Genomic DNA, 115,343 nt, shown 5'->3' on the forward strand with positions numbered 1-115,343 from the left:
AGTTCCATGTAAAGGAAAGCAACCACAGTCTTTGCAATTGCTGATAACCTCTTTCAGTGATTGTGTTTGAATTGATGCTACGATCGTATCCAATGTTTTGATTGAAAATATCGCGCATTTCAAACTTGACCAAGCCGGTTTCTCCTTTGAATACTTTTTTACCAACATAGCCTCTCATGAGGAATATGTTCCGATTGGTGTTAAACAATGCTGTTTTCTGACGAATGGTGAAATCGATGTTTGCGTTTAGCTCAAACTTCTTGGGTAATTGAAGGGTAGCAGACCCATCTATTGATGTTGACCAGAAATTGTTTTTCACAGTCGACAAACTTGAAGTGGAGCTATTGTAGTTCTGTCGAACAGATAGATTCATGTCGAATTTCTTGTCCTTATGGTAATTTGTTCCAACACCCAATCCGGTACTATTGTAAACATTGCTGTTGATTGCGTTGTTTACAATAGTCTTATTTCGGCTACCATTTAATTGTAAATCAAAGTTGATATTGAAATCCGTTTTTTTGATCTTGAATCCATAACTACTGTATAAGTTATAATAGTAGTTGCCATTGATATTTATGGCTTGGCTGGTACGTTTACCGGTTGCATCGAGGTCGTCCTTAGTTGAAAATGCATTGTCTGTAAAATTGAAATTCGCGAACAACCAAATACCTCTATTATTAAGAACCTTGAAATCACTGAAATTAAAGGAGAAGCTGTGAGTGAACGACTGCTTCAGATTTGGGTTCCCTTTTCGAACCAAGAAGGGATCGGTGTTGTCTAAGATCGGTTGTATTTGATCAATTGAGGGCTGTCGAGTACTTCCGCTGTAATTCATTCCGAATCGTTGCATGGGCTTAAAGTTCAAGTTGATGCCTGCTCTCGGAAAGAAATTGGTAAAATTATAGCGATACAAAGTATCTTTTACCAAATCAGCTTGTTTGAATCGGGCGTTGGAAACTGATCCTCCAAAGGAGAAATTCACTTTCTTGTAATTGAATTTCAAGTTCGATCCTGCTGCTTGCGTAAGGATATCGTATTGGAAATGGCTCGACAGGGAGTCAATATAATCTTCGTACTTGCCGTTGATTTTTTCATTGGTGATGCGCTCAGAATTACTATTGTTGACCCCGATCGAATAACTCAACTCTAAAAAGATTTTTTTTGCCAATGGTTCGGTATAAACCAGTTTGGAATTGAAGTTGGTTTTTTTACTATTATTTATTTTCTCTTGATCAATACTGTCTTTAATTGAAGTATTGTTGAAGTAGATAAAGTTGGCAGAATTGAGGAATCCATCACTGCTTGTATTGGTGTACTTAAAGTCATTGTTCCAAGAAATGGTTCGTCCTTTTTTCTTGAATCTTTTTTTATAGAGTAGGGTGGAATTGAACAATTGCTCTTCTCCCTTGCTGGTAGTTGTTCTATAACTCTGGTTAACTGGGTTCAGCTCCTCGGAAAGAGACTCACTATAGATATAACTTTTTTTCTGGCTTTGTCCGGCCGCTCCTTTGGCAGTGAATTTCAACGATGAAGTAGAATCAATTTGATATTCATAGGTTAAATTCATACTGTTTTGAAAACGAGTACTGAAATTGTTCCCATTATCATTCTTATAGTAGGAAGTATCTTTCAATAAAAATTGAGAGCGTGTAAATCCGGAACCGCTGGTGTTCAGTTTATTGAATCGAAAACTACTGTTGAATTTTAGTTTATCTCCATTCCATTTGTTATTGTAGTGCATGCCGGCACTCCAAGAGGTTGGTAAGCCTTCGCCGTAGTAGCTACCGCCACCTCCACCAAAATCATCACCTTCCGAAAAAATCATGACCATTCCGGCCTCAGCGTCAATTTCCATATTTGAATTATCGCCACCTCCAAAATTATTCTGATCTTCCCAGTTCAATCCCGTTTTACCGGTATTCGACATGATTCCAAAAGCAGCGAATTTTCGTTTCCCCTTGAATGCATTGATCATGCCTTCATTTGAGAACTTGTCTTTTAGACCTCCGGCAATGTTTACTTTCCCGAAATAGCCGTTCTTTTTATCTTCTTTTAATTGTAAGTTGATGGCTTTGGTTGATTGTCCATCGTCAATTCCCGTAAAAGTTGCTTGGTCACTCTTCTTATCAAAAACCTGTACTTTTTCTACCGCGTCGGCGCGAAGGTTTTTCGTAGCCATCGTAGGGTCGTCGCCGAAGAATTCTTCACCATCTACGTATACTTTGCCGATGTCTTCGCCTTGCGCTTTAATTTTTCCGTCTTTGTCTACTTGAACACCTGGAAGGCGTTTCAAAAGATCTTCAACCGATGCATTGGCGCCCACTTTGAAACTATCGGCAATAAATTCTGTGGTGTCTTTCTTAATTCGGATGGCTCCTAATTTCTGCCGAACCACAACTTCTTGTAAAAGTTGGCTGGCTGTGGTCATTGGAATTTTTGCGAGGTTCAGGTCTTCTGCCGCAGTCAAATTAATGACTTTATAGAAGTCGGCATAGGTAGGGTGGGTGATGAAAAGAATGTACTTACCCGGTTTTACGTTTGATAGTTCGAAACTGCCGTCTTGATTGGATCGGGTGAAACTTACAAATGTGGAGTCTTTTTCTTTTAGAAGACTGACGACCGATCGATACAGGTTCTTTTTTTCGGAAGTGTCGGAAAGAATGCCCTTAACTTTTGAGGTCTGGCTAAATAAGGGCATGGCTAGTGCAAGGCACAGCCATAACATTAATTGTTTTCTCATGGTGCTATTTGGTTATAAAAAGGTTTAGGCTAGCTGCTATACTTTTCGAAATTCTGTAAAAAGAATAACGTATATTTAAATGCCAACTTAATATTTCGTTAAACTGTTCACCTGTTTTGGGTTAAATCGATTGTTTTATGACGCAGCCTAAGAAAAAATCCACAACAAAATCTTCAACAAATAAAAAGAATGTTACCAACGGTAAGGAGGAAAATAGTATGAGCGGTGCAGCATCAAATCAAGGTAATTTGCCATATGAGGAACGTTTCTTTGTAGATACTACAAAGCCCGTATGGAATTATTCTCTATTCAGCGATGAAGATGTAGTGAATTTTCAAAATGGAACGCATTATCGGTTATACGAATTGTTTGGTTCAAAACAATTGACGGTTCTGGGTAGAAACGGTTATTATTTTGCTGTTTGGGCACCCAATGCAACCTTTATTTCGGTTATCGGAAATTTCAACGACTGGGATAATACCACTCACCCACTTTTTGTTCGACAAGACAGTTCGGGTATTTGGGAGGGGTTTATTCCGGATATGGGAAAAGGTGAAGTGTATAAATACCATATTCATGGGTTTAAGGGGAAGAAACAGGATAAGGGAGATCCTTTCGCAAATTTCTGGGAGAAAAGACCTTTAACAGCTTCCATAACATGGGATTTAAGTTATGAATGGAAAGATACCACTTGGATGGGCAAGCGAAAAAATCACAACTCTTTGGAAGCTCCATGGTCGGTATATGAAGTGCATTTAGCTAGTTGGATGCGACCCAATAAACACGATGAAGAAAGTTATAATACGTACGATCAATTCCGAGAGCACCTCGTTCCCTATGTAAAGGGAATGGGCTTTACGCATGTAGAACTGCTTCCAATAATGGAACATCCGTTCGACGGCTCTTGGGGCTATCAAGGAACAGGATATTTCGCACCAACTTCTCGTTATGGTGATCCGCAGCAATTTATGGAATTGGTGAATGCCTTTCACGAAGAAGGAATTGGAGTGATATTGGATTGGGTGCCGTCCCATTTCCCTTACGATGCCCATGGGTTATTCATGTTCGATGGAACTCACACCTATGAATATGCGGATATGAGAAAGGGATTTCACCCCGATTGGAATAGTTACATCTTCAATTATAAAAGGGGAGAAGTGAAATCTTTCCTGATTAGTAGCGCCCGTTATTGGTTCGATAAATATCATATTGATGGCATTCGAGTAGATGCGGTAAGCTCAATGTTAAAGCTCAATTACTCTCGTCAGTCCGGTCAATGGGAACCAAATGAGTTTGGTGGGGATGGTAATTTGGAGGCCATTGCTTTTATAAAGGATATGAATGAAATGGTGTTTCGCGATTTCCCCGATGTTCAAACCATAGCAGAAGAAGCAACCGACTGGCCGGGGGTTTCCAAGCCTACCTATGCCGGCGGACTGGGCTTTGGAATGAAATGGATGATGGGATGGATGCACGATACCCTAGACTATTTTAAACTAGATCCTCTTTACCGTAAGTTTCATCAGAATAAGTTTTCTTTTAGTATGATGTATTACTATGATGAAAATTTTATGCTTCCGCTAAGCCACGATGAAGTAGTTCATGGTAAAAGCCCGATGATCTATAAAATGCCGGGCGACGAATGGCAGAAATTTGCCAATCTCCGATTATTGTACAGTTATATGTTTTGTCACCCGGGAGGAAAGCTACTTTTCATGGGCGATGAATTTGGTTCCACTTCCGAATGGAATTACAAGTCGGAACTTCCTTGGGAACTCTTGCAGTTTGAACCACACCAGGGCCTAAAAGATTGTGTGCGCGATTTGAATAAGCTGCTCAGCTCAGAGCCGGCATTGCACGAAAACCAGTTTACGATATATGGATTTGAATGGGTAGACCTCAATCATCGGGATGATTCTGTGATCGTATTCCGAAGAAAAGCTAAAAAGTCTGATGATGATTTGTTAATTGTATTGAATATGACACCTTTGGCTCGGAGGGATTGGAAAGTGTATGCAAAAGACAAAAAACAATGGAAAGAGTTGTTTAACAGCGATTCACGAGACTATTGGGGAACCGGTGATACCTTTAATCCCGAAATTGAAACCAATTTGGTGGATAAAAATGAAAATATCTATGAAATAAACTTGCATTTACCACCGTTGGGAGCTATTATTCTGAAATAATTCCACTCCGTATCCAATATAGTTTTATGAAACCACTCGCTTTTTTGATGATGTGCAGCTTAGTTGCAAAAGGATTGTTTGCTCAAACAACCGATAGCGCTGTTTTTTATTACGACAAAGGGATGGAAGAAAAAGCAGCCAAGCGCTACAGAGAAGCGGAAAAAGCTTTTCAAAAAAGTTACGGTTTCAATACTGAAAAAGTAGAAACCCATATCGAATGGGGCAATGTGTTGTTGGAACAAAGAAGGTATCAAGAAGCCTATTACAAATTCAAGAAGGCCGACTCTCTTCAGTCAAATAACAACGTAGTATTAGAGCAAATCGCTCAACTTTCCTTCAATCTTAGAAAATACGAAGATGCCATTAAAGTTGCCAAACAATTGCAAGCAGCAAAATATGGCTCCGGATGGAACTGGCTCATCGCTCGCAGTCAATATGAATTGCAATTTTATGCTGAAGCCATTAAATATTGCGAGGCTGCTTTTAAAGAGACGGCTAACAACCCGGAAATTGTATACATAGCGGGGCGCAGCTTCATGGAAATGCACAATTATAAACGCGCAGCAGGCTGTTTCGATCAGGCTTTGGCTATGGATAGTTCCAATGCTACCTGGATGTATGAGGCGGGGCTTGCATGGTACGCCGTTCCCGACGATAAAAAAGCATTGTATTGGATCGAAAAAGCCGGGCAAAATGGGTACAAGAAAACCAACGATTATCTCGAAAATTTAGCAACAGCTTATCTCAATACCGGAAATTTAGAAAAAGGAGTTGAAATGCTTATTCAGGTATTAGAGCGTAGACCTTCCGATCCGGAATTACTTTACAGTATTGCAGAAGCCTACTATAAAGGCAAAAAATACGACTCCGCTATTGAATACTGGGATCGTATTTTAGAAGTCGATAAAAAGAACGCCAATGCATTGTACATGATTGGTATGTGCTATCAGAAAAAAGGCGATACCGCGAAAGGAAATCAACTCTGTGACAAAGCCATTGAAATGGATCCTTCTTTGCGAAAATTGAAAGAAGAAAAGAAATTGCCCAATGGCCTATAGGCTCCTAAAGCTAAAAACGATTCCCCTTCTACATAACGGTTACATGCGGTCTGGCACCGCAATTCCCAAAGCGTTCATGGCAGTTGAAATTACGTGAACACTAAAAGAACACAATTGCAATCTCAATTCTTTTTGCTCCGGTGTTTCAGCCGTTAAAACCCTGCATTCCGTAACAAAGGAGTTGAAACTCTGCGCCAATTTAAACACGTAATTGGAAATCACAGACGGGTTCATTTCTTTGCAGGCATCGGCAAGAATACTCGGATATTTCTCCAATTCAATGATTAATTGCTTTTCTTGTTTGTGCAGAGATGCAACGGTTATTTTCGAGAAACTAGGTTGCTCTTTTCTTAAAATTGATTTTGCCCTGGCATGACTGAATTGAATGAAAGGCCCTGTAAATCCATGGAAATCGATTGACTCCTCAGGATTGAAGATCATGCGCTTTTTCGGATCAACACGAAGCAAGAAGAATTTTAACGCACCCATACCAAGCGTGTGGTACAGTTCTTTGCGTTCTTCTTCTGTGAAATCGTTTACCTTGCCCAATTCCTCAGTGAGCTTTGCTGCAATCGATTCCATTTCATCAACAATGTCATCGGCATCTACAACAGTACCCTCTCTGGTTTTCATTCTTCCCGTTGGAAGTTCCACCATGCCATAACTTAAATGGTATATGCCTTCAGCCCCTTTCAACCCTAATTTCTCACAAATCAATTTGAGTACTTTGAAGTGGTAGTTTTGCTCATCTCCAACAACATAAATGGAGATGTCTGAGCCAAATTCTTTTTGTTTGAGATCAGCGAGACCGATGTCTTGTGTAATGTATACAGCCGTTCCATCTTTTCTTTGAACAATCTTTTGATCCAAACCATCAGCAGTTAAATCAATCCAAACACTGCCGTCTTCTTTTTGAAAGAAAACACCTTTTTCCAATCCTTGCTGCACCATATCTTTTCCAAGCAGGTAAGTGTCGCTTTCATAGTATTGTTTGTCGAAATCACTGCCAATTCTTTTATAAGTAACCTTAAAGCCTGAATAAACCCAACTGTTCATTTTCTTCCACAATTCAATTACTTCAGGTTTACCGGCTTCCCAATCAACCAACATTTGTTGAGCAGCTAGTTGGATAGGAGCAGATTTTTCAGCTTCTTCTTTGCTCATGCCTTTTTCAACCAGAGCGGCTACTTCCTTTTTCAACTCTTCCCCAAACATCACATAGTAGTCACCAACCAAATGATCGCCTTTGATGCCTGTTGATTCGGGAGTTGCTCCGTTTCCAAATCGTTCCCAAGCGATCATGCTCTTGCAAATATGAATACCACGATCGTTTGAGATACAGGTTTTGGCAACTTCGTAACCGTTCATTTTATAGATCTGAGCAATGCTCCATCCGAGGAAATTGTTTCTCAAATGGCCCAAATGCAGCGGTTTGTTGGTGTTGGGGGAAGAATATTCAACCATTACTTTTTTTCCGGAAGCAGGAGCAGTACCAAACAGTTTATTGGCAGCTTCTTTTTCAACGAGGGATGTCCAGTAACTATCAGCAATGCTTAAGTTGAGAAAGCCTTTGATCACATTGTACGATTCGAAGAGGTCGGGTGTTGCTTTGGTAAGTGCGTCGCCTAGTTCTTGGCCCAATTGTTCAGGGGCCTTTTTCAATTGCTTTACAAAATTGAACAACACTACCGTATAGTCACCTTCGAATTCAGGTTTGGTTTCGTTCACAGCAATTTGAGCCTCCGGAATGGAAACTTGAAATTGATCATGAAGCACTTTACTAACGGCCGATTGAATACTAGCTACAATTCCCATAAATCCTATTTGAAGCGCAAAAGTAATACAATGTGGGGAGGGCTAAAAATCAAGAAGCTGCTCTTTTTAAGAACAGCTCCTTGTACAGTTTGGCTTAGGGGTTTAAACTTCGATCAAGTTCAACCTTTTTCTAATATTATCCAAAAAAAATTCCTTTCTTGACCTATGTCAAATGTTAATAACTTTTTGATTGAGAATTGACCTTTGAAAAAAAGCTATTTTCGCAAGGTTTTTATGAAAAAAGGTCGTTTTTTATCATTTGTAGATTTGTTTTATCCCATTTTTAAGCGTTTCATGCCCATTGAAACCTATTACTATGCAGTAATGGGTGGGCTAAATACCGTTATTGGTTTGTTGGTGTATGCGCTCTCTTATACCTTTATTTTCAAGGGGATAGACATCGATCTGGGCTTTTATGCTTTCAAGCCACACACAGCCGCTCTCTTCCTTTCTTTTTGTGTGAATCTTCCACTGGGCTTTCTTCTAAACAAATACCTTGTTTTTACTGGTTCTACTCTCAAAGGTCGCATTCAACTCTTCCGATACAGTGTTTTCTTCATCAGCTGCCTTTTTTTAAATTATGTGCTTCTAAAGGTTTGGATCGAAATGCTCCATATGAATGCCTTGCTGGCACAATTGATCACCACTTCTATTGTGGTTACGGTGAGCTATTTCTCCCAGAAATACATCACTTTCAAAAAGGACGCGAGCTAACCAATCATTAGTCATTAATTATTAATTAATAATTATTAATTAATAGGTCTTCTTTCTCTAACTTAATAGTCCAAAACTAACTTAACATGAGAAAGACCATTTTGGCAACGCTTCTGTTGCTGTTTTCCATTTCTTTGATCGCACAAAAAAAGAAAGCCCTTGTAGGAGGTACTTTAATCGATGGCTTCGGCGGAGAACCACTTAAAAACTCAGTCATCATTATTGAAGGCGAGAAGATTGTGAAAGTGGGGCAAGTAGGTTCAATTGAAATTCCAAAAGACGCTGAGATCATTTCAACGGAAGGGATGAGTGTATTACCCGGACTTTGGGATATGCACGTGCATCTTATGATTAATGGTCACTCTGACTATACTTATTGGGACAAAAAATACCCGCCTTTATTTCGCTCCGTAATTATGCCGGCCGGTGCAAAGCAACTCTTATTAGCAGGCGTTACCAGTGCTCGTGATTTGGGTGGCCCCCTAGAAGATGTAATTGGAATTCGTGATGATATCAATAGAGGAAAACTAGACGGACCTACTTTATATGTTAGCGGACCGTTCATTCAACACGCTCCTTACCCTGGTACCGAGCAATTTCGTTGGGGAGTGAATGGGGTAGAAGATGCTCGAGCAAAGGTTCAAACCTTGGCAAAAGCTGGTGTAGATTGTATAAAGTTGATCGACCAAGACCAAATGACCATGGAGGAAGTAATGGCTGTTGTAGATGAAGCACATAAGTGGAAACTGAAAGTAGTAGGCCATTCGCATCGACCTGAAGAAATTAGAAGAGGATTGAAAGCCGGGGTCGATAATTTTGAACATACAGGTTTGGCAACGGCTCCTGAATATCCGGAAGATATTATGAACATGATCAAAGAAAGAACCGGCAATTCCAATAACAAATTGTTCTGGACTCCCACCATTCAAGGGCTGTGGAATTACGATTATGTGCGCAACAATCAAGAACATTTGGATGACCCTTCTTGGAAAGTTGGGTTGCCCGATAGCATTGTAAAAGACATTCGTCAGTCAATTGCCAAACCCTCTCAATTGTCTTATAATCAATTAACGGCCTATCGCAAACCCACTCTTAGACGAAAATTCACTCAGCTAAAAGAAGCCGGCCTTATTTTAATGATTGGCACCGACTCAGGAATTCCTATGACCTTTCATAGTCAGAGCACTTGGAATGAATTGGACATCTGGGTAAGAGAATTAGGGGTGGATCCTATGTTGGCCATTCGGGCAGCAACCTATTGGCCGGCGGTTTTTCAGGGTGTAGACGATAAGGTTGGAACGGTGAGCGAAGGAAAATACGCCGACATCATTGCGGTAAAAGGCGATGTGCTCAGGTATATAGACCTATTACAGAAAGTTGACCTAGTAATTAAACATGGCAAAAAAGTCAAATAGTCATTAATAATCAAATAGTTACGAAAGATATGACAGTGGCAGTCTCTATAGACTGCCATTTTTGCGCATTTTCGGCAGCGGCACGAGGATTGATAATAGAGACCTGAACATTAAATTCATCAATCATGGGAAAGATAATAGGAATTGACTTAGGAACTACCAACAGTTGTGTGTCGGTGATGGAAGGGAATGAACCTGTGGTAATAGCCAACGATGAGGGTCGTCGTACCACGCCTTCCGTTGTAGCATTTTTGAAAAATGGCGAGCGTAAAGTAGGAGATCCTGCAAAACGTCAGGCCATTACTAACCCTCAAAATACCATCATGAGTGTAAAGCGTTTTATGGGACGCCGCTTTGATGAAGTAAGCGAGGAAATCAGCCATTGGAGCTATAAAGTAGCCAAAGGTGACAACAATACAGTAAGAATCGATATCGACGGTCGTTTGTATACCCCACAAGAAATCAGTGCCATGATCCTTCAGAAAATGAAGAAAACGGCTGAAGATTACTTGGGGCAAGAAGTAACAGAAGCGGTTATCACGGTTCCTGCTTATTTCAACGACGCTCAACGTCAAGCAACGAAAGAAGCCGGTGAAATTGCCGGATTAACTGTTCGTCGTATTGTAAACGAACCAACCGCAGCCGCTTTGGCTTATGGTTTGGATAAAGGAAAACACGATCAAAAAATTGCTGTATTCGATTTGGGTGGTGGTACTTTCGACGTATCAGTGCTGGAATTGGGTGATGGCGTGTTCGAAGTAAAAAGTACCAATGGTGATACACACTTAGGTGGTGACGACTTTGATAAAGTGATCATGGATTGGTTAGCAGAGGAATTTAAAAATGAGGAGAATGTAGATCTGCGCAAAGATCCTATGGCCTTACAACGTTTGAAGGAAGCTGCAGAGAAAGCAAAGATTGAATTGAGTTCTTCTTCAGAAACAGAAATCAACCTTCCTTATATCACAGCTATTGACGGAGTGCCTAAGCACTTGGTTAAAAAACTGTCTCGTGCGAAGTTTGAGCAACTAGCCGACAACTTATTCACGCGTTGTTTGAAGCCTTGTGAGCAAGCATTGAAAGATGCGGGCATGACTGCTTCTCAAATTGATGAAGTGATTTTAGTGGGTGGTTCAACTCGTATTCCAAAAGTTCAAGAGATCGTTGAGAAATTCTTCGGTAAAAAACCTAACAAAGGCGTAAACCCCGATGAAGTAGTTGCCATTGGTGCAGGTATTCAAGGTGCGGTATTGACCGGTGAAGTGAAAGATGTATTGTTGCTTGACGTAACACCTCTTTCTTTGGGTATTGAAACCATGGGTGGTGTTATGACTCGTTTGATCGATTCTAATACAACCATTCCTACTCGTAAATCTGAAGTGTTCTCAACTGCCAGCGACAATCAGCCCGGTGTACAAATTCATGTACTGCAAGGAGAACGTCCGATGGCCAATCAAAATAAGAGCTTAGGTATGTTCAATTTGGATGGAATTCCTCCTGCACCACGCGGGGTACCTCAAATTGAAGTAATCTTCGATATCGACGCCAACGGTATTTTGCATGTAACAGCTAAAGACAAAGGAACCGGTAAGGAGCAAAAAATTCGCATTGAAGCAGGTAGCGGCTTAAGTAAAGACGAGGTAGAACGCATGAAAGCAGAAGCTAAGGCCAACGAAGCTACCGATAAGGAAGCTAAAGAACGTGTTGAGAAAATCAACCAAGCCGATAGCTTGATCTTCCAAACAGAGAAACAATTGAAAGAGTACGGTGATAAGATCCCTGCTGAGAAAAAGGCTCCGATCGAAAACGCACTCAATAAATTGAAAGAAGCGCACAAATCACAGGACCTCGCTAGTATTGATACAGCTGTAGCTGAAATGAATGCTGCTTGGACAGCAGCCAGCGAAGAGTTGTACAAAGCTTCTCAAGCTGCCGGAGCTACTCCGGGTGCAGAAAGTGCACAAGCTAACGCAGGGGCCGGTGGTGAGAATGTAACCGATGCAGAATTCGAGGAAGTAAAATAAAAGTAAAAACTAGGATAAAGACGAAACGCCTTGCAGCAATGCAAGGCGTTTTTTATTTAATAGCTGATTAGATACTGGCGTGTTGGTATACGAAGAATTCTTTTCATAACGATAACAGTTATCCTAAACTAAAATGTCATTTACACGTGAATGTCCTCGGCTGTTCGAATTATTAATTATTAATTGTTAATTATTAATTGAATCAACTCTCTTCATAATCAACGTTTTGCATTCCTCTTAACAAAACTTTTAGTATTAAAGCTTGCATACGCGGATGAATCGTCGTATATTTGCGGCGTCATTAAGAGCAATTAACTGAAACGACCTGTTTATCTGCAGAAATTTCAAGCCATCGAATCTAACGATTCACACATTCTACTGATTGTTGCCTGATATTGCTCGAATAATTACGTGTTAAATTAAACTAGATAAAACATGAAAAGTGATGTCATGCCATCTCGCGTGCAGATGGAACCAGCAGTATTACAATCATTGCTGACAGAAGTAAAGGAAACTGTGGCCAGAGAGTTTTTTGAATCCAATTCAAATGCTTCAACTACTTTCAGAGCGGTAAACCTCTGGAAGGTGCAACGCAACTACAAATCGGCACAGGGTTATCACAGACGCAGAACTGCGTTGAATAACTAATGCTATTAAATAGTTTCCTTACCTTTTAAAACCCGCTCATGCGAGCGGGTTTTTTATTTTGAATCGTTGGAAATACGTTTGCCGAACTTGTGAATATAGATCAATGCATCAAAACTTGAATGGTAGTAGCACTTTGCTGTTTCAAAGAAATGCCTCTTCCTTTTGTAAGTGAAGGAACTACTGTTTCATCGTAATGACGAACCGTAAGAATGGTAAGTCCTTTTTCAATTTGAACATCAAATTGCTGATCAACAGCGAATGCTAATTTTTCAATTTTATCGGCCCTGTTGTCGAGCACCAATTCAATGCTTACAGCTCCTGTTTGAATAAGATTTGGTTTGATTCTAAGTTTGCTTAGCATCTGATACAATTCTGAAAGCAGGCTTTCTCCAACAAAAGAAAAGTCTTTTGATTTTAAATGAACCAATACTTGATCTTTCTTCAATACAATAATGGGAGGGAGGTTCTTAACCGATTTGTTGTGAATAATAGTGCCCGGTAAATTAGGATCGAGAAAGCATTTAACCAACAAAGGGATGCCTTTGTTTTGAAGCGGCTTAATTGTTTTTGGGTGAATTACCTGTGCGCCATAATAGGCCATCTCAATTACTTCTGCGTAGTTCAATTCACCAATGAACTGTGCTTCCGGAAATTCTTTCGGATCTGCATTCATCACACCTTCCACGTCTTTCCAAATAGTTTGTGATTCTGCATTCAACAAATTGGCAAATACAGCTGCGGTATAATCGCTTCCTTCTCTTCCAAGCGTTGTACTTTCATTTTCATCGGTGGCACCGATAAATCCTTGGGTTATTACCATGCCCCCCTCGTTTAAAATGGGAACTACCTCTAACTGTACTTGTTTCGAAGTATAGTGCCAATCAATGGCGGCTTCTCTAAAATTGTTATCGGTTCTGAAGATATCTCGAACATCAAGCCAAGTATTGGTAATGCCAATTTCGTTCAAGTAAGAACTGATGATGCTAGTTGACAATAGCTCGCCAATACAAACAATCTGATCGTAATAATAATCAAATTCACGAACAGGTTTATCGTGCAGCAACCATTCTACCTCAGTAAAGAAGTTCTTAAGGGCTGCCTCACCACTCACGGCATTCTTTACCAATAAATACTTTGCTGTGTTTAAATGCTGCTGCTTTACTTGTTCAAATAATTGAAGGGCTTCTTCTTTTCGCTCTTGAAAAAATGCTTCTGCCACTTTCTCCAGTGCATTGGTGGTTTTACCCATCGCCGAAATAACTATCAATAAAGGAGATCCCTGATGCGCTTTTACAATGGAAGCCATGTTTTGAATACGTTCTACACTGGTTACACTGGCTCCTCCGAATTTGAAAACTTTCATCTATTCCTAGGTCTTTTATGTTCCTGTAAAGTTCTCTAAAAAAAATGGTTTTCATTGATTTTGAACCGATTTCCCTTCCGGAACTTGATTTCTTAAACAAAAAACTTACATTTGTTAGTATCGAATCCTGTCAACCATGCTAGTAAACCGAAAAGTTCAAACCCTCGACGAGTTCACCATTCAGCAAATGCGCGATTTTCCCAATGCTACAGGGGAATTGGCCAACCTGCTGCGCGATATTGGCCTAGCCGCCAAACGAATCAATGTAGAAGTGAATAAAGCCGGTTTGGTAGACATACTAGGTGAGGCCGGACAAGTGAATGTTCAAGGCGAGGATGTAAAAAAGCTGGATATCTATTCCAATAATCAACTGATGGGAGTTTTGAAACATGGGATCAGTTGTGCAGGTATCGCCAGTGAAGAAATTGACGATTTTATTGCTTTTAATGACCCGGTTAGCAATCAATCGAAATACGTGTGTATGTTCGATCCCTTAGACGGCAGTGGAAACATCGATGTGAATGTTTCCATAGGAACCATTTTTGGCGTGTATCGAAGAGTTACACCTATTGGAACGCCGGTTACCAAAGAAGATTTTTTGCAACAAGGGAAAAAGCAAATTGCTGCCGGTTACATTGTATATGGATCTTCTACCATGCTAGTATATGCTACCCGAAGAGGTGTGAATGGATTTACCTTGGATCCCTCAATTGGTGAGTTTACCATGAGTCACCCCTCTATCCAGATTCCGGAATTTGGTCAAACCTACTCAGTGAATCACGGCAATTTCTTCAAATACCCAAAAGCTGTTCAACAGTATATTACGCATTGTCAGAAAAAAGAAGCATCTAACGGAGGACCTTATACGCAGCGTTATTTAGGATGTATGGTAGCCGATGTACACCGTTGCTTGATAAAGGGCGGTATTTTTATGTATCCCGGAACAACCAACAAGCCGGAAGGTAAATTGCGTTTGATGTACGAGTGCAATCCATTCGCCTTTATTGTGGAAGTAGCAGGCGGAACTGCCAGCAATGGAAAGGATCGAATCCTCGACATTGAACCCAATTCCTTGCATCAGCGTTCTCCTATTTTCATTGGAAGCAAGGGTATGATGGCAGAGCTCCACGAATTTATTAACAAAGGAGTGGAGTAGCTGGATCAGCTAAAATGTCGTAATTTTAGGGGGCAGGCCTAAACCCTGAGAGTGGCTATGAAAGAAACAATCATCTCTGTAAAAGATCTGAAAAAAAACTACGGCCAGTTTGAAGCTGTAAAAGGTATTAGTTTCGACGTTTTTAAAGGTGAAATTTTTGGTTTACTAGGTCCCAATGGAGCCGGTAAATCGAGTACACTTGAAATTATTGAGACCTTGCGTTCCAAAACATCCGGAACAGTGATTGTTGACGGATTCAATTTAGATAAAGATCCCAACGAAATAAAGAAGATCATCGGTGTGCAATTGCAAACCTCCGGATATTATCCGGGCTTGAACTTAACTGAGTTGATCCAGCTTTTTGCAGGTCTGTACAATGAAGTGGTTGATGCCAAAGAACTACTCACCAAAGTGAATTTGGTTGACAAAGCCAAAGCCAAATACAAAGAACTCAGTGGTGGACAAAAGCAACGTTTCTCCATTGCTACTACTTTAATCAACAAGCCTAAGATCATCTTTCTTGATGAACCCACTACCGGATTGGATCCTCAAGCCCGAAGAAGCTTATGGGAATTGATCCAACAGATCAGAAACGAAGGAACCACGGTTATCATCACTACTCACTATATGGACGAGGCCGAGGTATTGTGTGATCGGGTGGCTATTGTAGACTCCGGTAAAATTGTGGCTTTGGATTCACCCGACCAATTGATCGATCACTTGGTGGCAACCGGTTTTGAGCGCCCCAAAGAAGTGAAAAAGGCAAATCTGGAAGACGTGTTTATTAGCCTAACCGGCAAAGCATTACGCGAAGACTAACTAACCCTTTTAATATGACTGATCCTCGGTATCCCATCGGGAAATTTGAACCCCAACCTTATTCTGATAAACAAAAAAGAGAATGGTTACAAGACATTCAGTTTTTACCCGGTTTATTGGAAAATGCAATTGAAAATTTGGACGAAGCCCAATTTAATACACCTTATCGTGACGGTGGTTGGACAGTTCGTCAATTGGTACATCATGTGGCTGATAGTCACATGAACGCTTATATTCGTTTTCGCTTGGGCTTAACTGAAGACAATCCTACCATCAAGCCTTACGATGAAAATGCATGGGTGATGCTAAACGATATCGAGAAGGTTCCCATCAATATTTCAATTACCCTGCTGTATACTTTGCACACGCGTTGGCACGCCACCATTTTGGAACTTACCAAAGAACAATGGGAGCGTACTGTTTTCCATCCGGCTTCACAAAAACAAATGTCTCTTTGGCATCTGTTAGGAATGTACGCATGGCATGGTAAACACCATGTGGCTCATATTACATCACTCCGCGAACAGAAAGGTTGGTAATAATGGATGGCTCAAAAAACATGAATTGGAAAACAGTTTCTTCCGATTATCTTTTTAAGGATGAATGGTTCACTGTTCGCAGAGATACCTGTGAAAGACCTGACGGAAAAATTGTGACTCCATACTACGTATATGAGTTTCCGACATGGGTAACGGCACTTGCCTTTACCAAAGAAGGTAAGATTGTGTTGGAGCGACAATATAGACATGCCATTGGTGAAACTTCTTTTGAATTACCCGGCGGCTGTGTGGATGCTACGGATACAAACTTGCAAGAGGCAATCGCAAGAGAATTGGAAGAAGAAACCGGCTATCATTTCAACGAATACATTTATTTGGGAAAAACCTGCTGCAATCCTTCCACCAATAATAACTGGATGCACATGTTCATCGCTAAAGGCGGAGAACTAAAGAAAGAACAATCACTCGACGAGAATGAAGACATCGAAGTTCATTTACTTGAACTCGATGAACTAAAAGAAATTCTCCAAAAGGGGGAGATCATTCAGAGCATGCACATTACCACTATTTTTTATGCTTTTCAGCATCTGGGAATTTCCTTGCATTAAGAGCAATAGGATTACTTGCTCCGGTTCTACCGTATCATAGTTCAACAGCAGCTACCAAGAATACGCTGCCGCAAATCAAGATCAGATCATCTGCTCCGGCCGATGCTCGTGCAGCATTTATGGCGTCTTTCAGAATGGGGTAGTGGTTTCCTTCCAGATCATACTGTTCGGCTTTTTGTTTCAATTCTTCTGAAGGCAAGGCTCTAGGAATGGGGGCTTGTGTGAAATAGTAGTTAGCGGAATTAGGTAATAGTGAAAGCACTTTCTGAATATCTTTATCATTCACCATTCCAATAATCCAGTGAAGATTATTGAAGCGAAGACCGGCTAGCTGTTCCAATATTTGTTTAATTCCGTCCTCATTGTGCGCCACGTCGGCAATGATACGCGGGTTTGTACTCAACTGCTCCCAACGACCTCTCAGCCCTGTTAAAGCAGCCGCTTGTTGCAACCCTTCTTTGAGTGCTGTTTCTGAAACCTCCCAACCTTTCATTCGCAAAAGATTAATGGCGGTAAGTACCGTCCGAAGGTTTTTTGCCTGATAATGTCCTTTCAAATCAAGTTCAAATTCCAGTTCTTTATTGGTGGCCAAACTTTTTAAGGTGATTCTTGAATAGGCCCCTGCATCTTGAATGGAAACGATATCGAGTTGTTCTTCAGCTAATATCAATTTTGCGCCCACCGTTAGTGCGCGATCTGTAAATACTTTCAGGGTTTCTTTCGTGGTTTCCCCAACTACTGCAGGAATGTCTTCTTTAATGATGCCCGCTTTTTCAAATGCAATGGATTCCAAGGTATTACCTAATAGGTTCATGTGATCCCAGCCAATATTGGTAATGACAGATATTTCGGGATTAATGATATTGGTACTGTCGAGCCGCCCTCCGAGCCCAACTTCAATAACGGCAATGTCTACCTGCTCATTAGCGAAATATTCAAAGGCTAAGGCTACCGTTGCTTCGAAAAACGAAGGTTCGATGAGGTCGAATTGCGGCTTAATATTCTCTACAAAGTCGATCACTGCTTTCTCTGCTATGGGTTCGCCGTTGATTCGTATGCGTTCTCTGAAGTCTTTTAAATGTGGTGAAGTATACAAGCCTGTTTTATAACCTGCTTTTTGAAGTACTGCTGCCAGCATATGACTGGTGGATCCTTTCCCATTGGTGCCTGCCACATGAATTGACTTAAACCGGTTTTGGGGGTTTCCAATTGCTTCGCAAAGGGCGATGGTATTGTGCAAGTCTTTCTTATAAGCTGCAGCTCCAATTCTACTGAATAATGGGAGACGGCTATACAGGTATTCTATCGTTTCGGTATAATTCATTGAAGTGGCAAAGCTAGGAAAATAGCCCCGATAAAGTGAAGCTTACATGTACGATTGAATTTTTCAAAGATGCGATCAGGGAATGAATCGTTGGCGGATTTAAACTTGAAAAGGTGTAAATGCGAAACCCTTGTACCCGCTATTCTTAACAACAAAAAGGCAACCGGCTAGTGGTTGTTCTTGATGCGCTTCCGCCGATAGCCCGGTGCCGGCTGTAGTGATATAGAGATCGTTCCAATCCCTCCCGCCAAAGCAACAGGAGGTCACCCTTGCAACGGGCAAATGGATGCTGTGCAGTTTGTTTCCGGTGTTAGGATCCCAACGAGCCACTTGCCAACCATCCCAATGTGCGATCCATAGCATGCCTTCAGAATCGATCGTCATTCCATCGGGGTAGCCTTCTGATTGTGGAATGGTTATCACCACTCTTTTGTTTCCAATAGAACCGGTTTCAAGATCGAAGTCGAATGCCCACACTTCATATGTAGGGGTGTCAATAAAATACATGGTTCGATGATCAAGACTCCAGGCCAGTCCGTTTGAAATGGTTATGCCGGGTATCTTTTGTTGAAGTCCACCCGCTAGGGTAAATTGATACAAACTGCCGGCACCAGTAGTTTCATGAACACACATAGAGCCGATCCAAAATCTTCCTTTTGGATCGCATTTGCCATCGTTGAATCGATTGGAGGGTTGGTTCGGTTCCGGTCCGCTGAGCCATTGTTTTTCGCCGGTCTCTTGGTTGAAAATCAGTAAGCCATTTTGCAGTGCCGCCAATAATCGACCATCTGTACAAACTGCTACTGCGCCAATCAAATCCTTTGTTTCCCAATGCATGTGTTGGTGAGTGACACTGTTCCAAGAATGAATGGTTCCCGCTAGAATATCGACCCAATAAAGGGTTTGTGTATTTTCATCCCAAACCGGACCTTCTCCTAGTTGGCAAGGGTGTGAAAGTACGAGTTGGGGATTCGAGGGCGTTTCAGACATGCTTTATAGAAAATAAGAAATGAGGAATTGTGGAATACTACTCGTAAGGTGAAGGGCTTACACAGGTCCAACCGCCGTCTACTACCAAACTCTGCCCGGTAATATGTTTTGCTTCATCAGAAACAAGAAAGAGGGCTGTGTTGGCAATGTCTTCAACACTGGCAGCGCTGCCCATAGGGGTGATCTTGGCCCAAGTAGAAGCGTAGCTTGCATCTAAAAGTGTTCTTTCTGTGGCGGTAGCTCCCGGCGCCACGCAGTTTACATTGATCTTGAATTCAGACAGCTCTGCAACTAAATTTCGAGCAAGCATTTCAAGCGCGGCTTTACTCATACCGTAGGCAGCCAGATTTTTATGGGCTTGATGTCCGGTAACGGACGACATAAAAAGCAAGCTTCCTCCCAAACCTTGTTTTTTCATTTGAATGGAAGCGGCTTGAGCAAGAAAAAAGCTGCCGCTAAGATTTACTTCCATAACTCTCGCAAAGGCTTCCGGAGTGTAGGTGAAGAAATCGCCGAATAAAGTAATGCCTGCGTTGGCAATAGCAATGTCAAGTCTTCCAAAATTAGAGACTGCAGCTTGAATCATTTTTTGAATGACGGCTTGATCCCCTGAATCTCCGGGTACTGCTATGCAAGACCGTCCAATTTCAGAGGCTGCCTTTTGAGCGAGGGATTCGTCCACATCGTTTAAGATGATAAGGGCGCCTTCTAGGGCTAATTTCTTGCAGATGGCGAGGCCGATACCTTGTCCGGCTCCTGTTACAATGGCTACTTTATTTGCAAACTTCATACAACAGCATCGTTTATTGAATCTTCAATATAGATCTCTTGTTGTAAGGTAAGAAGAAAACAGGTTGTTTTTATAAAGGGCTTTTAGAAGATGGAGCGGATGAATTTGAGCGAGGTTCCGTACAAAAACAGCCGTTTATTTTCTCATATTTTTGATGAAAATGAACACTGCGGTGAATGCCCCCAGCAGTTGGGTAAAAAATCCGATGGCAAAGCTTTTATCGGCGTAGGAGAGGTGGTGTATTTTGGCCCAAAATCCTAGACCAATAAATACAAAACCTGCAATGATCATCAAAATAGGAACCTTGTACGCGTAAATCATGTGGTGCTAATTCTTCAATTTGAAGTTGAAGATAATAGTTCCCGTTGATTCTTGCGAACCTGCATTAAATTTTACTTGTTTTGCTTTGGCGAGGGCGATGCTTTTATAAGAAGGATCTGATGTGGTAGATCCTTTGGGTTGAAAACTTACATTGATTACATTACCCGATGCGTCAACCGTAATATCAACCGCTACTTTCGCATTTTCATTGAATTCATCTTGAAAGCTCGGTACACGGATAATGCCACGACCTTGAAGCCCCCTTGATATGCTGATACCTCCGCTGCCTCTGCCACCACCCGTATAGTTTTTAGAATCGGGATCACCTCCGGGTCGGCCTTGATCACCTCTACCACCTGCAATACCTTCACTTCCGCCTTTTTTGTATGAGTCGGCTTCATTGCCGCCTGTTCCATTACCATTGATTCCTCCAAACACCGCTTTGGGCTTGGGAACAACCGGGGGAGCAGGTGTAGGAGCCGCAGGGGTCTTTACAGGTTTCGCTTTTACTGCTTCCTTTTCAGGCACCTTGGTAGCTTCCGGTTTGGGTTTTACCACCGGTGGCTTTTTTATTTCAGGTGCTTCAGCGTCTTTATCATCTGTACTGATATCTTTTACTTCTTCCTCGGGTTGATTGGTTGGGGTGGGAGGAGTGTACTGTTGATTGTTAGGAGCCGGGCTACCCGGTTCAAGAGGTTGGTCATCACCTAAACCAGCATCGCTGCTTCCGAGATTAACTTCCAATCCTTCTTCTACAACAGGTTGCGTAAAACCGCCCATGGGGAATTTATACAAAATGAAAAGCATCAAAAGGAACACCGTAATACCAATGGTATACGATCCTGCTTTTACATTTTTTGACCGTTCAAATTCGGAGTCTAACATGTGTACTTGATTCTGCATGCGAATTTAATCTTACTAGGGTTTGAAAACGAAGCCTTCTTTTCAACAGATGTGATTATCAGTACAATAATGATGCAAATGGGTCAAAAATGCATTCAGTAAAATGTTAAATTCTTAGGGTTTGCGAATATTAGCGATAATCAGGCCACCGATCACTAAAATTCCACTGATCCAGTGCACCGCCTGAATCGATTCTCCCAAAAACAAAACAGCCTCAATACTGCTAAAAATGGGGATCAAGTTCCCGAACAAAGCAGTTCGTCCGGCTCCCAGTTTACTGATACTGGCATTCCAAAATAAAAAGGATAAAACAGAGTTTCCGGCTCCTAGATAAAGAATTACACCCGCCAAAGACCAACTCCATTTAATGGGTGCTGCATACTGGTGCTCAATAACAAAGGCGGGAGCCAAAAGGAGCGTCCCTATTAAAAAAGTAATGAATAGAAAATTAAGTGGGTGAATAGTAGCAGGCTTCTTTCTTACCATTACATTGTAAACAGCGAACGTAAATGCGGCAGCCAAGATCCACGCATCCCCTAATGAGAAATGGAATCCCATGAGTCGTTCCCAACTGCCTCTACTAAGCAAGTAAAGAATGCCGATGATGCAAATTACAATTCCCACCACTCTGAGTTTGGTGAGCTTCTCTTTAAGGAAGATGCCGGCCAAAATGATCGACATAATTGGTGAAGATGTGGTACCAATCAGTGCTAAGTTCACGGCAGGTAGGTAACGACCTGCTACATAAATAAGGGTATTATAGACTGTGATTCCAAAGATCGAAACGATCAATAAATACTTCCAATGTTCTTTGTTGAGCTCTTTTTGTTCGATACTATGCTTAAGTGCAAAGGGAGCCAAAATCAAGGTACCCGTTGTCCATCGAAAGAAAGCGAGGCTCACCGGTGGGATCTCATGTATAACCCCTCTTGCCACAACAAAATTCCCCGACCAAATGATCGTAGCTAGCACAGCCAGTACGATTCCTTTGAGCAGTTCTTGTTGGTTGTATTGTTGCGACATGCTGATTTTTAAACTAGTATAAGTTTTACTTTATATTAATAATGAGCAAAATCGGCCGTATAATTACCTTTAATTCTCTCTATAGGTGGATTGAAATATCCAAACTTCACATTCGGAAATTCTTCACGAATCAAATCCATCAATTGATGGATTCCAAGTAAATCGCCTGTTTCCGTTACACCTATTTTACCCAAATACCAATCGGGATCGATATTGAAATTTCTCCATTGAATCATGCTAAGATCTGTATCGCGGATCAATTTTCTCAATGCTTCATATTCTTCCATGGTATCGGTCATACCGGGGAACACAAAGTAATTAATACTGGCCCACCCTCCATTCTTACGCACTACTCGTAAGCTTTCAACGATGTCTTCGAATTCGTAGTTATTGGGTCTGTAATAAGCGGTGTAGATATGCTTTTGAGCAGAGTTTAAACTAACGCGAATGCTGTTCAACCCTACTTCGCATAATTTCTGTACCGCATCGGGCTTCGACCCATTGGTGTTGATATTGATGCTTCCTTTTGAAGTATGTTTTCTGATTTCTATGATAGCTTCTCTGATGGTTTCCCACATCAAAAGTGGTTCACCTTCACAACCTTGGCCAAAAGAAATAATTGGGTATGGCGCTGTTTCCAAGTGAGGCACCGTGAATTCTACAATCTCTTCAGCAGTTGGTTTGAAAGTGAGTCGATCTTGAGTAGATACAATTGACTCCTCCTGTGGTTGAAATGAAATACATCCTATACAGTTGGCATTGCAAGCAGGAGAAGAAGGTACCGGACATTCCCATCGACCCATGGCAAAATTACGTGCAGCCGGGCAATGATAGGTTCTGCAACAATTTTCCATTAGGTGCTTAATCAATCTGTTATGCGAGTATGCTTGAAGTAAATTTTCAGTTCCATCGGCAATTACTTCGGAATCGTATCCGGCACATTCTTGGCGAATATCCTGTTCAATTCGAACGGCAGGAACATAGAATTTGTCGTCCCACCATCCCACAGCGGTATAACAAAAAAGCGGAAGTGTGGGGGCTTCTTCAGATGTTTCGAAAGCTGCCAAATAGAATCCTGTATGCGCAGGGGGGATGAAAGCGGCAACAGCCCAGCCTTTTTCACAGAGGCGCATTTCTCCCGTTTCAACGTCAATGCCTATCCCTCTTCTGCCGGGAAGTTCATACAAATTTCCTCCATCGGGAAGTTCAATGAATAATGAGGGATCAATAGGGGCTGCTTCCCAACCGCTTCTGCCGGTTACGAATAAGCTGGTGTCTTCGAAAATGTTTCCTTTCCCGTCGCTATATAGTACAAAGGGGCTGTTTTCTAATGCCATGTGTAATTCATCAGGGGCACCTCAACAGTGAATTCTGCATTTCGGTCCCCAAGTAATGGCGGCAAAATTCGTGAATTTGATCCAGTTCTTCGAATTCCAATTGCTCAGAAAGCTCGAAATGATGAACTTTTTTGTCAGCACAATGAATTTCAATGGAATGATAGTCGGCTTTGAGGTGGTTTATTTTAGCCCAAATCAAGAAACTAGACTGTGGTAGTCCGGGAATGGTTATGCCCGTATGGTGGATTCCAACCTGTTCTTCCAAACGAATGGTGCGTTCGCAGTAAAAGATATAAGCAAATGCACCCGCGAGAACAAGGTTTAAAGAAGCCGAAAAATAAGAAGGTTCGAAGAATTGATAGAGTGAGATTCCGGCAAAGAAGCCAATTTCGAAAATTCGAAAGGCAATATTTATTGAAGTAATTTGATAAATAATGCCCTTAAATACAAAGAGAATCAATAAGATATCAAGAGCGATGAATAGCAAAGAGCCACGATAGATCCAACTCGCCTCTATTGCCATAAAGGCGTGGGTTGAAAGCAATACTGCAGCTAGTAGGTGAAGAAGGTTGCCCTGTCTTCTCAATTGCTCGAAAGAAGGATGTTTTACCGGTAGTGCCATTCCATTCATGAGCCGAGGTGTTGGTTAGACCAATTAGATGCAGAATTTTGAATAATCCATAGAAGAATTAATAGTTGGTAATTAATAGTTAATAGTGAAGGCGGGAGTATAGGTAGGAAATAGCTATGCGTGGGCAGCTTTGATACGTTGGGTGCAGTAGTCGTTAAATTCATCTTCGTCACCATCATCGTCTTCGTCGTCCTCCACCTCCAATTGATGAACTTTATTGTTCTTGTAGTCGAGTGTGAGGATACCGTCCTTTAGGATGATGTTATTGAATTCGGTCCAAGGAAGGCGTTTCTTGAAGAGGTTATTGATCAGTACATGTTCGTCTGAAAATCCTATTTCAATGGAGTACTTTGCTTGATACTCTGCAAAAGCCAATGCAATGAAGAGAAAGAAGATCCAATTCATGAAAGGCATTTTCATCCATACCAGTGCGGCAATCAGCAGCGCTCGAGAATAATGAACTTTGCGCCCTTTTCTCAATTCAAGGAAATTCCAAACCAACACAACTGCTACGCCAATACTTCCTAATAGGAATGGGAGATTGTGATCGGGATTTGAAATTATTTGTTGAATAAAGAATGCAATACTTATGATACTCAGTAGATTGCCGAAAATATTATAAGCGAGTGTTTGCTTGTTCTTGATGGCTACTACGAATGGATAGATCATGCTTCAAGGTGGTTACTTGCGACCAGTAAATTACACATTTTGAACAATACTCTGGCACCTACATTCGCGTCCCATTCGTTTTCACTTACTCCAATTTCAGTTAGGTCGAATCCAATAATAGTGCGCTTCGACTGAATGATTCGCTTCAACAAATAAAAGATTTGATCTGCTTCAAATCCTCCCGGAACTGGAGTGCCTGTAGCCGGACATAATTTTGGATCCAAGCCGTCGATATCAAAACTTATATACACTTGCTGTGGTAGTTGAGCTACAATTTCATCCGCAATTACTTTCCAACTATCCCCTTCGTAGGCTCTCTCTTTCAAGTTCTTGTCAAAATAAGTAATTACTCGATCAGTGTGTGATTGAATGTAGGCCACTTCTTCTTCGCAATAATCGCGAATGCCAATTTGAACGAGTTTTTCTACTTGGGGAATTTCTTCTAGTACATTGTACATGATGCTTGCATGACTGTACTGGAAGCCCTCATAAGATTTTCTAAGGTCGCAATGTGCGTCAATTTGTAGAATTCCAAAACTACCTTTTGTTTCTCCCAAAGCCTTCAGATAGCCAAATGGAGTGCTATGATCACCTCCTAACAAGGCCATCAATTTGCCTTTCTTTAAAATCTCAACGGCATGCTCATACACCCAGTTATTCAATATTTTACTCCCCTCATTGATTTCTTTGAGTGATTTGCACATGAACTGGTTTTTGTTCACGTCTTCTCCCTGTGAAATATAATCGATGTAGAGTTCTGCTTCTTTTCTGAGGTAATCGCTCTTCATCAAAATCTTCTTATCAATTCCTTTGATAAAGAAACCTTCTTTCCAACTGATCGGACAATCGGCATCAAACAAATCTACTTGAAGGGCTGCCTTCACGATGTGATCGGTAGCGCGAGCGGTTCCAGCTGTATAACTTACAGTCACTTCCCAAGGAACGGGAAGGATAATGAGTCGTGCTTCGTCCTCCTGGAAGGGCAACCCGAAAATGTTGTTATTGGGGTTACTGGCACTATTTGGGTTAAATTGCGAGAGGTCTGTCATGATTCAAGCTGCATATGAAAACGCGGTGCAAGTTAGTGCAGTACGTGAAACGGTCAAAAAATTGTTCAAAATTGCCATTTGTGGAATGTTTATTGCTTTTTTAACGAATAAAGGACTCAGGTCACCGTAATCTGCCTCTTTTCTACTTAAATTTGTACCCAATTTGGTTAATTATGAAGAAGTTGCATCTTGTTTTGCTTGTAGCGATTGCCGCAGTTATCACTATCTTATTGAGTTTCATGGGCGATTTGAGCACCTACGAAACCCTGGCAACTGCCAAATTGAAAGAAGGCAAAACCGTTACGGTGATTGCCAAACTAGACACCAATTACAAACCTGCTATCATTTATAATCCGCTTAAGGATCCTAATACTACCACCATTTATGTGAAAGATTCGCTCGGAAATGCGGCCAAAGTGGTTTACCATTTTGAAAAACCCATGGATATGGAGAAGAGCGAACGCATCGTGTTGAAAGGTAAAATGAAAGGAGATGTGTTCGACATCACTTCAAAGGACGGAATCCTTATTAAATGTCCTTCTAAATACAAGGACGATCCAAAAGCGGCTAGTAATAATCTCACTCAAAACTAAGTGCTGCTATGAATTATATTGGAGAACATCTTTTGCCGGGTCAACTCGGCTTTTTCTTTTTAATACTTTCGTTTGTTGCCGCCGGAATGGCTTGTTTTGCATACGGGAAAGCCGCCCAAACCGAACATTTAGAAGATAGCAAGAGCTGGAGAAAACTGGGCAGGGTCTTTTTCATCATAGATGCGGTGTCTATTTTTTCCATCTTCGTTATTATCTACACACTTATTTCCAAGCACTACTTCGAATACTATTATGTTTGGAATCACTCCGATAAGTCACTCGACCCGAAATACCTTTTAAGCAGTATTTGGGAAGGACAGGAGGGTAGTTTCCTATTATGGATGTTTTGGCATGCAGTGCTCGGATTGATTCTGATGAAAACGTCTAAGAAATGGGAAGCACCAGTATTAAGTGTGGTTTCTTTTGCACAGTTCATTTTAGCCAGTACGATCATCGGTATTTATATTTTTGATGTAAAAATTGGAAGCAATCCTTTCTTGCTAACGAGAGATAATTTCGGTGATTTGCCTGTTTTTCAAAGAGCCGATTATTTAACACTACCTCGATTTCAAGATGGAAATGGCTTGAACCAATTGCTGCAGAATTACTGGATGGTAATTCACCCGCCTATCTTATTCCTGGGCTTTGCTTCTACCTTGGTTCCTTTTGCATATGCGATCGCCGGACTTTGGAAAAAAGACTATGGTGGTTGGAGCAAAGACGCATTGCCTTGGGTGAGTTTCTCAGCCGGTATTTTAGGTTTAGGAATTATGATGGGAGCCAAATGGGCTTATGAGAGTTTGAACTTTGGAGGCTATTGGGCATGGGATCCGGTTGAAAATGCTTCTCTGGTACCTTGGTTGATTTTAGTGGCCGGATTGCATACCCATGTGGTATACAATTCAACTGGTCATTCATTGAGAGCTACTTATTTGTTTTATATCCTGAGTTTTGTATTGGTACTTTATTCTACTTATTTAACAAGAAGTGGCGATCTTCAAGATACTTCTGTTCACGCGTTTACCAATTTAGGAATGAACTGGCAGTTGCGATTGTTGGTATTCGTTTTTCTAATTCCTTCCTTCGTCTTATTCTTCATGCGGTACAAGAAAATACCACATATTGCCAAGGAGGAAAACTCTTGGTCGCGCGAATTCTGGATGTTTATTGGAGCTTTGGTGTTATTTCTTTCAGCCTTGGCCGTAATTGTTCCTACTTCATTCCCGATTTTCAATAAAGTATTTGGAACCAATTGGAATATTGGAGAAGATAAGGAATTCCCATACAATAGAATTCAAGTATTTGTTGCTGTTATAATTGGGCTGTTAACTGCCATCACTCAGTTCATGAAATACAAGCAAACCGATAAAGGGGCCACGCTAAAATCATTGTTATGGCCAACGGTTCTTACGGTTGCAATCAGCACGGCTAGTTCTGTATTTGGCGCCATTAACTACGATAAATATGGTATTGGATTCCTGATTGCCATTCATTTGGCTTTATGGGCTTCTATTTATGCTGTAATTGCCAATGCTGCCTACATATGGGTTGGGTTGAAGGGTAAGATGAAAGCTGCCGGCGCATCTGTAGCTCATATTGGATTTGGAATGTTTTTAGTGGGAGTATTGATTTCGTCGGCTAAGAAAGAAGTATTGTCTATCAACCACTTGAACCCCTTGAATTTTGGCGGTGAAACGAAAGAGAAAGGAGAGGAGAACCTAACCATGTTCCAAGGAATCAAAACGGATATGGGCAGCCATTGGGCTACTTATGAAAAAGACTCTACTACTATGGGAGGCAAATACATGTTCTTCCATATTGCGATGGAAAATAAAAAGTCTGGAGAGAAGTTCACGTTATATCCTGATTTGATCAAGAACTCAAAAGGTCAAGAAGGATACTCTAACAATCCTGACTCGAAGCATTACCTCACACACGACATTTTCAGTTATGTGAACTATGCGAATAAAACCAAAGAAGGGGAAGATACGGCTCAATTCAGAGTGGAGACGGTTAAATATAAAGACACGCTTTATTATTCTTCAGGGTTCATGATTTTAGATACTGTTGGTTTCCGATTGGAAAACAATAGAGTGGAGTTTACCGAAAAAGACACTGCCATTGTAGCTAAGCTAACCGTTGTTCCGTTTAATTCAAGCAAAAAACTCACGGCTTATCCTTACCTCACGTTCAACAACAACAGTATCGAATACGTTCCTGATACAGTAATTTCTCAAGGATTGGCGATTCAATTTAAGCGTCCAACCGATTTAACCCATTTTGACATTGGAGTGAAAGAGTCTTCCAACTTAACCCCCTTCATTGCATTGAAGGTGTTGAAGTTCCCATTGATCAATTTTGTATGGTTGGGAATTGTGATCATGATTGTAGGGTTTGTGATGACGGTGAGAAGGAGAATGAGATTAATTAATAATTAACAATTAATAATTAATAATTGGGGCAGAAAGAGAATGCGAGATTTTTTGATTAATGCGTCCTGTAATTACGCTTCTGGGATGATCAAATAAAAAGTTGGGTGATACACCTAAGGACCACCGTCGATTTATCGCGGTGGTTTTGTTTTTGGAAGTACCTTTAGCCACGCGATTTATCGCGTGATGGCAATTAAGAATTAATAATTGGAGCACGCTGTGAAGGCGAGATTTTAGAATACAGGTTAATAAGTTGGGTGATACATCTAAGAACCACCGTCGATTTATCGCTTGATTTCAATTATTAATTCACTTAATTATTAATTAGTTTAATTATTGATTCCCCTCTGTTCTTTCTCTGTCTTTCCTCCTTCTTTTTTCTTTACCGCAGCGTCGCAGCGTCCTTCGACTGGGCCTTCGGCCCGCTCAGGACAAGCTCGCAGCGATTACGCAGCGCTGGCAGTCACCCTGTATTTCATTCCCACATTCACAAATCTTCACATTCACGAATTGGCTGCTTTCCTCGTTTCCTCGTTTCCTCGCTTCCTCTTTTCCTCGTTCCTGTATTCCCCCTTGTTCTTCCTCCTGTTCTTTCTCTGTTTTTCCTCCTTCTTTTTTCTTCACCGCAGCGTCGCAGCGATTTCGCAGCGCTGGCAGTCACCCTGTATTTCATTCCCACATTCACAAATCTTCACATTCACGAATTGGCTGCTTTCCTCGTTTCCTCGCTTCCTCTTTTCCTCGTTCCTGTATTCCCCCCTGTTCTTCCCCTTCTTCCTTCTCTGTATTTCCTCGTTCCTGCTTCGCGGCTGTTTCATTATTAATTATTAATTGTTAATTATTAATTGAATTATTCCAAGAACCGATGTTTTTTCAGACCTATCCCGTTGTTTCACAAAACCTTAGCATTCAGGGCGGTTACTTTTCTGTTGTAAACCGTATACATCTTGGAGAATAAATCGTAATTTTCTTACTGATGCGTTTGGCGGGTTTACTATACAGGTTCCTTTTAGTGCTTATCGCTTGGTGCTGTTTAAACACGGCACAGGGCCAAACTATTCCAGATTCTGTTCTCAAGAGAATTCCACTTCCTGAATTGGGCCCTAACGACACGATCCCTGTAGCTGCCGAAGTTTATCAAAACAGCGAAATTGTCCCGTCTCAAGTGATGCCCTGGATTTGGATAACAGCACCCTATCCAAAACGATTGTGGGAAAAGAGGAAAGAATGGACCCGTTTGCGCAATGCTGTTTATGTAACCTATCCATACGCAAGAAAAGCAGGCATGATCATCAACGATATTAATGCGCATTTGGCCAAAATCACCGATAAGAACAAACGTAAAGAATACATTAAAACCCGTGAAAAGGAACTGAAAAAGGAATTTTCCGATCCACTAACACAGCTTTCCATTTATCAAGGTAAGGTTTTAATGAAGCTGATCAACCGTCAAACAGGAAACAACTGCTACGATTTGATTGCAGAATACAAAGGGAATTTCTCTGCACATTTTTGGCAAACAGTTGCTTTTTTCTTCAATAGTAGTTTGAAGCAGCCTTATGATGCTCAAGGAGACGACAAGGTTATAGAAGAGATTGTGAAAGAAGTTGAAAAGATGTACGGAATTGGCTAAGACTTGTGCTGAATTTTACCAATAATCCCGGTAGTAGAAAAGCCCTCAACGATGGGGTTAATAATGACCTTTCCTCCATTCTCCATTACTTCTTTTGCGCCTACTATTTGGTCAATAGTATAATCACCCCCTTTCACCAATACATCGGGTTTCAAGCTGGTAATGAGATTTAATGGTGTGTCTTCTTCAAAAATCACTACTAAATCTACCATAACAAGAGAGGCCAATACCAGGGCCCTCGACTGTTCATCATTGATGGGGCGTTCCGGCCCTTTCAAGCGTTTGGTGGAAGCATCTGAATTTACCCCAACAATCAGAAATTCAGCTTCGTGGGCGGCTTGACCGAGTGAGAATATATGTCCTCTGTGAAGAATGTCGAAACAACCATTTGTAAAGGCGATTTTCTTATTGAGTACTCTCCATTGAGAAACAGTTCTGATAGCTTGTTCTAAAGGCTGAATCTTATGTTGTATGTGTTGTGTGTTTCTCATGCTTTTTTTTGTTGAGTTGCGGCAGCAACATTAGGGATACAAAACCAGCAAACAAAATTATGAAAAACTGGACGGTCCACATCAGCCAACCAAAGGCAATGCCTAAGCTCGGACGAAGACCGTAAAGTTGCATGGTTTCTTGAACGAACAAAGGGTAGGCGCCCAACCCACTTGGGGTAAATATCATGGCAATGGAGCCGGTGGAAAGAATCGAAAGGGAAGCGTTCAGCCCATAATGGTCGGTTTCTTCCAGTGCCCACAGCCCTAACTGAACACTCAATAGATACATAGCCCAAATAAACACCGTATGGAAAATAAACAAGCCCTTCCGCTTCACGTATCGGATACTGGTTAGGCCATTCAATATTCCCGTTAAGAGTCCTTTTATCTTTAATATTACAGGAACATGGGTCCATTTATTCAATAGAAATCGAAGTAAAAGAACCATGCCAACGATTGCGACGAGGTAAAAAAGCAAACTGTTCCAACTCAAATGGCTGTTTACTTCGCTCAATTTAACTTTTAAGTGGTTCCCGATCGTTTTAGCTTGAATTAGAAACGTAAAAACAAAAACAAGAACAAGGCATACCGCATCAAAAGCGCGCTCAGCTACAATAGTACCCAAGAGTTTATCAGCCGGAACTTTTTCGTACTTAGACAATATGGTGCACTTAAGAACTTCGCCAAGGCGAGGTATGGCCAAATTTGCGAGGTATCCAATAAGAACAGCCATATAGGTATTCTTGATCCCGGGTGAATAGCCCAAGGGTTCAATGAGCAGGTTCCAACGAGCAGCTCTGCTCCAATGACTGGCAAGCAAAGACAGTGTAACAGGAAGAATGATTAAATAGCGTGCATTTCCAAAAGCCAGTTTGATGTCATTCCAATCATCGTTAGTGAGTTTGCGAAGCGACCACCATATCAGAAAAACGCCAAATCCCAAGAATAACAAGTATTGCAAGATATTTAGCAAACGTTTTTTCATTGGTCCTTTTTAGAATGTTACACAATCTAAACAAAACCGATTACAATTTATTGCCTTCTTTAGGGAATACGATGAATGGCTTAAATGTTTTTGCTTGTTCGAAATCCATAGAAGCATAAGAGATAATAATAATAGTATCTCCAACGGCTCCTTGTCGGGCGGCAGGTCCATTCAAGCAACAAACTCCGGATCCTCTTTTACCTTTGATCAAATAGGTTTCAATCCTACTTCCATTGTTTACATTTACGACCTGAATTTTTTCAAATTCAATCATATTGGCTGCTTCCATTAAATCTTCATCAAGGGTCAAACTTCCTACATAGTGAAGATTAGCTTCCGTAATTACGGCACGGTGAACTTTCGACTTAAGTATTTCTATGGTCATGTTATGAATTTCGAATGGCAAAAGTATAGATTAGCGAGATGAAACGATCATATTGTCGATAAGTCGAACATCATCGATGTATGCAGCAATCAAGATAACTAAAACATCTGTTCCGTTCCATTGATCGGTTTCTGATAAATCGTAATAGTTGCAGACTTTCAAATAATCAATTTTAAATCCGGCCTTTTCTAGAATAGAACACGCTTCTTCTGTCAATGTTTGAATCGGTCCCGGCTTTAACGAGGAATTTATATAGTTTAGGGCTTGATAAATGGCTGCGGCTTTTTGTTTTGCAACTTCTGATAAGCGCATGTTTCTAGAACTCATGGCAAGCCCTGAAGGTTCTCGAAGCGTAGGACAGGTCACTAGTTTCACGGAACTATTGGTGAGTTCAAGAAGACGGGCTACAACTCTGCATTGTTGAAAGTCTTTTTGCCCCATAAATAATTGGTGGGGTTGAACGGCCATCAGAAGGCGGTTCACTACCTGGCATACTCCCTGGAAGTGTCCGGGGCGGGAAGGTCCTTCTAGCACATCTGCCACTTTCCCCAGATCGTAATGCTCGAGTTGCTGTGTTCCGGAAGGGTAGAGGTCACTAACTTCCGGTAAGTACAAAACTTCCGTTTGAAGCGATTCGAGGAGAGCGATATCGCTTTCTATTGTTTTAGGATACTTAGCAAAATCGGCAGTATCGTTAAACTGAGTAGGGTTCACGAAAATGCTGCAAACCGTTAATTTACAATGTTTTTTGCTTTCTGAAATCAGCGATGCATGACCAGCATGAAGCGCCCCCATGGTGGGCACAAAGCCTATGGTAGCACCTTGATTTACTTGCTTTTGCAGGAAATTGGACAGGTCTTTTTGATGCTTGAAAATGATCATTTTTTTTGTATTTGGGGCTTCTGATGAGTAGCTCAGGCTAAATCAGGTAAAAAAACCTTAACTTTGCAGGCCTTTTGGAGTTTCCGAGGCGTGAAAGTAGGGCCCATTCACCAATCTGAAAAATAATGCAGACAAAGAAAAGAATTTTATTTATTGCTAACGAAATGTCCCCTTATTTGGAGTTGACAGAATTTTCGGAGATCGTAAACAAGTTGGCAATTAAATCGAATGATAGTGGTTACGAAGTGCGCTGTATTATGCCACGCTTCGGGGTGATCAATGAAAGACGTCATCGTTTACATGAAGTGGTTCGTTTATCGGGTATTAATGTATCGGTTGAAAACGATGATTTCCCACTTCAGATCAAAGTAGCTTCCCTGCCTAATGCACGCCTTCAAGTATACTTTTTAGATAATGAAGACCTATTCAAAAGAAAACATATATTTCATGATGACGAAGAAAAGTGGTTCGACGACAATGGCCTGAGAACAATTTTCTTTTGTAAAGGAGCACTTGAAACCGTTAAAAAATTTGGATGGCCGCCCGACATTATCCACTGCAGCGGATGGATGACAGGTTTGATTCCATTCTACCTTAAGTCGGCGTATAAAAAAGAACCCGTATTTGCTCACAGCAAGGTAATCTATACTATTGGAGCCAACAGCTTTAAAGAAAAGTTAGGAGCTTCATTCCTGAAATTGGCTAAAATTAATCCCGTGATCAAAGACAAAGATCTGGAGCCATTCAAAGATTCAAACAATTTGGGAATGATGAAAGGCGGCGCTTCTTATGCAGACGCTATCACATTCGGAGCTGAAAAAACCGACAAAAAGTTGGTTGAAGAGTTCGGAAAAGTGAAAGGGAAAAAGATCTTGAATTTCAACCCCGAAAGCGATTTAACAGACTATTTACAATTGTATTCCGACCTTGTAAAGTAGTTTTGAACATTAGTATTCATTTTAATCAGCCCAACTCGTGAAGTCAAAAGTAAAGGCATCTTCCATCGTTTTAATCGGTTTATTGTTTACGTATTTCTCATGTAAGAAAATCGACACTACTGAAATCGGTGGTGATCTCATTCCTGCTGTTGATAATGTTCACACCTTTGATACGGTTCTTGATGTAATTACTGACAATCAGTTCTTGGATGACTCTGCCCGTATTTTGCGCGCAGAATTGCATGCTTTAGGGGTGATTGACGATGACCTTTCGTTTGGTAAAACAAAAGGGCAAATTTACTTTACGCCGGCACCTGAAGGCTGGGGTACGCACCCATTCCCTAAAAAGGACAGTACGCTGATCATTGATTCCGTGGTATTGGCTTTATCTTATTCAGGTGTTTACGGAGATACCAATGCCGTAGAACAATTTGAGGTTTATGAAATGGATCGTGATGCTTTGTTTTACAACAATATTTATGGTTACAGAACCGATACTGCAGACGTGTTTGTAGAGCCGGGTTTGTTGGGAAGCAAGCTGGTGAATTTTACAACATTAAATGACAGTGTATTCGATAAGCGTAAAAGAGATACCGTTAAAACCACGAATCAATTACGCATTCAGTTGGATAAAACATTGGCCAATCGTTTCATAGGTTACGATACCGCAAATGCTTATAAAAGCGATAGCCTATTTCGCACCTACTTCAAAGGCTTAGCCGTTCGAGTGAACGAAGGTGCTTCTACAAAGAGAACAGGATTGGCTTATTTCAATTTGGCCGGGGATAATACACGTCTTTTGTTTTATTACCGTGTTCAGAATGGATCAGCAATAACGGACACCCTTGTAGCATCGTTTGGTTTTTCTGCAATCAATTTCGCCAATTCGAATACCATTAGGAGAACTTTGGCACCGGAAGCCAATACTTATCTAACCAATGGGTTACCAGCCGATGACAAATTATTTATTGCCGCAAGTCCCGGAACGATGGCTACCATCAGAATCCCAGGCTTGAAAGGACTTCCAAATGCGATCATCCACCGAGCTGAATTGAGTTTTAATGTAGTACCTACCACTCAAGATGCTTTGTATACCCCACCGGGGCAGTTATTCTTAGATGCTTCTGACACTGCTAATAAAAGAATCATTACCATTCCTTACGATTTTAATTATGCCAATGATTTTGCCACATTAGTTGGAGGTAAAGTAAGCAATGGCGTATACCGTTTCAACTTGGCACGTTATGTTCAAAGTGTAGTAACACGTAAGGAGAGCGATTACACCTTGCGTTTGAGCGCACCTTGGAGAACCAATGCAAGTCAAGTTAGTGGAACAAGTGTAGTTACGCCTTATCCTCCGGCATCGAAAACAGGGCTACAAATCAATAACCCGATAGCGGCGGGTAGAGTTGTTCTCTACGGAGGAAACAATGCGGATGCCACCAAAAAGGCAAAACTTCGCATTATCTACACAAAAATTTAAGATTTGCAGATTCCTATTATCTTTGCACTTCAATTACTATCCCATTTAATTTATAAAATCTAAACAATGCCTTATTTATTTACTTCTGAGAGTGTTTCTGAAGGCCATCCGGATAAAGTGGCTGATCAAATTTCAGACGCCCTTATTGACAATTTCCTGGCTTATGACCCCCAATCAAAAGTAGCTTGTGAAACCCTGGTAACTACCGGTCAAGTTGTATTGGCTGGTGAAGTGAAGTCTAAATCGTATTTAGATGTTCAGGATATTGCTCGTGAAGTAATTCGCAATATTGGATATACCAAATCTGAGTACATGTTTGAGGCTAACTCTTGCGGTATTCTCAGTGCTATTCACGAACAAAGTGCCGACATCAACCGTGGTGTTGACCGTTCGGTGAAAAAATTAGATTTCGAAGCTAAAGCAAACGCTCAAGGTGCCGGTGACCAAGGTATGATGTTTGGTTATGCCACAAAGGAAACGGATAACTATATGCCATTGGCGCTTGACCTCGCTCATAAAATTCTTCAAGAATTATCTAAAACCCGTCGTGCAGGAAAAGAGTTGAAATACCTCCGTCCCGATGCGAAGAGCCAGGTAACGATTGAGTACAATGACCAAAACCAACCGATCCGTATTGATACCATCGTTGTATCTACTCAACACGACGATTTCGATACCGATAAGAAAATGTTGGATCAAATTCGCAAGGACATCATCAACGTGATCATTCCTCGCGTTAAAAAGCAATTGAAACCTTCTTTGCAGAAGTTGTTCAACGATAAAATCACTTATCATATCAACCCAACCGGTAAGTTTGTAATTGGTGGACCACACGGTGATACCGGTTTAACAGGTCGTAAGATCATTGTTGATACCTACGGTGGTAAAGGTGCACATGGTGGTGGCGCTTTCAGTGGTAAAGACCCCTCTAAGGTAGACCGCTCAGCTGCATATGCTACACGCCATATTGCAAAGAACTTGGTTGCTGCCGGTGTTTGCGACGAAGTATTGGTTCAAATCTCTTATGCTATTGGTGTGGCAAAACCTTGCGGTTTGTACATCAATACAAACGGTACAGCAAAAGTTAACCTAACCGATGGTGAAATCGCTCGTATTGTTGAGAAAGTGTTTGATATGCGTCCTTACGCTATTGAACAACGTTTGAAATTGCGTAATCCTATTTATAGTGAAACAGCTGCTTACGGACACATGGGACGCGAACCTAAAACCGTAACCAAAGTATTCAACAAAGGAAAAGACAATGAGAAGAAGGTAACTGTTGAATTGTTCACTTGGGAGAAGCTCGATTATGTGAGCAAGGTGAAAGCAGCCTTCGGAATCAAATAATCAAAAGACCTTTTATAATTAAATCCCGGTTCCTTTCCGGGATTTTTTATTTTTATGGTATGAATGAACAGCACAATCCTTGGACCGTATTGAGCGAAGAGGAAAAATACATCAATCCTTGGATTCAGATCATTGAGTACAAGGTGTTGAACCCTTCGGGAGGCCCCGGTATCTATGGTAAAGTTCATTTTAAAAACAAAGCGATCGGGGTGATTGTATTGGATGAGGAATTGAATACCTGGCTAGTAGGTCAATATCGATTTGTATTGAATCAATATTCTTGGGAAATTCCGGAGGGTGGCGGAACATCCTCTGAAACTCCATTGGAAACGGCAAAACGGGAATTGTTGGAGGAAACCGGATTGAAGGCAGAGCATTGGCGAGAACTTCAACACATGCATTTATCGAACTCGGTATCGGATGAATTTGGAATCTTGTTTTTGGCTACCGGGCTCACGCAGCATGCTGCCGAACCCGAGGAAACCGAGCAATTAGTGGTTAAGAAAGTACCGTTCGAAGAGGCGTATCAAATGGTTAATCAAAACATTATTACTGATTCTCTATCGGTAGCGGCTATACTAAAAGTAAAATTAATGTTGTTAAATGGAGAAATTTCATCATAAACCGGCACCTAAAAAAAGCCAGCTGATCATTGGTCGTCAGCCACTAGTGGAGGCCTTGGAATCAGGAAGGTCGATTGATAAGATATTGTTTCAAACGCAGGTTAGCGGTCCATCAATTGGCGACATTCGCAAGTTGGCGAAAGAACGCAACATTCCTATTCAACAAGTTCCCGCTGAAAAACTACATTCATTAACCAAGGCCAATCATCAAGGTGTAATAGCGTTTGCCGGATTGGTTTCTTATATGGATTTGCAAGAAGTAATTGATCATGTTGTGAGTGAAGGAAAGAATCCATTGTTTGTGATGCTTGATGGGGTAACCGATGTTCGAAATATCGGAGCGATTGCGAGAACAACCCTTTGTAGTGGTGGACAAGCTTTGATCATTCCCGATAAAGGGGTAGGGGCTCTGAATGAAGAAGCATTGAAATCTTCAGCCGGAGCGTTGGAAAAAATCCATGTTTGTAGAGTAGGAAGTTTGATGAAAGCGGTTGATACGCTGCACTTGAACGGCATTAAAGTTTTTGCAGCCGAAATGACGGCCTCTAAACCTGTATACGAAGAGGATTTTAAAGAGCCTTGCTGTATTATTATGGGAAGTGAAGAGAAAGGAGTGTTCCCTCCATTAATGAAGATATGTGATGCGAATGTACACATACCCATGACAGGCGATTTTGAGAGCTTAAACGTATCGGTAGCAACCGGTATGATTTTATACGAAGCCATGAAACAACGGATTCTTCAATAAATTCAAAGGATATGGTTCAGTTTGTGGAGTGCCCGCGTGATGCAATGCAAGGATGGAGTCGGTTCATTGAAACCGAACAAAAGCTTCGCTATTTACAGCAATTACTTAAAGTGGGTTTTCACACATTGGACTGCGGTAGTTTTGTTTCTCCCAAAGCCATTCCCCAAATGGCCGATACTGCCCAAGTGCTGAATGGTTTGGATTTAACAGGTACAACATCCAAATTACTGACCATTGTAGCGAATGTGAAAGGGGCCGATGATGCTGCAGCATTTCCTCAGATCAGTTATATGGGATACCCCTTTTCGATCTCTGAAACCTTTCAAAAGAGAAATACCAATGCAGGAATAAAGGAGAGTTTTGAACGAGTGAAATTGATTCAAGAACGCTGCCTTGCCTCCGGTAAAGAACTGGTCATCTATATTTCTATGGGATTTGGAAATCCTTATGGCGACCCTTATAATGCTTCAATTGTGAATGAATGGATTGAAGAATTGGGGAAGCTTGGGATTGGAATTTTTTCATTGGCTGATACGGTGGGATTAGCCGATCGGCAATTGGTGCACAAAGTGAGTAAAGCTGCTGTTCAAGCTTTTCCGAACTTTACTATAGGTGTTCACCTTCATGCGTCACCTAATAGCATCGTGAGCAAACTGCAAGCTGCCATTGACGCAGGCGTCATTCGTTTCGATGGTGCGATGAAAGGAATAGGCGGCTGCCCCATGGCTAATGACGAATTGGTGGGTAATATGGATACAGAGGTAATGATTCCGTTGTTGCAATCTCAAGGCTTGCTTTCAGGCCTCAACCAAGCCGCACTTGAAGAAGCCGGAATAATGGCCGGTCAAATCTTTCAACATTAAGATGGACTTATGAGTGAATTCATGCTAACGGTGCCCATCGAAAGGCCCGATCAACAAATAAAATATCAGGACCCCATCCTTTTAATGGGTTCTTGTTTTACAGAACACATCGGTGATCGCCTTTCTCAATTGAAATTTCAAACCTTGCAAAATCCTCATGGTATTTTGTTCGATCCCAACAGTGTTGCCAATAGTTTGATCAGCTACATGAATCAAAAGGAATACACAGAAAAAGACTTGGTGTATTTGAATGAATTGTGGCAAAGTTGGGATCATCATAGTAGGTTCTCACATACTGATTTACAGACTTGTATTGATGGCATCAATCGATCTCAACGGCAAGCGCATGATTTTCTAAAGAAAGCCAACTGGTTGATCATCACTTTGGGATCGTCTTATTCTTATCGTTTGGTTTCCAATAATTATGGCGTGGCGAACTGTCACCGAGCGCCCGGTCAAACCTTTTACAAACATTTACTTGGAATTGATGAAACGGTGGCATTGCTCGATCGGTGTTTGCATCAGTTGTTTATATTCAATCCTACTATAAAAATCATTTTTACCATTAGTCCTGTTCGTCATATTCGTGACGGAGTAGTGGCGAATAACCGAAGTAAAGCACGGTTGATTGAGGCAGTGCATCATCTTGTGGGAAAGTTCAATCGACTTTATTATTTTCCGGCGTATGAATATGTTATCGATGTTTTGAGAGACTATCGTTTTTATGATATTGACATGGTTCACCCGAACTATCCGGCTACGCAATTTGTGATGGAACGATTTGTGGAAACCTTTGTTGAAGAAACCTCTCAGCAACTAATACCTGCTGTTAATTCTCTCATAACTGCGGCCAAACACAGAAGTTTTCACCCTGCCACACAGGCTCATCAGCAGTTTTTGAAAACCCAATTAGAAAAGGCTAAACAATTGCAATTAGAACATCCTTATTTAGATTTCTCAACCGAAATCGCACATTTTACGCAAGAACTGAAGGCTTGATTGAATAACTGTATTCGTCTTCTAACAGTTGTTCCAGCGACTGAAGTAACAACAATTGGTTCTTAGCACGATGCAGATTTTGATCGGGATAAGTAATGCGGTAGTATTGGTCTTTATTGAGATAGTCAGCTAAGAAGCGAATGGCTTGCATGTAAATCATGATGATGCCTGAATGATGAATCACTTCTACTTCTTCCTTGGTCAATTCTTCCTGCATCACGCTCAAGTAGCCTGAAACGATGGCCTCGTAAAAGTCTTTACGAATTGCGATTTTATCGAAGTAAACACTGGTCTCGTCTTCATTACAACTCATAGAGCGAATCATATCTCCCAGGTCTGAAAAATAGTATCCGGGCATTACGGTGTCAAAGTCAACCGCGCAAATAACATTTCCGGACTCTTCTTCAAACAAAACATTCGCGATTTTGGCATCGTGGTGCATTACTCTTTTTTTGAAGAGCGCAGGTTTGTTCTGTAATTGGTCAAAGAAATTCTTATAGTGAATGCGTTCGGTAATAGCTTTGATCAAATCACCGGCTTGTTGCAATCGATCTGCCGAAGCAAATTGCAAAGCGGTGTCAAATTCTGAATAGCGGAAACTTAAGTTGTGAAATTTAGGTATGGTTGTTTTTAGGGTACTGCTGTCAAATTCACTGAATGCGGCGGTGAATTTAGCAAATGTTTGAGCGGTACTATAAGCTTGATCGGGCCAATGCGCTACTTTATACGATTCTGTTTTTTCTATAAATTTGAATGCACGCCAAGTATTTCCCTCTTTAGAATGGTGGAGTGTTTGTTGATCGGAGATGAAAAGTGGCTCAGGTAATTGCAGTGCTACTTCTTGTTGTTTCGTGAAATTCCATAGTTGAAGGTAGTTCGACTGAACATCATCCGGGGTTTTGAATACATGATGGTTGATCTGTTGCAATAGAAACGGCGCCTTGTTTTTCACCAGCACTTTATAGGAATGGTTGATCAAGCCTCCTTGTAAGGTTGATATTGCCGGCTCGTTTTCAACAAACAAATCCTCATAATTCCGGATGCCGGCAAACAATCGGGCAGCTTTTTGATGCTCTGATACATTCATGAACTGTAAATATAGAGGTTGGATTGAATGCAAAAACGCTCAACCGTTTGCGTAAGTTTCCCGCAAACGGTTGCTGTTAATGAATTCTATCTCCTCGAACTTCCATGTCTTTCATTATGGTGGCTTCGTAGTTCAGCCATTCGGCCCATCTTAAGCGGACTTTTTCTTTCGGTAAGTAGGTTTCTGCAAGATCAATAAACAAGGTGTAGTGACCGGCTTCCGACTCCATGAAGCGGCGGTAGAATTTCTTCATATACTCGTCTTCTAACCCTTCACTCAAACGTTTGAAACGTTCACAACTGCGTGCTTCAATCAATGCCATTGTAAGCAGTTGATCAAGCAAACGATCTTCCAAAGCTCCACCCTGTTTTTGGAATTCGAGCAGTTTGTTTACATATAGATCTTTCCGTTGTTTTCCAAGCTTCCAACCCCGTTTTGTCATCTCGTTTAACACCATTCGGAAATGTCCCCATTCCTCGGTTACAATAGGAGCGAGCGCTTTCACTAGTTCTTCCCTTTCCGAATAGCGCTGAATGAGACTAATACAAGTAGTAGCGGCTTTTTGCTCGCAATAGGCATGATCGGTAAGAATGGCTTCCAAGCTAATTTGACTTAATTGGGCCCACCGAGGGTCGGTTGGCAATTGAAGCCCCAATATGTTTTTAACGTCTGAACTATGGTCCATATCTGTGTAAAAGAAGGCAAATTTATGCCGAATTGTTCCGTTATTTGTACTGTATGAATGAGAATTTTTTAGAACAAAAACTGGCTCAACGACGCGATGAACAAGCTTTCCGCAGCCTGCGCCTGAATAATGGGCTAGAGGATTGGAGTTCCAACGATTACCTAGCATTAGCCGCCTATTTATCCAAACAAAACGGGACTGTGGGTGGCGGGGCTACAGGGTCTCGCTTGCTTTCCGGAAATCATGCCATTATGGAAGAAACAGAGCAGTTATTGGCGGCATTCCATGAAACAGAAGCTGCCTTGATCTTTAATTCCGGATACGATGCGAATTTAGGGTTGCTAAGTGTGGTGCCTCAGAAAGATGACTTGATCTTGTATGACTTTCTTTCACATGCTTCCATTCGAGATGGGATTAAATTGAATAGTTGTAAAAGCCATTCTTTTTTGCACAATGATTTAGCAGACTTAGAGCGTCATTTGGTTAGAGCTGAATCACGCTGTTTTGTGGTAACGGAATCGGTTTTTTCAATGGACGGCGATCAAGCTCCTTTGTCTGAAATAGTCAAATTGTGCGAAAGCTACAATGCCTACTTAATAGTAGACGAAGCACATGCAACAGGAATAATTGGAACCAAGGGAGAAGGCCTGGTGCAGGCTCTAGGGCTTACTCAAAAGGTGTTTGCTCGAGTTCATACGTTTGGAAAGGCTTTGGGTTCACACGGCGCTGTTGTTGTAGGGTCGAATCGCCTTCGCAATTACCTGATCAATTTTTCCAGAGCATTTATTTATACCACCGCCTTACCGCCTGCTCATTTTGAGACCATTCAAGAAGGATATCGCATGTTGCCTTTGATGAATGACGCAAGAACTCATTTAAAAGAATTGATTCAACTGTTTCAAGAAGCTTCACTGCCCTTTCAAAAATTAAATTCTCAAACTGCTATTCAGGCAATTCTGATTCCGGGAAACGAAAAAGCCCGCTTGGTGGCTCAATACCTCCAGTCGAAGGGACATGATTGCAGACCTATTTTATACCCAACAGTCCCTAAAAACACGGAACGTATTCGAATTGTATTGCACAGCTTCAACAAAACAGAGGCCCTTAAAAGTTTGATTAAAGCTATTTCGGAGTCAGGAGAGCTGTTTTGATGTTCGTAAAAAATAACTACTTTTAGTAAGAAGTCTCATCCTAACACATCATCATGAAGTTTATACCCTTCTCAATTAGTGCCATTGTAACCATTTTATTGGTTTGGGCTTTGAATAAACCTTGGGGAAGCATTCCCGCATTAGGAGCGTTTTTTAGCCCTCAGCAAGGGTTCTGGCAAAACGCTGAATCAACTGATAACCCCGGATCCATCTCCATCAATGATCCTTTTATTAAAGGTTCGGTTGAAGTGTATTTAGATGATAGATTGGTGCCGCATGTATTCGCTGAAAATGAATCGGACCTTTTTTTTGCGCAAGGATATTTGCATGCCAAATACCGGTTGTGGCAAATGGAGTTCCAAACTCATGCCGCCGGTGGGAGATTGTCTGAAATTCTTGGTCCCGGTAAAGACAGTATCCTTTTATTAAACGATCGTCAGATGCGCCGACTTGGAATGGTATATGGAGCGAAGAAGGCACTGGCTGAAATGGAAGCAGAACCTAAAACCAAAACTACCTGCGACGCTTATACGGCAGGTGTGAATGCATACATTCATAGTTTGAGTAGCGCAAATCTTCCACTTGAATACAAATTGTTAGGATATCAACCTGAAGAGTGGACGAACTTAAAAACAGCGCTTTTTTTGAAATATATGAGCTATGATCTTTCCGGCTCAGAAAATGATTTTGAATTTACCAATGTAAAATCGGTGTTCGATCAACATGCTTTTGAATTGCTGTTTCCGATAACCCGCGATTCATTAGATCCTATTGTGGCAAAAGGAACGCCATTCGATTCTGCAAAAGTGAAAGTATTGATGCCTGTAACGGCCGATTCGTTGTACTTCCAGTGGAAGCCGGTTGTGCCTGAAACGGTATCAAAGCCTGATCAAGACAATGGGAGTAACAACTGGGCAGTAGCAGGAACTAAAACAGCCAGCGGACGTCCAATTCTATGTAACGACCCGCACTTGAGTTTGAACATGCCCTCTCTATGGTTTGAAATACAACTTACCTGCCCCCAATTTAGTGCCTATGGGGCGAGTTTCCCCGGAGCACCTTGTGTGATCATTGGTTTCAATCAAAACAATGCATTCGGATTCACCAATGCGATGCGGGATGTAAGAGACTACTATACCGTTAAGTTTAAAGATGAGTCAAGAAAAGAATACTGGTTCAATAACAGCTGGCAACCTTCTCGTATCACTGTAGATACATTTATGATAAAAGGAGGGGGCTATTATTTTGATACAGTGGTATATACCAATATTGGTCCGGTGATGTACGATCAAAACTTTACGGGTCGAGAGAAATACCGAACCAACGGAAGTAATTATGCTGTAAAATGGAAAGCCCATGAACCGTCTAACGAATTGATGTTGTTCTATGAATTGGATCATTCCACCAATTATTCCGATTACCAATCAGCTATTAAATACCTCAGTTGCCCCGGGCAAAACTGTTTGTTTGCGTCCAAAGCAGGAGATATCGCCGTATGGCAGCAAGCAGTGTTTCCGGCTAAATGGAGACGTCAGGGTGATTTTGTAATGCCGGGAACGGACTCCAGCTATTTCTGGCAAGCCGATATTCCGCAAGATGAAAATGCTCATATGGTAAACCCAAGCAGGGGTTATGTAAGCAGTGCGAATCAACTTCCGGTAGATACAACCTATCCATATTATATCGGCGGGCATCACGATCTCTACCGTGGTAAATTGATCAATCGGAAGCTCGAACAGATGTCGAGTATTACAATCAAAGACATGCAAGGTCTTCAAAACGAAAACGAAAATCTTTTTGCTGAAACAGCCATGCCGGTGCTGCTTAAAAATATTGATGAAACACAACTTACATCCTCAGAAAAGGAGTTGTTTAATATTGTTAAAACATGGAATAAACGCAACGATCCGAACGAGCAAGGTGTAGCTGTTTTCCATTCATGGTTCGATAGCTTGGAAACAACAATTTGGTCGGATGAATTTGCGAAAGTGCCTCAGCCTTATATCACACCCGATGAATCTACTCTTATTGAAGCATTGATTAGAGACAGTGCGTTTCAATTTATCGATGATATTTCCACCCCTGAAAAAGAAACGCTTGCACAACAGGTATTAAAGGCATTCAAGAAAGCCGTACCAGAATTGATGATTGCCAAAAAAGAAGGCAGATTGGTTTGGTATAAGTTTAAAGATAGCGGTATTCAACACCTTACAAGAGTTGGACCGTTGAGCAGACTGCACTTGAAAACCGGTGGTGGTGTACATGTTATCAATGCTACAAAGCAGTTCCATGGCCCAAGTTGGAAAATGATCGTAGAACTGACTGATAAGATAAGGGCTACGGGTATCTATCCGGGAGGTCAAAGTGGAAACCCGGGAAGTAAATTTTATGACAATTTCGTAGACACCTGGGCTTCGGGAGGTTATTATGACCTATGGTTTATGACAAAAGATGAAATCAAAGACAAAAGAATTCTTAGTACCATCACTTTTAAAAAGTAATTGCCATGAAGAAGTTTCTCGTATCATTGTTGCTTACAGTTAGCTTGTGCTTTGTGGCAGGGCTTTATTTGCCGTGGTGGAGCGTTGCAGTAATTCCGTTTCTAATAGCCTATTTGATTCCACAAACTGCATTTAAGGCCTTTCTTACCGGTTTTCTATCGGTATTTGTATTGTGGTTCTTGATCGCCTTTGTATTGGATAGTGGTAACGATCATATATTGTCTGTAAAAGTGGCCACTATTTTGCCATTAAAAGGCTCTTATCTTTTATTGAACTTAATCGGATCTTTTTTAGGTGGCTTGGTTGCCGGTTTAGGAGCGCTGAGCGGAGCCTTGCTAAGTAAAGCCCGGGGCTGATTGTTAAAAACAATCAAAAAAATGAGAGCGGTGGTGGATTTGAGCGAATGGACTCTATATTCGCCCTGAATACCTATTATGAGAAAAACACTACCTATCCTTCTTATTGGATTCTTTCTTACTACTAACTTATTTGCTACTCGCATTCAAGGAACGGTTACTGATGATAAAGGAAAGCCCTTGGCTTTTGCTTCTGTATTGGTAAAAGGCACCACCAAGGGAACAACCGCCAGCAATGATGGTAAGTACTTCATTGATGTAGACCCCGGAACATATACCATTAGTGCTCAGTATGTAGGCTATGAACGAGTAGATAAGAAAGTAACAGTAGGAACTAAAAATGAACAACTCGATTTTCAGTTGTCTTTGCTACAGTTATCATTGAAAGAAGTGGTAGTGCGCCCAGGAGCAGAAGATCCAGCCTATGAAATCATTCGAAATGCGATCAAGAAAAGAAAGGGATACGAAAATCCACTCGATTCCTTCACGTGCGAAGCCTATATTAAAACACTGGTAAGAACAAGGAAATTACCTAAGAAAGTTTTCGGACAAAAAATTGAAGAGCGTGATAAAAAGGACATGGGGGTGGATTCGGCAGGGAGAGGAATTATTTATCTGTCAGAGTCCTTGACACGAATAGCTTACAAGAAACCCAACAAGATCAAACTGGAAGTTTTGTCGGGCAGAGAAAGTGGTTCCAGTGGATTTGGTTTTAGTTTTCCAACCTTTATTAATTTTTATAGCAATAATGTAACGGTGTTAGGTTCTCAACTGAATCCACGTGGATTTGTTTCACCGATTGCAGATGGAGCGCTGAATTTCTATAAATATCAATACCTCGGGTCTTTTTGGGAAGATGGAAAAGAGATCAATCAAATTAAAGTAACCCCCAGAAGAAAGTTTGAACCCTTGTTTTCAGGAACCATTAATATTACGGAAGGCGATTGGAGAATTCACAGTCTTGACTTGGCCTTGTTCAAAGAATCGCAATTGCAAATTCTTGATACCATCAAAATTCGTCAGCAACATGTTCCCATTTCCAGAGAGGTGTGGAGAACGAAAGATCAGGTTGTGTATTTTACATTCAATCAATTTGGAATTGACGCGGTTGGTAATTTCTTGAATGTATACAACAAATACGAAGTAGCACCTAGTTTTGCACGCAAGTTCTTTAACAATGTTACCATCAAGTACGATACTGCAGTGAACAAGAAAACAAAAGCGTATTGGGACAGTATTCGCCCGATTCCATTGGAGCCGGAAGAAATCAGGGATTATAAAACGAAGGACAGTTTGTTTCAAGATCGAAGAGATTCAGCTTTTTCGAAATCGAGTATTGATAGTCTTCGAAAGAGAAGAGGCCCGATCAAATTCAAACAAATAGTGTGGACCGGCTTTGCCCGAACCAATTACAAGCCGGATCCAATCATTGTTAGGTGGGAGCCGGTGATTCGCAATCTGGAATACAACACCGCGGAGGGATTGGCCATAAATGCAGGAATAGGCTTCGATAAACGGTATCCTCAAAAGTCGAAATCATTGAGTGTAATGACTTATTATCGTTATGGGTTGTCGAATTCTCATTTCAATGCTTGGGCTTCGATCAATTATTCGAAGCGTAGTTTCAATTGGGATGAGAATGGAGGAACCGTTGGCCGTGGATCGTGGACGCTGAGCGGTGGTCAGCAAGTGGTTCAATTCAACCGCGACAATCCAATTTCACCATTGATCAACAGTTGGTACACGCTGGTCTATAAACAAAACTATTTGAAGAATTATGAGAATCGTTTTGTGAATTTGAAGTACAATCACCGCTTTGATGCGGGGTTGAATGCTACTATTGGACTTAGTTATGAAGATCGATTGCCGCTTGAAAACACCACAGATTTTAGTGTTATAGAGTACAAAACCAGAAACTTTACACCAAATTATCCTTTTGAACAATTGACGGCCAATTTTACGCGTCATCAAGCTGCATTGTTACAAGTTGATTTGAGTTATCGCCCCGGTCAAAAATACATTCAGTTCCCTCGGAACAAAGTTCCCATTGGTTCAAAATATCCAACACTTGGTTTTCAATACGTGAAGGGCATATCGAAGGTATTGGGCAGTGATGTCAATTTTGATCGTTGGAAATTCAGTGTGTGGGATGATGTGAATTTAAAATTAAAGGGATTACTGAAATACAGATTTAGCATTGGTGGGTTTTTGAATTCGAAAGCTGTTTTCATACAAGATTATCAGCACTTTAATGGCAATCAATTGTTGTTTGCAAGTCAATACACCAATAGTTTTCAATTGGCCCCCTATTATGCGAATAGCACTACTGCATCTGTTTATGCAACAGCACATTTAGAGCATCATTTCAATGGCTTGCTAACCAATAAAATCCCCGGGTTTAGAAGATTGAATTGGACCCTAGTAGGCGGCGCGAATTCATTCTATGTAAACAAGAATAACAATTATGGAGAATTGTTTGTAGGTGTTGAAAACATCTTTAAGCTTTTCAGAATTGATTTCGTGTCATCTTATTTAAACGGGTCTTACAACCAAACAGGGATACGACTCGGACTCGGTGGTTTGATCGGTGGTAGTGTGCAGGTTTCGAGATAAATTGTATCTTTGCCGTGCTTTACGAATTTTGCCCAACCTGCAATTGGGATTCGAAAGTAGAGAGACAGCTATTTGCCTACTCTTAACGAATTAAAATTCAACCACATGGCAGTTTTGCACAACCGCATTTCCAGGAAAGAATTGAAGGATCGCGTTTTGAACGATCCTACTCCAAGAACCACGATCTCTTTTTACAATTACACCCCTATTTCAGAACCAAATCTGTTTCGAGACGATTGGTATGTTGCTTTTACTGAGCTAGGCGTATTAGGTCGTATTTATGTTGCTAATGAAGGGGTCAATGCACAAATCAGTGTACCTACGCACCAGTTCGAAGCTTTTAAACAGAAACTATACAGTTATCCTAGTTTCGATCAACTTCGATTGAATATTGCGGTTGACGATGATGGCAAGAGCTTTTTTGTATTGGATATCAAAGTGCGTCATAAAATTGTAGCGGATGGTATTGAAGATCCCAACTTCGATATGCAGAACAAAGGCAAGTATGTAAATGCTGAAGCGTTCAATCAACTTACAGAAGATCCCAATACCATTGTGATTGATATGCGCAATCATTATGAGTTTGAAGTGGGCCATTTCAAGAATGCTATTGAAGTTCCCAGTGATACCTTTCGTGAACAATTGCCAATGGCAGTGGATATGATGAATGAAAACAAAGATCGAAACATCATCATGTACTGTACCGGAGGCATTCGTTGTGAAAAGGCCAGTGCTTATATGTTGCACAAAGGATTCAAAAATGTATTTCACCTTGAAGGTGGCATCATCAACTACACCCGACAAGCAAAAGAAAAAGGATTGCCCAATAAATTCATCGGAAAGAATTTCGTGTTCGATGATCGATTGGGAGAGCGCATTAGCGAGGATGTAATTTCTCAGTGTCACCAATGTGGGGCACCTTGTGATACCCATGTAAACTGCACGAATGATGCTTGTCACTTACTCTTCATTCAATGTAACGCGTGCAAAGAAAAGATGAAGGGAACCTGCAGTGATGCTTGTTTTGAATTCATTCATTTGCCTGAAGAACAACAGAAGGAGCTTAGAAAGGGTTCTGATAAAGGTCAAAACATCTTCAATAAGTCGAAGGCGAAAAAGCTTCGCCCACGACTTGATGAAATCAATAATATTAAAAAGCAATCATAACCACTTCAAGCAGACAGGATTGTAAACCGGAATTTTTGTTCCGGTTTCTTTTAATTTACCTGTTACTGTATCTATCTTGAATACAATGATCTCATCCGTTTTCTGGTTGGCTACCAGTATGAATTGACCGCTTGGGTCGATGGTGAAATTTCTTGGGTAGATACCTTGTGTGTCGATTCTATCAACAAAACTCAGTTTGCCGGTAGCAGGATCAATTTTGAAAGTTGTGATCGTATTTGAAACGCCACGATTGGTGCAGTACAGGAATTTTCCATTTGGACTCACATGTATATCTGCGCTGAAATTTGTTTCTGCATCTTTGGGATCGATCGCCACAATGGATTGAATCGATTTCAAAGAACCATTCGTTGCAGTGTATTGAAACGCTTGCACCGTTCCCGTAAGTTCTTCCATTAAATACGCATATTTACTATTGGGATGGAATTCAAAGTGGCGAGGCCCACCACCCGGGCTGCTAGCTGTTGCATTCTTGCCGGTTGCAAACAATTTCCCTAAGGACTTATCGAAGCGATAGGCGTTAATAGTATCGGTACCCAAATCAGGTGTGAAAACATAGCGGAAGTCTTTTGAAAATACCGTAGAATGCACATGCGCCGCTTCTTGACGTGCTTTATTTGGACCGCTACCTTGGTGTTTAAGAATTTGATTGGGAGGAAACAAGGTTCCTTTTCCATCAAGGTAATTGATACTAATGGTACCACTTGAATAGTTGCCAATGATGGCCCATTTTCCACTTGCATCCATCGTTACATAACAAGGGTGTTCGCCGCCGGAGCTTACTTTGTTAATTGGAGTGAGCGTGCCCAGTTTAGAGTTGAAAGAAAATGAACTGATTTCACCTCCATAACTGTTTGCAAGGGTATCAGCATTCTCATTTACTGCCAATACAATTTTTTTATTCGGGCTAATGGCTAAGTAAGATGGATTTGAACTGACTACATGACTCCATTCTTTAGCAGTTCCGGTTTTTGAATCGAATTTAAACACATAAATCCCTTCACTTTTTCCATTGGTGTAGGTTCCCACTATTAAATAATGTTCAGATTGAGCAAGGGAAAATAAGGGCAATACTGCAATGAGCAATAGGGATAAAAATTTCATGTTAAAGGGCTTTTTCGATGAATGGAACTTTTAAGAAAGCTTGAAGAAGCATCATGCTAACCAAGATAAAATATAGAATTCCAAACAACCACACTTGTTTTTTGGAAGTAGTAAAATAGGCTCCCATCAAAGGCAGCACTTGAAGTGAATGAATTCCGAAGAAATGCGCTACACGCAAGTCACCCAAATAATAGCTCCATCCAAGCAGTGGAATGCCAGGTGAACCGTCGTTTCCTCCAATAGTATGTTTGTTAAAGGCACTCATAACGCCGCCTTCAAAAGAGAATATTACAAAGAACAACAAGCCTAGTTGTATGCTCAATAAGTAATTAGGAGTAATGGTGTCCGATTTCAACTTAAAGAATAGAAAAGTAATATAGGCTGTCCAGCAAGTAAAAGTTAGAATGGCCACTCCCATGAGTGCATATAAAGCACCATACAAGGGGGTTGATTGATTGAAATGGGAAAGACGACCATTAGCTGCTTGCCAAGTAATGATGACAAGTTCAATAGTCATCATCACCACTGACATGATCGTATACATTCTAACTTTCTTTGGTTCATTGAGTTCGTGCAATAACCAACCCATCGTCCAGCAGAGAACTGCAATAGAAAGGAAGAACTTGAAGGGCTTCGCCCAAGCATTGGCACCTGCTACGATAAAAGGTTGTTGTTGATACAACATCATCATTATAAAACAACCAATGAAAGAGAACAAACCGTAGTAGAAGAACAACTTGTTACGTTGTTTGAGTTGACTGAGAAACGAAATCATGATACCGGGTTAATTTTCAGCAAAATAAGTTTTTGTAAGCGCAAAGCGAATTAAAAAGTAGCTCAACAATCCAATTGGGCCCATCATAAACGTAAGCAAAAGAGAGGGGACTGTAATCCAATGATTGATGGAATGTTTTTGGGCGTTGCGAACGATCCAAGTTCCGATGAATAAATCAAAAGCCAAGTAATGAATCCATCCGGCGCATACCATTGTTTTATTAGTGAACAATCCCATTACACCTTCTAGTGTTCCAAATTTAGCAAGATCGGAGAATTGAAAACTTTGGAGAATCATCCAAGCGTAGAAAAGTGCTAGAATGGTGACAAAGATGGCAACCACAACTTGGTTGATGTTTTTCCAAAAGGGACTGACAAAAATAAGAAAGAGCCACCCGGCCATGGCGAGGTTGCCGGAAATATTGAAAAGTTGCTCAGGTGCCATAAACAATCGGTTTTAGGCACCTAAGCTATAAAATTAATTGAGGTTCAATTAGATTTTTTTCAGTGCTTCCACAATGCAAGCTTCTGTTTCCTGATCGGTAAGCGCCTTAGCTTGGAAGGGAGCTCCAATTACTTTTTCATACAATTCGATGTAGCGCTTTGAGATGGTATCAACCCATTCATCGGTCATTTCAGGTACTACTTGACCTTCTTTACCCATGAAATTGTTCGCGATCAGCCATTCTCTCACAAACTCTTTACTCAATTGTTTTTGACGCTCTCCACTGGCTTGACGTTCTTCAAATCCTTCTGCATAGAAGTAGCGAGATGAGTCCGGGGTATGTACTTCATCCATTAAATAAATGGTATCACCAATTTTACCGAATTCATATTTGGTATCGGCGAGAATCAGTCCTTGTTTAGCGGCTAGCTCTTTACCTCTGGCAAAAAGAGCCAAAGCGTACTTGCTTAAAGTTTCCCATTCGGAAGCTGTACACAAGCCTTGGGCAATGATTTGGTCGGGGGCAATGTCTTCATCATGACCGGCTTCTGCTTTCGTAGAAGGGGTTATAATAGGTGTAGGGAAAAAGTCGTTCTCTTTTAATCCTTCGGCCAGCGTGGCACCACAGAGCGTTCTCAAGCCGGAAGAATAGGTACGCCAGGCATGCCCAACTAAGTTTCCACGAACCACCATTTCTATTTTAAAAGGCTGGCAAGTTTTGCCGATCGATACATTGGGCGCAGGGGTGCTGAGCAACCAATTGGGGCAGATATCGGTGGTTGCCTTCAACATATGCGCAGCAATTTGATTTAAAACCTGACCTTTGAAAGGAATAGGACGAGGCAGAATTACATCGAAAGCTGAAATACGATTGGAGGCGATCATTACGAGTGTTTCTGAGCCGATATAATACACATCTCTTACTTTACCCTTATAAAAGCCGGTTTGGCCTGGAAAATGGAGCGAATTCATGGCCCGAAATTAGGATTCGGCACCCAAACTGGGAAAAAAAGCAGGGTAGGAAATATTCACACAAAACCCTCATCCATTCTAAAAAAATTAAATTTTTGCAGGTCGGGCGCAATGTGTATTTTGCCCCCAATACTAACGAAACTAAAACTACCATTATGAGAAAAAGCTTCCGTTCGCTGGCAGCTTTGCTGTTTTTTTGCATGATGTCGATTGCTGCCGTAGCCCAGTCTGTAACTATTACAGGAAGTGTTAAGAACAGTACCAACAAAGAGGGAGTTCCCGCAGTTTCCGTAACTGTAAAAGGGTCGAGCTCCGGTACGTTTACTGATGAGAAGGGTAATTTCAAATTGGTAACTTCTCAAAAACCTCCATTTACATTAATATTCACCTCTATTGGCTTTGAAACGCAAGAGTTCAAAGTATCCGGTGCTTCTGATGCGGTTGAGATCAGTTTTGTTCCGGCCAGCAGTTTAGGGGTGGAAGTTGTTGTATCTGCAAGCCGTGTTCCTGAACGTATTCTCGAATCACCCGTTTCTATTGAACGTGTGAACGTAGCGAATATTAGAAACACACCTGCTACCGGATATTATGACATCTTTAGAAACATCAAGGGGGTTGACATTACTACCTCTAGTTTCACCTTTAACACAGTAAGTACCCGCGGTTTCAACGGTAGTGGTAGTGCCCGCGTCAATCAATTGATTGATGGAATGGACAACCAAGCTCCCGGCTTGAACTTTTCTGTTGGTAGCGTAATTGGATTAACTGAATTGGATGTAGAAAGCATGGAATTGTTACCCGGTGCCTCTTCTGCTTTATATGGCCCAGGTGGTATGAACGGTACCATTCTTTTGAATAGTAAAAACCCATTCAAATACCAAGGTTTAAGCTATCAAGTGAAAACCGGTATTATGCATACCGATAAAAGACAACGTTCAAGCGCCTCTCCATTCTACGATTGGAGCGTTCGTTGGTCTACTAAGATCAATGAAAGAATGGCCTTTAAAATGAGTGCCCAATTCGTTCAAGCGAAAGATTGGGTTGCCAATGATACTTCTAACTACCTCGCCGGAGATGCTTCTGTAAACAATTATGGTAAAGTAGTTGCAGGAACACGCACCAGCGATCCTAACTACGATGGAGTAAACGTATATGGTGATGAAACTACCGTAGACATTCGTCCATTCATTCAAGGTGCCATTGCAGGGAACGCTGCATTAAGCCCCATCTTAAGCCAGTTCTTGGGCTCTCCAATGATGGTTTCTAGAACCGGTTACAAAGAAAGAGAAGTGGTGAACAACAATACCGTAAACGTAAAGTTGACCGGTGCGCTTCACTATAAATTGACTGATAATTTGGAAGCTAGCTTAGCGGCTTATTGGGGAACCGGTAATACTGTTTACACAGGTAGCGACCGTTACTCATTGAAAGATTTGAAAGTAGGTCAGTATAAATTAGAATTAAAGCATAAGAACTGGTATGTAAGAGGCTACACTACCCAAGAGAACTCTGGGGAGTCTTACAACGCTACAGTTACCACTCGTGTCTTTAACGAAGCTTGGAAACCAAGTTATGTTGCCTCTAATGCTGCAGGTAGCTGGTATCCCCAATATGTATCAGGTTTTGCCACTGCGGCTGCTACCCAGTTCCAAACCGTTTTATTGTCGGGGGGTACGCTGGCTCAAGCACAAGCTGCTGTAGCTGCTTCTTTACAAAACTTGCATAACTCAGGTCGTTCTGTAGCCGATATCGGACGTCCTTTAGCAGGAACCGATGCATTCAATGCTATCTTTAATAAAGTAAGAACCACTCCAATTAAACAAGGTGGTGGTTTGTTCCTTGATAGAACGGACTTGTACCAAGCAGAAGGTCAATACAACTTCAGTCATTTAACCGGTAAATATTTTGATCTGATTGCCGGTGCTTCCGTGAAGCAATACGTGTTAAACTCACAAGGAACCCTTTTTGCTGATTCAGCAGGTCGTATCAAGATCAATGAAACAGGTGCCTATGCACAAGTTTCAAAAGCTCTGTTCAACGAGCGTTTGAAGTTGTCTGCTGCCGGTCGTTTCGATAAAAACCAAAACTTCAAAGGTCGTTTCACTCCACGTTTTACAGCAGTAGTGAAATTGGCACAGAACCATAACTTGCGCGGCTCCTTCCAAACAGCCTATCGTTTCCCAACTACACAAAACCAGTGGATCAACCTTTCTGTAGGTGGTGGTACTGTATTGTTAGGTGGATTGCCTGAACTTCGTAAGTTCTACAATTTTAGATCTGTAAATACTTTGAATGACAATCCTACCGGAATCGCTGCTTATACATTGGAAAGTGTGAGAACTGCAGGTGCTTTGGCACAAGGTGGAAACATCCCAGGTGCTTTGGCTGCTTTGAAAGAAGCGGAATTTGCAGAGTACAAACCTGAAAGCATGAGAAGCTTTGAGTTTGGTTACAAAGGATTGTTTAAGAAGAAAGTTCTGGTAGACATTTACGGTTACTGGGGTGAGTACGAAAACTTCCTAGGTCGTAGAATCGTTGTTCAAGGCTTGGGTGGACCAGCATCTCCATTTGCAGGACCTAACCGTATCGTTTCAGTAGCAGTAAACAGTACTAGCAAAGTAAAAACCTATGGTTATGGTGCAAGCATCGACTGGTCATTGCCTAGAAACTTCGTACTAAGCACTAACTTAACATTCGATAGAATTACCAACGTAGAAGCCGGTTTCGTGGCATTTTTCAATGCACCTAAATACCGCTATAACCTTGGTTTCAGCAACACCGGTTTTGGTTACCAAAAGCGTTTGGGTTTTGCTGTAAACATGAGAACTCAACAAGGCTTCTTCTATGAAAGTGATTTCCGTCAAGGTGAAGTGGATGGTTACACTATTTTCGATGCTCAAGTGAGCTACAAGTTCCCAACAAAGAGAACCATTGTTAAAATGGGTGGAACAAACTTACTCAACAAATATTACAAGACTGCGTTCGGTAACCCAGAAGTGGGTGGTATCTACTACGTAAGTTTTGCTTACAATATTTTCTAATCTTGCTTAACTGTGATGGATTAATAAGTACAACCCCGAGCAATCGGGGTTTACTTTTTTATATACTAGATACTTTATATCAATCATCTAAACGCGTATTGACTTAAATAGAAAAAGGGTACGTAGTATTCACCACGCACCCCAATTATTAATTCTTAACTCTTAATTCTTAATTAGCCTTACACATTGAATCTAAAGTGCATCACATCTCCATCTTTGACGATGTATTCTTTTCCTTCAATTCTTAGGCGACCGGCCTCACGAGCAGCTGCTTCAGACTTGTACTGGATATAGTCATCATATCCAATTACCTCAGCTTTAATGAATCCTTTTTCAAAGTCGGTATGAATAACTCCGGCAGCCTGAGGTGCTTTCCATCCGTCTTGAATAGTCCAAGCGCGAACCTCTTGAACTCCTGCAGTGAAGTAAGTATAAAGGTTTAATAGTTTATAGGTTGAGCGAATCAAGCGGTTCAATGCTGGCTCGGTCATTTTGTATTCACCCATGAACAACTCTTTATCAGCGGGATCTTCCATTTCGGCGATCTGCGCTTCGATGCTGTTGTTCATTACAATCACTTGTGCGCCTTCTCCGGCTACAGCGGCTTGAAGTGCTTCAGAAAATTTGTTACCTGTGTGCATGGAAGCTTCATCTACATTGGCTACATAAAGAACAGGTTTATCGGTAAGAAGGAACAAATCGGCGATGGCCACTTTGTCGGCAGCCGAAAGATCCAACCCACGGATGCTCTTTCCTTGCTCCAAATGCTCTTTACATTTTTTCAAAACCTCCACTTCTAATTTGATCTTAGGATCGCCGGTTTTGATCATTTTCTCTGAACGCGATAATTTCTTCTCAACGCTATCAAGGTCTTTGAGTTGAAGTTCAGTATCGATGATGTCTTTGTCGCTTACAGGATTGATAGGGCCTTCGTCGCGCAGCACATTTTCATCTTCGAAGCAACGAATAACGTGGATAATAGCATCCACCTCACGAATGTTAGCGAGAAACTTATTTCCCAGGCCTTCGCCCTTGCTGGCGCCTTTCACCAAGCCTGCAATGTCTACAATTTCTATTTGAGTAGGAACGATGCGCTCAGGCTGAACCAATTCAGCCAGTTTGTTCAAGCGTTGATCAGGTACATCTACCAAACCCACGTTTGGCTCGATAGTACAGAAACGATAATTGCTTGCCTGTGCTTTGGCACTATTGCTAACGGCATTAAACAAGGTCGATTTACCCACATTTGGCAATCCAACGATACCTGCTTTTAAACCCATAATTCAGTAAAATTTGAGGCGCAAAGGTACTATTTTACCTCCTTTTCTCGATTATTATTTGGGAGAACGCAAAAAATGATGAAACTTCCCGTATTATAAATCCATTGCTATGATTTTGAATTATTTGTGGATCGGATTTTTCCTGATAGCTTTTATCGTAGCCCTCATTAGAGTAGGGATGGGCGACACGGCTATTTTGAAGACCATGATGGATGGCGTTTTCGATTCTGCCAGCACCGGTGTTACCATTTCTATGGGTCTTATTGGTGTTATGAGCTTGTTTCTTGGATTTATGAACATTGGCGAGAAAGCAGGCGCGGTTCGTTTTTTATCGCGCATCGTAGGCCCCTTCTTCTCAAAACTCTTCCCCGATTTGCCAAAAAATCATCCGGCCATGGGGCATATGATGATGAATTTTTCGGCCAATTTACTCGGTCTCGACAATGCAGCAACTCCTTTCGGTTTGAAAGCGATGGAAAGCATGCAGCAAGACAATCCAAATAAAGAAGTGGCTTCGAATTCTCAGATCATGTTCATGGTGCTGCATGCATCCGGACTAACCTTGATCCCGGTGAGCATTATTGCGCAGCGTGTATTGTTGAAATCAAACAATCCAACAGAAATATTCATCCCTTGTATGATCGGAACCTTTGTGGCTACTATTGTTGCCATGAGTGTTACGGCCATTTGGCAGAAGTTTACCTGGCAACAATGGAAAGCCATTCTGGCTTTGAGTTTGATTGGTTCAGTTGTGCTGGCCGGTATGGGGATCTATCTGCGCCTCTATCTTACAAAAGAAGGAGCTACTACCTTTTCTAACTTGGTGAGTAATGGACTGATCCTTCTATTATTCATCGTGTTTATTATTGGTGGCTTAGTGAAAAAAGTGATGGTATTTGATGCTTTTATTGACGGAGCTAAACAAGGCTTTGATGTAGCCATCAAGATCATTCCGTATTTGGTGGGAATTTTTGTTGGAATCAGTTTGCTGCGCACTTGCGGAGCTTTTGATTATATGGTGCAGGGATTGAGTTGGGTGTGTCACGCCGTTGGAATTGACGATCAGTTTGTGCCGGCCATGCCTACTGCATTCATTAAGCCTTTTAGCGGGGGCGGTGCCCGTGCCATGATGCTTGATGCGATGAAGGTTTATGGACCTGATAGTTTTGTGGGCAGATTGGCCTGTGTTTTTCAGGGATCTGCAGACACCACTTTCTACATCGTTGCTGTGTATTTTGGCTCGGTGGGTATCAAGAATACACGATATGCGGTTTCCGCTGCATTGCTGGCCGATTTAGCGGGAATTATTACAGCGATCTTTCTGGCTTATTACTGGCCTTGGTCATAAAAGTTTTAAAAGAAAAAAGCGCTTCGAAAGAAGCGCTTTTTTAATGTATTTATTTGAAAGTAAATCTTGCTGAAAGGGAGAGGGCGTCGGGAACGAATTTTATTTTTGGGACGATGTCCAGCTCCGGTTTCCAATCCAATGAAAGGTTCAATGGAATATTGGGGAACTTGTAATCTAAGCCAACGATTCCGGTTGGGCCAACATAGGTTGAGCCGCCTTCAAACCCAACATAAGCACCGGCTCCATAAAACCAGCTAAAGCCTTGTGGTTTGAGTTGATTGTGGATTTCCAATAAGGCACCTACACCAAAGCGACTTCCAAAGGACACCAATCCTTCGATGGCCGATTTCTCTGTAACGAAGTATTTTCCTGTAATGGAATTGCTGATGGTAGGGGAGGCATTGGAAAGGCGAATACCGGCGGCGAATTTATAATCTTGCGCCATCACCTTCGAGCCAATAATGGTGAGAATGAAGATTGCTACTACGGTTTTGAATACTTTCATATTGTCCAGTTTAGGTTGCTTCAACGAAAATAGTGCCAGCCCCCATTAATTGTTGTTGAGTAATGTTTAAATAGTATTTCTTTAACAGGATCTTATTCACCAAAGAGTTCGTATTTGGTTTTAGGACGGCGCTTTTCATGCCATTGGAAGTTGGGCAGTCGTTTCGATTCTTCAGGCACTTGCTTGATTGGGTACATGGTTCCTTTCACATCGTTCACAAACACCACTCGGTTTACTTTTTTCTCTACAAATCGAAGATCGATGATATCGCCTGTGGCGCGGTTGATGCCTATTAAGCTGCTGTCTTTATCGTCGGTAATGATGTAAATACTTTCCGCATTTCCTTTCGCTCGAACATAATCGAGATTGCCTTCTTTGAAATAGGCATAAATACGATTGCCTTTTATTTGATTGTAAAGCCCGCTGCCGGCATCACTGATCAACATCCCTTTTTCGAAGACCTCCATTTTATCGGCTTTTTTATTCTTCGTGTAGAGAAGAATGGTATCGCCCGTAATTTGCCCGGTATTGCCCCATACAATTGGCTTTTGCATGAGCCGGAAAATGGAGTCTTTGCCAGAATAGAATAAACTGTCGGCCACCGCTTGCAAGGAATCGCTGAATATTCTCACGTTTCTATATGCTTTGAAATAGCGATCTGTACTATCGTTGTTGTTAATAGAGTCCTTCGTGATCACCACTTTCCCTTTGATGGTATCTTTCAATACAGTACTGTCTTTACCGAGCTTACTGAGTTTGCCGGAGAACAACGTATCAGCGGCAATATAGATGGAATCCTCTTCTTGTTTGATGATCATAAGCGGATTCAACGTGGCTCTGAAATTACCTTCTTTTTTATTGGCCTCAATTAGGTTTGCTAGAACGGCAACTCCTTGCGCTGTGTCTTTATAAACTGCGTTTCCCTTTAAAATACTGATACCGGTTTCATCATCTGTAGTGATGTCGTTGGCGGTGATTTGCGTTGCCCCATCTTTGATAGTGGGTCTTTTTCCGAAGACTGCTTTCTTATTCTTCAAGTCGTAAAACCCTTCACGCGTGATGATTTCACGTTTTGAACTGTCCACGATTTTTGTGCGATCGATGAATGTGGCAATTTCAGAATTGGTATTGTATAAGAGTGAGTCGGTTTCAAGATTGTACTTCGGATCTTTGAGTTTTACATTTCTTTTAAAGTAGATGTCTTTCAAGTCGGCATAGTAAGTGCCTTCTTTACTGGTAAGTACCGAAGAGCCGTTTACCACTCTGCCTCCATTTTTGTATTCGCCCAATTTCTGGTTGATATCGTACACTAAATCTTCCGTGTAGAGGGTGGATTTATTATCGGTGAGTTTTACCTTCTTTTTTAGGAAAGCCACTTTGGTATCTGTATGATAAAGGAGGTATTGAGAATAGGTATGAATGCTGTCTCGATCGTTGATGTGAATATTTCCGAACGCTTCCACCGTCTTTAGCCGTTTGTTATAAACCGCACTGTCGAAATAGAAAGTGGTGCTTCCTTGTTTGATAATGGCATGCCCTACTAGAATCTGAAGTTCAGTAACAGAGTCGATTCTCTTAAATCCATTCTTATCGGCATTGATGATTTCCACCAATTTCATAGTATCAGAAGCCGTAGTATCGGTTACTGCTTGAGCATGGGCCAATTGGCTCATGCAGAGTAGGACAATAAGAAGGGAAAAGACTGACTTCATTACTTGTTCGATCCTTTTGCCGGGATGCTATCGTAAAGTGGTTTGCTTAATGGACCTGTTTTATCTTTCTTCCCGAAAACCGATACGTTTACATATCGTTTGGGGTGAGTTTTAAAATCGTCGAGTAAGGTAGTTAAACTTCTATTGGTTTGTCGCAATTCATCGTACAATTTGCGATCATTTAACAACGCACCCACACTGCCTTCCGGACTGTTTACTTTGTTTAAGGTGGTCTCCAATTTTGCTACTGCCGATTGAAGCCCTGATACTGTTTCAGCAATCTTAGCTTGCGAAAGATTCTTGGTTGTAACCTGTAAGTTGTTTAAAGTGCTATCAATTGAAGCATTGTTTTTTGCCAAATTACCGGTAACACTTTCAACATTGTTTAAGGTATGGGCTAGGGCTCCTGATTGGGTGTTCAAGAGCTCTACCAATGATTTGGAAGATGTGGTTAAATTGGCTACAATTTCATGCAAATTATTCTGTGTGTTGGGGTCCAGTACCGCATTCAGTTTTTGGATCACAGATTCTAACTGAACCAAGGTTTTGTTGATATTGTCTACAGCCGGATCAAGGCTTGTTTTTACCTGCGACATTAAATCGGGAGACAATTTAACGGAAAGTTCACCACCGTCTTGCACGTATTCTTTAGCGTTACCCATTACAATAACTACGCTAGTGGCACCCAGGAGGGTTCTTGAAAGGGTAGCATAGGAATCTTTGGGGATATTGATGCTTTGCTTAAGAGTGATGCTTACTTTAATTCCGGTGAGGTTTGCATCTTTTGCTTCCAAATCGGCTACGCGCCCTACTTGGTATCCTTTCACATAAACGGGACTAGAAGGAGCCAGTCCTTCTACGCTTGGAAATTCAGCGAATACCGTATTGGAAAGCTCGGTAATATCTTTACCTTTTAAGAAATTGAATCCTAAGATCAGTATTGTAATAGCGATCGCAGTTAGCGCCCCTACTTTAGTTTCGTTTGATACCTTCATATTAGAAGTTGTTTAACCACAGTCCAATGAAAGGGCAAAAATAGATAAAATAGTGGGTTTCTGGGAATTATCCTTTTTTGAAGCCGCTTTGAATGAGTGGATTTAGAGTTTTGTTAAGAAACGAGCGGAAGAGTCGACGATGTTTAGGAATTGGCTTGTAGTAAAATAAAAAAGCCAGTCTTTAAGGAGACTGGCTTTCAAATATTTACGAATCGGTTATTTTCTACTCACTACTGAGTTGATCTTAGCTTTTGGCGTATTTTTACCCAGCACGTTTTTGTTCTCCAATTGTTGTTTGTAGCGTTTGATTGCATTGAACACATTATCGGCAACTTCATTTTGTCCTTTTTCACTGTTCAAGTAGTTCTCTTCATCTTCATTTGTGATGAAACCGGTTTCAACCAAAATAGAGGGCATCGCGGTTGCTTGTAACACCCAAATACCTTCCCAGGTCCGTTGTTTTACCCCGTTACTCGAGCGACCGGCATTGGTAAACTCTTCTTCCACAAAAGAGGCGAGGAGCAGGCTCTTATCGAAATACTTCTTCGTCCACAACAATGATTTGGCCTTAAATTCCGGGTGGTTAATATTAGGCACATACTCAAGTGAATCATATACTTGTTCACCAACGAATTCGCCTTTTTCGTCGGCTCTATCGGCAGCCCAGATATAAGTTTCCGTGCCACTTCTAGTGTTTGGTGTATAATATACATTGTACTTGGGAACCTTTCTGGTTTTTTTCACTCTTTTACCACCTTTCTTCACATAATAGGTTTCGGATTTGTATCCGATGAACTTGGTATGTTTGGTTGGCGGCATTGCATTTACGTGAATAGACACGAACAAATCGCCTCCATTCTTATTTGCGAAATCCGCTCTCCATCTGTTATCGGTGTATACGTCTGTTGTGCGAGTGTAAAGGATTTTTGCGTCGGGATATGCTTCCTCGAGACGTTTTCCCAATTTGAGTGCCACATCAAGACAGATGTCTTTCTCGTAGGAATACTTTCCATTCGCTCCTGCAGCTTTTCCACCGTGACCGGGGTCAACAATGATCGTACGTACCTTGGGTGTTTGAGCTAGAGGACTCGCTTCAGGCATGGGTCTGAAGGCAGTAATGCCTGCGATGGTTAGGGAGGCTAAAAAGAGTACAGCCAGGGACTTCTTCATAATTGGAATTTCTATGGGTTGATACTGAATCTTCACATATTCTTAATGCATTTATGGCTACATTTGCACCCACTGCATATGAATAGTGTAGGCAAAAATAAAATAAAAAATAGTTCGCTCCTTTTTTTGTTCACGATTACAGTGTTATTAACGTTGTTTTCACTGCCTGCTCGTTCTCGTAACCTTCGTTTTGGGAAAAACTTAACGACCTCCTCTTACGATACTGTTCCCAATACTACTGATTCCTCTAAACGACTTCCCGATCCTTTGCGCATCAAAAATGATACGTTTAATCTGAAGATTTCAAAAGACACGCTTGATGCTCCGGTGAATTATGAAGCGGCCGATTCAATGGCCTTCGATATCCCTAATAAACGCATCATTTTGTATTCGAAAGGAAAGGTTACTTACAAGGATATCGAGTTGAAGGCCGATAGTATCATTATGGACCAGCCAACGGATATGATCATTGCCGGTCCGCGCCGCGATACGGCCGGAAAGCTCACCGGTCTTCCTGTAATGGTTCAAGCCGACACCAAAATGCAAAGTGATCTCATTCGTTACAATTTTAAGAAACAACAGGGGATCACTCGAAATACCTACACGGAACAAGGCGAACTTCACGTGAACTTGCAACAGTCGAAAGCGATCTCAAAAACTGAATATTTTGGTAAGCTTGCACGACTCACCACTTGTAACCTCGATACACCGCATTTTGCCTTCATATCTAGTAAGATCAAATTGATCAATCAGAAATTGGCGGTAACGGGACCTGTGCATCCTGAATTTGAGGGAGTGCCTGTGCCGATCTATATTCCATTTGGCTTATTCCCTTTGAATCAGGGTCGTCATTCCGGATTGTTAGCACCTCAGTTTTCGTCCAGCCAACAATTTGGTTTGGGATTGGAGGGATTGGGTTATTACAAGGTGTTGAACGACTATTTCGATGTTACACTAAGAAGCAACTTGTATTCTTACGGTGGATTCAATGTATACTTAACTCCAACCTATCGGGTTCGCTATCGTTACAATGGATCACTCAATTTTGCATATCAACAAACGAGAATTTTAAGCTCTGATGCTAAAAATGAGTTCACAAATTCTAAGACATTTAATATTACTTGGAGTCATACGGTTGACAGTCGTGCGCGGCCGGGAACTACTTTTTCTGCTAACGTGAACGCCGGTTCCACGAAGTTCAACCAGTATGTTGCAAATAACGCTACTCGGAATTTTAGTAATCAGTTGAACTCTTCGATTGTTTACACGAAGGCTTGGGGAAGCAAATACAATTTAAGTTTAAATGCCTCTCACAACCAAAACAATAACACCGGTTTGGTGAATTTGAGTTTACCAAACTTGCAATTCAACGTCAATACTTTCTATCCGTTCCAAAAAAAGGAATTTGCAGGTGCCCCTAAATGGTATGAGAAGCTGGGCATTGGCTTGAACTCGAATGTTGGCAACCAAATTAGTTTCTACGACTCGTTGTTTAATATTCGTCGATTAATTGATACCATGCAGTGGGGTGCTCAACACGTGATTCCCATTCAATTGAGCTTACCTCCAATTGGACCATTCCAAATTGCACCTGGTATTTCTTATCAAGAAAAATGGTATTCCCGCAAGTTTCAACGGGTATGGAATCCGAATGCTAAGAAAGTAGATACCGCTATTCAAAAAGGGTTGTACACTTCTCGCGACATGAGCTTTAGTTTAGGTATCAATACAGCTATTTTCGGAACCTACGACCGGTTCAAGAAAACCAGCAGGGTAGTGGCCATTCGACATGTAATTCGACCAACCTTCTCTATCAACTATAAACCCGACCTTGCGGCAAAGGATTATTATAATGTACAAATTGATACCGCGGGCAGGCAATACCGCTTCTCCTATTACGAAGGGTCGATGTTTGGCGCATTTTCTGAAGGGAAATTCGGCGGTATAAGTTTTGGTGTTGATAACAATATTGAGATGAAGGTGCGGGATCGGAAAGATACTGTTACCAATGGGGGAATTAAGAAAGTGAAATTGATTGATGGATTTGGATTCAACGGTAACTATAACTTCATGGCCGATTCGTTTCAGTTGAGTCAGATTAGTTTCTACGCACGTTCTACCTTGTTTGAAAAAATCAATATCACGGCAGGAGCTACGATGGATCCCTATAAGGTAGATTCTCTAGGTTTCCCTCAGAAAGAGTTTACCTGGGCAGGAAATAACAAAAGTTTTCCAAGAATCACCAATGGAAACATTGCCATTAGTGCCAGTTTCCAAAGTAAAACGAAAGATAAAAAGAAAGAGGAGCGAGTGTTGAACAATCAAGATGTTCCGGCGCAGACCTTGCAAGAGCAACAAATGCAGTTAGAATATATGAGGCAAAATCCTTCTGAGTTTGTTGATTTCGATGTTCCTTGGAACTTGAGCTTATCGTATTCTTTGAATTTTTCACGAGTGTTAAAATCAGACTATAGTGGGTTTAGAACCGATATTTACAGCAACTTGAGTGTAAACGGCGATTTCAGTTTGACTCCAAAATGGAAAGTAGGCGCAAGTAGCTACTACGATTTTAAAACTGCGACCATTCAAAGTATCACCACCTTCATTACCCGCGAGATGCACTGTTGGCAGCTTTCAATTAACGTGACACCGGTGGGTCTGTATCGTTCGTTTAATATTACCGTGAGTCCGAAGTCGGGCTTGCTCCGCGATTTGAAATTGAACAGAACGCGGTATTTCTATGGTAATTAAATTGTGACCTCAGAGTTGTTGGGCAATCCCCCAAAGGATACTTTGAATGCGAGTTCTTTAGTTGTTGAGTTTTTTAGTTTTTTAGATTGGGCTTTGAACAACGTTAATGCGTAGAAAAGGACCTTTACTGGGAGGCTTTTTCAGAGTAGAAATCGCTGTTGATGCGACTACTTAAAAACTAAAAAAACTCAAAAACTCAATTACTTTTTTTGGCCAGTAGATATGAATTGTTTGAGATTTTCATATCATTAGCATAATAATTTAAATCGTGGGTTTCGATTCAATGTAAGTTTTCATGGCTTGGTAAGCCTTCTCTTTCAACGATTCCGGTGTATCAGATTCGGTTACTGGTATAGGTGATAAGAAGTGAATTCCTATTTTAGTTGGCCAGAAAAAGAAGATCTTATTAGCGGGCATTACTTTTCTTGTATTGAAAATAATACCGGGAATTAATGGCTTTCCGGTTTCTTTCGCTAGTCTGAACGCTCCCAAATGAAATTCGTTCAAGGCTTTTTCTGATTTGTTCCGCGTTCCTTCCGGGTAGATGCACATATGCAGCCCCATTTGCAACACGTCTTTCATTTTTTGATAGCTCTCTTTTCTGCTTTGATCGCTTTTGCGGTTCACTAGAACACTTCCGGTTTTATAGATCAATCCAAACACCGGCACTTTAGCCAGTTCGCTTTTAGCAATGGTTTTGTTACCATTACCCGGAATGAATGGAGAGGAGAGTGGAACATCTAGAAAGGAATTGTGATTGCAAACCACAATATAGTTCTGATCTTTTTCGAAATTTTCTTCCCCTTTTACTTTCATGGGGCAGCCTGCTAATGGAAGGAAAACGCGCATCCATATTCTAGAAATTCGAATAAAGCGGGTTGTTTTTATTGGGTCCTTTTTGAAGTAGGAGAGTAAAAGAAAGGGGATGTACATCAAAATCATGGTCCCTACAAACATGATCATGGCCCAAATAGCAAACACTCTTCCCAAAATATTCTTGACAATGTTCATGTTACAAGTTCCAGTTTATCGGACTCAGTCCATTTTTACTTAAGTATTCATTGGTTTTAGAGAAATGCCGGCAACCAAAAAAACCGTTGTATGCGGATAAGGGGGAAGGGTGTGCGGCTTTGAGTACCAAATGTTTGGTTTCATCAATCAGCACTTGTTTTTCCTGCGCAAATTTACCCCAAAGTAGGAAAACAACCTTTTCTTTTTCCTTCGATATGGTTGAAATGGTGGCGTCTGTAAAACCGCTCCAGCCAATTTTAGCATGGCTCATCGGTTGATTGGCGCGAACAGTCAATGAAGCATTGAGGAGTAGCACTCCCTGCTCTGCCCAAGGGGTGAGGTTCCCATGGTTGGGAATGGGCATACCAATATCGGTGTGTAATTCTTTGTAAATATTTTGAAGCGAAGGTGGAGTGGCTATGCCGTTCTGAACTGAAAAGCTGAGTCCGTGTGCTTGCCCCGGTCCATGATAAGGGTCTTGCCCAATGATCACCACTTTTACTTGGTCGAACGGAGTGGTGTTATAAGCATTGAAAATGAGGGAACCGGGCGGATAAATGGTGGCGCCTGCCATCCGTTCGGTGCGTAAAAAGGTCACAATTTCAAGGAAATAGGCTTTTTCGAACTCGTTTTTAAGCACCTGTTTCCACGATTCATGAATTTTTACATCCATATTTACTTGTATTAGCTGCAAACATAAAGATTCTTCTTCAACTCATTTTTCGGAAAAAGGCAGCCGAAGGCTTGGGTAATAAGCTGGGAAATAATATCTTTGCAGCCGATTTCGGTCCGGTAGCTCAGCTGAATAGAGCAACAGCCTTCTAAGCTGTGGGTCATTGGTTTGAATCCAATCCGGATCACTTAAAGCTCGCTTTTAGCGGGCTTTTTTGTTTTTATACCACATATACTAGTATTTTCAAGGTATCATTCATCGAATAGTAGTTCAGTTGCCCCCAAATCAACATATCAAACATTTCAACGGCCTTCGAGGCTTGGCCATATTATTAGTGATCGCATATCATTACCGAATTGGATTTCCTGTAATGCAGTTTGGATGGAGTGGGGTAGATCTGTTTTTTGTTCTGTCGGGCTATTTAATAGCCATGAACTACGAATCGTATTCAACTACATTTGATGGCTACTTGCAATTCATGAGAAACCGATTGCTTCGCATTGCACCGCTCTACTTTCTTGTAGTGATCGCTTTCTTCGTCTACATTCTAATTCCCGGAACAGCCGATAAGCAACACTATTACGCGCCTTATATTAAGTCTTGGTATGAATATCCCCTATTCATTCAAAACTGGGGATTGATTCTACACAAAAAGCACGAAGCAAACCATTTGGAACATTTTTGGTCCCTCGCTGTGGAAATGCAGTTCTATTTGTTGAGTCCGGTTTTGATTCAACTGATGAGAAAACTGAAAACAGGAGCAGTTCTTTTCCTTATACCCATCGGTTTAATCGCAGTCCGCTACGTTCTCGCTCAACAAATGGATCATTGGAATGAATACTATGTTTATTATGGCAATACGTTTTGCAGGGTCGACAGTTTCTTAATGGGAATCTTTCTGTTTCTAAACAAAGAACGTTTGAATAGAACAAGTTTATTCTGGATGGCGGGGATTGGACTTGCTTTACTGGTAACAGTTGGTTGGATAGATGGCGACTTTTCAATGCACCACCCGCTGATGGCCGGATTGGGATTCACCGGCTTCTATTTGGTGTACGGATTCTTGGTGGCCTATCCATTTCAGTCCAACGAGTCATTTTTATCGCCGGTTTTATTGCACCCAATCTTACAATTCTTGGGAAAGTATTCCTATGGTTTGTATGTATTTCATTGGATCGTTTTGCGAATGGCTGGTGGCGGCTTGCAAAAACTGCTTCAAATACACATGCCATCCGAATGGGCTACTATCACCGCATCAAACATATTGCTATTAACTACCCTTGCTTTGAGCATGATTTCGTATCATTGGATCGAAACGCCTTTACTTCGATTAAAAAAGAAGTAGTAAGGTTTCATAATATCTAAGAAAGAACGGAACTTGCATAGCATAACCAAAAGAGGGTTCCAACCAAGGCTTATTTCAACTTCGCTATGAGAACATTTGAAGATACATACCGACACAAAGGACTTCGAAAACAATTGATTCAAGTTTTGCGCGACAAAGGCATCACTAATGAACGCATTTTAGAAGTTATGAATGAGATTCCTCGTCATTATTTTCTAGATTCTGCATTCGATCAAGTGGCTTATGAAGACAAAGCCTTTCCCATTTTAGAGGGCCAAACCATTTCTCAACCTTATACCGTAGCGTATCAAACTCAATTGCTCGATGTAAAGCCTTTTGAAAAAGTATTGGAAATAGGCACCGGTAGCGGGTATCAGGCCATGGTATTAGGGGCTTTGGGTTGCCAAGTTTTCACCATTGAACGCCAAAAAAAGCTGTTCGATTTTCATAAAAATTTCATTCTCCGTGGTAAATATCCCTCTATTAAATATTTTTATGGAGATGGATTTGAAGGCCTTCCAACTTTCGCTCCTTTTGATAAAGTATTGGTGACTGCTGCAGCTCCCTTCATTCCTCCGAAATTGATCGAACAAATGAAGACAGGAGCCAAATTGGTGATTCCCGTAGGCGAAGGTGAAATACAACAAATGAAACGGGTTACAAAAAATGCCGATGGTAGCTACTCCGAAGAATTGTTTGAGCAATTTTCTTTTGTGCCCATGCTGATGGGCAAAAATCAATAATTTCGTGGCATGAGTACCGAAAAGAAATACATCCTAGATAAAGCTGCAGCCGCTTCCAAACTGGAACGCATGGCCTTGGAAGTCTTAGAGCAAAACATGAACGCAAGCGAACTGATTTTGGCCGGTATTCGAAACAGCGGTTCCATAGTAGCGAAAAATGTACAGGCGCTGCTCGCTAAACACAGTTCTATTCCAACAAGAATCATTACCATTACGCTTGATAAAAAGCATCCTGCTGAAGTTAAATTGAGCGAAGACATTCAGTATAAAGATCAAGTCATCATAGTGATTGATGATGTTGCCAATAGCGGCAAAACCATGCTGTATGCCATTCAACCTTTTTTGGCGTTTCATCCCAAAAAGATCCAAACTTTTGTATTGGTAGAACGCACACACAAAGCCTTCCCGATTAGCAGCGACTTCGTGGGACTATCTGTAGCTACTACTTTGCAAGAGCATATTTATGTAGAAGTGAACGACGAAGAAGTTTTAGGCGCCTACCTCGCTTAGAAATACAAGAAATACCCTTTTAGCTTTCCGGAACTATTCAGCATTAACGCCGGTGCCGGCATTTTCAAGGAGTTCAAACAATAGAACACTGTTTTCAACCATTTCTTTTTGGTGGGAATTCGGGTAAAATCGATGTCGGGGGCAAGATAAAATTGTCGAATGCGCTTGATATCGGTTCTATCAAAAGTAACTTGCCCTGCAGCATTTTTGGCGATATTTTCTTCTCCACCCCACAATCCATCAGCCCCGTAACCGATCGACAAATTCAACCATTTGGGAATCTTTGAGTCCTTGAAGAATGAATGGATATTAGCAGAAAGCCAATAAGTTTGCGTATTGTAATCTTTCAGCATTTGTTCGTACCACGATTTCCCGAACAGTTGATTCGCTCTTGCTTTTAAATCGGGCTCGCTGTAACTGCCGGGGTGAAAACTCCATTTCAAATAGATGCGTTGTTCTTTCCAGGCCAATTGTTGTGATAGAAACAATCCGGTTCCGGTGAAATTGGCTCCAATATCGGACCAACTCCAGCCCCATTCAGCCGATTTACCGTCGAGGAATTCTATAACCGTCATATAGCCAAGACTGCTAATGCCACTCAATAAAGCTGCTTTTTTTTCATTTTGAGTAGCCCATTTCCACATGCCGTAAGTGCCGCGACTCAGTTGGTAGGCCGTCCACGCATGTCCTGTTTTATCAACCTGCAACCATTCCCTGCTATCGTCGAAGCTATGTAAAGGGGCCGATGGATAGTTGGCATACCAAGCTTGGTTCAGCGCTAGTAATGATCCCGCATAGAAGGCTGCTTGTCCACCTGCCATAGCCCAAGTGCGTTTTTTTATTGAAAAAGAATCGGTGGTTTGAGCAGAACAAATATTGAAAAAGAAAAGGGACAGGGGGAGGATGAAGAGGAGGGTGCATCTCTTCTTGATGAAAGCGATTACAACAGATGGTTCTTCTTGATTGTTAGGTTCCAATAGCTGATACTCGGCTGGTAATATGCCTGTGCCGGGTACTTCTTGATAAGATGACTGGATTTTTTTCCTCATGAATGAACGCTCTGATTGTCAATAAATTTACGGGATAAAATTAGTCTAAGATTTCTTTAGAATGTCCTAATTTTCCGGTAATATTATTCTTTTTAAATTAACAATATGGATGCTGCTATCTTAGAAAAAGTGAATGTCTGGTTAACAGGCAACTTTGACGATGCTACGAAATCTGCCATTAAAGAATTACAAGCTTCTAATGAGAAAGAATTAGCCGAATCGTTTTATCGCAATTTGGAATTTGGTACGGGGGGATTGAGAGGTATTATGGGTGTGGGTACCAATCGTATGAATAAATACACGGTGGGTATGGCCACTCAAGGTTATGCCAATTATTTGAAGAAATCATTTCCCGGCGAAACTGTATCAGTAGCCGTGGCACACGATAGCAGAAACAATTCCCGCTTTTTTGCAGAAACGGTTGCCAATGTATTTGGTGCCAATGGCATTAAGGTTTATTTGTTTGAAGCCTTGCGTCCTACTCCTGAATTGAGTTTCACCATTCGCCATTTGGGCTGTAAAGGTGGGGTAGTTTGTACCGCTTCTCACAATCCCAAAGAATACAATGGTTACAAGGCCTATTGGAACGACGGTGGTCAGTTGGTTCCTCCACATGATAAAAATGTGATCAAAGAAGTAGAAGCGATCGCTTCGGTAGATGAAGTGAAGTGGAGTGGTGGCGAAGCCAATATTACGCTGATTGGTAAAGAATTGGATGAAGCCTATATAGCGATGTTGAAAAGCCTGAGTGTTTATCCGGAGGTGATCAAGCGTCAGCACGATCTGAAAATTGTGTACACGCCTATTCACGGTACCGGTATCACTTTGATGCCTCAGGTGTTGAAAGAGTTTGGGTTTACCGATGTAACCATTGTGGAAGAACAATCGACTCCTGATGGTAATTTCCCAACCGTCGTTTATCCGAACCCGGAAGAAAGTGAAGCCATGAGCATTGGTTTGAATAAGGCCAAAGCCATCAATGCCGATATTTTATTAGGAACCGACCCCGATAGTGATCGTGTAGGTATTGGTATCAAAAATCACAAAGGGGAATGGGTGCTAATGAATGGTAACCAAACGGCTGTATTGGCTTTCAATTATATGATTGAAGCGAGAAAGGCGAAAGGTGTGGCGCAACCCAATGATATGGTGGTGAAAACCATCGTAACTACTGAAATGATTGATACCATTGCCAAAGCAAGTGGTATTGCTTGTTACAATGTGCTCACCGGTTTCAAATGGATTGCCGAATTGATCAAAGAAAAAGAAGGAAAAGAGAATTACGTGATTGGTGGTGAGGAGAGCTACGGATTAATGATTGGCTCTCAAATTCGTGATAAAGATGCGATTTCAGCAGTGGCCATGCTTTGCGAAATGGCTGCTTATGAAAAAGACAAGGGGCGCTCTTTGTACGATAAAATGATCGACTTGTACGTTCAACATGGCTACTATAAAGAACATCTGATCTCTATTACCAAGAAGGGTATGGATGGTCAAGCGCAAATTGCAGCCATGATGGAAAGCTATAGAAGCAATCCTCCTAAAACCATTAATGGTTCGGCGGTTGCTCATTTGCTCGATTACGAATTGCAAGTTGGAAAGAACTTGTTGACAGGCGAGAGCTGGAAAATTGAATTGCCAAAGTCAAACGTGTTGCAATTCATTTTAGCGGATGGATCGAAGATTTCTGCCCGTCCTTCGGGAACAGAGCCGAAGATCAAGTTTTATTTCAGCGTGAATACGCCTTTGGCAAGTGCCGCTGATTTCGACAAAGTAAGTGCCGATTTGGATGCAAGAATTAAAGGCATTATTGCCGATATGAACTTATAATATGAAGCAATTCTATACCGGGTTCCGAATACTCTTGATATTCGGAACCTTTTTAGTATCCTGTGGTAATCGACTAACCGACGAGAAAGCAATGGAACTGATTCGGTTGAACTACAAACAGCAAAGTATAACCGAAGGGGCGGGCATATGGTTAATTGATACCGTTCAAATAGACCAAATGAAGAAGCTCAGTTCAGACACACCGAAGTATGCGATAAAGGCTTTTGTAAGTGGTTTGTACAGAGTTCCCTCCATTGAAGATGCTCCATCGGGACTAACGGAGCATTTTTACGATACGCTCAGTTTTCATGCAGTATTGAGGGGGAAGGTTTGGAGTGCTAAACAGTGGGTGATCATTGGATCTCGACACGAGTGATAAAGTTTTCCCAATTTTGGAAAAGGCTTCCCAAAATAGGCTAACTTTAATTGTTATATATTCTATAAAAAACTATAAATCAAGGTCTTAGTGCAAGTTAATGTTCTGGCATTAATCTGGTGAAGACGAATACGCACCTATGTCTGTAAAAGCAAACACTACTATTTTTTTAGTTGACGATGATCCGATGTGTGGATTCATGTACATGAATTTTTTCACCAATCAAGGATTCACGAATGTGAGTTTTTTCAGCTCGGGGAAAGCGATGTTAGAGCAAATCGATGAGAACCCTTTTATGGTTTTTGCCGATTACAACTTATCCGATTGCACAGGACTAGAATTGGTTCAAAAAGTACGTTCAATGAATCCTTCGGTATATGTTACTATTGTTACCGGAGATCAGGATGAGAATATCAAGGAGCGCGTACTATTAGAAGGCGCACATGGTTTCTTACTCAAGAACGATACGGTTACAGCCGATATGTTAAATGTGATCGAAAGCTTGCTCTCTCAGTAGTTTTCTCTTTTACATGGTGTGATTTTTTAAGCTAAATCACCAGCATGGAACTTATTCAATTTTCACCGGCGCAGTTATCAGAGATCATTCCGTATTATTTACAAGTCAATTCTTTTGGCGTGGTAACCCATGCCGCTTCTCCTTGGCCGGCATTAACGCAACCGGTGGTATTGGGCGAGTTTGCAACCGTAAGTTTACCATGTTCTTCCCGACCTTTCGAAGGTTATATGGATTTGTTTCATGAGGCGGAAGTTTCGATTACTCACCCTGAAATTGAGGACCTTCAGATTAGAGGGAAGTTCCATTTCATCAAAAATAAAAATTGCTGGATTTTTTCAGGAGCTCCTGAATCGCATCAAATGCTGGAGCGATCCATTGTTCATGCGCAGGAAGCAGCTAACAAGGCAATTCTTGCTAAGAATTATTTCTTGGACAGCATGAGTTATGAGTTAAAAACTCCTTTGAATGTTGTAAAAACAATTTTGGATCAATTGCAGGAGTCGAATTTAGAAGCTGCCGATGAAGAACTTGTGAACAAGGCCAGTAAATCAACTGTGCGATTAAGCAATGTGATTCATGATATGTTAGACGCGTCGTTGATTCATTGCGGCAAGATCAATTTGCATTCAAATTGGTTCTCTTTTGCTCAAGTAAATGACGAGCTAGTGAAGCAATTCTCGCAGTGGGCTTTAGAAAAAGGGATACAATACAAATCATCTCTAGACAAACTTTGCCACCAACAAGAATACTTTGGTGATCAAAAGCGCATCACGCAAGTAATGCAGAATTTGATCGACAATGCGATGAAATATACTGAGACCGGCTTTGTTGGATTCTCGATCGAACGCATTACAGATAATAAGTCTACTCATAGCATTCGTATAACGGTCACTGATACTGGCTTAGGTATGACTAAGGAATTTGTAAAGATGGCTTTTACGAAGAACAGTTTGTATCATTTCAATGCAATTAAGAAGTCGGGCGGAAGTGGTTTGGGATTGAGCTTGGTAAAAGGATTGGTTGAATTGATGGATGGAATCATTACTGTAAGTAGTGAACCAAGTTTGGGAACAAGAATAGTAGTTGAATTGCCTCTCGAAGTGCGTGATGTTGAATTGCAGTGTAGCGAGAAAGCGGAAGGTACAGGAAAAAAAGTATTGGTGACGGATGATAATGAAATGAACAGAAGGTTGGCTTCGCATGTGTTGAAATCTCAGGGCTATCAAGTATTGGAGGCAAGCAATGGAACTGAAGTACTAAGTGTAATGGACGAACATCATCCCGACATGATATTCATGGACATCAACATGCCCGGCATGGATGGATTTGAAACATCTCAGTACATTCGCAAAGAGCTCCAGTTATACATGCCCATTATTGCGCTTACTGTAAACAGCTCCGACGGCCGGTTGTCACAATACCGCGAGAATGGAATGAATGACTATTTGGCCAAGCCTTATTCGGCAGGAGACTTAAAGTCGATGTTGGCGAAGTGGATGTAGAGGGAATTAAGAATTATTAATTCATAATTATTAATTATTAATTATTCTTCGCTCACTTCAACCCAAATGCAATGTACTGATCACTTGAATTGGTTCCCAATTTTCCGCCACCACAGGCGATCACTAAATACTGCTTTCCCTTGATTTCATAGATGGCCGGTGTTGCAAATCCCGGCGCAGGGAGTTTGTATTCCCATACCTGCTTACCGCTGTATTTATTGAACGCGCGGATCTTGCTGTCTTTGGTGGCCGCGATGAATACCAAACCTCCCGCTGTTACCACAGGGCCTCCATAGTTTTCTGTACCGGTTATAGGAATGCCGGGTTTCATGAATTCCTGATATTCTCCCAAGGGAATTTTCCACTTGATGCTTCCTTCGTTCAAATCAATGGCGGTTAATGTGCCCCAGGGCGGACTAATCGCAGGAAATCCTTCCGGACTTAAAAACTTTGAATACGATTTCATTCGATAGGGGAGTTGCGGAGTCTGTACTTCTGTAGGAATGTGTTGCTTTTTCTGAAGAGTGGTTTGGTTCAATACATAGGATGCGATCGCTTCTTTATCGGCTTTACTAATGGCACCAAATGCCGGCATCATTCTTCTACCCGAACCAAGCAAGCTATAGAAAGACGCCGTGTCGTATTTCTTATCAACTGCCAATAGAGAGGGATTGTTGCCGCTACCTTTGCGGTCTGCTCCGTGACATGTACTGCAATACTGTCCGAAAAGTCGTTTACCCGCTACCAGATTCGTTTCCACTTTTACCTTTTCCGGTTTATTTTCCAGCATCTCCATTACCCAAGGCATTTCATTCGTGTTTACATACAAGAGTCCTGTTTTGGGATCGAAAGCCGGACCTCCCCATTCTGCACCACCATCAAAGCCGGGAAATACCAGCGATGGCTGCTTCCCGGGTGGCATGAAAATTTTGCCGGTTCGAACGACATGAAATTGTTGCAACACCTTTTCTTTACTACTATCGGCCAAATATGGATTGATATCTTTTTCGGTTATGGTTTGACGTGAAAATGGTTCAGGCTTCACCGGAATGGGTTGTGTGGGCCATACTGCTTCGCCCGGCAAGGCTCCGGTAGTATCAACTGGAGTCTCAATTACATCGTATACCGGCTTTCCTGTTTTTCGTTCGAAAATAAACAAGAGTCCTTGTTTGGTGGGTTGCGCAACGGCTTCAATAGCGCTGCCATTTTTTTGCAAAGTTACCAATGCAGGAGGGGTGGGAAGGTCTTTGTCCCATAGATCGTGGTGTACCAATTGTTGATGCCATATTTTTTTTCCGGTTGCCGCATCCAATGCAATCAAGCAATTCGAATAGAGATTGGCGCCTTTTCTATTCCCACCATAAAAATCATAAGCTGCAGATCCGGTGGGTACAAACAATATTCCGTTGGCTTCGTCTAAAGAAAAGCCACTCCATGCATTCGCGCCCCCTGTTATCTTGTATGAATTGCTGTCCGACCATGTTTCATAACCCGGTTCTCCCGGCTGCGGGATGGTATGAAAGATCCATTTTCGTTCGCCCGTTATTACATCGTAAGCGCGTATATGACCCGGTGCGGAAGGTAAGCCCTCATCCACTCGGGTACCAAGGATCAATAGGTTCTTATAAATGGTTCCGGGTGAGGTATTCACTACGAATAAATCAGAGACGTTTCGGTCTAATCCTTCGTGCAAATCAATTTTTCCGGCTTTACCGAAACTAGTAATTACGGTGCCACTGTCGGCATTAATAGCATACGTGAAGGACCCGGCAGTAAAGAAGAGGCGTTTATTGGCGCCGCCGTCTGACCAATAGGCAACGCCGCGACTGTTGATCATGATATGACTGGAAGCCGCATTCGGATCATCTTTGCTTTTAATATTCGGATCGAATATCCATAGCTGTTTGCCTGTGGTAGCATCAATGCAAAATAGTTTCATTTGAGCACTTACGCCAAACAAACGATCACCGATGATGATGGGGTTGCATTGAATTTGAGAATGGTTGGCCGTATCGGCATCGCCGCTGCTGTATGTCCAAATTGGTTCTAAGGAGGCAATGGTATTGGTATCGATTTGAGTTAAATCTGAATACCGAATGCGTTCATTGGAACCTCCGTAAGATTCCCAGTTCGTATATTTTTTCTCTGCAACTTCTTTACAGGAGTTGAAAGCAAGCATTGCAAGGCTGATGGCAAGACCGTATCTCATAAAAAAAGAACCGGCTTTTCTTACAAAAAGCCGGTGGAGGTTTATTAGTTTAATACTTTCTCGGAAATCTTTCCGGTTTGTTTGTTCTTGAGGATCACTTTCTTCGCGCCGTAGTGCGTTACCTCTTCTTTTACTAAATAGTGATCGGCGTCGTATTCAGTTAGGTGGCTGTCTTTGGAAACGCCTTCTCTTCCTCTCCAAATTTCCAATTTCACCGGTTCCCATTGTTTGGTTTTCACCGAACGATAGGCGGCATCCAACACGCAGTTCACTACATATCCGTCGTAAAAGGTTTCCTTCGGGTCTACTCCTTGTTCCATGCTGTTGAACATGTCCATAAACATGTGGTTGTAGCCGAGTTCATTGAGTTCGTCGCCTACCGGGAACAGCCATCCGCTATTGCTTTCTGCTTTTTCCGCTACATAGTCGGCACCTTTGCCGGTAGTAAACATATCAAAACCTGTTCTTAAGAACGAGTTGATCCAAATGGTTCCTTCGGTGCCCATTACTTCGTCTCTTAGATCGAGGCCTCCTCTAAATGTCCAGCTTACTTCAAATTGAGCAATGGCGCCGTTTTCATATTTGATCAATCCAATAGCATGATCTTCTGCATCAATAGGTTTCACTTGTGTATCGGCCCAACACATTACTTCAATGGGCTTGATGTCTTTTCCAATATACGAGCGGGTAATTTCTACGCAATGACAACCTAGGTCGAGGATACATCCGCCACCTGCTTGTTCAATGTCCCAAAACCAATCGCTGTGAGGCCCGGGATGGGTTTCTCTTGATTTCGCCCAAAGAATTCTTCCCAAAGCGCCTTTTTTTACGCTCTCATGTGCTTTGATGAATTTGGGAGTGTACACCAAATCTTCTAAGTATCCGTTGAAGATGCCTGCTTTTTCCACGGCTTCTAACATGCGTTTTGCTTCCTCACCATTTCTTCCTAATGGTTTGGTAGTGATTACTGCTTTTTTGTGTTTACAACAGAGCATCACAGCTTCTTCGTGTTTATGATTGGGAAGAGAGATACACACCACATCCACATCGGGATGCGCAATGGCTTCTTCCATATTGGTAGTCCAATGATCGCATTTGTAGTCTTCAGCGAATTTCTTGGCACTTTCTTCTCTTCTGGAATAAATGCTTACGATTTTGTCTTTGCTACGGTATCCTTGTAAAGAATCGGCATAGAAGCGGCCGATGAATCCGGAACCTAGCATGGCAATCTTTTTCATAATGGCTTTATTATAATTTTTGAATTAGGCAGTTTTTGTTTTTGCATCGTTTCTAAACAACAAAAAGAACAACACCAATACCACAGCGGCAATTCCCGCCGGAACCAGCCATACACTTGTCCAATTGGTAACTGCAGTAGCTCCCGAGCCTGTAGTGTACTTGTCTTTTACGATACCCGACAATACAGAGCCGATCCACATTCCAATACCATAGGTTGCTAAAGAGATCAAGCCCTGAGCAGAAGATTTGATTTTTTCGCCGGCTTTTTGATCGGTATAGATCATTCCGCTTACGAAGAAGAAATCGTAGCAAATACCATGTAAAATGATACCTGCGTACAACATCCATGAATTGGAATCGGCATCGCCATAGCCAAAGCAAACGAAACGAACGATCCAAGCGACCAGTCCTAAAATCAGAATGTTTTTGATTCCAAGTTTGCCGTAGGCAAAGGGCAGCAATAACATGAATACTACTTCAGACACTTGACCAAGCGACATCTTATTTTCTACGTAGAATGTATCCGGTAAAAGTGCACCGGGGTTTGCAGCGATGAAGGCGTTCTTGTAAGCATCGGTGATAGATGGGTTGCCAAACGCATAATAGAAAGAGAGTGGAATACAGATGGCAACGCTTGAAAAGAAGAAGATGGTAAAGGAAGTGTTTTTAAACAATCCAAATGCATCTTTTCCTAAAATCTGACCAAAACTTGCTTTTCCGGTGGTAACAGGTGGTGTTTTAGGCAATGTAAATGCATACAATCCTAGTACAATCGCTACCGCCATAGAAATATAGAAGATCGTTACTTTATCGCCCCAGCCCATGCTTCCAATTAAATTGGTAACGGCAATCCATGCTACTGTTCCCAGTACCCGGATCGGGGGAAACTGCTTTTCCGGATTGGTCATTTGACGCATGGAAATAGATGCGGTTAATGCAATGGTAGGCGCAAACGACAAGCAATACAATAACATTAAAAAGTAGAAAGTGTTATAGTCGGTAGTTTGTGTTAATGAGTATAAAAGCGCCGCACCCACTAAATTGAGAATACCCAGTACTCTTTCGGCATTCATAAAACGATCCGCGATCATTCCAACAAAGAAGGGAGAAACAATCATTGCGATGGAGAAAGTAGCATAGATATTACCAACTTGGGTTCCGGTAAAATTGATGGCTAATAGATACTTTGAAAGTTGACCATACCAAGCTCCCCAAATTACGAATTGTAAAAACATCATAATGGCGAGTTGCACACTGATCCTAGATTTCATATTGCAGTTGTTTTAGTAATGGTGGAAATTACAAACAAATTGCAGATTCTCAACTCCATTCACAAAATAAAAGCCTTGTTTTTGCGGAAACGATTGACTAGAAAATGGTGCATTAAAAGTTTTTTTCAGGGAGGGGGATTTCCCTATTTTGTTGACCAATTCCTTGTTATGAGTGAGAAATTCCAATATGGGGTAGATACCCTAACGGTGAGTGCTGCCATTCAAATTGCCAATGGGGTAAAAAAAGCCTATTTGTCGGAAGATGCTGTTCAAAAGATTCGAAAAAGCGAAGCCGAGATCACAGAAATCGTGAATTCGGAACGCACGGTTTATGGCGTGAATACCGGTTTCGGAATCCTAGCCAATACACCTATTGATGCGGCAGATACCGCAACCCTTCAATACAAAATATTACAGAGCCATTCGGTAGGAGTAGGCAATCCCATTCCTGCTGAAGTGGCGAAGATCATGTTGATCACCAAAGTGCATGCTTTGGCAAGAGGCTTCAGCGGAGTTCAAATGTCAACACTGGAGCGTATTTGCTGGCATATTGAACAGGATATTATACCAATTGTTCCTGAGAAAGGAAGTGTAGGAGCCAGTGGGGATCTCGCTCCACTAGCGCATCTTTTCCTACCCTTAATTGGATTTGGTGAATGTTATTATAAAGGCGTTCGAACGCCTACTTCTGAAATTTTTAAAAAAGAAGGGGTGGGGCCCATTCAACTTGGACCAAAAGAAGGGTTGGCGTTGATCAACGGAACGCAGTTTATTTTAGCCTTTGCTGTAAAGGCAGTGCAACGATTACACAATTGCTTAGAAGCCGCAGATATAATTGGTGCGATGAGTTTGGAAGCCCTTACGGGCACCAAAGCACCCTTTGATGAACGGTTGCATGAATTGAGACCCTATGCAGGGAATAAACTTGTTGCACAGCGATTGAGGTTGTTGCTAGCCGGATCGGATATTATGGAAAGTCATATCGATTGTGGTCGCGTTCAAGATCCTTACAGTTTGCGCTGCATGCCTCAAGTACACGGTGCTTCCAGAAACGCCTGGTTGCATTTGAAAGAGCTCACAGAAATAGAACTGAATTCGGTAACCGATAATCCCATTATTTTAAGTGCAGACGATACGATCAGCGGCGGAAACTTTCACGGTCAACCGCTGGCTTTGCCACTCGATTATGCATGCATTGCTGCGGCTGAAATTGGAAACATCAGTGACCGCAGGTGTTATTTGTTATTGGAGGGAAAATGGGGCTTGCCCATGTTGTTGATGAAAGATGTAGGATTGAACAGCGGATTCATGATTCCTCAATACACCACTGCGGCCTTGGTTACAGAAAACAAGACCCTTTGCTTTCCGGCCAGTGCCGATAGTATTCCAACATCTTTAGGTCAGGAAGATCATGTGAGCATGGGTTCTATTAGTGGTCGAAAATTAAACCAAGTGATCGATAACTTGGAGTATATATTAGCGATCGAATTGCTAAGTGCTTGTCAGGCTATTGAATTCCGTCGTCCGCTTAAGAGCTCTCCGCATTTGGAAGCTGCACATGAGTACGTGCGAAGCTTTGTGGGCTTTGCGAGTGAGGATCGAATTTTCGCAGATGATATCAATAAAATGGTGGAATTGATTCGCGATTTTTCATTTGTAGACAAAGCGAGTTCAGCTACCACATTAAATAAAGGATTTGAATCTTTTCAGTTATAAAAATACAAACGCTTGCTATGAGTTACGATCCAATTAAATACAAAACGCCCACCGGTACTACCTTGAATTGTAAAGGATGGGTGCAGGAAGCTGCATTGAGAATGTTGTTGAATAATCTTGATCCTGAAGTAGCGGAACGCCCCGATGATTTAATCGTGTATGGTGGAAGAGGAAAAGCTGCCCGCAATTTTCCTGCATTGGATAAAATTATTGAATGCTTAAAAAAATTGGAATCCGATGAAAGTCTATTAATACAAAGTGGCAAACCCGTGGCCATGTTGAAGACCCATCCCGATGCTCCACGCGTGTTGTTGAGCAATTCTCAATTGGTTCCCAATTGGGCGAATTGGCAACATTTTACTGAGCTGGAACAAAAGGGATTGATGATGTACGGGCAAATGACGGCCGGCAGTTGGATCTATATCGGCTCTCAAGGAATTGTACAAGGTACTTATGAAACTTATGCTGCGGTTGCTGACAAGCATTTTGGTGGAACTTTGAAAGGCACCTTGAATGTAACAGCCGGCTTGGGAGGCATGGGTGGTGCGCAGCCACTCGCCATTACGATGAATGAAGGAGTGGCTTTAATAGCTGAAGTAGAGTTGTGGAGAATTGACAAACGTTTGGAAACAAGATACCTCGATGAAAAATACATCGACATCGATGAAGCCATCGACAAAGCCCTTGAATACAAAAAAGCGGGTATTGGAAAAAGTATTGGAGTGCTCTGTAATGCGGTGAATTTACTCGAGCGACTGTTGAGTAGAGGAGTAATTCCAGATACCTTAACCGATCAAACCAGCGCACACGATCCGTTAATAGGATACATTCCGCATACACTCACCAACGATCAAGCAAAAGCATTGCGTGAACAAGATCCAAATACGTATATAGAACGCAGTTATGAAAGCATGAAAAAGCATGTGAGTTTGATGTTGGACTTGATGAAAGCAGGTGCTATTACCTTCGACTATGGTAATAATATTCGTGCCCGCGCAAAAGAGCGTGGTTTGGAAAATGCTTTTGATTTCCCCGGTTTTGTTCCGGCCTATATTCGTCCACTGTTTTGTGAAGGGAAGGGCCCTTTCCGCTGGGCGGCTTTGAGTGGCGATCCTGCTGATATTGCGGTTACAGATGAACTGATCGGAAACATGTTTCCTGATAATAAGGGATTGCAACGATGGCTGCGTTTGGCCAAAGAGCGCATCGCATTTCAGGGTTTGCCGGCACGTATTTGTTGGCTCGGACAGGGCGAACGGGAGAAAGCTGGATTGGCCTTTAATGAATTGGTTCGCACAGGAAAAGTAAAAGCTCCCATTGTAATAGGGAGAGATCATTTGGATACCGGTTCTGTTGCGAGTCCAAATCGAGAAACCGAAGCCATGTTAGATGGCAGCGATGCGGTAGCCGATTGGCCGATCTTGAATGCACTTGTGAACACTGCAGGAGGTGCCAGTTGGGTGAGTTTACACCATGGTGGCGGAGTGGGCATGGGGTATAGTATTCATGCAGGAATGGTGATTGTAGCCGATGGTACCGATGCTGCGGCGGCTCGCTTGAGTAAAGTGTTAAGAAACGATCCGGGCATGGGTGTAATCCGTCATGCTGATGCAGGATATGAATTGGCAAAGGAAACGGCAAAAGCGAATAAGCTGGAAATTTGAGGCGAACTAATAATTAATAATGAATAATTAAGAATGAAGAAAGGGCTGGTACTGTTGATATTGATAATGTTATTTACGGTGAGTTTTGCACAACAAATAGGGGTGCCATTGGGCGGCAATTCATGGAGTGAGAAAGGAACGGTGACAGAGCGTGGATGGTTGGCTTGGAAAGACGCTTCTGTGAAATTCACAGTTTATGTGTACTTGGCGCAAAAAGGAACCTTGAAAGTAGCACTTCCAATTACAGCCGACGCAAACGGTGAATATGTTGCTACCATTCATAACAGCTCACACAATTCACGAAACAATGGCAACAGCCTCGACTTTGGTGAATGGAAGATCAACGATACAGGATATATCGCAATTACGATTCAGGGAAGCAAGACGGATAAACTATTTGGGCCTTTCGAGACAATGGAGATTTCAGGAACTGCGGTGAATGAAGCCACTAAATTCGTAAAAGACAATACCGATCATTTTTTTTACTGGGGGAGAAGAGGACCCTCTGTTCATTTGAATTATCAATGGCAGCAAGAGACCGATGAAAAAATCGAATACTTCTACAATGAAATGATGATTCCTAAAGGGGAAGATGTTATTGGATCGTACTTTATGGCTATTGGTTTTCAGCATGGGTATTTTGGAATTCAAGTGAACAGTAAAACAGAAAGAAGGGTCTTGTTTTCAGTTTGGAGTCCATTTCAAACGGATGACCCGAAAGCAATACCCGACTCTTTAAAAATTAGATTGATCAAAAAAGGAGAAGGCGTTAAAACGGGAGAGTTTGGAAACGAGGGATCGGGTGGACAAAGCTACCGCGTGTTTTCATGGAAAGCCGGAACGAAGTACCGTTTTCTGGTAAAAGGGATTCCTCAATCCAATGGCTACACGAATTTTACGGCTTGGTTTTACGATCCCATTAAAGGCAATTGGAATTTGATGGCCAGTTTCGATCGTCCAACCAAACCCGCTTATCTAACTAGGTTTCATTCGTTCTTGGAAAATTTTATTCCTGAAACCGGACATATTTCGAGAAAGGGGCTTTATAGAAATGCATGGGTGTACGAGCATACGAGAGGTTGGATTCCGGTAACAGCGGCTCAGTTCACCTACGACAATACGGCTCGGAAGCAGTGCAGAATGGACTACGATGGTGGTGCGGAGGGTAATTGGTTTTATTTGAAGAATTGCGGATTCTTCAATCCTACGATTCATTATAAGAAGGTTATAACACTCACGAGTACTGCAAAGCCGATATGGATTGATTTCACGAAACTCCCCTAAACATGGCGAAAACAGAATATTGGTTAAGAGGCCCGCTTCCTGAATATCCGGTATTGGTGCAACCGGTAGCACATGCACTTTTACAAGCGGTTGATGAAATTGAAGACCTGTTGATGGATTTCGATGCGTCAAAACTTTGGATCAAGCCCAATGGAATGGCATCTGTAGGATTTCATCTTGAGCACATAGCCGGAGTAATGGACCGCTTGTTCACTTATGCAGCGGGTGAGCAATTAACCGAAGTTCAATTACAGTATTTGAAACAAGAAGGAGCGGAGAAGCCGGGCACTACCAAAGAAGATTTGCTGGGGGCTTTGAAGCGCCAACTCGATCTTTGTTTAAGTTCACTTAAAAACACAGCGCCCGAAAACTTAACGGAAATTCGCTTCGTTGGCAGAAAACTTATTCCATCTACAATGATCGGATTGTTTGTTCATACTGCGGAGCATACCATGCGACATACGGGGCAGTTGTTGGTGACGGTAAAATGCTTGCCGAATATGTAATATCGAAGCTAATAACATCATTGATTCAGTTTTATTAGTAATTTCCTCTCATGAACCGTCGACACTTTCTTGCCGCTTCCGCCACTTTGGCGGCGAGTCCCTTAATGGCTCGCATCCCCTTTCAATCGGAATACAAACCACGATTGGGATTTTCAACCTTGGGTTGCCCCGATTGGACTTTGGATCAATCCATCGAGTTTGCCGCTGCTAACGGCTATCAAGGGATCGAACTCAGAGGCATTCAGCGAGAGCTGGATCTTACTAAAAGACCCGAGTTCTTCTCCAAAAAAGAAATCAATGAAGTGCGCGCGAAAATGAGAGCAAAGAAACTGCGATTCACCAACCTTGGTTCTTCCGCAACCCTACATTTCCCCAAAGGAGATATTAGAGACAAAAATATTGATGAAGGTAAACGTTTTATTCTGTTGGCAGAACAATTGGGATGTCCGAATATTCGAGTATTCCCCAACAACTTCCTAAAGGAACAAACCAAAGAGCAAACCCTTCAGTTAATTGCCGATGGACTGAATGAATTGGGTGAATTTGGAATGGAACATGGTGTATTCGTATTGATTGAAACCCATGGTGATCTGGTGTATTTGAAAGACCTTGAGTGGTTGATGAAGCAGGCAAAACATCCGAACATTGGCTTGGTGTGGGATTGTTGCAATATGTGGACCATCACCAAAGAGCCCCCCATGCAAGTGTATCAAAGTTTAAAGAAGTATATTTTTCACACACATATAAAAGACGCTCTTTTGGTTAATGGCCAACCGAAATATGTGTATTTGGGTAAAGGCCAAGTGCCCATTTTTGAAACCATTGATCTTTTAGTGAAAGATCAATTCAACGGCTCCTTCAGTTTTGAGTGGGAGAAAATGTGGCATCCTGAATTGGATGGCCCCGAACTCGCATTTGCAGATTATCCAAAAGCATTTATGGCCCATTTAAATAAGTAATCATGCCCGGTGAAGCTCCAAACATTAACACGAAAGCCGCTGTGCAAAACCATTTCGATGCCATTGTGGTAGGTTCAGGAATCTCCGGTGGTTGGGCAGCAAAAGAACTCTGTGAAAAAGGATTGAAGGTTTTACTATTAGATAGAGGTGAGCCGGTGGTTCATCCCAATTACCCCAACGCAACTTGGGATCCTTGGCAGTACAAACACCGATTGCGACTTTCTCCTGAAGACCGCAATCAGTTCCCCATTCAAAGCCGGCATTGGAGTTTAAAGGAAGATAGCAAGCATTTCTACATAAACGATTTGGAAAATACCTATCAAGAATCAAAACGTTTTGATTGGATCAGAAGTGGTGTGTTTGGCGGGCGTTCGTTGCTATGGTCGAGAGCCTGTTACCGTTGGAGCGATCTCGATTTTGAAGCCAATTCCAAAGACGGTCATGGAATTGATTGGCCGATTCGATACAAAGACATTGCTCCTTGGTATAGCTATGTAGAAAAATTTGTTGGCATCAGCGGTACAGTAGATAACATTCCGCAGCTTCCGGATAGTATTTGTTTACCTCCTTTTGAGATGAACAAAGTGGAGTTAGATTTTAAGCAACGCATCGCCGGTACTTACACTGATCGGCAAATCATTATTGGCAGAACCGCTAATGCTACGAGTCCTGTACAAGGGAACCATCAATGTCAGGCGCGCGATCTTTGTCACCGTGGATGCCCCTTCGGTGGTTATTTTAGTACCAATGCGAGAACGATACCGGCAGCACAGGCAACCGGTAACCTTACAATTAAGACCAATTCTTTAGTGAATAGAGTGCTCTACGATGAACAAAAAGAAAGAGCGAGTGGAGTAGAAGTGCTTGATACAAAAACCAAGCAAACAATAGAATACACTGCCAAAGTCATCTTTTTAAATGCTGCTACTGCTGCCACAACATTCATTTTATTGAATTCTGTTTCTAACAGATTCCCGACTGGATTGGGCAATGGAAGCGATCAAGTTGGTAGAAACTTAATGGATCATCACAAGGGTATCAGCGCCAACGCTGAAGTGGAAGGATTTGAGGCTTGGTATTACAATGGCCGACGTCCAACCGCACTCTATGTGCCGCGATTTAGAAATGTAAAACAACAAGATACTGATTTTTTAAGAGGCTATCATTTTGGTGCATCTGCATACCGAGGCAGAGGAATACCTTCTGATACCATTGGAACTGAGTTGAAAGAAGCCATGTCCGTACCCGGTAGTTGGGGAATAGGCGTGTATGGTTTTGGAGAATGCCTGCCTTATGAAGACAATAGAATTACACTTTCTAAAACAGAAAAAGATTCATTTGGTAGACCCCAATTGGTGTTCGATTGTGAGTTTAAGGACAATGAGAAGAAAATGAACAAAGACATGGCCGAGCAGGCTGGCGCCATGTTGGAAAAAGCAGGATATAAGAATGTGCGCATTTCAAACAATATGTCTTTCCCCGGAAATGCCAATCATGAAATGGGTACTGCGAGAATGGGTAAAGACCCGAAGAAATCAGTACTCAATGCGTTCAATCAAATGCATGAGGTGAAAAATGTGTTCATTACTGATGGAAGTTGTATGACATCGGGTTCCTGTGTAAACCCTTCACTCACATATATGGCACTCACCGCAAGGGCGGTTGATTATGCTGTAACTGAATTGAAGAAAGGCAGTATCTAATTATTAACGCGTTGTGCTATTGGATAATCAAGAAAAACTGATGGTATCTAAAGGAAGGATTCCTCACTCTTACATTTACTCCGTTGCCTACTTTTTATTTGTCTTAAACGATCTCATTTTGTAAGTATCATTCGTCCATCTCTGCCGAAAACGATGTTCGAAGCCATTTCGAGCATGCTTCGCAAGGCCGCAGGTCTGAAGAAGGATGCGAGAAATCTGGGTCCTTTAACCCCAAGCCCGTCATTCCGAACGAGCGAGGGTGCGAAGCAGCCGCAGCGAGAGAGGAACCTCAAAACGCGTTGTTAGAGAAGCGACTTCTTTGAAAGCGTTTTTGTCACTTAATGCACTGATGTTTTTAGTTATTTAGTTTTCAAGTTCTTAAGTTGCTACACTATTGAAACATGATACTCAAGTTCATGCTACTGTGTTAAAGCACAGAATGAAACCGGTAACTTGTATATTGCCCCAACTCAAAAACTTATTGGTGAGCTTTGAGAAAGAATCGCATTAAAAGAAGTCCATTTTAAACAACGCGTTTAGAGGTTCCTCTCTTCTTCGTTTGCTTTGCAAACTCAGTCGTTCGGAATGACGCCGTATTTTTTATTAAACATTCGATATTTTTCGTGGCACCCACGTCGGCCCTTCGGCTAGACCTGCGGTCCGCTCAGGGACCTAGTGGGGTCCGCTCAAAATATCGGCGGGAGGAGTCGCTTCGATAGAAGAGTACATTTTTATCGAAGCGTTATCGCTCATTAAATAGTATGTCATGAAATGTTGGAGACCGTTTATTTCAATAGCACAACGCGTTAATTATTATAAGTATACGTAACGGTAACTGTTTTCGATTCAAAATCATTCACAGCTGTAGCTTTCGTAGGATAGCCATCTGCTCTTGTTTGGTAGGTAAATACGTATTTAGGCCCACTAAAGTAATACATGATTTCCGAAGGCATGGTATCAAAGGCATATGCAAACTTTACATTCCAATTAAATCCTAATTTCTGAATAAAATAGGTGTAGGCTTCTGCAATAACCGGATGATTTAAATTACTGAGCTTGAAAGGGTTCTTAACACCAGATAATTTTAAGCGGTACAATTCCTGCCCCACTGTATTGCCATTGGTGAATTGTTTGAAAGCGACACCTTCATTGTCTTGTCCAAATTTTAAAACAAAGTCTTGACTCCGATCTTGGAAAAACTCTCTTTTTTCTAAACTCACCCCTTCTCCTCGATACGATACTACTTTGTTATATCCGTTGTATGTATAGAGAATATTTGCTTTTATAGAATCCGTCGTTTTTGCAATGGTATAAGTCACCAAGTCTCCGGGAGTAACTCCTGTTCCTAAAATAGTAAATCCTGATCCGCTTAATTCATTATTCGTATAGCTAAAACTGGTAGAACTCTTGTTGCAATAGGGGTCGAGAGAACTACAGGTAGCCGGATCCACAGAAGAAGGCGTGTACAGTATCGTGGTCAATTGATTGGAATTATTGTACTTAAAAGTGTACACTTCACCAGTTGAAATTTCGATTGATAAAAGTTGTACCGGTGCACTTTTATCGCCTTTTTTACAAGAAGTAATTAAAAGGAGACTGAGCCCCAAGGACAAAATTATTTTTAGCATGGCAAGTTTGTTGAACTATTGAATTTACAACAGTTTATGCAATATTGATCAAGCTTATTGGCTCAGTTAGTCCAAGCTCTTCTTTTTGGAAGATGATATGCTCCTTTACATAGGGTTCGAGTTTCGTTACGAACTCCCTAGCAGTCAAGCGATGAGGCGTGGTAAGAACTAATTGAATACCTGAATCGTGGAAGTAGCGAATGAGTTCAATACTTTTCTCAAAAATGGCCGGTTCATAATTGATATCACTCAATAGTACCAGGTCTGTGTCAATTTGATAAGACTGTTTTGTCCAATCCAATACCTGAAAACTGAGGTTTTTAAGATGGTTGATTTCAGCACTTTTTTGGATATAGCATTCGCAAGCTGCCTCCTTGTCTGTAGCTATTACAGTGCTTGCAGTACGCGCAGCAATAATACTGGGAAGACCCAATCCACAACCAAACTCAATGACTCTTTTTTGGTAACAACAATTCGTTTTCAATAAGTAGTCCGACAACACAATGGCCGAGTCCCAAAGCTTTGCCCAAAATGGAAAGGGTTCAGAGCCATCGCTTTCAAGTTTCACTTCGTATTCGTACTTCACTTGCGCTGCATTGGGCAGACAGATATCAATTTTCTCTCCGTTGCTAAATGGTATTGTTTGATATGTAAATGATGGTGTCATAAAAAACTAAGCCGGAACTGGATCCGGCTTAGCACAAGTATTGTTGGATAAATTAATGTTGACCGCATCCACAGGTCTCGGCGTCCGTTCTTTCGTGCCATGGGAATGCAAATGCATTCTTATTCACTTCCCAATAGAATTTTGTTCTGTTTTTGGGTTTTGAACCGAGTTCATTCAAGGTGCTTGATTCATAAATTCTACCATTAACGATGGTGTACTTTACTGATTCGGTGTTTTGAATGTTTTCCAAAGGATTTTTATCCAATACAATCAAATCAGCCAGTTTTCCCACTTCAATGCTACCAATGTATTGATCGAAGCCCAATGATTTTGCCGGGTTAATAGTGGCGGTTTGCAAAGCTTGATAGTTGGTCATACCGCCCTGCTGCATCATCCAAATTTCCCAATGCACCCCCAGTCCTTGAAGTTGCCCGTGTGCCCCCATGTTTACGGTTACTCCGGCGTCTGCCAGTTTTTTCAGGGTTTGAGAAGTGAGGATATGTCCGTTGGTGTATTCTTCCTCCGGAATCATGGTACGATGTCTGCTTCTAGCATCAATAATTGAACGTGGTGTAAAGGTCAAGAGCCTCTCTTTTTCCCACACATTGCTGTGCTGATACCAGTAGAATTCTCCGGTGATCGATGCATAGTTTACAATCAAGGTTGGAGTATATGCTGTTTTCGCTTCTTTCCATAATTGTATTACGTCATTATACAAAGGTGCAACCGGTAAATTATGCTCTACGGTTGTATGACCATCGAGTATGTGCGTGATATTATGGAAATAGGTAGAACCACCTTCAGGTACTACTTCCATTTGCAATTCACGAGCCGCTTGGATAATTTGTTGACGCTGTTCTCTTCTGGGTTGATTGTAGCTCTTCACAGAGAATGCTCCCAATGCTTGCTGTCTTCTCAGCGCACTTCTAGCATCATCAATTGAATTGATCACGGCTTTGAAGTTAGCATCGGCTCCATACAATACATATCCGGTTGAGAACACACGTGGCCCCACTTGCTTGCCTGCTTTCACCAACTCACTCTGCGCGAATACAAACTCGCTCACAGCCGAAGGATCGTGCATAGCAGTTACGCCATAGGCAAGGTTCGCATAATAGGCCCAATGCTTTTGAGGGGTGATGCCTGAACTGAAATGATTTCCATGAGCATGCGCATCTATAAAACCGGGCAAAATCGTTTTGCCTTCGCAGTTGATGATGGTAGCACCTGTTGGAATTTTTACTTTATCTGAAGCGCCAATTTCTTTGATCATGTTTCCTTCTACCAATACCGTTGCATTTTCCAACACCACACTGTCCTTCATAGTGATCACCCGAGCATTGGTTAATGCAATTACACCGCTTGGTTTGTCGGTAGGTACTTCTAATCCAATGGCCAATCCCGTTTCCGGTATTTTAAACGCAGAATCGGGTTTGTTTGCAATAAACTCAAATCGTTCTTCGAGGTTAATGGTGAAGTATTGATTGCCGAGTGTATAGTGCAATTGCTTGCTGTCGCCACTCCAATGCAAATTGAAGCCTGCGTCTTTACTGACAACTTTTACCGGTATATCTCCGGTGCCGGCGCCCAGATCCAATGTTTTGCCGGTTTGCGGGTAGGCTGCTATATACGCCTTGTGCAAGTCAATAAAACTGATCCATTTGCCATCGGGAGAAATGGTAAACTGATTGCCATAACCACTTTTTACCAGGGTTTTGGTATCGTCTCCCGATAATTTCACAGATGCCAATCCTGCATAGGTTTGGTAAATGATTCTGTCTCCTTCTTTATTGAATTGTGGTTTGTCGCCTCCCTCGGTTACAAAGCTTTCCTTGTCGCCATCTGCCGTTGCATAATAAATACCCGGCTCCATGGTATAAGCTGGCCCCAACTCATCAGACCCGTCTTCTTTTCTGTAGGTGATCCATTTGCCGTCTGCTGAAAAAGCAGGCTGTCGAAATATACCTTTTGATTTATTAATTTTTACAGGCTTGCTGTTTGGAGTTAAACTCAATTTCCAAATAGCACCTGCCGTTTCATCATTCCAAGTAACAAACAACAATGTTTTACCATCGGCGCTAAAACTAGGTTCGAATTCAAAATCCGTTCCACCGGTTAGTCGCTCGGGTTTATCATTCGGTAACTGCTTTTTCCAGAGATAGCCTACACTTTGGAAGATCAGCAAACTACCATCAGGAGATGTAATGGCCTGACGAATCATTTTTGGTTGGAAACTGGCTGGATTCAAATTCTGCTGATATCTCACAACATCGGTTACACGTAAACTTGCATCCACCGTGAATGGTATTTCAGTAGCGGTGTTTACTTTGTTAACATCGATCTTGATGATTTTGCCTTGACTCCACAATACAATGGCAGCATCATCAGGTGTCCAAGCATAACCCGGATACACGCCAAAGATCGACCAAGCTTCTTGTTGGTCTTTGCTGAGTTTGTTATACACCGGCCATTCTTCGCCTGTTTCCAAGTTTTTCAAATAGAGCACGGTTTCTGTTCTTACTCTTCTTACAAAGCTTAGAAACTTGCCACTGTGAGATAGCTGAGGTCGGGCCGCGCCACCATTTCCTCCGGTGATGATTTCATTGGTGCCTTTTTCTCTATCAAAGCGTTTGATGACGAAAATTTGATTGTTAGGGTCTTTATTGTATTGGAAGAATCCTCCGGGGTACATGTCTTCACTATAGTATACATATCTACCATCAGGCGACACAGTTGGTTCATTTACATCTTGTTGATCATTTTTGCGCGCTGTTAATTGAATTCCCGAACCACCACTGATATGATACATCCACATTTCACCCGCGCCCAGCGATCTGCCGGAAGTGAAGTGTTTGCGTGCAATGATGTAATTACCATCGGGCGACCAAGTACCGTTGTTCAATAACCGAAAATTCTCTTTGGTGATTTGCTTGGCATCAGATCCATCTTTTTTCATTAACCAAATATTGTCGCCGCCTCCTGCATCTGAAGTGAAAAGAATTTTCGAACCATCGGGGCTGAAACGCGGTTGCACTTCAAACGCATGTCCACCTCTGAGCAATTTGGCCTTTCCTCCTGTGATGGGAAGGGTATAGATATCGCCCAATAGGTCGAAAACAATTTCTTTTCCATCTGGAGAAAGGTCAAGACTCATCCAGGTTCCTTCGGTAGTAGTAAACTTGACTGTTTTATAAGGGCCCTCAGGATTGGAAACATCCCATTTGCCGTCTTTCTTAGCTTGGCTAAATCCGAATGAGGAAAGTAGGAGAGTGGCTCCCAGTATCAGTATTGAGCGTTTTGTCATACAAGTTGATTGAAGCGGCAAGATATTTAAAAATCTTCCTTCGATATCCACAACTTATCAATGAAAAAGCCCTCTCGCAGAGCAAAAGGGCTTCAACAAAATGCCTCTAAAAAGAGAGAACGAAACAGCGGTTTAAGGTTTAGTGTTCTATCGGAATTAAGGGACTTAGCTGTTCTAATTCCTCTTCACTAAATAAACGTGATTCGATGAAAAATCGTACGCCCAAGGGGATTTCTAAGGAAAAACTACTACCTCGGCCCGGTGTTACATTCAAGATCAACTGGGTATGTTTCCAGTATTCGAACTGGTCGGCACTCATGTAAAAGGGGCAGTCTTCTATTTCTGCTAAACAAACATCACTGCTTCCAACCTTAAATTCTCCAAGGGTAAAGCACATGGGCTGACTTCCATCGCAGCAGCCTCCACTTTGATGAAACATCAGGGGCCCGTGTAAAAGTTTTAACCGATCAATCAACTGGCGAGCTGATTCGGTTGTGGTAACTCTTGGTACTAACATAGTAAAAAGGAGACTCCCGATATGCTCGGGAGTCTGTTTGATTTATTAAAAGAAACCAAGTTTGCTTTTGCTATAGGAGATCAGCATGTTTTTAGTTTGACGGTAGTGAGCCAACATCATTTTGTGTGTTTCTCTACCAAAACCTGATTTCTTATAGCCACCAAACGGTGCATGTGCAGGGTAAGCATGATAGCAGTTCACCCAAACACGGCCTGCTTGAATAGCACGGGGTACTTGATACAATTCGTGCGCATCTCTACTCCAAACACCGGCGCCTAAGCCGTACAAAGTGTCATTGGCAATAGCAATGGCCTCTTCGGTAGTTTTGAAAGTGGTGACGGAAGTAACCGGCCCAAAAATTTCTTCTTGGAAAATGCGCATTTTATTGGTGCCTCTGAAGATGGTTGGCTTGATATAATAGCCATGTTCCAAACCACTGTTCTGATGGAACGCTTCGCCACCACATAAAACTTGAGCGCCTTCTTGTTTTCCAATTTCAATATAGCTGAGGATCTTTTTGTACTGATCTTCTGAAGCCTGAGCACCCATCATAACTGTTCCATCGAGCGGATTTCCCAACTTAATGGCATTGGCTCTTTTTACAACGCGTTCCATGAACTTGTCGTAGATGTTTTCGTGAACCAGAATTCTTGAAGGACAAGTACATACTTCTCCTTGGTTCAAAGCAAACATTACCGCACCTTCAACTGCTTTGTCGAAGAAGTCATCGTCTTGTGCTGCTACGCTTTCAAAGAAGATATTTGGACTCTTACCTCCTAATTCCATTGTTACAGGAATCAAGTTTTCAGATGCATATTGCATGATCAATCGTCCGGTAGTAGTTTCTCCGGTGAAGGCCACTTTTTGGATTCTGGGCGAAGTAGCCAATGGCTTACCTGCTTCCGGCCCAAACCCACTCACAACATTCAAAACACCTTTGGGAAGCAAATCACCGATCAATTCCATCAATACCATGATACTGGTGGGAGTTTGTTCGGCCGGTTTTACAATAACGGTACAACCTGCTGCCAATGCCGGAGCTATTTTCCATGCAGCCATTAGAAGTGGGAAATTCCAAGGAATGATTTGACCTACGATACCAATAGGCTCATGTAAATTGATACTCACGGTTGTTTCATCGTGTTCGCTGATGCTGCCTTCTTCGCTACGAATAACACCGGCGAAATAACGAAAGTGGTCTACCACTAATGGAATATCAGCAGCTCTTGTTTCTCTGAGTGCCTTACCATTATCGATGGTTTCTACGATGGCGAGGTATTCAAGATTGTCTTCAATTACCTGCGCTATTTTTAAAAGAATATTGCTACGAGTTGCGGCAGCCGTTTTGCTCCAAGTTTTAAAGGCTTCCGCAGCCGCGTCGATAGCTTTTTCAATATCTTGAGCATTTCCTCTTGCTGCTTTTGTAAACACTTTTCCATCGATAGGAGATAGATTGTCAAAATATTCACCGCTGCTGGGGGCTACCCAAGAACCGTTGATGTAATGCTCGTATTTTTCTTTGAATTGGGGCCTTTTGGCCACGTTAGAGGCGGGCGCTGCCGCTGTAGCTGTGCTCATATGGAATCGTTTTAGAAATGAATTAATACAGCTAACTTCTTCCTAAAACTGATTTTAATCATTGAATTTTGTATTTTTTTATAGCACATTTGTACCGAAGTGTTGGGAGCACTTCTACTCAATTCGTAATTTACTGGTTTAAACGATTTGCTCATGCCGCCTCGCAATTATCTCAATAAGATTGATTTAACACACCCCAAGTATTTGCAAACTTTGGTAGAAAATCGCCGTGTTTTCAACCTAAAGAATTGTGAATTAAACGTGTTTGAAAGCTATCAAGAAACCTACCGAGTTCCTCTAACGTTCAACGATTTTGTGATCACCAGTATGGTGCGTGGCAAGAAAGTAATGCACCTTTTCGAGAAACCTGCTTTCGACTATCTTCCCGGTGAAACGGTTATTGTTCCTGCAAATGAAACCATGGTGATTGATTTTCCCGAAGCCCAAACGGAAAACCCAACCCAATGCATCGCTTTGGCTGTTGATGCTCGATACATCAACGATACTATACACTACCTAAATGATTATTACAACAGCGATCCCGATCAAAAAAGAAATTGGGAATTGCAGTTCAATCAATACCATTTCGACAACGATACTGAAGTTACAGACCTTATTAATAAATTGATTCGCGTTTGTAGCAGTCCCGATTTAACGAAGAATATTTATGCCGATCTTAATTTGAAAGAATTATTAATACGGCTGGTGCAAAGTCAACACCTTCTTCAAATCAATACCGAAGCCAATGCTGCATCAAATCATACGCGCATGCACTATGTGTTGAATTACATTCATGAGCATATTTCTGAAAAAATAGAAGTCGATACGCTTTGTAGGAGAGCCTATATGAGTAGAAACGATTTCTTCAAGTGGTTCAAGGAACAATTTGGAATTACTCCCTTAGAGTTCGTAAATAGGAAACGAATTAAGTTAGCGAAGCAATTGATGACCGATAACAAGAACAGCATTACGGATGTGAGTGTTCAATGTGGATTCTCCGATACCAATTACTTCGTTCGATTGTTCAAAAAAATGGAAGGTATTACGCCAGGGTCTTACAAAACTTGTATTCAAAATCGCAATTAAAAAAGATCGTATTCCCAAACACTTTTATATACTCCTTCCTTTTCTACATATTCCATAAATTTTTTGTAGAAAGGATCATTACCGATCGTAGCACTGTCTCCAATAACAATTAATTTTTGCTTGGCTCTGGTCATAGCAACATTCATGCGTCGATAGTCACTCAAAAAGCCAATGATCCCTTCATCATTGCTTCTTACTAAAGATATAATGATGGTTTCCTGTTCTTGCCCCTGAAAACTGTCGATGGTACTTACTTTGATATTGGAAGGCAATTGCTGAGATGCTGCCAAGGTTTGACCGGAGTAGGGGGTGATAAATGTAATTGGCAATTCTGTCCCTAATTCTTCAATCAATTTTTTAACCAATTGTAATTCACCCTCGTTTTGTAGACTGCTGCCATTTTCACCCGCATTTTCTTGAAAGCCTGAACCGGCAGTATCAATAAATACCAAGGAATTGCTGTCTTTTTCTAAATGCGGGGCCGATTGGAGCTTGCCTTCGTAAAAATAATCACTCGAGAAACCTGCAATGGTTGGTCGCATTCTGTATTGAATATTGAGTAGAAATACTGGGTTTACGACCTTCATAAATCGCTCGAGAATGGACGATTGAAATCCTTTTTGAGTAGCTTCTTGGCTGATAACAGTGGGCGGCAGCTGAAAGGGATCGCCTGCTAACACATGCTTTTCTGCCATTCCAAACAATGTCCAACCCAACGGTTCCAAACACTGTCCCGCTTCGTCAATTACAAGCGTATTGAATTTGTGTTGAAACAATTCTGCATCTACAATTCCTATGGGCGTTCCAATTACTGCGGCGGCTTGATCCATCATTTTCTCTTCATAGTAATGTTGGATCTTCTTTATTTCGTCCCGAATCTGACGCACTTCTTTAAATAGGAGATTTCGTTGCTCACGTTCTGCTTTTCCGAATTGACGTTTATAAGTCAATGCCATCTTCCGAAAAGCAGCGGCACGAATCTGAAGATCTTTAATTTCTTTCTGAATTTTTGGGTCATTCATATAACCTTCCGGTGTATGCGGAAACAAGTCTTCGCTTACTTTGGCTGCATTTCCCACCCTTGCAATCTTGATTCCTGCTTTTAACAGTCCGCGAGCAATATGATTTGCTGCAGTATTAGAGGGCGCACTTACCAACACCTTTTCACCTCTTTGCACCAATTGTTTGATTCCTTCAATTAGTGTAGTGGTTTTTCCGGTGCCCGGTGGACCATGTACAATAGTGACGGGCAAATCACTGTTCATGGCAATGATCGCTTCTTGTTGACTTTTATTGAAACGCTCACTCACGCTTACTTCTCTTGTATTCGGCTGATACTGCAAATGCCAAGGCTGTTCGCCGTAGATTTTCTCAAAGAGGTTTGAAAGGGTCTTATTTTTGAGTACACCGCGCAAACTGTTCTTCATGATGGTGGTGGTGCGCGTATCAGGACTTAGCTTAATACCCACACCATTGTCTTCTATCCAATCCGGAAAATCGGGCGCATGCAAGCGCACGACACCTGATTTTCCATTGAATTCTAATAGAACTCCTTTAACCGGCTCTTCGCCCATTAAAAAGCATTCAATGGGAGCATTGTCTCGAAAAAAGTGTTGTTCGGCAGGAAAGCCCAAACTGAATTGAACTTCGGGGTAATCGGCAAAGCCAAAGGTTTTACGTTGCACCTGAATGGGATGCAGCGCAAGTCCTTCTGCTTTCAATGTTTTTAAAGTATGGGTTTGATCGAGTTTGTACTGCTCTTGCTGCGCTTTTTCTTCCAAATCGATCAATTGAATCAGCTCTTTTACCTTTTCCTCTATTGAATACATCCGGCAAAAATAATGAATGAAACCGACACCGCTATGTGCACAAAATTCAACCACATCTGATGGTGAAATCCTTTGAATCAACTAAATTCCAATTTGAATTGGAAACTTATGAAAGGATTTTTTGCTGTGCTTTTTATTCTAATTGGCATGACTGCTCAAGGGCAGCAAAAAGGCAATTGGGTGTTGTCGAATGTAAATGTGGTAGATATTGAAAACGACTCTTTGTTGACCGCGAAAGATGTGTTCATTAAAGGGGGTGCCATTCTTTCCATATTGCCTCACAAGAATACCAAATACAAATCATTTGCAATTGTTGATGGAACCGGAAAGTACTTGATACCCGGACTTTGGGATAACCATGTTCATTTTGGAGGCGGGGATAGTTTATTGGAAGAAAATAAGAACCTGCTGCCGCTTTATCTGGCCCACGGCATTACCGCCGTAAGGGATGCTGCTGCAGATATTAGTCCGGCAGTACTGCAATGGAGAAAAGAACTGTCAGAAGGAAAATTGCTCGGCCCTCGAATCTTCACCTCGGGCCCTAAGATCGAAGGCATCAATTCTATTTGGATCGGTGATATTGAAATTGGAGACGAAGCCGGGTTGGGAAAGGCAATTGATTCATTGAAGAAATTGGAAGTTGATTTTATTAAGATCACGGATAATACGCTAAAACCGGATTTGTATTTAAAAGCCGTTCAACTTGCGCGTTCGAATAATTGGCCGGTAAGTGGACACATACCCTATGCCCTCACCATGAAACAAGTAGCCGATGCCGGGCTTACCACCATCGAACACATGGGATATTTGTTAAAGGCCGGAGCCGATGAGGTGATCTCTAATTTGTATTCGAAAGGTTTTTTGCAAGGCCGAGAAGTAATGCCCCTAGCACTTGCTGTTTTCGATACCGCAAAAGCTTTGGCTACGTATCGTTATTTGGCTACAAAGGGGACGGGTATCGTTCCAACCCTTTTGATTAGTTCCATTACTTCTAATTTCGATAATTCCAATCACTGGAACGATTCCTACTTAAAATACCTCGGAACGGGATTGAAGAACACCTATTGGTGGAGAATCAAAAGAGCCGCAGGTGATAATGCGGATGCCATTGAGATGCGTCACCGCGTATTTGAAGCAACAGCTTCGCTTATCCCACTGGTAGTACAATCTGGGATGACCATTATGGCGGGTACTGATGCCGGCTATTTGAATTCTTTTGTGTATCCGGGACTGGGCTTGCACTTGGAGTTGGAATTATTGGTGAAATACGGACTTACACCTGCACAGGCCTTAAAGGCAAGCATTTTGAACGGACCTTCCTATTTCAAGTTGAGCAACAATTATGGAAAAGTTGAAGCGGGGTTCGCGGCAGATTTACTACTACTGGATGAAAATCCATTGAAGAATATTTCAGCTACGCAGAAAATTCATGCGGTAATGAAATCGGGGAACTTGTTTTCTCGTCAACAGCTTGATCAAATTTTAAATGAAGTTCAAATAGCTGCCACCAATTCTAAATTTAAACCGATAACTCAATAAACGATGAAACAGTTGCGATTGCTTTTATTCGGTCTATCATGTACATTAGCTTCCCTTGCTCAGAAGCCTGTTAGTTTAAAATCAATTCTATTTCCACTTCATTGGGAAAACCAACCCCTTGCATACAGCATTAAAGGGGATAGTTTAGTAATCAAAAGTGGTGAAAAAACGGATATGTTTCGAGATCCCAATGTAACCTACAATACAGATAATGCTCCCAAGCTTTTGTTTGTACCCGATAGTGATTTTGTGCTTACAGCCAAAATTCACCATCCCTTCAAAACCAAATGGGACGGAGGAGCTTTGGTATTGAAAGCCGATAGTTTGAATTGGATCAAATGTTGTTTTGAAAAAGACTATCAAGGATTTCATCGAATTGTAACCGTAGTAACTAAAGATGTGTCGGATGATTGCAATTCCCAAGCCATTAAAGGCAATGCAGTTTTCTTCAAAATAGCCAAAGCCGGAAATGTGATCACCATTTATGTAAGTGAAACGGGTAAAAACTGGTATTTGATCCGGCATTTGCAAATCAACAATGCCTTGGAATGGAAGCTTGGATTTCTCTCTCAAGCGCCCGTTGGAAGCTCGAATACCGTTACATTCACTCAGATAAAGTACCGGAAACATACCATCAAAGACCCCTATATAGGAGAATAATAGGCTGCCATCAATTTCTTTATTAAGTTTGACGCGCAAAGCGAAGAATTATGTATTTGATCAATGTAGTTGGACTGAGTAGAATTGAGCAGGGTAATTATACGGTAAAAGACATCCATTTTCAGCAGAAAAGAGGAGAGAAGCTGGCTATTGTTGGCGAAACGGGATCCGGAAAAACAACGCTTTTGAAAATGATTGCAGGATTGCTGCAGCCCAATTCCGGCGGTGTTTTTTTGGGTAATGAACGAATTTTGGGGCCTAACGACAAACTGATTCCCGGTCACAAAAAGATCGCATACTTATCACAGTATTTTGAACTTCGGAATAACTATTGGGTTCATGAACTGATGGATTATGCCAACGAATTAACGCAGGAAGAAGCAAACGAGTTATACGATATCTGTAGAATTACCCATTTGCTAAAACGAAGAACAGATCAACTCTCGGGAGGTGAACGCCAGCGGATTGCATTGGCCCGATTGCTCACTACTTCTCCCGAATTATTGTTACTTGATGAACCATTCTCGCACTTGGATGCACATCACAAACGGATCATGAAATCTGTTTTGCATGATTTGGCGACCCACAAAAATCTTTCTTGTATCATGGTTACCCATGAAGCAGTGGATGTATTGAGCTGGGCCGATCAGGTAATGGTCTTAAAACAAGGAAACATTATTCAAAAAGGCAGTCCGGATCACCTTTATAACAATCCTGTCGATTTATATGCAGCAGGACTATTAGGCGATTTCAATCATTTCCCTACCACTGTTGTTCCGCACTTAGAATACATCAACCATTACAAACCCTACGTTTGGATTCGTCCTGAACATGTTCATTTGGGTGAATATGGCGCCGGTGATATCAACGGAGTAGTTTCTGAAGTACAATACTGGGGCGCTTTCTATTTAATTGGTGTGAAAGTTCAGGATCAAATTATTTGGGCGAGAACTACCTCCAATTATTGGAAAGAGGGCTGGGAGCTGAGCCTGAAATTCAATCCGAATTATCTTCAATATATACAGTGAGCAATTAAAAAGTAATAATTATTTAATTAATAATAGAGGCTTCGCCTCACTTTGACAATTACTCTCACAACATCGCTTCCATCTCGTATGCATGAAATACAATACCTTCAAAGCGCAATTCTTAATTATTAATTAACACATTGTGCTCTTGGCTAATCAAGAAAAACTGATGGTATCTATAAGTAAGTTTCCATTCTTCTTCATTTGCTCTGTTGCTTACTTTTTATATATTTAAAATGATTTCGTTTTTTAAGTACCATTCGTCCATCTCTGCCGAAAACGATGTCCGAAGCCATTTCGAGCATGCTTCGCAAGGCCGAAGGCCTGAAGAAGGATGCGAGAAATCTGGGTGGTTATAAAACATCCCTGTCATTCCGAACGAGCGAGGCTGCAAAGCAGCCGCAGCGAGAGAGGAAACTCAAAATGCGTTGTTATGGAAGAGACGCTTTCGAAAGGGATTTTTTTCACTAAACTCGTTAGTGAGTTCTTGAGTGATTTAGTTGTTTAGTTTTTGAGTTTGGGCATTACAAAAGATACCGGTTTGAATTTGTTCTTTTGGGCATTTTTGCGTGAAGATGAGTTCCATGCTTCAATAGTGTATCAACTTAAAAACTAAATTACTCTATAGCCTAGCACTAAATATCATTTAGCGTCAATGCTTCGATATCGGATTCTTTCTATAAAACCCGTTCCGAGGTTCCTCTCTCCTTCGTTTGCTTTGCAAACTCAGTCGTTCGGAATGACAACGCATTTTTTTATTAATCTTTCGATATTTTTCGTGGCTCCCACGTCGGCCCTTCGATAATCCCTTCGGGATACTCAGTGACCTCGTGGGACCCACTCAAAATATCGGTTGGAGGAGTCGCTCGGATAGAAAATTGCACTTTTATATGGCGCCTTTCATCTCGTATGCATGAAATACAACACTTTCAAAGCGCAATTATTAATTATTAATTCTTCATTCTTAATTAACAATTGCCTCTAACACTTTGTCAACAAAATTCCCTTTCTCCAAATTTTCAATCCACCTGCAAACAATAACCAGATCGTGTTCTTTGTCTACATAAATAAAGTTTACGCCATTACCTATATGCATATACGCCGATTCAGGAGCAGTTGAAATCAATTTCTTCTCTGTATTTAAAAAGAAGTTCATGAAGCCATAACCGGTATTGGCCGTTGTTGGAGTAGTCGCTTTCTTGTACCAGTCTTTCGAAAGCAATTGCCTGCCATTCCAATTGCCTTCATGCAAACTCAATAAGCCAAATCGCGCCATATCATAGGCATTGATGAACAATCCACCACCCCAATGTCCACCACCACTTACCGATTGTATCGGTCTTCCATCCAAAACTATAAAGCTATTCGAATACCCATTCCAATGCCAGCTGGAAGAGGCGCCAATTGGATTCATTAAGAATTCTCTGGTAACTTCGGGCAATGGGCGTTTCCAAACCCATGTGGCTGCTAATGCCAAGGCATTTACGCGAACATCGTTGTATTCAAATACAGAACCGGGTTCTCGTCTTTCTTTTCGGATCCATTTAGTGCTGTCCTTTTCAGGTCGGTCGGCCCATTCAGGCTTTCCCCATAGCGTTCCTTCCCAATCGCTGGTTTGACGAAGCATCACATCCCAATTCAAGCGCTTGTTATGCACCGTGCCAAAGGGTTGAATCAATTGTGGTTCACCACCGGGTTGAAACAGGGCTACTTCATCAATGTACTTACTTACCGGGTCTTGAATCGATTGAATCAGTTTTCGATCAACAGCCATTCCAACAACCGTACTTAAAAAGCTCTTCGTAACACTGTGCGTCATATCTACTGACATGGGTTCTCCCCATTCAGCAACAATATAACCATGACGAATGATGATGCCGGAAGGCGCTCCACGATCTGCTTGCACACCAATAGGTTCCGAAAAAGGCTCTTTGCCAAAATCAAGTACCTGACTCTCTTTCATGGATCGAGGCCGTTTGGTTTCTTTTAAAATGGCAAATTGAATAGCGTTTTGCAGTTTGATGCTATCAAATCCTTGCGAAGCAGCACTCTGATGCTGCCAACTGCCGGCCGGAGGAAAATAGAGAATTGCTTTTTTCTGCGCTTGAATTGAAACAGCGGCAACAAAAGCTATAATAAATAAAAAAGAGGCTTTCATGCTTAAATTTAGCACAAGCCTCTTTCAGTTGGTTTTATTTAGCGATTTAATTTTTCAGAATCTTAAATTCCACCCTTCTGTTCAATTGTCGGTTTTCGTCAGTATCATTTGGTGCTACAGGCATAGTTTCTCCATATCCTTTCGAAATAATGCGCGACTCTTTAATGCCCTTGCTTAGGATGTATTCGCGGCACGACTTGGCACGATTGTCACTCAACTTCATATTGTAATCATCACTTCCGTAACTATCGGTGTGAGCGCTTAACTCAATTTCAATTTTGGGATTCTCCTTCAACAATTCCACCACTCTGTCTAATTCAACAAATGATTCAGGACGAAGCGTAGCCTTATCGAAATCGAAGAACACATTGTTCAATCGAACTACTTGACCAATTTCAATGGGTACTAGGTAAAGGTCTTTATGAATTTCCTTGTAACCTGCTTTAACCATTGAATCCAAATTCAGGTTTTCAGATTGAGCGAAGAACTTATCGGCATTTGCGTGAATGCTGTAGTTCTTATCGTATGGCAACACAATTTTAAAAGATCCGTCCATTTCACTTGAAACTCCATTTCCTGCAATGGCACCATCGGGTAAGGTTTCATACACCAAAGATGCAGCCAATGGCTGTTTCGTATGCGCATTGTATACATTACCACTCACGAGGATCACCGGCTTCGGACGTTCTTTCTCTAGCAATTTCACTCTCACAATATCGCTTTCTCCCATGGTGTTCAATTTGGTGGTCAAGTAAGCATATTCACCACCGGCATCCAATGTGAAAAATGCATCCCAATCAGGTGTATTGATTGGGGATCCCAAATTAATTGGCTCAGACCATTTTTGCCATGTCTTATCCAATCGCTTCGACATCCAAATATCGTTACTGCCTAAACTGCCTTTTCTATTGCTGCTGAAATACAAGGTTTCTCCATCTGCAGCCAAATAGGGCGTCATTTCATCAGTATCATCCCCATTGATCTGTTTGCCCAAACTTTTGGGCTCCGACCAAGTGCCATCTTTTTGTAATTGACAAAAGAAGAGATCGCTGTCTTCTCCTCCGGGTACAGGACTGATATAAAGAAGTAAGGTTTGACCATCATGCGACATAGAAGCGCCCGACTGTCGACCTTTGTCATATTTTTCGTAGTTCTTGATGCGTAACATTTCGGGTTCGCACCATCTGCCGTTCGATTGAAGCACACTCATGCTAATTCCTTTTCCAAGAAACGCTCCATTGTGAAAAGCACCTCTGATGAGAATTCTATTGTTATCGGGAGATACCCAATACACTGCATTGTACTGCATGGTATTGAGTGGGTAACTCAAGTGGCGCGCTTCCGACCATTTTCCATCATCGTCTCTCCAAGAATACCAGATGTCTTGAGAGTTAGGTACCGAGTTGTATTTTGTATTGGCCGGATGGTTTTCACAAATAAAGAATAAGATGTTTCCATCCGCTGAAATGGTGGGACGCAGTTCGGGAAGGTCGCTATTGATATTCGGCCCCAAGTTTTCAATCTTAATGATGGTATTCGTCTTAATTGCCAATTCCTTCTGAGGAATCAGTTTGCCCGCGGTATCTGCCGGAGCTTGAGCAAATAAGGATGCTGAAAATGTCAGCAAACATGCAGTAAGAAGGCGTTTCACGGTACAGGATTTTAAGTAAAATACAGGTTTCAGGTTATAAATACAAACGTAAGGGGAAACACTGATATTGTGTGGGCCGATGAGGAGCAAAAAGAACAGCGGGAAGTAGGGGGGCGCAGAAGAATTACTCCTATTTTTGAGCAAATTTCATTCATGAAGAAAATCGGTTTGGTGCTTTCCGGCGGCGGTGCACGGGGCTTTGCTCATTTAGGAGTATTGAAGTTTTTAGAAGAGAAAGGCATTCAAGTATCAGCTGTGTCGGGTACCAGTGCGGGGGCCATTGCAGGGTCTTTAATTGCCGCGGGCTATAAGGCGGATGAAATTTATCAACTCCTGATTTCAACCAATTACTTTGGCTGGAATGCCATTTATTGGGGCAAGGCGGGCATCTTTTCTCTCGATGCTTTAAAAAAAGTATTGCTAAAAGCCATCCCTCATAATAGTTTTGAACAGTTACAATTGCCTTTTTTCGCTACAGCAACCAATGTTAAAAGTGGAACCGTGGTAACCAAATCAACCGGAGCTTTAGCCGAAATGGTACTAGCTTCTGCAGCCGTTCCGGTGATCTTTCCCCCTGTTATCATTGAAGAAGAAGCCTTGAACGATGGAGGTGTACTTAATAATTTCCCGATTGAACCTTTGATAGGAACCACAGATCTCATTATCGGAGTTCACGTGAATAAGTTGGCCGATTTAAGTGCTCAGAAAACACCCCTCGGCTCAAGAGAAATGATCGATCGCTGCTTTCACTTGGTAACGGCAGCTGAAATTCATTCAAAGTCGTCGAAATGCGCGGTATTTATTGAGCCGGAATTGAGTAGTTATGGGATGTTTGATGTGAAAAAATCCGCTGCAATTATGCAAGCCGGATACGATGCTGCCAAGCAGTCCGAAGCAGCCTTTTTAGCGCTTTTGTAGTTTTAGAAACATTGAAAGCGCGTTTTCTACCAAACGGCAATAATTGCTGTTGTTGAACTGATGACTTAAACTAGGAGCCGGATTCTTCGAATAATCCATATCGTTATGTCCCATGTTTATGTAAAGCATACGGTAGTTCTTATTTGTCCAAACAACCGGGTAGTCTCCTTCATGCCAAATTTCCTCCGGTTTAGGGCCCGTTCCTAGTGGGAAAGAAGCCGGATGTATCGAGAGCAACACTTGAATACGTTTATTCTTTCTCAAATTGTTTTCCCATCGGTACCATTCGTTTGGCCCGACCCAAAAACTGTCTTTTAGCTGGTGTAAAAAAGGAGATTTGGGTGATTCATTTTTTAAATAAGCTCCCGTAGGCCTCCAAGTATTGCTCTTGTAGGCCCCCGACCCCAGAAATTGATGATGATACCAGTTCCAATCATCGTTAAAATCAGAAGGAGTCAACGCAAAACCTGCAAAATGAAAGCCGATCCAAGCGCCTCCCTGCTCCATATATCGTTCGAAAGCTTTTCTACTCGCACTGTCTTCGGGTCGGGAATCAAGAAAAAGAATCAATTGATAGTTCTCCAGTTCTCGGGTGTTCAGTTTCGACCAACCCAAACAAGTATCATACTGAAAGCCGAGTTCTCTTGATTTTTGATTGAACCAAGTATTGGCTTCTTCAATAAAACTCAAGTGGGCGGGATCGTTATAACGACTATAAAAACACAACACTTTCGGTTGCGAAAAAACCGTTAAAATGCTGAACAGGCAAATAAATAAACAAAGCAAACGTTTTTTCATGGTACTTTAAATGTAAGTGAATTCCCTTGGTTTTCACTCTTTCTAGCGAGCCGCACCCATTTATTTCGTAAATTTCGTCTACAATTTTTCTATGAATAAAATAAGCTGCCTTTTACTTTCGCTAATCCTCTTCACTTGCATAGGGTTGAAAGCGCAAACTCGAGTATATTTTGAATCTTCAAAATACGATCTTTCTTCAGCTACTCGACAAACCCTTGACTCATTAGCACGGACCTTGATAAATGTAAAGCATGTGAGTGTTGCCGGATATTGTGATTCCACCGGAACCGCTACATTCAATAAAACGCTTTCTGAAAACAGAGCCAAGGCAGTGGCCAATTATTTGCGAGTAGCCATGATGCCCAAGGTCCAAGTATATTTTCGAGGCTTTAGTGCTTATGGACCAGTAGCAACCAATAGCACTGAAGAAGGAAAGCAATTGAATCGTAGAGTAGAAATTACTGTGGAATGGATGCCGGTAAAAGTGCCCAAAGACAGTCTAGAGGCCAAACCTGCACCCCAAAAAACTGAAATTGCTGTACCCACTCCCGAACCAACTCCTCAAAAAACGGAACCCGTTGCCGATAGTAGCTTTGTTCCCCGCGAACCTGAAAAAATTATCAAAGATGAAGAGTTCGTAAAACTTTCAGACGATAGTACGCTGTTGAGATTGCGAAACATGAACTATGTTGGTGGGCAAGATGTGTTGTTAGGTGAAAGCTATCCTTCGCTCCATTACTTATTAGAAGTGATGCAACAGTTCCCAAAACTAAAAATCAAGGTGGAAGGGCATATCTGTTGCGAACCCAAAACTACTTCCTTTGGAATGGATCTGTCCATTAGAAGAGCAAAAACAGTAGTGGAGTATTTAAAGTCCTGTGGTATCGATTCAAGTCGCTTAACCTACCAAGGTTTTGGAGCCGATCGAAAATTGACAGCTGAATTAGATGAGTTCCAGAAAAAGGAAAACCGAAGAGTAGAAATTCGTTTATTGAACGATAAACAGTCAAAATCAGACTATCAACCAATCAACTATTCAAAGCTGGAGAAAATTGTCAAACGTCCCAAGCGATTCGATCGAATTGAAACCTATAATCTAGCTTTTAATGTTTTACTGCCACAATTGAAACCGTATAGCTTTAAGCAGCTCGATAGTTTGGTAGCCTTATTAGAGCAACATCCCTTATACCAAGCATCGTTGAGTATGCAATTACCCTTCCAAAGTAACACCAAAGAATATATGCAAGCTTTGTCGCTCATTCCAATTCATTATTTGGTTTCAAAAGGGATTGACCCTGCCAGATTGCACTATGAAGGTTATGGATTTGGAGAAGTAAGTGAACGAGAAATGCAATTACGTGCACAGTATTATGGTAAAATTGGTGTAGTGAAATTAGAATGCGTTATTTGGGTACCTAATCCTTAACAAATGGATCCTATTATTGAAATAAAAGCCAAAGAAACTCTTTCTGCCAATTGGTATAAACTTTACAAATATAGTTTTACCAAACAATCGGGTTCTTCTATTCAAACTCAGCATCGGGAAGTATACGACCGGGGTAATGGTGCGGTAATTCTGTTGTACAATACCGAGAAGAAGACTGTTGTATTAACCCGCCAATTCCGCATGCCCACTTTTGTAAATGGCAACCCATCAGGTATGCTTATTGAAGCCTGCGCCGGCCTACTCGACAACGACCATCCCAAAGAGGCCATCATGCGCGAAACGGAAGAAGAAACGGGTTACCGACTTACAGACGTGAAAAAAGTATATGAATGTTACATGAGCCCCGGTTCCGTGACAGAGATTCTTCATTTCTTTGTTGGAGCTTATTCTGATAATCAAAAAGTGAACGATGGGGGAGGACTTGCCGAAGAGCAAGAAGAAATTGAAGTATTAGAAATCCCATTTGCAACAGCTTTGAAAATGATTGAAACGGGTGAGATAAAAGATGGTAAAACAATCATGCTGCTTCAATACTTACAAATTCATATCTTCAAAAATGGCTAGTTTTTGTCGATTTTTATTTGTTGCCCTTCTATTGGTCTCTCTTAGTGGAGTCGCGCAGCCTGCTCGTTCTGTAAAACTCATCAATAGCTATCCTGCCTTTCCCGATAGTTTGAGAAGCAATGGTCACCACTACGATGGGAAACACTATCCTTTAAAGGAGCATTACAATGATTCCACAATGCTTGTTGTATTTCCAGCAAATTTCAAATTGAAAAAGCAAGTTGATATCGTTATCTGGTTTCATGGTTGGTTCAACAATATTGATAGTGCTAACAACTATTTTAAACTGAAAGAGCAGTTCCTACATTCCAATCGCGATGCTGTTTTAGTGATTCCTGAAATGGCTAAGAATGCACCTGATTCATACGGCGGTAAGTTTGAAGATTCCGGTTATTTCAATCTTTTTATGAACAGCCTACTTTCTCAATTGGCTTCTCAACAAAAGCGATCCTTCATTCCCAAAGTGCAAAGTCTTGTGCTGGCCGGTCACAGTGGTGCTTACAGAGTGATTGCGAAAATTGCTTCCAATCAGCCGTATGTAAAAGAGATTTTACTGTTCGATGGAATGTATGGACAAGTCCCACTTTTTATGAAATGGCTGCATAAAACTAAAAGCCCAAGATTCATCAATTTGTATACGCACGAAGGTGGTGGTACTGATGAAATGTCTGATACGTTAAGAGTATCCTTAAAGCAAGCAGCTATTCCTTACGCCGATTACCAAGAGTCGGAGTTAAAAGCATCTAAATTCGGCGTTCCGGTAGTTTTTATAGAAACAAAAAGGGGGCACAATGAAATCATTGCATCCCCCGATTATTTTGAATTGTTCTTGCTCAGGTCAGTTTCTTTAAAGCCTTTGAACAAGCGCTAAGTCTTACACTGTTTTTATATAATCAATACTTTTCTTCAATGCTGTTTCCGGGTTGGCAACCATGTCTTGCTCAATAAAATAATGTTCTACTCCAATTTTTTGAGAAGTAGCAATAATGTTTTTGAGGTCTAACACTCCATCGCCACAAGAACACATCAGCGGGAATAAAGCAAACCATTGGCTGGCATCACCACCGTCGCCGGAAAAGGTTGCTTTCTTGCTCATGTCTTTAATGTGGAGCATTTTATAACGCTTGGAGTACTTGTTCAGTAATGCCACCGGATCTGCACCACCTGCTGCTGTCCAGAACAGATCCATTTCCAAGAATACGGTATCCGGATCAGTTGCATTCAACATAACTTCCAAGGGAACCGTGCCATCGGCAAGCGGTTTTATTCCGTATCCGTGGTTGTGATAACCAAAACGAATGCCCTCTTTTTTCGCGGCAGCGCCTATTTTATTGAAGCTGTCTGCCATTTTTTTGTAATCGTCTAAAGTCTTCCTTCTTGCATCAGGAATAGCAGGTAATACTACATATTTATGCCCCATTTCATGTGCTGCTTTTGCAAGCGCCGGCATATCGTTTTCGAGAGTGTCAAGATCTGTATGCATCGATGGCGTTGTCATGCCACTATCTTTGATCAACTTCAAAAATTCGGAACTGCTTTTCTCAAAATAACCACTTCCGGAGAAACCCAACATGCCGGTTACTTGTTTCCAACCTGATTTCGCCGATTCCGCACTAAATGTATAAGGACCGTAAAGTTCCAGTTCCTTATAGCCCATTTGTTGTAGCATACCGATAGCTGCTACCGGATTTGCAGAAAGCATTTTTGGGATGGAGAACAACTGGATACCCACATTTGATACTCCCTGCGACTTTAGAAAATCAACAGTGGGAGAGGTCAAAAAAGCCATGGAGGCCAGACCCGTTTGTTTAACGAAACTTCTTCTTGATGGCATAGCAAATGATTTATGCTACAATCTACACAATTATTCAATTATTTTTACAGGATGAGTGATGCCTCTTTAAAACAAATCTTGTTTGAAAAAATAATGGAACTGTTCGATCAACGGTTGCATAGTATCCGTTTACAGTTGAATGCAGCTCAGGAAGCCGCCAACAACGAAACCAAGAGCAGTGCGGGCGATAAATATGAAACCGAAAGAGCGATGCAGCAATTGAACAAAGAAATGTTCTCCAAACAATTGGCGGCGGCCCTTCAAGAAAAAGAGACGGCAATTCAAATTCAAAAGAATTACAAATTAGGTGCGGTTTCAGCAGGAGCGTTGGTTTTAACCACTGCAGGCAATTTCTATTTGTTGAGTGGTATGGGTAAGCTTACTGTTGAAGGGAAAGATTTCTATCTCGTAGCACCCAATGCCCCGGTAGCATTGGAGTTGAGAGGTAAGAAAGAGGGCGATGAATTCAATTTTCAAAACAAAAAACAGAAAATAGTTTCGATACTATGAAAGCAGCTACGGTTCAAGATATTAAAAAGGAATTGCAACAATTGCCTGCCAAGGAATTGGTGGAGATATGCCTTCGATTGATCAAGTTCAAAAAAGACAACAAAGAACTACTTACTTATTTGTTGTTTGAAGCTCATGACGAACCGGCTTTTATCGCTGCAGCTAAACTAGAACTGGATGAATGCATGGAACAGATCAACTTGAGCCATCTTTATTTTGCCAAGAAAACCCTTCGCAAAATGGGACGTATCATCACCAAATATGCGCGGTACAGCGGGAATAAGGAAACGGAGATTCAACTTCGGATTTATTTCTGTCAACAAATCCGCGAGTCCGGAATACCCGTTCGCCGTAATTCTGTGATCAGCAATTTATACGACCAACAATTGAAGAAGGTGCAAACACTGCTCAATTCTTTGCACGAAGATCTTCAATATGAATACCAACGCGAAGTAACTGCCTTGGAAGAGGATTAACGTTTTTTATTTTTTCTATATTCCTTGAAGCTCGATTGTTTCGGTTTCTTCGATTTAGAAGGCAATTCGAATGCTTCTTTCGGAATATCCAATTTTGCTTTTTTTGCGTTTTTAGCTTCTACAGGCTTCGCTTTCTTAATGGGTTTAAGCGCCGTTTTCGATGAATCTTTTACCATCGATTCAATTTGAGCAATTTCAACATCACTTAGATAGCGCCATTTTCCAAGCGCAATTTTATCCAAAGCAATGTTCATGATTCGTACACGTTTCAAACTCTCTACTTCAAATTCAAAATACTCGCACATCCTTCGAATTTGTCGGTTTAGCCCTTGTTTCAACACTATCTTAAACGTGTGATTTCCCAGCTTTGAAATTTTACAGGGTAAGGTAACGGTATCCAAAATGGGAACACCCTTACTCATCTTTTCTAAAAAATAAGGCGTAATTGATTTGTTAACTCGAACAATGTATTCCTTCTCATGCTCATTCGATGCACGAAGAATTTTATTTACGATATCCCCGTCATTAGTTAAAAAGATCAGTCCTTCCGAATCCTTATCTAAACGACCAATAGGGAATATGCGTTTTGGATAGTTTATATATGTGATGATGTTTCCGGCAATATTCGTGTCGGTTGTACAAGTAATGCCTGCCGGCTTGTTAAATGCCAGGTATACCTTTTTCTCTTTTTTCGGCTTGCCATTCGATAAATAGCTGCCATCCACCTCTACAATGTCACCCGGGGTATAGCGATTGCCGAGCTGTGCGAGTTCATTGTTTAGAATAACACGACCTTGACGAATCAACTCATCCGCTTCTCTTCTGCTGCAATATCCGGTATCGCTAATAAACTTGTTTAAACTTATAGAATCGTCTTGCATGCTGCAAAGCTAGGAAATTAATGGCAGCGGGCATAAGCCGCTGCAAATGATGTATGTTTGCGGAAAATTTCTCGATTTGTCTACTGTTGTTTTAATAACACCTCCCTTTACGCAATTGAATACGCCGTACCCTGCTACGGCCTATCTCAAAGGCTTTCTAAATACGAGAGGCGTCAGTAGTTTCCAGGCCGATTTGGGCATCGAAGTAACCAACTTGGTCTTTTCATCTGAAGGACTAAAAGATGTGTTTAATAGGATTGGAGGATTAGAGGCTGAATGGTCAGACAATTGCAAACGAATCATCGCCTTACAAGACCAGTACGTACAAACAATTGATATTGTGATGAGCTTTCTTCAGGGAAAGCGCCCCACAATGGCCCAGCAAATTTGTCAACGTAATTTTCTTCCCGAAGCCGATCGATTCAAGCAAATCGCTGATATTACTTGGGCTTTCGGTGCTATGGGCATTCAAGACCAAGCCAAGCATTTGGCAACCATGTATCTGGAAGATTTATCTGATTTAATTAAAGAAACTTTAGACGACCATTTCGGATTCAGTAGGTATGCAGAACGTCTTGGAAGAGCGGCTTCCGAATACGATGAACTCTATGAAGCCCTCAGTCAACCTTTGACTTTTATTGATGAAAAAACCATTCAAGTTTTCAAAGCAATCATAGAAAAAGAACAACCTAAGTTGGTGGCCATCTCTGTTCCTTTCCCGGGGAACTTGTATGCGGGCTTGAGATGCGCTCAATGGTTAAAGATGCATCATCCCACTATTAAAGTGGCCTTGGGTGGCGGATATGCAAACACTGAATTGCGATCTCTTTCAGATACACGAGTGTTCGAAGTGCTCGATTTTATTACCCTCGACGACGGAGAAGCGCCCATTGAACAACTCATCAAGTTTGTGGAAGGAACTATTCAACAAGATCAATTGAAGCGCTGTTTGCTAAATGATGGGGAGAAAGTATCGTATATCAACAATGCTGCTTGTACCGACTATAAGCAAGGGCAAGTGGGCACGCCCGATTACAGCGACTTTAAACTTGATCAATACATTTCTGCTTTAGAAGTGGCCAATCCCATGCACAGGCTGTGGAGCGATGGCCGTTGGAACAAACTAACCATGGCGCATGGTTGCTATTGGGCGAAATGCACTTTCTGTGATATTAACCTCGACTATATTCAACGCTACGAGCCCATCAACGCAAGTATTCTCTGCGATCGAATGGAAGAAATGATGGCACAAACAGGCGAGAACGGTTTTCATTTTGTTGACGAAGCCGCACCACCTTCGCTAATGAAAGCATTGGCGCTAGAAATCATCAAACGAAAGTTAGTAGTTAGTTGGTGGACCAATATTCGTTTTGAAAAGAATTTTACCCGCGATCTCTGTTTGCTCTTAAAAGAGTCGGGCTGTATTGCGGTTTCGGGAGGGCTTGAAGTAGCTTCCGATCGACTCCTTGCGCTTATTCAGAAAGGGATAACAGTAGAACAGGTGGCACAAGTAACCAAGCATTTTACCGAAGCCGGTATCATGGTTCATGCGTATCTGATGTATGGATTCCCTACTCAAACCGCGCAAGAAACGATCGACTCTCTTGAAATGGTGAGGCAATTGTTCAAAACAGGAGTACTACAGTCGGCTTTTTGGCATCTGTTTACTATGACCGCTCACAGTCCAGTAGGTAAAAACCCGGCAGCATTTAAAGTAGAGCGAATTGGAACGGGAGAAGGGCGTTTCGCTAATAATGACCGCGATCACCACGACCCTGTTGGAGAACACGAGCGCTTTGGCGACGGACTTCGGAAAGCCCTGTTCAACTACATGCATGCACTTGGTTTTGAGGAACCCCTGCACAAGTGGTTCGATTTTAAAGTGCCCAAAACTGCGGTTGCTCCCGACCTGATCTTGAATTACATCACCAATGAACCACTTCCACCGTTCAAACTAGAGTCTCAAGTAATTTGGTTGAACAAATCTGTGTCAATCGACTTTT

Annotated in this window: 97 protein-coding genes and 1 tRNA gene (2 of these 98 cut by a window edge); 53 read left to right on the plus strand and 45 right to left on the minus strand. The window is 41.6% G+C overall.

What is annotated here, in order from left to right; all coding sequences use genetic code 11:
• Positions 1-2,740 carry the 5' portion of an outer membrane beta-barrel family protein gene (locus tag ACQ2HE_RS12535; RefSeq protein ID WP_430896427.1) on the minus strand. It extends 38 nt beyond the left edge of the window, so 2,740 of the gene's 2,778 nt are visible here — the first part of the coding sequence; the start codon lies at positions 2,738-2,740; its stop codon lies beyond the left edge, outside the window.
• A 137-nt stretch (positions 2,741-2,877) separates the two neighbouring features.
• Here ACQ2HE_RS12535 and glgB point away from each other — a divergent pair, with 137 nt between their 5' ends.
• Positions 2,878-4,926 (plus strand): 1,4-alpha-glucan branching protein GlgB, encoded by a 2,049-nt coding sequence (gene glgB, locus ACQ2HE_RS12540; RefSeq protein WP_430896425.1) that lies wholly within the window; start codon positions 2,878-2,880, stop codon positions 4,924-4,926.
• 26 nt (positions 4,927-4,952) lie between these two features.
• A complete protein-coding gene (locus ACQ2HE_RS12545) occupies positions 4,953-5,984 on the plus strand; it encodes a tetratricopeptide repeat protein (protein ID WP_430896423.1) in 1,032 nt (343 codons plus the stop codon).
• Positions 5,985-6,023: 39 nt separating this feature from the next.
• Here the strand turns inward: ACQ2HE_RS12545 and argS are convergent, their stop codons facing one another.
• Complete coding sequence (gene argS, locus ACQ2HE_RS12550) at positions 6,024-7,799, minus strand: arginine--tRNA ligase (RefSeq protein WP_430896422.1); 1,776 nt, start codon at positions 7,797-7,799, stop codon at positions 6,024-6,026.
• Positions 7,800-8,033: 234 nt separating this feature from the next.
• Here argS and ACQ2HE_RS12555 point away from each other — a divergent pair, with 234 nt between their 5' ends.
• From ACQ2HE_RS12555 to ACQ2HE_RS12570, 4 genes are all read left to right on the plus strand, one after another.
• Positions 8,034-8,513: a GtrA family protein gene (locus ACQ2HE_RS12555; RefSeq protein ID WP_430896420.1), complete on the plus strand. Its 480-nt coding sequence runs from the start codon at positions 8,034-8,036 to the stop codon at positions 8,511-8,513.
• Between the two features lie 86 nt (positions 8,514-8,599).
• Positions 8,600-9,928: an amidohydrolase family protein gene (locus tag ACQ2HE_RS12560; RefSeq protein ID WP_430896418.1), complete on the plus strand. Its 1,329-nt coding sequence runs from the start codon at positions 8,600-8,602 to the stop codon at positions 9,926-9,928.
• 125 nt (positions 9,929-10,053) lie between these two features.
• Positions 10,054-11,952, plus strand: a complete 1,899-nt coding sequence (gene dnaK, locus ACQ2HE_RS12565) for a molecular chaperone DnaK (protein WP_430896416.1) — start codon at positions 10,054-10,056, stop codon at positions 11,950-11,952.
• A gap of 435 nt (positions 11,953-12,387) precedes the next feature.
• The gene (locus ACQ2HE_RS12570; protein WP_430896414.1) at positions 12,388-12,600 is read left to right on the plus strand and encodes a hypothetical protein; all 213 of its coding nucleotides are present in this window, start codon (positions 12,388-12,390) and stop codon (positions 12,598-12,600) included.
• Between the two features lie 100 nt (positions 12,601-12,700).
• Here ACQ2HE_RS12570 and ACQ2HE_RS12575 read toward each other — a convergent pair whose 3' ends face one another.
• Positions 12,701-13,963: an aspartate kinase gene (locus ACQ2HE_RS12575; RefSeq protein ID WP_430896412.1), complete on the minus strand. Its 1,263-nt coding sequence runs from the start codon at positions 13,961-13,963 to the stop codon at positions 12,701-12,703.
• A gap of 136 nt (positions 13,964-14,099) precedes the next feature.
• Here ACQ2HE_RS12575 and fbp point away from each other — a divergent pair, with 136 nt between their 5' ends.
• The 4 genes from fbp to ACQ2HE_RS12595 are packed head-to-tail and all read left to right on the plus strand — an operon-like array spanning position 14,100 to position 17,046.
• The gene (gene fbp / locus ACQ2HE_RS12580; RefSeq protein ID WP_430896410.1) at positions 14,100-15,119 is read left to right on the plus strand and encodes a class 1 fructose-bisphosphatase; all 1,020 of its coding nucleotides are present in this window, start codon (positions 14,100-14,102) and stop codon (positions 15,117-15,119) included.
• Positions 15,120-15,176: 57 nt separating this feature from the next.
• Positions 15,177-15,938, plus strand: a complete 762-nt coding sequence (locus ACQ2HE_RS12585; RefSeq protein ID WP_430896408.1) for an ABC transporter ATP-binding protein — start codon at positions 15,177-15,179, stop codon at positions 15,936-15,938.
• Between the two features lie 14 nt (positions 15,939-15,952).
• Entirely contained in the window at positions 15,953-16,477 is a 525-nt protein-coding gene (locus ACQ2HE_RS12590; protein WP_430896406.1) for a YfiT family bacillithiol transferase, read from the plus strand.
• A gap of 20 nt (positions 16,478-16,497) precedes the next feature.
• Positions 16,498-17,046, plus strand: coding sequence for an NUDIX hydrolase (locus ACQ2HE_RS12595; RefSeq protein ID WP_430896404.1), 549 nt, complete (start codon positions 16,498-16,500; stop codon positions 17,044-17,046).
• A gap of 34 nt (positions 17,047-17,080) precedes the next feature.
• Here ACQ2HE_RS12595 and ACQ2HE_RS12600 read toward each other — a convergent pair whose 3' ends face one another.
• The 10 genes from ACQ2HE_RS12600 to ACQ2HE_RS12645 all read right to left on the minus strand — a co-directional run bounded on the left by ACQ2HE_RS12600 (position 17,081) and on the right by ACQ2HE_RS12645 (position 26,083).
• Positions 17,081-18,370: a bifunctional folylpolyglutamate synthase/dihydrofolate synthase gene (locus ACQ2HE_RS12600; protein ID WP_430896402.1), complete on the minus strand. Its 1,290-nt coding sequence runs from the start codon at positions 18,368-18,370 to the stop codon at positions 17,081-17,083.
• 99 nt (positions 18,371-18,469) lie between these two features.
• Positions 18,470-19,360 (minus strand): SMP-30/gluconolactonase/LRE family protein, encoded by an 891-nt coding sequence (locus tag ACQ2HE_RS12605; RefSeq protein WP_430896400.1) that lies wholly within the window; start codon positions 19,358-19,360, stop codon positions 18,470-18,472.
• Between the two features lie 37 nt (positions 19,361-19,397).
• Complete coding sequence (locus tag ACQ2HE_RS12610) at positions 19,398-20,150, minus strand: SDR family NAD(P)-dependent oxidoreductase (RefSeq protein ID WP_430896398.1); 753 nt, start codon at positions 20,148-20,150, stop codon at positions 19,398-19,400.
• A 135-nt stretch (positions 20,151-20,285) separates the two neighbouring features.
• Positions 20,286-20,471: a hypothetical protein gene (locus tag ACQ2HE_RS12615; RefSeq protein WP_430896396.1), complete on the minus strand. Its 186-nt coding sequence runs from the start codon at positions 20,469-20,471 to the stop codon at positions 20,286-20,288.
• Positions 20,472-20,477: 6 nt separating this feature from the next.
• Positions 20,478-21,374: a hypothetical protein gene (locus ACQ2HE_RS12620; RefSeq protein ID WP_430896394.1), complete on the minus strand. Its 897-nt coding sequence runs from the start codon at positions 21,372-21,374 to the stop codon at positions 20,478-20,480.
• A gap of 114 nt (positions 21,375-21,488) precedes the next feature.
• The gene (locus tag ACQ2HE_RS12625) at positions 21,489-22,397 is read right to left on the minus strand and encodes a DMT family transporter (protein WP_430896392.1); all 909 of its coding nucleotides are present in this window, start codon (positions 22,395-22,397) and stop codon (positions 21,489-21,491) included.
• Positions 22,398-22,432: 35 nt separating this feature from the next.
• Positions 22,433-23,734, minus strand: coding sequence for a radical SAM family protein (locus ACQ2HE_RS12630; RefSeq protein ID WP_430896390.1), 1,302 nt, complete (start codon positions 23,732-23,734; stop codon positions 22,433-22,435).
• A gap of 10 nt (positions 23,735-23,744) precedes the next feature.
• Positions 23,745-24,365, minus strand: coding sequence for a hypothetical protein (locus tag ACQ2HE_RS12635; protein WP_430896387.1), 621 nt, complete (start codon positions 24,363-24,365; stop codon positions 23,745-23,747).
• 114 nt (positions 24,366-24,479) lie between these two features.
• Positions 24,480-25,034, minus strand: a complete 555-nt coding sequence (locus ACQ2HE_RS12640) for a hypothetical protein (RefSeq protein WP_430896385.1) — start codon at positions 25,032-25,034, stop codon at positions 24,480-24,482.
• Positions 25,031-26,083 (minus strand): agmatinase family protein, encoded by a 1,053-nt coding sequence (locus ACQ2HE_RS12645; RefSeq protein ID WP_430896383.1) that lies wholly within the window; start codon positions 26,081-26,083, stop codon positions 25,031-25,033. The genes ACQ2HE_RS12640 and ACQ2HE_RS12645 overlap by 4 nt, the downstream gene beginning before the upstream one ends.
• A gap of 173 nt (positions 26,084-26,256) precedes the next feature.
• On the opposite strand from ACQ2HE_RS12645, the gene ACQ2HE_RS12650 reads away from it, so the two are divergent.
• The 3 genes from ACQ2HE_RS12650 (at position 26,257) to ACQ2HE_RS12660 (ending at position 30,741) form a co-directional block, all read left to right on the plus strand.
• Positions 26,257-26,676, plus strand: coding sequence for a cytochrome c maturation protein CcmE (locus ACQ2HE_RS12650; RefSeq protein WP_430896381.1), 420 nt, complete (start codon positions 26,257-26,259; stop codon positions 26,674-26,676).
• 8 nt (positions 26,677-26,684) lie between these two features.
• Entirely contained in the window at positions 26,685-29,114 is a 2,430-nt protein-coding gene (ccsA, locus tag ACQ2HE_RS12655) for a cytochrome c biogenesis protein CcsA (RefSeq protein ID WP_430896379.1), read from the plus strand.
• Positions 29,115-30,084: 970 nt separating this feature from the next.
• On the plus strand, positions 30,085-30,741 hold the full coding sequence (locus tag ACQ2HE_RS12660) for a DUF4294 domain-containing protein (RefSeq protein WP_430896377.1): 657 nt from the start codon (positions 30,085-30,087) through the stop codon (positions 30,739-30,741).
• On the opposite strand, the gene rfaE2 is transcribed toward ACQ2HE_RS12660, so the two are convergent.
• From rfaE2 to panC, 4 genes are read right to left on the minus strand one after another with little or no spacing between them, the layout of a single operon-like run.
• Positions 30,738-31,232, minus strand: a complete 495-nt coding sequence (gene rfaE2 / locus ACQ2HE_RS12665) for a D-glycero-beta-D-manno-heptose 1-phosphate adenylyltransferase (RefSeq protein ID WP_430896375.1) — start codon at positions 31,230-31,232, stop codon at positions 30,738-30,740. The two genes, ACQ2HE_RS12660 and rfaE2, sit on opposite strands and share 4 nt — an antisense overlap.
• Positions 31,204-32,217, minus strand: coding sequence for a lysylphosphatidylglycerol synthase transmembrane domain-containing protein (locus ACQ2HE_RS12670; RefSeq protein ID WP_430896373.1), 1,014 nt, complete (start codon positions 32,215-32,217; stop codon positions 31,204-31,206). Before ACQ2HE_RS12670 ends, rfaE2 begins: the two co-directional genes overlap by 29 nt.
• A 40-nt stretch (positions 32,218-32,257) precedes the next feature.
• Positions 32,258-32,602 (minus strand): aspartate 1-decarboxylase, encoded by a 345-nt coding sequence (gene panD, locus ACQ2HE_RS12675; protein ID WP_430896371.1) that lies wholly within the window; start codon positions 32,600-32,602, stop codon positions 32,258-32,260.
• Between the two features lie 30 nt (positions 32,603-32,632).
• Complete coding sequence (gene panC, locus ACQ2HE_RS12680) at positions 32,633-33,484, minus strand: pantoate--beta-alanine ligase (protein WP_430896369.1); 852 nt, start codon at positions 33,482-33,484, stop codon at positions 32,633-32,635.
• Between the two features lie 125 nt (positions 33,485-33,609).
• On the opposite strand from panC, the gene ACQ2HE_RS12685 reads away from it, so the two are divergent.
• The 7 genes from ACQ2HE_RS12685 (at position 33,610) to ACQ2HE_RS12715 (ending at position 40,485) form a co-directional block, all read left to right on the plus strand.
• Complete coding sequence (locus ACQ2HE_RS12685) at positions 33,610-34,422, plus strand: glycogen/starch synthase (protein ID WP_430896367.1); 813 nt, start codon at positions 33,610-33,612, stop codon at positions 34,420-34,422.
• A gap of 37 nt (positions 34,423-34,459) precedes the next feature.
• The gene (locus tag ACQ2HE_RS12690) at positions 34,460-35,905 is read left to right on the plus strand and encodes a DUF4270 family protein (protein ID WP_430896365.1); all 1,446 of its coding nucleotides are present in this window, start codon (positions 34,460-34,462) and stop codon (positions 35,903-35,905) included.
• Between the two features lie 66 nt (positions 35,906-35,971).
• Positions 35,972-37,252 (plus strand): methionine adenosyltransferase, encoded by a 1,281-nt coding sequence (gene metK, locus ACQ2HE_RS12695; RefSeq protein WP_430896363.1) that lies wholly within the window; start codon positions 35,972-35,974, stop codon positions 37,250-37,252.
• 59 nt (positions 37,253-37,311) lie between these two features.
• Positions 37,312-37,875 carry an NUDIX domain-containing protein gene (locus ACQ2HE_RS12700; protein ID WP_430896361.1) on the plus strand — a complete coding sequence of 188 codons (564 nt, stop codon included), beginning with the start codon at positions 37,312-37,314 and terminating at the stop codon, positions 37,873-37,875.
• Positions 37,856-38,623, plus strand: coding sequence for a 23S rRNA (guanosine(2251)-2'-O)-methyltransferase RlmB (rlmB, locus tag ACQ2HE_RS12705; protein ID WP_430896359.1), 768 nt, complete (start codon positions 37,856-37,858; stop codon positions 38,621-38,623). The genes ACQ2HE_RS12700 and rlmB overlap by 20 nt, the downstream gene beginning before the upstream one ends.
• Positions 38,624-38,634: 11 nt before the next feature.
• Positions 38,635-39,486 carry a beta/alpha barrel domain-containing protein gene (locus ACQ2HE_RS12710; RefSeq protein WP_430896357.1) on the plus strand — a complete coding sequence of 284 codons (852 nt, stop codon included), beginning with the start codon at positions 38,635-38,637 and terminating at the stop codon, positions 39,484-39,486.
• A gap of 9 nt (positions 39,487-39,495) precedes the next feature.
• Positions 39,496-40,485 carry a GSCFA domain-containing protein gene (locus tag ACQ2HE_RS12715; RefSeq protein WP_430896355.1) on the plus strand — a complete coding sequence of 330 codons (990 nt, stop codon included), beginning with the start codon at positions 39,496-39,498 and terminating at the stop codon, positions 40,483-40,485.
• Here the strand turns inward: ACQ2HE_RS12715 and ACQ2HE_RS12720 are convergent.
• Both ACQ2HE_RS12720 and ACQ2HE_RS12725 read right to left on the minus strand, forming a co-directional pair.
• The gene (locus ACQ2HE_RS12720; protein WP_430896353.1) at positions 40,463-41,572 is read right to left on the minus strand and encodes a phosphotransferase enzyme family protein; all 1,110 of its coding nucleotides are present in this window, start codon (positions 41,570-41,572) and stop codon (positions 40,463-40,465) included. The genes ACQ2HE_RS12715 and ACQ2HE_RS12720 overlap by 23 nt on opposite strands.
• A gap of 76 nt (positions 41,573-41,648) precedes the next feature.
• A complete protein-coding gene (locus ACQ2HE_RS12725; RefSeq protein ID WP_430896351.1) occupies positions 41,649-42,257 on the minus strand; it encodes a MiaE family protein in 609 nt (202 codons plus the stop codon).
• Between the two features lie 53 nt (positions 42,258-42,310).
• On the opposite strand from ACQ2HE_RS12725, the gene ACQ2HE_RS12730 reads away from it, so the two are divergent.
• The 5 genes from ACQ2HE_RS12730 to trhO all read left to right on the plus strand — a co-directional run bounded on the left by ACQ2HE_RS12730 (position 42,311) and on the right by trhO (position 50,045).
• A complete protein-coding gene (locus tag ACQ2HE_RS12730; RefSeq protein ID WP_430896349.1) occupies positions 42,311-43,408 on the plus strand; it encodes an aminotransferase class I/II-fold pyridoxal phosphate-dependent enzyme in 1,098 nt (365 codons plus the stop codon).
• A 53-nt stretch (positions 43,409-43,461) separates the two neighbouring features.
• Positions 43,462-45,909 (plus strand): penicillin acylase family protein, encoded by a 2,448-nt coding sequence (locus ACQ2HE_RS12735; protein WP_430896347.1) that lies wholly within the window; start codon positions 43,462-43,464, stop codon positions 45,907-45,909.
• A gap of 5 nt (positions 45,910-45,914) precedes the next feature.
• Entirely contained in the window at positions 45,915-46,265 is a 351-nt protein-coding gene (locus ACQ2HE_RS12740; protein WP_430896345.1) for a hypothetical protein, read from the plus strand.
• Between the two features lie 78 nt (positions 46,266-46,343).
• The gene (locus ACQ2HE_RS12745; protein ID WP_430896343.1) at positions 46,344-48,878 is read left to right on the plus strand and encodes a DUF5686 and carboxypeptidase regulatory-like domain-containing protein; all 2,535 of its coding nucleotides are present in this window, start codon (positions 46,344-46,346) and stop codon (positions 48,876-48,878) included.
• A 105-nt stretch (positions 48,879-48,983) separates the two neighbouring features.
• Positions 48,984-50,045 carry an oxygen-dependent tRNA uridine(34) hydroxylase TrhO gene (gene trhO / locus ACQ2HE_RS12750; protein ID WP_430896341.1) on the plus strand — a complete coding sequence of 354 codons (1,062 nt, stop codon included), beginning with the start codon at positions 48,984-48,986 and terminating at the stop codon, positions 50,043-50,045.
• Here trhO and ACQ2HE_RS12755 read toward each other — a convergent pair.
• From ACQ2HE_RS12755 to ACQ2HE_RS12770, 4 genes are read right to left on the minus strand one after another with little or no spacing between them, the layout of a single operon-like run.
• Positions 50,040-51,167 carry a lactonase family protein gene (locus tag ACQ2HE_RS12755; protein ID WP_430896339.1) on the minus strand — a complete coding sequence of 376 codons (1,128 nt, stop codon included), beginning with the start codon at positions 51,165-51,167 and terminating at the stop codon, positions 50,040-50,042. The genes trhO and ACQ2HE_RS12755 overlap by 6 nt on opposite strands.
• Position 51,168: 1 nt before the next feature.
• A complete protein-coding gene (locus ACQ2HE_RS12760; protein ID WP_430896337.1) occupies positions 51,169-51,942 on the minus strand; it encodes a hypothetical protein in 774 nt (257 codons plus the stop codon).
• A gap of 9 nt (positions 51,943-51,951) precedes the next feature.
• Positions 51,952-52,386, minus strand: coding sequence for an ABA4-like family protein (locus tag ACQ2HE_RS12765; RefSeq protein ID WP_430896336.1), 435 nt, complete (start codon positions 52,384-52,386; stop codon positions 51,952-51,954).
• 48 nt (positions 52,387-52,434) lie between these two features.
• Positions 52,435-53,358 carry a phosphoribosylaminoimidazolesuccinocarboxamide synthase gene (locus tag ACQ2HE_RS12770; RefSeq protein WP_430896334.1) on the minus strand — a complete coding sequence of 308 codons (924 nt, stop codon included), beginning with the start codon at positions 53,356-53,358 and terminating at the stop codon, positions 52,435-52,437.
• Between the two features lie 155 nt (positions 53,359-53,513).
• Between ACQ2HE_RS12770 and ACQ2HE_RS12775 the strand changes: the two genes are divergently transcribed.
• A complete protein-coding gene (locus ACQ2HE_RS12775; protein WP_430896332.1) occupies positions 53,514-56,399 on the plus strand; it encodes a TonB-dependent receptor domain-containing protein in 2,886 nt (961 codons plus the stop codon).
• Positions 56,400-56,578: 179 nt separating this feature from the next.
• Here ACQ2HE_RS12775 and ychF read toward each other — a convergent pair whose 3' ends face one another.
• Positions 56,579-57,679, minus strand: a complete 1,101-nt coding sequence (ychF, locus tag ACQ2HE_RS12780) for a redox-regulated ATPase YchF (RefSeq protein WP_430896330.1) — start codon at positions 57,677-57,679, stop codon at positions 56,579-56,581.
• Positions 57,680-57,788: 109 nt separating this feature from the next.
• Here ychF and ACQ2HE_RS12785 point away from each other — a divergent pair, with 109 nt between their 5' ends.
• Positions 57,789-59,027: a nucleoside recognition domain-containing protein gene (locus tag ACQ2HE_RS12785; RefSeq protein ID WP_430896328.1), complete on the plus strand. Its 1,239-nt coding sequence runs from the start codon at positions 57,789-57,791 to the stop codon at positions 59,025-59,027.
• A 49-nt stretch (positions 59,028-59,076) separates the two neighbouring features.
• On the opposite strand, the gene ACQ2HE_RS12790 is transcribed toward ACQ2HE_RS12785, so the two are convergent.
• The 4 genes from ACQ2HE_RS12790 to ACQ2HE_RS12805 all read right to left on the minus strand — a co-directional run bounded on the left by ACQ2HE_RS12790 (position 59,077) and on the right by ACQ2HE_RS12805 (position 63,409).
• Positions 59,077-59,532, minus strand: coding sequence for a hypothetical protein (locus ACQ2HE_RS12790; RefSeq protein ID WP_430896326.1), 456 nt, complete (start codon positions 59,530-59,532; stop codon positions 59,077-59,079).
• A gap of 92 nt (positions 59,533-59,624) precedes the next feature.
• Positions 59,625-61,244: an OstA-like protein gene (locus ACQ2HE_RS12795; RefSeq protein ID WP_430896324.1), complete on the minus strand. Its 1,620-nt coding sequence runs from the start codon at positions 61,242-61,244 to the stop codon at positions 59,625-59,627.
• Complete coding sequence (locus ACQ2HE_RS12800) at positions 61,244-62,239, minus strand: MlaD family protein (RefSeq protein WP_430896322.1); 996 nt, start codon at positions 62,237-62,239, stop codon at positions 61,244-61,246. The genes ACQ2HE_RS12795 and ACQ2HE_RS12800 overlap by 1 nt, the downstream gene beginning before the upstream one ends.
• A gap of 216 nt (positions 62,240-62,455) precedes the next feature.
• Positions 62,456-63,409 carry an N-acetylmuramoyl-L-alanine amidase family protein gene (locus ACQ2HE_RS12805; protein WP_430896320.1) on the minus strand — a complete coding sequence of 318 codons (954 nt, stop codon included), beginning with the start codon at positions 63,407-63,409 and terminating at the stop codon, positions 62,456-62,458.
• Between the two features lie 126 nt (positions 63,410-63,535).
• On the opposite strand from ACQ2HE_RS12805, the gene ACQ2HE_RS12810 reads away from it, so the two are divergent.
• Entirely contained in the window at positions 63,536-66,160 is a 2,625-nt protein-coding gene (locus tag ACQ2HE_RS12810; RefSeq protein WP_430896318.1) for a putative LPS assembly protein LptD, read from the plus strand.
• Between the two features lie 261 nt (positions 66,161-66,421).
• On the opposite strand, the gene ACQ2HE_RS12815 is transcribed toward ACQ2HE_RS12810, so the two are convergent.
• On the minus strand, positions 66,422-67,171 hold the full coding sequence (locus ACQ2HE_RS12815) for a lysophospholipid acyltransferase family protein (RefSeq protein ID WP_430896316.1): 750 nt from the start codon (positions 67,169-67,171) through the stop codon (positions 66,422-66,424).
• 1 nt (position 67,172) lies between these two features.
• Positions 67,173-67,844, minus strand: coding sequence for a uracil-DNA glycosylase (gene ung, locus ACQ2HE_RS12820; RefSeq protein WP_430896314.1), 672 nt, complete (start codon positions 67,842-67,844; stop codon positions 67,173-67,175).
• Positions 67,845-67,957: 113 nt separating this feature from the next.
• Here ung and ACQ2HE_RS12825 point away from each other — a divergent pair.
• The 4 genes from ACQ2HE_RS12825 (at position 67,958) to ACQ2HE_RS12840 (ending at position 70,442) form a co-directional block, all read left to right on the plus strand.
• A tRNA-Arg gene (locus tag ACQ2HE_RS12825) sits at positions 67,958-68,031 on the plus strand.
• A gap of 87 nt (positions 68,032-68,118) precedes the next feature.
• Entirely contained in the window at positions 68,119-69,189 is a 1,071-nt protein-coding gene (locus ACQ2HE_RS12830; protein ID WP_430896312.1) for an acyltransferase family protein, read from the plus strand.
• Between the two features lie 86 nt (positions 69,190-69,275).
• Positions 69,276-69,932, plus strand: a complete 657-nt coding sequence (locus tag ACQ2HE_RS12835) for a protein-L-isoaspartate(D-aspartate) O-methyltransferase (protein WP_430896311.1) — start codon at positions 69,276-69,278, stop codon at positions 69,930-69,932.
• Between the two features lie 9 nt (positions 69,933-69,941).
• Positions 69,942-70,442: a phosphoribosyltransferase family protein gene (locus ACQ2HE_RS12840; protein ID WP_430896309.1), complete on the plus strand. Its 501-nt coding sequence runs from the start codon at positions 69,942-69,944 to the stop codon at positions 70,440-70,442.
• Here ACQ2HE_RS12840 and ACQ2HE_RS12845 read toward each other — a convergent pair.
• On the minus strand, positions 70,439-71,491 hold the full coding sequence (locus ACQ2HE_RS12845; protein ID WP_430896307.1) for a DUF2279 domain-containing protein: 1,053 nt from the start codon (positions 71,489-71,491) through the stop codon (positions 70,439-70,441). The genes ACQ2HE_RS12840 and ACQ2HE_RS12845 overlap by 4 nt on opposite strands.
• Before the next feature lie 105 nt (positions 71,492-71,596).
• Between ACQ2HE_RS12845 and ACQ2HE_RS12850 the strand changes: the two genes are divergently transcribed.
• From ACQ2HE_RS12850 to ACQ2HE_RS12865, 4 genes are all read left to right on the plus strand, one after another.
• On the plus strand, positions 71,597-73,321 hold the full coding sequence (locus tag ACQ2HE_RS12850; protein ID WP_430896305.1) for a phospho-sugar mutase: 1,725 nt from the start codon (positions 71,597-71,599) through the stop codon (positions 73,319-73,321).
• Position 73,322: 1 nt separating this feature from the next.
• Positions 73,323-73,697: a hypothetical protein gene (locus tag ACQ2HE_RS12855; protein WP_430896303.1), complete on the plus strand. Its 375-nt coding sequence runs from the start codon at positions 73,323-73,325 to the stop codon at positions 73,695-73,697.
• Between the two features lie 139 nt (positions 73,698-73,836).
• Positions 73,837-74,214 (plus strand): response regulator transcription factor, encoded by a 378-nt coding sequence (locus tag ACQ2HE_RS12860; RefSeq protein WP_430896301.1) that lies wholly within the window; start codon positions 73,837-73,839, stop codon positions 74,212-74,214.
• 44 nt (positions 74,215-74,258) lie between these two features.
• Positions 74,259-75,716 carry an ATP-binding response regulator gene (locus ACQ2HE_RS12865; RefSeq protein WP_430896299.1) on the plus strand — a complete coding sequence of 486 codons (1,458 nt, stop codon included), beginning with the start codon at positions 74,259-74,261 and terminating at the stop codon, positions 75,714-75,716.
• Positions 75,717-75,768: 52 nt separating this feature from the next.
• Here ACQ2HE_RS12865 and ACQ2HE_RS12870 read toward each other — a convergent pair whose 3' ends face one another.
• From ACQ2HE_RS12870 to ACQ2HE_RS12880, 3 genes are read right to left on the minus strand one after another with little or no spacing between them, the layout of a single operon-like run.
• Positions 75,769-77,925 carry an outer membrane protein assembly factor BamB family protein gene (locus ACQ2HE_RS12870; RefSeq protein ID WP_430896297.1) on the minus strand — a complete coding sequence of 719 codons (2,157 nt, stop codon included), beginning with the start codon at positions 77,923-77,925 and terminating at the stop codon, positions 75,769-75,771.
• A 44-nt stretch (positions 77,926-77,969) separates the two neighbouring features.
• Positions 77,970-79,163 carry a Gfo/Idh/MocA family protein gene (locus ACQ2HE_RS12875; RefSeq protein ID WP_430896295.1) on the minus strand — a complete coding sequence of 398 codons (1,194 nt, stop codon included), beginning with the start codon at positions 79,161-79,163 and terminating at the stop codon, positions 77,970-77,972.
• Between the two features lie 24 nt (positions 79,164-79,187).
• Entirely contained in the window at positions 79,188-80,435 is a 1,248-nt protein-coding gene (locus ACQ2HE_RS12880) for an MFS transporter (protein WP_430896293.1), read from the minus strand.
• Between the two features lie 168 nt (positions 80,436-80,603).
• On the opposite strand from ACQ2HE_RS12880, the gene hutH reads away from it, so the two are divergent.
• Genes hutH through ACQ2HE_RS12910 form a run of 6 tightly spaced genes read left to right on the plus strand, consistent with a single transcriptional unit; the run spans position 80,604 to position 88,267 of the window.
• Positions 80,604-82,151 carry a histidine ammonia-lyase gene (gene hutH, locus ACQ2HE_RS12885; RefSeq protein ID WP_430896291.1) on the plus strand — a complete coding sequence of 516 codons (1,548 nt, stop codon included), beginning with the start codon at positions 80,604-80,606 and terminating at the stop codon, positions 82,149-82,151.
• Positions 82,152-82,168: 17 nt separating this feature from the next.
• Positions 82,169-83,815 carry a urocanate hydratase gene (hutU, locus tag ACQ2HE_RS12890; protein WP_430896288.1) on the plus strand — a complete coding sequence of 549 codons (1,647 nt, stop codon included), beginning with the start codon at positions 82,169-82,171 and terminating at the stop codon, positions 83,813-83,815.
• A gap of 33 nt (positions 83,816-83,848) precedes the next feature.
• Positions 83,849-85,099 (plus strand): DUF3472 domain-containing protein, encoded by a 1,251-nt coding sequence (locus ACQ2HE_RS12895; protein WP_430896285.1) that lies wholly within the window; start codon positions 83,849-83,851, stop codon positions 85,097-85,099.
• A 2-nt stretch (positions 85,100-85,101) separates the two neighbouring features.
• Positions 85,102-85,605, plus strand: coding sequence for a DinB family protein (locus ACQ2HE_RS12900; protein ID WP_430896282.1), 504 nt, complete (start codon positions 85,102-85,104; stop codon positions 85,603-85,605).
• A gap of 50 nt (positions 85,606-85,655) precedes the next feature.
• Positions 85,656-86,564 carry a sugar phosphate isomerase/epimerase family protein gene (locus ACQ2HE_RS12905; RefSeq protein WP_430896279.1) on the plus strand — a complete coding sequence of 303 codons (909 nt, stop codon included), beginning with the start codon at positions 85,656-85,658 and terminating at the stop codon, positions 86,562-86,564.
• Positions 86,565-86,566: 2 nt separating this feature from the next.
• The gene (locus ACQ2HE_RS12910; protein ID WP_430896276.1) at positions 86,567-88,267 is read left to right on the plus strand and encodes a GMC oxidoreductase; all 1,701 of its coding nucleotides are present in this window, start codon (positions 86,567-86,569) and stop codon (positions 88,265-88,267) included.
• 806 nt (positions 88,268-89,073) lie between these two features.
• Here the strand turns inward: ACQ2HE_RS12910 and ACQ2HE_RS12915 are convergent.
• The 5 genes from ACQ2HE_RS12915 to ACQ2HE_RS12935 all read right to left on the minus strand — a co-directional run bounded on the left by ACQ2HE_RS12915 (position 89,074) and on the right by ACQ2HE_RS12935 (position 95,961).
• Positions 89,074-89,895: a hypothetical protein gene (locus ACQ2HE_RS12915; RefSeq protein WP_430896274.1), complete on the minus strand. Its 822-nt coding sequence runs from the start codon at positions 89,893-89,895 to the stop codon at positions 89,074-89,076.
• Positions 89,896-89,929: 34 nt separating this feature from the next.
• The gene (locus ACQ2HE_RS12920; protein ID WP_430896271.1) at positions 89,930-90,562 is read right to left on the minus strand and encodes a class I SAM-dependent methyltransferase; all 633 of its coding nucleotides are present in this window, start codon (positions 90,560-90,562) and stop codon (positions 89,930-89,932) included.
• Between the two features lie 52 nt (positions 90,563-90,614).
• Complete coding sequence (locus tag ACQ2HE_RS12925) at positions 90,615-93,866, minus strand: amidohydrolase family protein (RefSeq protein WP_430896268.1); 3,252 nt, start codon at positions 93,864-93,866, stop codon at positions 90,615-90,617.
• A gap of 139 nt (positions 93,867-94,005) precedes the next feature.
• The gene (locus ACQ2HE_RS12930) at positions 94,006-94,383 is read right to left on the minus strand and encodes a DUF779 domain-containing protein (protein ID WP_430896265.1); all 378 of its coding nucleotides are present in this window, start codon (positions 94,381-94,383) and stop codon (positions 94,006-94,008) included.
• 45 nt (positions 94,384-94,428) lie between these two features.
• The gene (locus ACQ2HE_RS12935) at positions 94,429-95,961 is read right to left on the minus strand and encodes an aldehyde dehydrogenase family protein (RefSeq protein WP_430896262.1); all 1,533 of its coding nucleotides are present in this window, start codon (positions 95,959-95,961) and stop codon (positions 94,429-94,431) included.
• A gap of 153 nt (positions 95,962-96,114) precedes the next feature.
• On the opposite strand from ACQ2HE_RS12935, the gene ACQ2HE_RS12940 reads away from it, so the two are divergent.
• Positions 96,115-97,047: an AraC family transcriptional regulator gene (locus ACQ2HE_RS12940; protein ID WP_430896236.1), complete on the plus strand. Its 933-nt coding sequence runs from the start codon at positions 96,115-96,117 to the stop codon at positions 97,045-97,047.
• Here ACQ2HE_RS12940 and ACQ2HE_RS12945 read toward each other — a convergent pair.
• A complete protein-coding gene (locus tag ACQ2HE_RS12945) occupies positions 97,044-98,876 on the minus strand; it encodes an AAA domain-containing protein (protein ID WP_430896234.1) in 1,833 nt (610 codons plus the stop codon). The genes ACQ2HE_RS12940 and ACQ2HE_RS12945 overlap by 4 nt on opposite strands.
• A 108-nt stretch (positions 98,877-98,984) precedes the next feature.
• Here ACQ2HE_RS12945 and ACQ2HE_RS12950 point away from each other — a divergent pair, with 108 nt between their 5' ends.
• Genes ACQ2HE_RS12950 through ACQ2HE_RS12960 form a run of 3 tightly spaced genes read left to right on the plus strand, consistent with a single transcriptional unit; the run spans position 98,985 to position 102,103 of the window.
• A complete protein-coding gene (locus tag ACQ2HE_RS12950) occupies positions 98,985-100,415 on the plus strand; it encodes an amidohydrolase family protein (RefSeq protein ID WP_430896231.1) in 1,431 nt (476 codons plus the stop codon).
• Positions 100,416-100,418: 3 nt separating this feature from the next.
• Positions 100,419-101,075, plus strand: a complete 657-nt coding sequence (locus ACQ2HE_RS12955) for a DUF1349 domain-containing protein (protein ID WP_430896228.1) — start codon at positions 100,419-100,421, stop codon at positions 101,073-101,075.
• Positions 101,076-101,125: 50 nt separating this feature from the next.
• Complete coding sequence (locus ACQ2HE_RS12960; protein WP_430896224.1) at positions 101,126-102,103, plus strand: ABC transporter ATP-binding protein; 978 nt, start codon at positions 101,126-101,128, stop codon at positions 102,101-102,103.
• Positions 102,104-103,067: 964 nt separating this feature from the next.
• On the opposite strand, the gene ACQ2HE_RS12965 is transcribed toward ACQ2HE_RS12960, so the two are convergent.
• Positions 103,068-104,261: a serine hydrolase domain-containing protein gene (locus ACQ2HE_RS12965; protein WP_430896221.1), complete on the minus strand. Its 1,194-nt coding sequence runs from the start codon at positions 104,259-104,261 to the stop codon at positions 103,068-103,070.
• 46 nt (positions 104,262-104,307) lie between these two features.
• A complete protein-coding gene (locus tag ACQ2HE_RS12970) occupies positions 104,308-105,912 on the minus strand; it encodes an OmpA family protein (RefSeq protein WP_430896219.1) in 1,605 nt (534 codons plus the stop codon).
• Positions 105,913-106,065: 153 nt separating this feature from the next.
• On the opposite strand from ACQ2HE_RS12970, the gene ACQ2HE_RS12975 reads away from it, so the two are divergent.
• Positions 106,066-106,830 carry a patatin-like phospholipase family protein gene (locus ACQ2HE_RS12975; protein ID WP_430896216.1) on the plus strand — a complete coding sequence of 255 codons (765 nt, stop codon included), beginning with the start codon at positions 106,066-106,068 and terminating at the stop codon, positions 106,828-106,830.
• Here the strand turns inward: ACQ2HE_RS12975 and ACQ2HE_RS12980 are convergent.
• Positions 106,816-107,628, minus strand: coding sequence for a ThuA domain-containing protein (locus ACQ2HE_RS12980; protein WP_430896214.1), 813 nt, complete (start codon positions 107,626-107,628; stop codon positions 106,816-106,818). The two genes, ACQ2HE_RS12975 and ACQ2HE_RS12980, sit on opposite strands and share 15 nt — an antisense overlap.
• A 145-nt stretch (positions 107,629-107,773) precedes the next feature.
• On the opposite strand from ACQ2HE_RS12980, the gene ACQ2HE_RS12985 reads away from it, so the two are divergent.
• Genes ACQ2HE_RS12985 through ACQ2HE_RS12995 form a run of 3 tightly spaced genes read left to right on the plus strand, consistent with a single transcriptional unit; the run spans position 107,774 to position 110,510 of the window.
• On the plus strand, positions 107,774-109,054 hold the full coding sequence (locus tag ACQ2HE_RS12985; RefSeq protein WP_430896211.1) for an OmpA family protein: 1,281 nt from the start codon (positions 107,774-107,776) through the stop codon (positions 109,052-109,054).
• A gap of 3 nt (positions 109,055-109,057) precedes the next feature.
• Positions 109,058-109,639, plus strand: a complete 582-nt coding sequence (gene nudK / locus ACQ2HE_RS12990; protein WP_430896209.1) for a GDP-mannose pyrophosphatase NudK — start codon at positions 109,058-109,060, stop codon at positions 109,637-109,639.
• Positions 109,632-110,510 carry a hypothetical protein gene (locus tag ACQ2HE_RS12995; RefSeq protein WP_430896207.1) on the plus strand — a complete coding sequence of 293 codons (879 nt, stop codon included), beginning with the start codon at positions 109,632-109,634 and terminating at the stop codon, positions 110,508-110,510. The genes nudK and ACQ2HE_RS12995 overlap by 8 nt, the downstream gene beginning before the upstream one ends.
• A gap of 3 nt (positions 110,511-110,513) precedes the next feature.
• Here the strand turns inward: ACQ2HE_RS12995 and ACQ2HE_RS13000 are convergent, their stop codons facing one another.
• A complete protein-coding gene (locus ACQ2HE_RS13000) occupies positions 110,514-111,473 on the minus strand; it encodes a sugar phosphate isomerase/epimerase family protein (RefSeq protein WP_430896204.1) in 960 nt (319 codons plus the stop codon).
• Between the two features lie 12 nt (positions 111,474-111,485).
• Here ACQ2HE_RS13000 and ACQ2HE_RS13005 point away from each other — a divergent pair, with 12 nt between their 5' ends.
• A complete protein-coding gene (locus ACQ2HE_RS13005; protein WP_430896202.1) occupies positions 111,486-111,983 on the plus strand; it encodes a GNAT family protein in 498 nt (165 codons plus the stop codon).
• Positions 111,980-112,459 carry a hypothetical protein gene (locus ACQ2HE_RS13010; protein WP_430896199.1) on the plus strand — a complete coding sequence of 160 codons (480 nt, stop codon included), beginning with the start codon at positions 111,980-111,982 and terminating at the stop codon, positions 112,457-112,459. Before ACQ2HE_RS13005 ends, ACQ2HE_RS13010 begins: the two co-directional genes overlap by 4 nt.
• Here the strand turns inward: ACQ2HE_RS13010 and rluF are convergent.
• Positions 112,456-113,340: a 23S rRNA pseudouridine(2604) synthase RluF gene (gene rluF, locus ACQ2HE_RS13015; protein WP_430896196.1), complete on the minus strand. Its 885-nt coding sequence runs from the start codon at positions 113,338-113,340 to the stop codon at positions 112,456-112,458. The two genes, ACQ2HE_RS13010 and rluF, sit on opposite strands and share 4 nt — an antisense overlap.
• A gap of 76 nt (positions 113,341-113,416) precedes the next feature.
• Between rluF and ACQ2HE_RS13020 the strand changes: the two genes are divergently transcribed.
• A protein-coding gene (locus ACQ2HE_RS13020) for a B12-binding domain-containing radical SAM protein (RefSeq protein WP_430896193.1) crosses the window boundary here: on the plus strand, positions 113,417-115,343 show its 5' portion. The gene runs 263 nt beyond the window's last position; 1,927 of the gene's 2,190 nt are visible here — the first part of the coding sequence; its start codon is at positions 113,417-113,419; its stop codon lies off the right edge, out of view.

Origin of the sequence: Endoryza foliicola, from assembly GCF_050589245.1 — a bacterium.
GTDB lineage: Bacteria > Bacteroidota > Bacteroidia > Chitinophagales > Chitinophagaceae > Endoryza > Endoryza foliicola.

Excerpts from the sequence above, each read along its gene's own strand:
- glgB (WP_430896425.1), top strand. The coding sequence starts at position 2,878 with ATGACGCAGCCTAAGAAAAAATCCACAACAAAATCTTCAACAAATAAA.
- ACQ2HE_RS12545 (WP_430896423.1), top strand. The coding sequence starts at position 4,953 with ATGAAACCACTCGCTTTTTTGATGATGTGCAGCTTAGTTGCAAAAGGA.
- argS (WP_430896422.1), bottom strand. The coding sequence starts at position 7,799 with ATGGGAATTGTAGCTAGTATTCAATCGGCCGTTAGTAAAGTGCTTCAT.
- ACQ2HE_RS12555 (WP_430896420.1), top strand. The coding sequence starts at position 8,034 with ATGAAAAAAGGTCGTTTTTTATCATTTGTAGATTTGTTTTATCCCATT.
- ACQ2HE_RS12560 (WP_430896418.1), top strand. The coding sequence starts at position 8,600 with ATGAGAAAGACCATTTTGGCAACGCTTCTGTTGCTGTTTTCCATTTCT.
- dnaK (WP_430896416.1), top strand. The coding sequence starts at position 10,054 with ATGGGAAAGATAATAGGAATTGACTTAGGAACTACCAACAGTTGTGTG.
- ACQ2HE_RS12570 (WP_430896414.1), top strand. The coding sequence starts at position 12,388 with ATGAAAAGTGATGTCATGCCATCTCGCGTGCAGATGGAACCAGCAGTA.
- ACQ2HE_RS12575 (WP_430896412.1), bottom strand. The coding sequence starts at position 13,963 with ATGAAAGTTTTCAAATTCGGAGGAGCCAGTGTAACCAGTGTAGAACGT.
- fbp (WP_430896410.1), top strand. The coding sequence starts at position 14,100 with ATGCTAGTAAACCGAAAAGTTCAAACCCTCGACGAGTTCACCATTCAG.
- ACQ2HE_RS12585 (WP_430896408.1), top strand. The coding sequence starts at position 15,177 with ATGAAAGAAACAATCATCTCTGTAAAAGATCTGAAAAAAAACTACGGC.
- ACQ2HE_RS12590 (WP_430896406.1), top strand. The coding sequence starts at position 15,953 with ATGACTGATCCTCGGTATCCCATCGGGAAATTTGAACCCCAACCTTAT.
- ACQ2HE_RS12595 (WP_430896404.1), top strand. The coding sequence starts at position 16,498 with ATGAATTGGAAAACAGTTTCTTCCGATTATCTTTTTAAGGATGAATGG.
- ACQ2HE_RS12600 (WP_430896402.1), bottom strand. The coding sequence starts at position 18,370 with ATGAATTATACCGAAACGATAGAATACCTGTATAGCCGTCTCCCATTA.
- ACQ2HE_RS12605 (WP_430896400.1), bottom strand. The coding sequence starts at position 19,360 with ATGTCTGAAACGCCCTCGAATCCCCAACTCGTACTTTCACACCCTTGC.
- ACQ2HE_RS12610 (WP_430896398.1), bottom strand. The coding sequence starts at position 20,150 with ATGAAGTTTGCAAATAAAGTAGCCATTGTAACAGGAGCCGGACAAGGT.
- ACQ2HE_RS12615 (WP_430896396.1), bottom strand. The coding sequence starts at position 20,471 with ATGATTTACGCGTACAAGGTTCCTATTTTGATGATCATTGCAGGTTTT.
- ACQ2HE_RS12620 (WP_430896394.1), bottom strand. The coding sequence starts at position 21,374 with ATGCAGAATCAAGTACACATGTTAGACTCCGAATTTGAACGGTCAAAA.
- ACQ2HE_RS12625 (WP_430896392.1), bottom strand. The coding sequence starts at position 22,397 with ATGTCGCAACAATACAACCAACAAGAACTGCTCAAAGGAATCGTACTG.
- ACQ2HE_RS12630 (WP_430896390.1), bottom strand. The coding sequence starts at position 23,734 with ATGGCATTAGAAAACAGCCCCTTTGTACTATATAGCGACGGGAAAGGA.
- ACQ2HE_RS12635 (WP_430896387.1), bottom strand. The coding sequence starts at position 24,365 with ATGAATGGAATGGCACTACCGGTAAAACATCCTTCTTTCGAGCAATTG.
- ACQ2HE_RS12640 (WP_430896385.1), bottom strand. The coding sequence starts at position 25,034 with ATGATCTATCCATTCGTAGTAGCCATCAAGAACAAGCAAACACTCGCT.
- ACQ2HE_RS12645 (WP_430896383.1), bottom strand. The coding sequence starts at position 26,083 with ATGACAGACCTCTCGCAATTTAACCCAAATAGTGCCAGTAACCCCAAT.
- ACQ2HE_RS12650 (WP_430896381.1), top strand. The coding sequence starts at position 26,257 with ATGAAGAAGTTGCATCTTGTTTTGCTTGTAGCGATTGCCGCAGTTATC.
- ccsA (WP_430896379.1), top strand. The coding sequence starts at position 26,685 with ATGAATTATATTGGAGAACATCTTTTGCCGGGTCAACTCGGCTTTTTC.
- ACQ2HE_RS12660 (WP_430896377.1), top strand. The coding sequence starts at position 30,085 with ATGCGTTTGGCGGGTTTACTATACAGGTTCCTTTTAGTGCTTATCGCT.
- rfaE2 (WP_430896375.1), bottom strand. The coding sequence starts at position 31,232 with ATGAGAAACACACAACACATACAACATAAGATTCAGCCTTTAGAACAA.
- ACQ2HE_RS12670 (WP_430896373.1), bottom strand. The coding sequence starts at position 32,217 with ATGAAAAAACGTTTGCTAAATATCTTGCAATACTTGTTATTCTTGGGA.
- panD (WP_430896371.1), bottom strand. The coding sequence starts at position 32,602 with ATGACCATAGAAATACTTAAGTCGAAAGTTCACCGTGCCGTAATTACG.
- panC (WP_430896369.1), bottom strand. The coding sequence starts at position 33,484 with ATGATCATTTTCAAGCATCAAAAAGACCTGTCCAATTTCCTGCAAAAG.
- ACQ2HE_RS12685 (WP_430896367.1), top strand. The coding sequence starts at position 33,610 with ATGCAGACAAAGAAAAGAATTTTATTTATTGCTAACGAAATGTCCCCT.
- metK (WP_430896363.1), top strand. The coding sequence starts at position 35,972 with ATGCCTTATTTATTTACTTCTGAGAGTGTTTCTGAAGGCCATCCGGAT.
- ACQ2HE_RS12700 (WP_430896361.1), top strand. The coding sequence starts at position 37,312 with ATGAATGAACAGCACAATCCTTGGACCGTATTGAGCGAAGAGGAAAAA.
- rlmB (WP_430896359.1), top strand. The coding sequence starts at position 37,856 with ATGGAGAAATTTCATCATAAACCGGCACCTAAAAAAAGCCAGCTGATC.
- ACQ2HE_RS12710 (WP_430896357.1), top strand. The coding sequence starts at position 38,635 with ATGGTTCAGTTTGTGGAGTGCCCGCGTGATGCAATGCAAGGATGGAGT.
- ACQ2HE_RS12715 (WP_430896355.1), top strand. The coding sequence starts at position 39,496 with ATGAGTGAATTCATGCTAACGGTGCCCATCGAAAGGCCCGATCAACAA.
- ACQ2HE_RS12720 (WP_430896353.1), bottom strand. The coding sequence starts at position 41,572 with ATGAATGTATCAGAGCATCAAAAAGCTGCCCGATTGTTTGCCGGCATC.
- ACQ2HE_RS12725 (WP_430896351.1), bottom strand. The coding sequence starts at position 42,257 with ATGGACCATAGTTCAGACGTTAAAAACATATTGGGGCTTCAATTGCCA.
- ACQ2HE_RS12730 (WP_430896349.1), top strand. The coding sequence starts at position 42,311 with ATGAATGAGAATTTTTTAGAACAAAAACTGGCTCAACGACGCGATGAA.
- ACQ2HE_RS12735 (WP_430896347.1), top strand. The coding sequence starts at position 43,462 with ATGAAGTTTATACCCTTCTCAATTAGTGCCATTGTAACCATTTTATTG.
- ACQ2HE_RS12740 (WP_430896345.1), top strand. The coding sequence starts at position 45,915 with ATGAAGAAGTTTCTCGTATCATTGTTGCTTACAGTTAGCTTGTGCTTT.
- ACQ2HE_RS12745 (WP_430896343.1), top strand. The coding sequence starts at position 46,344 with ATGAGAAAAACACTACCTATCCTTCTTATTGGATTCTTTCTTACTACT.
- trhO (WP_430896341.1), top strand. The coding sequence starts at position 48,984 with ATGGCAGTTTTGCACAACCGCATTTCCAGGAAAGAATTGAAGGATCGC.
- ACQ2HE_RS12755 (WP_430896339.1), bottom strand. The coding sequence starts at position 51,167 with ATGAAATTTTTATCCCTATTGCTCATTGCAGTATTGCCCTTATTTTCC.
- ACQ2HE_RS12760 (WP_430896337.1), bottom strand. The coding sequence starts at position 51,942 with ATGATTTCGTTTCTCAGTCAACTCAAACAACGTAACAAGTTGTTCTTC.
- ACQ2HE_RS12765 (WP_430896336.1), bottom strand. The coding sequence starts at position 52,386 with ATGGCACCTGAGCAACTTTTCAATATTTCCGGCAACCTCGCCATGGCC.
- ACQ2HE_RS12770 (WP_430896334.1), bottom strand. The coding sequence starts at position 53,358 with ATGAATTCGCTCCATTTTCCAGGCCAAACCGGCTTTTATAAGGGTAAA.
- ACQ2HE_RS12775 (WP_430896332.1), top strand. The coding sequence starts at position 53,514 with ATGAGAAAAAGCTTCCGTTCGCTGGCAGCTTTGCTGTTTTTTTGCATG.
- ychF (WP_430896330.1), bottom strand. The coding sequence starts at position 57,679 with ATGGGTTTAAAAGCAGGTATCGTTGGATTGCCAAATGTGGGTAAATCG.
- ACQ2HE_RS12785 (WP_430896328.1), top strand. The coding sequence starts at position 57,789 with ATGATTTTGAATTATTTGTGGATCGGATTTTTCCTGATAGCTTTTATC.
- ACQ2HE_RS12790 (WP_430896326.1), bottom strand. The coding sequence starts at position 59,532 with ATGAAAGTATTCAAAACCGTAGTAGCAATCTTCATTCTCACCATTATT.
- ACQ2HE_RS12795 (WP_430896324.1), bottom strand. The coding sequence starts at position 61,244 with ATGAAGTCAGTCTTTTCCCTTCTTATTGTCCTACTCTGCATGAGCCAA.
- ACQ2HE_RS12800 (WP_430896322.1), bottom strand. The coding sequence starts at position 62,239 with ATGAAGGTATCAAACGAAACTAAAGTAGGGGCGCTAACTGCGATCGCT.
- ACQ2HE_RS12805 (WP_430896320.1), bottom strand. The coding sequence starts at position 63,409 with ATGAAGAAGTCCCTGGCTGTACTCTTTTTAGCCTCCCTAACCATCGCA.
- ACQ2HE_RS12815 (WP_430896316.1), bottom strand. The coding sequence starts at position 67,171 with ATGAACATTGTCAAGAATATTTTGGGAAGAGTGTTTGCTATTTGGGCC.
- ung (WP_430896314.1), bottom strand. The coding sequence starts at position 67,844 with ATGGATGTAAAAATTCATGAATCGTGGAAACAGGTGCTTAAAAACGAG.
- ACQ2HE_RS12835 (WP_430896311.1), top strand. The coding sequence starts at position 69,276 with ATGAGAACATTTGAAGATACATACCGACACAAAGGACTTCGAAAACAA.
- ACQ2HE_RS12840 (WP_430896309.1), top strand. The coding sequence starts at position 69,942 with ATGAGTACCGAAAAGAAATACATCCTAGATAAAGCTGCAGCCGCTTCC.
- ACQ2HE_RS12845 (WP_430896307.1), bottom strand. The coding sequence starts at position 71,491 with ATGAGGAAAAAAATCCAGTCATCTTATCAAGAAGTACCCGGCACAGGC.
- ACQ2HE_RS12850 (WP_430896305.1), top strand. The coding sequence starts at position 71,597 with ATGGATGCTGCTATCTTAGAAAAAGTGAATGTCTGGTTAACAGGCAAC.
- ACQ2HE_RS12855 (WP_430896303.1), top strand. The coding sequence starts at position 73,323 with ATGAAGCAATTCTATACCGGGTTCCGAATACTCTTGATATTCGGAACC.
- ACQ2HE_RS12860 (WP_430896301.1), top strand. The coding sequence starts at position 73,837 with ATGTCTGTAAAAGCAAACACTACTATTTTTTTAGTTGACGATGATCCG.
- ACQ2HE_RS12865 (WP_430896299.1), top strand. The coding sequence starts at position 74,259 with ATGGAACTTATTCAATTTTCACCGGCGCAGTTATCAGAGATCATTCCG.
- ACQ2HE_RS12870 (WP_430896297.1), bottom strand. The coding sequence starts at position 77,925 with ATGAGATACGGTCTTGCCATCAGCCTTGCAATGCTTGCTTTCAACTCC.
- ACQ2HE_RS12875 (WP_430896295.1), bottom strand. The coding sequence starts at position 79,163 with ATGAAAAAGATTGCCATGCTAGGTTCCGGATTCATCGGCCGCTTCTAT.
- ACQ2HE_RS12880 (WP_430896293.1), bottom strand. The coding sequence starts at position 80,435 with ATGAAATCTAGGATCAGTGTGCAACTCGCCATTATGATGTTTTTACAA.
- hutH (WP_430896291.1), top strand. The coding sequence starts at position 80,604 with ATGAGTGAGAAATTCCAATATGGGGTAGATACCCTAACGGTGAGTGCT.
- hutU (WP_430896288.1), top strand. The coding sequence starts at position 82,169 with ATGAGTTACGATCCAATTAAATACAAAACGCCCACCGGTACTACCTTG.
- ACQ2HE_RS12895 (WP_430896285.1), top strand. The coding sequence starts at position 83,849 with ATGAAGAAAGGGCTGGTACTGTTGATATTGATAATGTTATTTACGGTG.
- ACQ2HE_RS12900 (WP_430896282.1), top strand. The coding sequence starts at position 85,102 with ATGGCGAAAACAGAATATTGGTTAAGAGGCCCGCTTCCTGAATATCCG.
- ACQ2HE_RS12905 (WP_430896279.1), top strand. The coding sequence starts at position 85,656 with ATGAACCGTCGACACTTTCTTGCCGCTTCCGCCACTTTGGCGGCGAGT.
- ACQ2HE_RS12910 (WP_430896276.1), top strand. The coding sequence starts at position 86,567 with ATGCCCGGTGAAGCTCCAAACATTAACACGAAAGCCGCTGTGCAAAAC.
- ACQ2HE_RS12915 (WP_430896274.1), bottom strand. The coding sequence starts at position 89,895 with ATGCTAAAAATAATTTTGTCCTTGGGGCTCAGTCTCCTTTTAATTACT.
- ACQ2HE_RS12920 (WP_430896271.1), bottom strand. The coding sequence starts at position 90,562 with ATGACACCATCATTTACATATCAAACAATACCATTTAGCAACGGAGAG.
- ACQ2HE_RS12925 (WP_430896268.1), bottom strand. The coding sequence starts at position 93,866 with ATGACAAAACGCTCAATACTGATACTGGGAGCCACTCTCCTACTTTCC.
- ACQ2HE_RS12930 (WP_430896265.1), bottom strand. The coding sequence starts at position 94,383 with ATGTTAGTACCAAGAGTTACCACAACCGAATCAGCTCGCCAGTTGATT.
- ACQ2HE_RS12935 (WP_430896262.1), bottom strand. The coding sequence starts at position 95,961 with ATGAGCACAGCTACAGCGGCAGCGCCCGCCTCTAACGTGGCCAAAAGG.
- ACQ2HE_RS12940 (WP_430896236.1), top strand. The coding sequence starts at position 96,115 with ATGCCGCCTCGCAATTATCTCAATAAGATTGATTTAACACACCCCAAG.
- ACQ2HE_RS12945 (WP_430896234.1), bottom strand. The coding sequence starts at position 98,876 with ATGTATTCAATAGAGGAAAAGGTAAAAGAGCTGATTCAATTGATCGAT.
- ACQ2HE_RS12950 (WP_430896231.1), top strand. The coding sequence starts at position 98,985 with ATGAAAGGATTTTTTGCTGTGCTTTTTATTCTAATTGGCATGACTGCT.
- ACQ2HE_RS12955 (WP_430896228.1), top strand. The coding sequence starts at position 100,419 with ATGAAACAGTTGCGATTGCTTTTATTCGGTCTATCATGTACATTAGCT.
- ACQ2HE_RS12960 (WP_430896224.1), top strand. The coding sequence starts at position 101,126 with ATGTATTTGATCAATGTAGTTGGACTGAGTAGAATTGAGCAGGGTAAT.
- ACQ2HE_RS12965 (WP_430896221.1), bottom strand. The coding sequence starts at position 104,261 with ATGAAAGCCTCTTTTTTATTTATTATAGCTTTTGTTGCCGCTGTTTCA.
- ACQ2HE_RS12975 (WP_430896216.1), top strand. The coding sequence starts at position 106,066 with ATGAAGAAAATCGGTTTGGTGCTTTCCGGCGGCGGTGCACGGGGCTTT.
- ACQ2HE_RS12980 (WP_430896214.1), bottom strand. The coding sequence starts at position 107,628 with ATGAAAAAACGTTTGCTTTGTTTATTTATTTGCCTGTTCAGCATTTTA.
- nudK (WP_430896209.1), top strand. The coding sequence starts at position 109,058 with ATGGATCCTATTATTGAAATAAAAGCCAAAGAAACTCTTTCTGCCAAT.
- ACQ2HE_RS12995 (WP_430896207.1), top strand. The coding sequence starts at position 109,632 with ATGGCTAGTTTTTGTCGATTTTTATTTGTTGCCCTTCTATTGGTCTCT.
- ACQ2HE_RS13000 (WP_430896204.1), bottom strand. The coding sequence starts at position 111,473 with ATGCCATCAAGAAGAAGTTTCGTTAAACAAACGGGTCTGGCCTCCATG.
- ACQ2HE_RS13005 (WP_430896202.1), top strand. The coding sequence starts at position 111,486 with ATGCTACAATCTACACAATTATTCAATTATTTTTACAGGATGAGTGAT.
- ACQ2HE_RS13010 (WP_430896199.1), top strand. The coding sequence starts at position 111,980 with ATGAAAGCAGCTACGGTTCAAGATATTAAAAAGGAATTGCAACAATTG.
- rluF (WP_430896196.1), bottom strand. The coding sequence starts at position 113,340 with ATGCAAGACGATTCTATAAGTTTAAACAAGTTTATTAGCGATACCGGA.